This is a genomic window from uncultured Arthrobacter sp. (genome assembly GCF_964021775.1).
Taxonomy (GTDB): domain Bacteria; phylum Actinomycetota; class Actinomycetes; order Actinomycetales; family Micrococcaceae; genus Arthrobacter.
Genome location: NZ_CAXHZI010000012.1, coordinates 1 through 90698, shown reverse-complemented (window position 1 = coordinate 90698; position 90698 = coordinate 1). Strand labels below are relative to the sequence as shown.

Genomic DNA, 90698 nt, shown 5'->3' with positions numbered 1-90698 from the left:
CGCGCTCCACCGGCCCGTACTCCATGATCACGCAGCAGCCGCTGGGTGGTAAGGCACAGTTCGGTGGCCAGCGCTTCGGTGAAATGGAAGTGTGGGCGCTCGAAGCCTATGGCGCCGCCTACACGCTCCAGGAGCTCCTCACGATCAAGTCGGATGATATCCACGGTCGTGTGAAGGTCTACGAAGCCATCGTCAAGGGCGAGAACATCCCGGAGCCGGGCGTTCCTGAGTCCTTCAAGGTCTTGATCAAGGAAATGCAGTCGCTGTGCCTGAACGTGGAAGTGCTTTCCACGGACGGAACCACAATTGAAATGCGTGACTCTGATGACGCAGTCTTCACGGCTGCGGAAGAACTGGGCATCGATCTGTCTCGTGCAGAGCCCAGTTCCGTAGAAGAGGTCTAGCAGGTAGGGGTTCGACGGCGGGCCACCGCCCGCCGTCGAACGCCTCCTCCCTCTTCCCGTAACCCAAGACTTCAGAATTTAGAGAACAAGAGAGAACAGGGACCATATGTCCAGCGAATCCTCCTTCGGCCTCATGCAGATCGGCCTCGCCACCGCGGAAGACATCCGTGGCTGGTCTTACGGCGAGGTTAAGAAGCCGGAAACCATCAACTACCGCACGCTCAAGCCCGAGAAGGACGGCCTCTTCTGCGAGAAGATCTTCGGCCCGTCCCGCGACTGGGAATGCTACTGCGGCAAGTACAAGCGCGTGCGCTTCAAGGGCATCATCTGCGAGCGGTGTGGCGTTGAGGTCACCCGTGCCAAGGTGCGCCGTGAGCGCATGGGCCACATCGAGCTGGCCGCCCCGGTCACGCACATCTGGTACTTCAAGGGTGTTCCGTCCCGCCTGGGCTACCTCCTTGACCTGGCGCCGAAGGACCTTGAGAAGGTCATCTACTTCGCCGCCTACATGATCACCAGCGTCGACGCCGATGCGCGCCACGAGGAACTGCCCAACCTCCAGGTTGAGCACGACATCGAGAAGAAGCAGCTGATCGACAACCGCGACTCGGACATCGCCACGATCGCCCGCGACCTCGAGAACGAGATCGCCCGTCTCGAAGGCGAAGGCGCCAAGGCTGCCGACAAGAAGAAGGCCCGCGACTCCGCCGACCGCCAGATGGCCAACGTCCGCAAGCGCGCGGATGCTGAGATCGAGCGCCTCGAGCAGGTCTGGGACCGGTTCAAGAACCTCAAGGTCGCCGACCTCGAAGGTGACGAGGGCCTGTACCGTGAGCTGCGCGACCGCTACGGCATGTACTTCGAAGGCGCCATGGGTGCCGAGGCGATCAAGAAGCGTCTTGAGAGCTTCGACATGCAGGCCGAGTCCGACCTGCTGCGCGACATCATCGCCAACGGCAAGGGCCAGCGCAAGACCCGCGCCCTGAAGCGGCTCAAGGTGGTCAACGCGTTCCTGACCACCAACAACAGCCCGCTCGGCATGGTGCTGGACGCCGTCCCGGTGATCCCGCCGGAACTGCGCCCCATGGTCCAGCTGGACGGCGGCCGCTTCGCGACCTCCGACCTCAACGACCTGTACCGCCGCGTGATCAACCGCAACAACCGCCTCAAGCGCCTGCTTGACCTCGGTGCCCCGGAGATCATCGTCAACAACGAGAAGCGCATGCTTCAGGAAGCTGTTGACAGCCTCTTCGACAACGGCCGCCGCGGCCGCCCGGTCACCGGACCGGGCAACCGCCCGCTGAAGTCCCTGAGCGACATGCTCAAGGGCAAGCAGGGTCGTTTCCGCCAGAACCTCCTGGGCAAGCGCGTTGACTACTCCGGCCGTTCCGTGATCGTCGTCGGCCCGCAGCTGAAGCTGCACCAGTGCGGTCTGCCGAAGCAGATGGCCTTGGAGCTCTTCAAGCCGTTCGTGATGAAGCGCCTGGTTGACCTCAACCACGCGCAGAACATCAAGTCCGCCAAGCGGATGGTCGAGCGCTACCGCCCGCAGGTCTGGGACGTGCTCGAAGAGATCATCACCGAGCACCCCGTGCTGCTGAACCGTGCACCTACCCTGCACCGCCTCGGCATCCAGGCGTTCGAACCGCAGCTCGTTGAAGGCAAGGCAATCCAGCTCCACCCGCTGGTTTGTGGCGCCTTCAACGCCGACTTCGACGGCGACCAGATGGCAGTGCACCTGCCGCTGAGCCCCGAAGCCCAGGCCGAAGCCCGGATCCTGATGCTGTCCTCGAACAACATCCTGAAGCCGTCCGACGGCCGCCCGGTGACGCTGCCGTCGCAGGATATGATCATCGGTCTCTACCACCTGACCACCAAGCGTGTCGGTTCAGCTGGCGAAGGCCGGATCTTCTCCTCCGTCTCGGAAGCCATCATGGCGTTCGACCTGCACGAGCTGCACCTGAACTCCAAGGTCAAGATCCGGCTCGAGGACTTCGTTCCTTACGCCGGCTGGGAAGCTCCCGAAGGCTGGGAGCCGGGTCAGACCGCACTGGTCGAAACCTCCCTCGGCCAGGTCATCTTCAACCAGACGCTGCCCGCGGACTACCCGTGGGTTGAGGCTGTTGCCGACAAGGGCGAGCTGTCCCGGATCGTCAACGACCTCGCCGAGCGCTACCCGAAGGTCGTCACGGCGGCAACGCTGGACAACCTGAAGGATGCCGGTTTCTACTGGGCAACCCGCTCGGGCGTCACGGTCGCCATCTCCGACATCGAGGTCCCGGCCTCCAAGCCGGAGCTCCTCGCCGGTTACGAGACCATGGCCGCGAAGATCCAGGGCCAGTACGACAAGGGCCTGATCGACGACGACGAGCGTCGCCAGGAACTGATCGAGATCTGGAACAAGGCCACCAACGAAATCGCCCAGGCGATGCGTGACAGCCTGTCCCCGATGAACACCATCAACCGCATGGTGTCCTCCGGTGCCCGTGGTAACTGGATGCAGGTCCGCCAGATCGCGGGTATCCGTGGCCTGGTGGCCAACCCGAAGGGCGAGATCATCCCGCGTCCGATCAAGTCCTCCTACCGCGAGGGCCTGTCGGTGCTGGAATACTTCATCGCCACGCACGGTGCCCGTAAGGGTCTGGCCGATACCGCCCTGCGTACCGCCAACTCGGGTTACCTGACCCGTCGTCTGGTGGACGTTTCGCAGGACGTCATCGTCCGGGAAGAGGACTGCGGCACCGAACGCGGCCTCGTCACCCCGATCGCGGTCGCTGACGCCAACGGCGAGCTCGTCCTGGACGAGAACGTCGAGAACAGCGCCTACGCCCGCACCCTGGCCGTGGACGTCGTTGACGCCAAGGGCAAGGTCCTGGCAGCAGCCGGCACCGACTGCGGCGACGTCGTCATTGCCGAACTGTTCGCAGCCGGCATCACCGAGGTCAAGGTCCGCTCCGTACTCACCTGTGAGTCCAGCGTCGGCACCTGCGCCCTCTGCTACGGCCGGTCGCTGGCCACCGGCAAGACCGTGGACATCGGCGAGGCCGTCGGCATCATCGCCGCACAGTCCATCGGTGAGCCGGGTACCCAGCTGACCATGCGTACGTTCCACACCGGTGGTGCTGTTTCCGCCGGCGGCGGCGACGACATCACCCAGGGTCTGCCCCGTATCCAGGAGCTCTTCGAAGCCCGTACTCCGAAGGGTGTCGCACCGATTGCTGAAGCAGCCGGCCGCATCACCATTGAAGAGTCCGAGCGCCAGATGCGCCTGGTCATCACCCCGGATGACGGATCCGAAGAGATCGCCTACCCGGTGCTGCGCCGTTCGCGTCTCCTCATCGAAGACGGCGATCACGTCAGCGTTGGCCAGAAGCTCATCAACGGTCCGGTCGACCCCAAGCAGGTGCTGCGCATCATGGGCCCCCGTGCCGCGCAGAAGTTCCTGGTGGACGAGGTCCAGGGCGTGTACCGCAGCCAGGGCATCGGTATCCACGACAAGCACGTCGAGGTTATCGTCCGCCAGATGCTGCGCCGCGTCACGGTCATCGAGTCCGGCGAATCGGATCTGCTGCCCGGCGAGCTCGCCGAGCGCAGCCGTTTCGAGGATGCCAACCGCCGCGTTGTCTCCGAGGGCAAGACGCCGGCCTCCGGCCGTCCCGAGCTCATGGGTATCACCAAGGCGTCCCTGGCGACCGAGTCCTGGCTGTCCGCAGCTTCCTTCCAGGAGACCACCCGCGTCCTGACGCAGGCGGCCATGGAAGGCAAGAGCGATCCGCTGCTTGGCCTGAAGGAAAACGTCATTATCGGTAAGCTGATCCCGGCCGGCACGGGTCTCCCGCGCTACACCGAGGTCACGGTGGAGCCGACTGAGGAAGCGAAGGCCAACCTGTTCACCGGCCCGAGCGCGTTCAGCGACTTCTCCTACGATTCCCTGGGCGGCGACGGAGCTCCTGAGTTCCACGCCATCCCGCTGGATGACTACGACCTGGGCAACGACTTCCGCTAACGGGTAACAGCAACGCGGGGTCACTTACCGCCCAATCCGCACCTTGGATTGGGCTCAAAGTGACCCCGCCTTGCTGTTTAAGGCCGACGTCGGAGGGGCCAGATCCGCGCCGATTAAGGGCTGGGGGCCGTCCGTGTTAGACTTGAGACTAATTGTTATTGTGGCAGTGGATGAGTGCGCCGGTTGTAGCCGAAAGGTTTAGCCAGGACGACGTTTCCGGTTTGCAGGGTTCTTGTGCAACGTATGCCACATTTTCGCATGCCTAGGGGCAGTTCAGGATGGAAGTCCGGAGCCCCGGTGTGCGGTCCGACTATTAAGGCTTCGCCTCAGCTGCTCTGGAGAGAACTTCAAAGCTCGAGCGGCGGGGCGCAGCGACAAGAGAGCGGCCGCCAACGGCCGCTCCGGATAAAACGGAGAACACGAGAGTGCCTACGATTAACCAGCTGGTCCGCAAGGGCCGCACGCCTAAGGTCTCGAAGACCAAGGCCCCCGCGCTTAAGGGCAGCCCGATGCGCCGTGGTGTTTGCACCCGCGTTTACACGACAACCCCGAAGAAGCCGAACTCGGCTCTGCGTAAGGTTGCACGTGTGCGCCTCAACGGTGGTATTGAAGTCACCGCTTACATCCCCGGTGTAGGCCACAACCTGCAGGAGCACTCCATTGTGCTCGTCCGTGGCGGCCGTGTTAAGGACCTTCCGGGTGTCCGTTACAAGATCGTCCGTGGCGCCCTCGATACCCAGGGTGTGAAGAACCGTAAGCAGGCACGCAGCCGCTACGGCGCAAAGATGGAGAAGAAGTAATATGCCTCGCAAGGGTCCGGCCCCCAAGCGGCCGCTAGTACTAGATCCCGTTTACGGCTCCCCGCTGGTCACGCAGCTGATCAACAAGGTGCTGGTTGACGGCAAGAAGTCCACCGCAGAGCGCATCGTTTACGGTGCACTCGAAGGCGCACGCGCCAAGTCCGGCGGCGACCCGGTTGCAGCCCTCAAGAAGGCCATGGACAACGTCAAGCCTTCCCTCGAGGTCCGCTCCCGCCGCGTCGGTGGCGCCACCTACCAGGTTCCCGTCGAGGTCAAGCCGGGCCGTTCCACGGCCCTCGCCCTCCGCTGGCTGGTTGGCTACTCCAAGGCCCGCCGCGAAAAGACGATGACCGAGCGCCTCCAGAACGAAATCCTGGATGCCTCGAACGGTCTCGGAGCCGCTGTGAAGCGTCGCGAAGACACCCACAAGATGGCCGAGTCCAACAAGGCCTTCGCACACTACCGCTGGTAATACTTCCCGGACGCCGCCGGCTCGACCGAGTCGGCGGCGAACGTGCAGTCCATCCGAAAGGGAGACACCGTGGCACAGGACGTGCTTACCGACCTTAGCAAGGTCCGCAATATCGGCATCATGGCCCACATTGATGCCGGCAAGACCACTACTACCGAGCGCATCCTGTTCTACACGGGTGTGAACCACAAGATCGGCGAAACGCACGACGGCGCGTCGACCACCGACTGGATGGAACAGGAAAAGGAACGCGGCATCACCATCACGTCTGCCGCCGTGACCTGCTTCTGGGAAAACAACCAGATCAACATCATTGACACCCCCGGCCACGTGGACTTCACGGTTGAGGTTGAGCGCTCCCTGCGCGTCCTCGACGGTGCAGTCGCCGTGTTCGACGGCAAGGAAGGCGTGGAGCCGCAGTCCGAGACTGTTTGGCGCCAGGCCGACAAGTACAACGTCCCGCGCATCTGCTTCGTCAACAAGATGGACAAGCTCGGCGCTGACTTCTACTTCACCGTCGACACCATCGTCAGCCGCCTCGGTGCCAAGCCGCTCGTCATGCAGCTGCCGATCGGCGCCGAGAACGACTTCATCGGCGTCGTCGACCTCCTCTACATGCGCGCACTGGTCTGGCCCGGCGACTCCAAGGGTGACGTCACCATGGGTGCCAAGTACGAGATCCAGGAGATCCCGGCTGACCTCAAGGAAAAGGCCGAAGAGTACCGCGCAACGCTCGTTGAGACCGTTGCAGAGTCCTCCGAAGAGCTCATGGAGAAGTACCTCGAGGGCGAAGAGATCTCGATCGACGAGCTCAAGGCCGGCATCCGCAAGATGACGATCAACTCCGAGCTCTACCCGGTCTTCTGTGGCTCCGCGTTCAAGAACCGCGGCGTCCAGCCGATGCTCGACGCCGTCGTGGACTACCTGCCGAACCCGCTCGACGTCCCCCCGATGATCGGCCACGATCCTCGCGACGAAGAGAAGGAACTGACCCGTAAGCCTTCCGCTGACGAGCCGTTCTCCGCGCTGGCGTTCAAGATCGCCGCACACCCCTTCTTCGGCCAGCTCACCTTCATCCGCGTGTACTCCGGTCACGTGGAAGCAGGCGCGCAGGTGGTCAACTCCACCAAGGGCAAGAAGGAGCGCATCGGCAAGCTGTTCCAGATGCACGCCAACAAGGAAATGCCGGTCGACGGCGCTACCGCAGGCCACATCTACGCAGCGATCGGTCTCAAGGACACCACCACCGGCGACACCCTGTGCGATTCGTCCAACCAGATCGTCCTCGAGTCCATGAGCTTCCCGGAGCCCGTGATCTCGGTTGCGATCGAGCCGAACACCAAGGGTGACCAGGAGAAGCTCTCCACGGCCATCCAGAAGCTCTCCGCTGAGGACCCGACCTTCCAGGTCTCCCTCAACGAAGACACCGGCCAGACCATCATCGCCGGCATGGGCGAGCTCCACCTGGACATTCTGGTGGACCGCATGCGCCGCGAATTCAAGGTCGAGGCAAACGTGGGCAAGCCCCAGGTCGCCTACCGCGAAACCATCAAGCGTGCTGTGGAGCGTCACGACTACACGCACAAGAAGCAGACCGGTGGTTCGGGCCAGTTCGCAAAGATCCAGATCGCGATCGAGCCGCTGGACACGTCCGAAGGCGAGATGTACGAGTTCGAGAACAAGGTCACCGGTGGCCGCGTTCCGCGCGAATACATCCCGTCCGTTGACGCGGGCATCCAGGATGCGCTGAACGACGGCGTCCTGGCCGGTTACCCGGTTGTCGGCATCAAGGCGACGCTGATTGACGGCGCTTACCACGATGTTGACTCCTCGGAAATGGCGTTCAAGATCGCCGGCCGTATGGCTTTCAAGGAAGCCGCACGCAAGGCGAACCCTGTCCTGCTTGAACCGCTGATGGATGTCGAGGTCCGCACCCCTGAGGAATACATGGGTGAAGTTATCGGTGACCTCAACTCCCGCCGTGGCCAGATGCAGTCCATGGAAGATGCCCAGGGCGTCAAGGTCATCCGTGCGCACGTCCCGCTGTCCGGCATGTTCGGCTACATCGGTGACCTGCGTTCGAAGACCCAGGGCCGCGCTGTGTACTCCATGACGTTCAACAGCTACGCCGAGGTCCCGAAGGCAGTTGCCGACGAGATCATCCAGAAGAGCCGCGGCGAGTAGTCCTTAGGGACTTCCCGCAGCAGCGACAACACTCGGGTGCGTTTCCTCAATAGGGGATTCACCTGGTGCTGGCGGCCGGCCCCGGCCGGATGCAGCACGGTCCGGACCGGATCCGGCCGCCAGCACGAACAGGCTCGTGGGACTAGTATTAGTTCCTGAATCTGCAATTTCACCAATCCAAAGCCCCCCAAGTAGACTTACTGGAGTTTCAGCCGCGACAAGCGCGGTCGAAGGGTAAGTCATTTGAAAACGTTCTAGGAGGAACCTGTGGCAAAGGCAAAGTTCGAGCGGACTAAGCCGCACGTTAACATCGGTACCATTGGTCACGTTGACCACGGTAAGACGACGCTGACGGCCGCCATTTCCAAGGTGCTGTACGACAAGTACCCGACTCTCAACGAGAAGCGTGACTTCGCGTCGATTGACTCTGCACCCGAAGAGCGTCAGCGCGGCATTACCATCAACATCTCCCACGTTGAGTACCAGACCGAGAAGCGCCACTACGCACACGTAGACGCTCCGGGTCACGCTGACTACATCAAGAACATGATCACCGGCGCTGCCCAGATGGACGGTGCAATCCTCGTGGTTGCCGCCACTGACGGCCCGATGGCCCAGACCCGCGAGCACGTCCTGCTCGCCCGCCAGGTTGGTGTTCCCTACCTGCTGGTGGCACTGAACAAGGCTGACATGGTCGATGACGAGGAACTCCTCGACCTCGTCGAAATGGAAGTTCGTGAGCTCCTGAGCTCGCAGGGCTTCGATGGCGACGAAGCACCGGTTGTCCGCGTTTCGGGCCTGAAGGCTCTGGAAGGCGACCCGGAGTGGGTCAAGTCCGTCGAGGACCTGATGGCTGCCGTCGACGAGTCCGTTCCGGACCCGGTTCGTGACCGCGACAAGCCGTTCCTGATGCCGATCGAAGACGTCTTCACGATCACCGGCCGTGGCACCGTTGTTACGGGCCGCGCCGAACGTGGAACCCTCGCGATCAACTCTGAGGTCGAGATCGTCGGCATCCGCCCGGTCCAGAAGACCACGGTTACCGGTATCGAGATGTTCCACAAGCAGCTCGACGAAGCATGGGCCGGCGAGAACTGTGGCCTCCTGCTCCGCGGTCTGAAGCGCGACGATGTCGAGCGTGGCCAGGTTGTCGTCAAGCCGGGTTCCATCACCCCGCACACCGACTTCGAGGCCAACGTCTACATCCTCTCCAAGGACGAAGGCGGACGTCACAACCCGTTCTACTCCAACTACCGCCCGCAGTTCTACTTCCGCACCACGGACGTAACCGGCGTTATCACCCTGCCGGAAGGCACGGAAATGGTTATGCCCGGCGACAACACTGAGATGACCGTTGCGCTCATCCAGCCGATCGCAATGGAAGAGGGCCTCGGCTTCGCAATCCGCGAAGGCGGCCGCACCGTTGGTTCGGGACGCGTCACCAAGATCATCAAGTAACTACTTGCTGATCTGAGCTTGAACTCCTGATCGGTCCGGTCGTTTGACGGCCGCCGTGACGAACAGAACAGCCCCGCTGCACTGCAGCGGGGCTGTTCTGTTTAACCTCCTGCTACCGTGGGCGGTGAAGAAAGGAGTCCGGCATGGAATGGATCATTTTCCTGGCGGTGCTGGCCGCCGTCGTCGCGGGCGGCCTGTGGGCCAAGAGGTACTTCCGGCATGAGATCGAGCGCGCAAAGCTCATCGACCGCGCCAACAAGAACCGCTAGCAGCGCGGTTGGTAGCCCGGCCGGTCAGCGGGGGCGTGTTTCCGGCCGGGCACGGCTGAGCGCCTGGTACCAGTAGTAGGACTCCTTCGGGGTCCGCGCCTGGGTGTCGAAGTCCACGTGCACCAGGCCGAAGCGTTGGGAGTAGCCGGCCGCCCATTCGAAGTTGTCCATCAGGGTCCAGACGTAATAGCCCAGAAGTTCGACGTCGTCAGCGACCCCGCCGGGGGCGGTCGCCGCCAGGGCGTGGCCCAGATGGTCGGCGAGGTAGTTGATCCGCCCGACGTCGGGGAGCGGCCCGTCCACATGGTCCGGTTCCGGGAAGCTCGCCCCGCTCTCCGTGATGTACAGCGGCGGGAGCGCGTCGCGGTACCGGTCCTTCATTTCCCGCAGCAGTGCGCCGAGGTGGTCGGGGGCAACCGGCCAGCCGAAGCCGGTGGTCTCGTACTCCGGGAAGGCGGCGAAGTGGAACGGCAACCGCAGCATCGCCTCGGCCGTGCCGACCGGGCTGTCCGCGGGGCCACGGCCGGTGGCCACCTTCACCGGGTAGTAGTAGTTCAGGCCGTAGAAATCCAATGGCTGGTGGATGGTGCGCAGGTCTGCGTCGGAGATCTTGCCGAGCGAACGGAACCAGGGCCGAGCCACCAGCGGAGGCTTGGGGTAGGTGCCGAGCAGGATCGGGTCGGCGTAGATGCGGTTCAACCCCAGGTCGAAGACCTTCGCCAGCAGCCGGTCCGTGACGGAGCCCGACGCCGGCCGGACGGGGGAGTGCAGGTTGGTGACGCCCACCGCGCCGGTCACGCCCGCGGCCCGCAACGCCTGCACGGCGAGTCCGTGGGCCAGGAGCTGGTGGTGGACCGAGGGCAGGGCGTCGAACAGCAGGTCGTGGCCGGGCGCGTGCACGCCCAAGGCATAGCCATTGAGGGTGACGGAGGCCGGCTCGTTCAGGGTCACCCACTGGGCTACCCGGTCGCCGAGCCTGGCGCCGGCGGCTGCGCTGTACTCGGCGAAACGCTCCGCCGTCGTCCGGTTCATCCAGCCGCCCCGCTGCTCCAGCGGGAGCGGCGTGTCCCAGTGGTACAGCGTGGCCATCGGGGAAATGCCGGCCTCGAGGAGCCGGTCGATCAGCCGGTCGTAGAAGTCGAGGCCCTCGGTATTGAACGGCCCGGTGCCGTCCGGCTGGATCCGCGGCCAGGAGATGGAGAAGCGGTACGAGTCGATGCCGAGGTCGCGCATCAGCCGGATATCTTCGTCGGAACGGTTGTAGTGGTCGCAGGCGACGGCGGGGGAGTGGCCGTCCTGGATGCTGCCGGGCTTTTCGGCAAAGGCGTCCCAGCCGGAAGGGCCGCGGCCCCCGGCCGCGAGGGCGCCTTCGATCTGGAAGGCCGCGGAGGCCACTCCCAGCAGGAAGCCGGGCCGCAGCTTGGCAGCGAGGGCCTGGACGGCGGGTGAATCCTGCACGGTCATGCCCCTATCTTCGTATTGACTGTTGCTGAAGGCAATGACAGGGCGCCCGGAAGGGCGCCGGTTAGGGCAGGTGCGGGCCGCCGTCGGGGGGGGCTGATTGGCTTCTGCGGATTAATTCCGGCATACTAGATGAGTTGTTCAAGCGCTCTTTCGCGTCCCGATCCGGATAATGCCGGGTGTCAGGGTCCAGGTCAGAGCCCAAACATAACCCACTTCCCAAGGATTTGCGGACGAGTATGCGTGCAAAGCGCGACACGCCCGACCGCGGGGGTCGGTTGGCCGGCAGGTTGAGGAACCCGGAATCATCCGGATTCAGCTTGTGCGGCTGATGGTAGTTACGACTTCAAATGCTTCGGCAGCCATACAACGAGTAAGTGAACAGGGCAGCCCTAATCAGGGGAAGCACAGACTGAAAGAGAGTCAGGCGACATGGCGGGACAAAAAATCCGCATCCGGCTGAAGTCATACGACCACGAGGTCATTGACGTTTCAGCACGGAAGATCGTTGAGACGGTCACGCGCGCAGGCGCAACTGTAGTTGGCCCCGTGCCGCTGCCGACGGAGAAGAACGTTTACTGCGTAATCCGCTCTCCGCACAAGTACAAGGACAGCCGCGAGCACTTTGAAATGCGCACGCACAAGCGTCTTATCGACATCATCGATCCCACGCCCAAGGCTGTCGATTCGCTCATGCGTCTCGACCTGCCGGCCGACGTGAACATCGAAATCAAGCTGTAGGGAGGTGCTGAGAGACTATGACCGCAACCCGTAACGTAAAGGGCCTGCTGGGCACGAAGCTCGGCATGACCCAGGTCTGGGACGAGAACAACAAGCTCATCCCCGTCACTGTGGTCCAGGCTGACTCGAACGTCATCACGCAGCTGCGCAACGCAGAGACTGATGGCTACGTCGCCGTTCAGATCGGCTACGGCCAGATCGACCCCCGCAAGGTCACCAAGCCGCTGGCTGGTCACTTTGAAAAGGCAGGCGTCACGCCTCGCCGCCACGTCGTAGAACTGCGCACTGCAGATGCTGACTCTTACGAGCTGGGCCAGGAGCTCTCCGTTGAGCTCTTCGAAGCCGGCCAGAAGATCGACGTCGTTGGCACCACCAAGGGTAAGGGCTTCGCCGGTGTTATGAAGCGTCACGGCTTCCACGGCGTTGGAGCTTCCCACGGTGCCCACAAGAACCACCGTAAGCCCGGTTCTATCGGTGGCGCATCCACCCCGAGCCGCGTCTTCAAGGGCATGAAAATGGCCGGCCGCATGGGCGCCGTTCGTCACACCACGCTGAACCTCACGGTCCACGCGGTTGACGTCGAGAAGTCGCTGCTCCTGATCAAGGGTGCCGTCCCCGGCGCCCGCGGCCAGGTCGTACTCGTACGCACCGCCGTGAAGGGAGCCTAGTTCAATGACTAGCACTGTCAAGGTTGACCTGCCTGCAGAGATCTTCGACGTACAGACCAACGTGCCGCTGCTGCACCAGGTCGTCGTTGCACAGCTCGCTGCTGCTCGCCAGGGTACCCACAAGACCAAGACCCGCGCCGAGGTTTCCGGTGCAGGTCGCAAGCCGTTCAAGCAGAAGGGCACCGGCCGCGCCCGTCAGGGTTCCATCCGTGCTCCTCACATGACCGGTGGTGGCATCGTCCACGGCCCGACGCCGCGTGACTACAGCCAGCGCACCCCCAAGAAGATGATTGCTGCTGCCCTGCGCGGCGCTCTCTCTGACCGCGCCCGTAACGGCCGCATCCACGTCGTTGCTGAACTGGTAGCCGGCACCAAGCCGTCCTCCCGTGAAGCACTGGCAACGCTGCGTGGCGTCTCCGAGCGCAAGAACCTGCTCGTTGTCATCGACCGCGCCAACGATGTTGCTGCACTCTCCGTGCGCAACCTCCAGGATGTTCACGTTCTGTACGCAGACCAGCTGAACACCTACGACGTGCTCGTTTCTGACGACGTAGTCTTCACCAAGGCTGCCTACGAAGCATTCGTTGCTGACAAGGCTGCAAAGAACGAGGAGGATGCCAAATGAGCGCAGCCACCATCAAAGACCCGCGCGACGTCGTGCTTGCACCCGTCGTTTCGGAAAAGAGCTACGGCCTGATCGACGAGGGCAAGTACACCTTCCTGGTGGACCCCCGCTCGAACAAGACCGAGATCAAGCTGGCCGTGGAGAAGATTTTCTCCGTCAAGGTCGAATCGATCAACACCATCAACCGTGCCGGTAAGCGCAAGCGCACCAAATTCGGATGGGGTACCCGCAAGAACACCAAGCGTGCCATTGTGAGCCTCAAAGAAGGCACTATCGACATCTTCGGCGGTCCGCTCTCGTAGCGGAGACCACTTTAACGAGGAAATAAATTATGGGAATCCGTAAATACAAGCCGACTACCCCGGGCCGTCGTGGCTCGAGCGTAGCGGACTTCACCGAAATCACGCGGTCGACGCCGGAAAAGTCGTTGGTACGTCCCCTCCCGAAAAAGGGTGGCCGTAACAACACCGGTAAGATCACGACCCGTCACAAGGGTGGTGGACACAAGCGTCAGTACCGTCTGATCGACTTCCGTCGCCACGACAAGGACGGCGTCAACGCCCGCGTTGCCGAAATCGAGTACGATCCGAACCGCACGGCTCGCATCGCCCTCCTGCACTACGTTGATGGCACCAAGCGTTACATCATCGCCCCGAACAAGCTGTCCCAGGGTGACACCGTGGAAGCAGGTGCCGACGCTGACATCAAGCCCGGCAACAACCTGCCGCTGCGCAACATCCCGGTCGGTACCGTAATCCACGCAGTCGAACTGCGTCCGGGTGGCGGCGCCAAGATGGGCCGCTCCGCCGGCGCGTCGATCCAGCTTGTTGCCAAGGAAGGCCGTTTCGCCCAGCTGCGTCTGCCTTCCGGCGAAATCCGCAACGTTGACGTGCGCTGCCGCGCAACCGTCGGCGAGGTCGGCAACGCCGAGCAGTCGAACATCAACTGGGGCAAGGCCGGCCGTATGCGCTGGAAGGGCGTCCGCCCGACCGTCCGTGGTGTCGCCATGAACCCGGTCGACCACCCGCACGGTGGTGGCGAGGGTAAGACGTCCGGTGGACGTCACCCCGTCAACCCGAACGGTAAGCGCGAAGGCCGCACCCGCCGTCCCAACAAAGAGAGCGACAAGCTTATTGTTCGTCGCCGTCGTACTGGCAAGAACAAGCGATAGGAGCCTGGACACATGCCACGCAGCCTGAAAAAAGGTCCTTTCGTTGACCAGCACCTCTTTGTGAAGGTAGCCAGGGAAAACGAAAAGGGCACCAAGAACGTCATCAAGACCTGGTCCCGCCGTTCGATGATCGTCCCCGACATGCTCGGCCACACGATCGCCGTGCACGACGGACGCAAGCACATCCCGGTGTTTGTCACTGAGTCGATGGTCGGGCACAAGCTCGGCGAATTCGCTCCCACGCGGACATTCCGCGGCCATGTCAAGGACGACCGTAAGGGCAAGCGCCGCTAGGCGCCTGCACTTACGTCAAAGACGAGAGAAGGAAAGCAATGGAAGCCAAGGCAATTGCGCGTCACATCCGCGTAACGCCTATGAAGGCCCGGCGCGTCGTCAACCTTGTTCGTGGTAAGCAAGCGAACGAGGCTCTGGCAATTCTGAAGTTTGCCCCGCAGGCAGCTTCTGAGCCGGTATTCAAGGTAGTTCAGTCGGCAATCTCCAACGCCCGGGTCCTCGCGGACCGCGACGGCGTGGCGTTTGACGAAGGTGACCTCATCATCAGCGAAGCGTTTGTTGATGAAGGCCCGACCATGAAGCGGTTCCAGCCGCGTGCCCAGGGTCGTGCATTTCAGATCAAGAAGCGCACGAGCCACATCACCGTGGTAGTCGCTACCCCGGAGAAAGAGGAGGCTCGCTAAGTGGGACAGAAAGTTAACCCGCACGGGTTCCGACTCGGTATCACCACCGATCACGTATCGCACTGGTTCGCCGACAGCACCAAGTCCGGCCAGCGGTACAAGGACTTCGTTCGCGAAGACATCCGCATCCGCCAGCTCATGTCCACGGGCATGGAGCGCGCCGGCATCGCCAAGGTCGAGATCGAGCGCACCCGCGACCGTGTCCGCGTGGATATCCACACGGCACGTCCGGGCATCGTCATCGGCCGCCGCGGCGCCGAAGCAGACCGCATCCGCGGCGAGCTCGAAAAGCTCACGGGCAAGCAGGTCCAGCTGAACATCCTCGAGGTCAAGAACCCCGAGATGGAAGCACAGCTTGTTGCCCAGGGCGTTGCAGAGCAGCTGACTTCCCGCGTGGCTTTCCGCCGTGCGATGAAGAAGGCAATGCAGTCCGCACAGCGTGCCGGTGCCAAGGGCATCCGTATCGCTTGCTCGGGTCGACTGGGTGGCGCAGAAATGTCCCGCTCGGAGTTCTACCGCGAAGGCCGTGTGCCCCTGCACACCCTCCGCGCGAACATCGACTACGGCTTCTACGAGGCCAAGACCACCTTCGGCCGCATCGGCGTGAAGGTCTGGATCTACAAGGGTGACGTCACCGCCAAGGAACTGGCTCAGCAGGCAGCTGCTGCTCCGTCCCGCGGCCGTGGTGCCAGCGATCGTCCGGGCCGCCCGGGTGGCGCTGACCGTGGTGACCGCCGTCGTCGTAACGACCGCCCGGCCGCCGACGCAGCTCCTGCTGCCGAAGCTCCGGCTGTCGAAGCAGCTGCACCGGCAGTAGAAGGAGGACAGGCTTAAATGCTTATCCCGCGTCGAGTAAAGCACCGTAAGCAGCACCACCCGGGTCGTTCCGGCGCTGCCACGGGCGGCACCGAGGTCTCGTTCGGTGAGTGGGGTATCCAGGCTCTGAGCCCGGCCTACGTCACCAACCGTCAGATCGAATCTGCCCGTATCGCGATGACCCGCCACATCAAGCGTGGCGGCAAGGTCTGGATCAACATCTACCCGGACCGTCCGCTGACGAAGAAGCCGGCCGAAACCCGCATGGGTTCCGGTAAGGGTTCTCCGGAATGGTGGGTCTCAAACGTCAAGCCGGGCCGGGTTCTCTTCGAACTCTCCGGTGTCAGTGAAGAGGTAGCTCGCGAGGCCCTGCGCCTGGCAATCCACAAGCTGCCGTTGAAGGCACGCATTGTGCGTCGCGAAGGTGGTGAGTAGAAATGGCAGTAGGATCCAAGGAACTTGCATCCGCACAGCTGGACGGTTTCGACAACGAGCGTCTCGTTGAAGAACTCCGCAAGGCCAAGGAAGAGCTGTTCAACCTGCGTTTCCAGTCCGCCACCGGACAGCTGGAGAACCACGGTCGTCTGCGCGCGGTAAAGAAGGACATCGCACGCATCTACACCGTTCTCCGTGAGCGCGAGCTGGGCATTCGTGCCGAGGTTGCCGCACCGGTTGTGGAAGCCAAGGAAGAAAAGAAGTCCAAGAAGGCTGCAACCAAGAAGGCTGACAAGGCTGAAACGGTTGAGACCGAGGAGGATGCCAAGTGAGTGAAAAGGACGAGAACGTGACGGAAACTGTTTCCGACGCAGCCAAGGCTGACGAGCGCGGTTACCGTAAGACGAAGCGCGGCTACGTCGTCTCGGACAAGATGGAAAAGACCATCGTTGTCCAGGTCGAAGACCGCGTGAAGCACGCCCTTTACGGCAAGGTTATGCGCCGCAACACGAAGATCAAGGCTCACGACGAAGAGAACTCCGCCGGCATCGGCGACCTCGTTCTCCTCGCCGAGACCCGCCCGCTGTCCGCTACCAAGCGGTGGCGCCTGGTGGAGATCCTCGAGAAGGCCAAGTAACACCTGCAGCTCCCCCGCGAGGGGTCTGCGCCGAAACCCCCGTTCCCTCCTGGGAGCGGGGGTTTCCTCGTTCCCAGGGCCCGCCGCGGCCCCGCGCAGCCCTCCCCAGACGCTCCCTCACCTCTGGCGCGTTTCTGGGGGACGCTCCCTCAGGTTTTGCGTGTCGTTGGGGGACGCTACCTCAGGTGTGGTCGCCAACTGGTCGGACGCCGGCCATATGTGAGGGAGCGTCGGGGCAGGGCGTGCCGGATGTGAGGGAGCGTCGGGGCAGGACGTGCCAAACGTGCGGGAGGGTCTATGGTATTGGCCGATTCAACGCAGGGGCCCGGGCCGTGCTAAGATTTTGAGTTTGTATGGCGCCTTTCGTGCGTCATCATCAACCTCGTAAACAATCGTGCCACGGCATAGTGCCCCCTCGCGCCCCGCGCGCCCGGGAAGCAACTGTTTTTGGCACGGGCGTTTAGGCCTGGTCTGGCAAAATCCAGGCAGGTCAAGAGACACCCCGATCAACCGTTCCGCAAGGCTCATTCCGTAGGAAGATTTTCGGTCTGAGAACCGGCGCGACGCAAGGAGTAGATAGTGATTCAGCAGGAGTCGCGACTCAAGGTCGCCGACAACACGGGTGCTAAGGAAATCCTTACCATTCGCGTTCTCGGTGGATCTGGCCGTCGCTACGCAGGCATTGGCGACGTGATCGTCGCTACCGTCAAGGACGCAATTCCGGGCGGCAACGTAAAGAAGGGCGACGTCGTCAAGGCTGTCATCGTCCGTACCAAGAAGGAACGCCGCCGTGCGGATGGTTCCTACATCAAGTTTGACGAGAACGCAGCTGTGATCCTGAAGAACGACGGTGACCCCCGCGGTACCCGTATCTTCGGACCGGTTGGTCGTGAACTTCGCGATAAGAAGTTCATGAAGATCGTTTCTCTGGCTCCGGAGGTGCTCTAGTCCATGGCTAAGATCAAAAAGGGTGACCTCGTTCAGGTCATCACTGGCGCCAAGGCTGAGCGCGGCGGCGACCGTGGCAAGCAGGGCAAGGTTCTGCGCGTATTCCCGGAAACCAACCGCGTGTTGGTCGAAGGCATTAACCGCGTAACCAAGCACACCAAGGTCGGTCAGTCGCAGCGCGGCACCAAGACCGGTGGCATCGAGGTCGTTGAGGCTTCAATCCACATCTCCAACGTGGCTCTGGTTGACCCCTCCACCAAGAAGCCCACCCGCGTCGGTTTCCGCACCGAGACCGTTGAGCGCGATGGCGTGAAGCGTGAAGTGCGTGTCCGCGTGGCCAAGAGCTCAGGGAAGGACATCTAATGACTGAGACTCTCGAGACTCCGGCAAGCAAGATCGTTCCTCGTCTGAAGACCAAGTACGCGGATTCCATCAAGAGCTCGCTCGTTGAGGAATTCAAGTACGAGAACGTCAACCAGGTTCCCCGTCTGGTGAAGGTCGTTGTGAACATGGGTGTTGGAGATGCCGCCAAGGACTCCAAGCTGATCGACGGCGCCGTCCGCGATCTGACCCTGATCACCGGCCAGAAGCCGCAGGTAACCAAGGCCCGCAAGTCGATCGCACAGTTCAAGCTGCGCGAAGGCATGCCGATCGGTGCGCACGCAACTCTGCGTGGCGACCGCATGTGGGAATTCCTGGACCGTCTGGTCACGCTGGCACTGCCGCGTATCCGCGACTTCCGGGGCCTCAGCGGCAAGCAATTCGACGGCAACGGCAACTACACCTTCGGTCTGACCGAGCAGGTTATGTTCCACGAGATCGACCAGGATTCCATTGACCGCGTTCGCGGTATGGACATCACTGTCGTGACCACTGCCAAGACCGACGACGAAGGCCGCGCGCTGCTCAAGGCGCTTGGCTTCCCGTTCAAGACCGAAGATTAATCTAGCTACGTAAAAGGTCCGGCTGACTGGCTCTGTTGCCAGGACAGCGGAAACCGTTATGAGGAAGGGCAAGAGCCCACATGACTATGACAGATCCTGTCGCAGATATGCTTACGCGTCTGCGCAATGCAAACTCGGCATACCACGATTCCGTGTCTATGCCTTACAGCAAGCTCAAGGCACGCGTTGCTGACATCCTGAAGGCAGAAGGCTTCATCGCCTCCTGGAAGGAAGAAGACGCGGAGGTTGGCAAGAAGCTGACCCTCGAGCTCAAGTTCGGTCCGAACCGCGAGCGTTCCATCGCTGGTGTTCGTCGTATTTCCAAGCCGGGGCTGCGCGTTTACGCAAAGTCCACCAACCTGCCGCACGTGCTGGGTGGCCTGGGTATCGCAATCCTGTCCACCTCTTCCGGCCTCCTGACTGACAAGCAGGCCGGCAAGAAGGGCGTGGGCGGCGAAGTCCTCGCTTACGTCTGGTAACGGGAAAGGAAGAGAATAATGTCACGTATTGGACGTCTCCCCATCACCGTTCCTGCCGGCGTTGAGGTCAAGGTTGACGGCTCTGTCGTCAGCGTCAAGGGTTCCAAGGGCGAGCTGAGCCACACTGTGGCCAGCCCGATCGAGGTCACCCTGGAAGATGGCACCCTGACTGTCGCCCGCCCGAACGACGAGCGCGCCTCCCGTTCGCTGCACGGCCTGACCCGCACCCTGATCGCCAACATGATCCAGGGCGTTACCGCAGGCTACGAGAAGAAGCTTGAGATTGTCGGTACCGGTTACCGCGTCCAGGCCAAGGGTTCTGACCTGGAGTTCGCTCTGGGCTACAGCCACCCGGTTAGCGTCTCGGCGCCGAACGGCATCACCTTTGCAGTTGAGACCCCGACCAAGCTCTCTGTTTCAGGTATCTCCAAGCAGCAGGTCGGCGAGGTTGCTGCCAACATTCGCAAGCTGCGGAAGCCGGACCCCTATAAGGGCAAGGGCATCCGCTACGCCGGCGAAGTCATCCGCCGCAAGGTCGGAAAGGCTGGTAAGTAACCATGGCCATCGCAATTAACAAGAAGCGTACGAACAAGAGCAAGTCTGCCCAGCGCAGCCGCCGCCAGCTTCGTATCCGCAAGCGCATCTCCGGTACGGCTGTACGTCCGCGTCTGGTCGTCAACCGTTCCGCACGCCACGTATTCGTCCAGGTTGTCGATGACACCAAGGGCCTGACCGTAGCGAGCGCGTCCACTCTGGAAGCCGACCTTCGTGCATTCGACGGTGACAAGACCGCCAAGGCCAAGCGCGTTGGCGAGCTCGTTGCCGAGCGCGCCAAGGCTGCAGGGATCGAAGCTGTTGTCTTCGACCGCGGTGGTAACAAGTACCACGGCCGGATCGCCGCCGTCGCTGACGGCGCACGTGAAGGTGGGCTGGCACTGTGACCGAAAATAACGAAAAGGACATTCAGGTGACTGAAGCTGTAGCTGCTCCGGCAGCTGAGACCGCTGCGCCTGCTACCACTGACGACCGCCGTGGTGGCGCCCGTCGTGGCGAGCGTGGCGACCGCGGCCAGGGCCGTGGCGACCGTGGTGGCCGTGGTGGCCGCGACGGCGGCCGCGAAGCCGAGAAGAGCCAGTTCGTAGAGCGCGTCGTAACCATCAACCGTGTTTCCAAGGTCGTCAAGGGTGGTCGTCGCTTCAGCTTCACCGCCCTCGTCGTCGTCGGTGACGGCAACGGTATGGTCGGCGTCGGCTACGGCAAGGCCAAGGAAGTTCCCGCCGCCATTGCAAAGGGCGTTGAAGAGGCCAAGAAGTCCTTCTTCCGCGTTCCGCGCATCGGCAGCACCATCCCGCACCGCGTTCAGGGTGAGGCCGCCGCAGGCGTTGTTATGCTGCGTCCGGCTTCCGCCGGTACCGGTGTTATCGCCGGCGGTCCGGTCCGTGCAGTACTGGAGTGCGTGGGCATCCACGACATCCTCTCCAAGTCGCTCGGTTCCTCCAACGCCATCAACATCGTCCACGCGACCGTTGATGCACTGAAGCGCCTCGAAGAGCCGGCAGCAGTGGCAGCACGCCGCGGCCTCCCGCTCGACGAGATCGCTCCGCCGGCAATGGTGAAGGCGCTCCTGAACCAGAAGGCAGGTGTCTGAGTCATGGCTAAGAACCTGATTCCCTCCGACGCTCAGTTGGAGATCACTCAGATCAAGTCCGCCATTGGCGGCAAGCAGAACCAGCGCGACACCCTTCGGTCCCTCGGCCTGAAGCGGATCGGACACACCGTTGTCCGCACCGCCGACGCCGTGACCGTCGGAATGCTCAACACGGTTCCGCACCTGGTAAAGGTAGAGGAGGCGAAGTAAATGGCAGAGAAGAACACCGCCGAGAAGGCACAGGGCGCCGCTGCTGAGAAGCAGAACGCACTGAAGGTTCACCACCTGCGTCCCGCCCCGGGTGCCAAGACCGCCAAGACCCGCGTTGGTCGTGGTGAAGGTTCCAAGGGTAAGACCGCCGGTCGCGGTACCAAGGGTACGAAGGCCCGCTACCAGATCAAGGCTGGCTTTGCCGGCGGCCAGCTGCCGCTGCACATGCGCCTGCCGAAGCTGCGCGGCTTCAAGAACCCGTTCCGGGTTGAGTACCAGGTTGTAAACCTGGACAAGCTCAACGAGCTGTTCCCGGAAGGTGGCGCAGTCACCGTGGAGAACCTGGTCGAAAAGGGTGCCGTTCGCAAGAACCAGCCCGTCAAGGTGCTGGGCACCGGCGACATCACCGTCAAGGTTGACGTCACCGTCCACGCATTCTCGGCCAGCGCCGCAGAAAAGATTGCTGCAGCAGGCGGAAGCACCACCGCCCTCTAACGAGGCGGCGGGGCACTCGCCCGTTGTTGAAACTCCCGGCACCGTGGGGCTCAGGCCCCCGGTGCCGGGAGTTTTTTCATTTTCCGGGCCATGCCGATTGTTCGCCGGGCACATCCACCCGTTAGACTCGGTTGTTGGGTTTATTTGACCTATCTCACACGACTTTACTTATTACTCAGGAGGACGCTTGCTTAGCGCATTTGGCCGGGCCTTTCGCACGCCTGATCTGCGACGCAAGTTGTTGTTCACGCTGGGAATCATCACAATCTTCCGCTTGGGTGCCTTCATCCCCTCGCCTGGTGTGAACTACCAGAATGTCCAGCAATGCTTGCAGAACGGTCAGACCTCGGGCGGGATTTACCAGCTCGTCAACCTGTTCAGCGGCGGTGCATTGCTGCAGGTCTCAATCTTCGCGCTCGGGATCATGCCGTACATCACGGCGAGCATCATCGTCCAGCTGCTCCGTGTGGTCATTCCCCGGTTCCAGCAGCTCTACGACGAGGGCGCCTCGGGTCAGTCCAAGCTGACGCAGTACACCCGTTACCTGACGATCGCCCTGGGCCTGCTGAACGCCACGACGCTGGTGTCGCTGGCGCGCTCCGGCCAGCTGCTGCCGAACTGCCAGCTGCCGATCATCCCGGACTCCAGCATCGTCACCACGATCCTGATCATCATCACCCTGACGGCCGGAACCGGCCTGATCATGTGGATGGGCGAGCTCGTGACCGAGAAGGGCGTGGGCAACGGCATGTCGCTGCTCATCTTCACCTCGATCGCCGCCGGCTTCCCCACCTCCCTCGGCGCCATCTGGACCGCCCAGGGCCCGGGCACCTTCTTTATGGTCCTGGTCATCGGCCTGCTGACCGTGGCGCTGGTTGTCTTCGTTGAGCAGTCCCAGCGCCGCATCCCGGTGCAGTACGCCAAGCGCATGATCGGCCGCCGCACCGTGGGCGGCACCAGCACCTACATCCCCATCAAGGTGAACATGGCCGGCGTCGTGCCCGTCATCTTTGCCTCCTCGATGCTGTACCTGCCGGGCCTGATCTCACAGTTCAACCAGCCCAAGCCGGGCGAGCCCGTGGCTCCCTGGGTCGAGTGGATCAACAACAACCTGACCCGCGGCGACCACCCCATCTACATGGCCCTGTACTTCGCCATGATTGTGTTCTTCACTTACTTCTATGTTGCGATCACTTTCAACCCTGAGGAAGTTTCTGACAACATGAAGAAGTACGGCGGCTTCATTCCGGGTATCCGTGCCGGCAAGCCGACCGCGGATTACCTGCAGTACGTGCTTTCCAGGATCACTTTGCCCGGCGCGATCTACCTGGGCTTTGTGGCCCTGATCCCGCTGATTGCTTTGGTCCTGATCAACGCCAACCAGAACTTCCCGTTCGGCGGCACCTCGATCCTGATCATGGTGGGCGTAGGTTTGGAGACCGTCAAGCAGATTGATGCGCAGCTACAGCAGCGTCACTACGAAGGGCTTTTGCGATGACGAGAATGTTGATTATCGGACCTCCCGGTTCCGGCAAGGGGACACAGGCGGAACGTATTTCGGAGCGCCTCGGCGTTGTTGCGATCTCCACCGGCGACATCTTCCGTGCCAACGTCAAGGGTGAGACGCCGCTCGGCATCGAAGCCAAGAAATACATGGACGCGGGCGACTTCGTCCCGGACAGCGTGACCAACAAGATGGTCCGGGACCGCCTCACCGAGTCCGACGTCGAAGCCGGCTTCCTGCTGGACGGTTACCCGCGCACCACCGCGCAGGTGGACTACCTCGACGGGATCCTCGCCGACGGGGGCCAGGTGCTCGACGTCGTCCTGCAGCTCACGGCCGACGACGAGGAACTCGTCACCCGCCTGCTGGGGCGCGCGAAGGACACCGGCCGCAGCGATGACAATGAAGCCGTCATCCGGCACCGGCTGGACCTCTACCACGGCCAGACCGAAGCCGTGGTGGCCAAGTATGCCGAGCGCGGCATCCTCACCCAGGTCGACGGCATCGGCGGCATCGACGAGGTCACCGACCGCGTGATGCAGGCCATCAAAGCGGCACAGTCCGCCTGATCCGGGCCCGTGACTACCGAGGCTCCTCCCGCATTGCCGGGAGGAGCCTCAGCCATTTGTCCGTGCACCCGTCACCGGGCCGCGCGGCACCACCGAAAGGACGCTGAGGATGGCATTCGGCCAGCCCCGCATTGAATACAAGACCAACGCCCAGATGCGGACCATGCATGAAGCCGGGCTGGTGCTGAGCCGCGCGCTCGACGCCGCCGTGGCTGCAGCCGTCCCCGGAGTGACCACCCGCGACCTCGACGCCGTCTTCGCCGGGGTGCTGCAGGACGCCGGGGCGAAGTCCAACTTCCTTGGCTACCACGGCTTCCCGGCCACCATCTGCGCCTCGGTCAACGAGGAGGTGGTGCACGGCATCCCGGGCGACCGCGTCCTGCAGGACGGGGACATCATCTCGATCGACGGCGGCGCGATCGTGGACGGCTGGCACTCCGACTCGGCCCGGACCGTCATTGTCGGAACGGCCGACCCGGAGGACCAGCGGCTCTCCGACGTCACCGAGGCGGCCATGTGGCACGGCATCGCGGCGCTGGCCACCGGCAAGTTCGTCGGCGACATCGGCAACGCCGTGGACGACTACGTATCCTCGGTGCCGGGCAAACCGCTCGGCATCCTGGAGGACTACGTGGGCCACGGCATCGGTTCGGAGATGCACATGGCGCCGGACGTGCTGAACTACCGAACGGGTCACCGCGGGCCCAAGATCCGTCCCGGGCTGTGCCTGGCCATCGAACCCATGCTGGTCCGCGGCAGCATCGAAACCGCCACCCTTGAGGACGACTGGACCGTCGTCACCACGGACGGGAAGCGGTCCTGCCAGTGGGAGCACTCCGTCGCGGTACACGAAAAGGGCATCTGGGTGCTCTCCGCGCCGGACGGGGGAGCCGCGAAGCTGGCGCCGCTCGGCGTCGTGCCCGTCCCGATTCCCTAAGCGTCCCCTTCGCGGCGGCCACGGCGTCGGGCATTACCCCCGCGATACAACGAATCCCTGGCGACGCTGGTATTCCAGCATCGCCAGGGATTCGTCGTATCCTCAGGCAGGGAACGCAGCGTCAGCTCTTCAGCTTCGGCTTCACGTCCTTGTTGTAGATCCCCTCGAGGGTGCCCTTGAGCGCGGTCATGGTGGCCTTGACGTCGCCCTGCTGGGTGAGAATCGCCGCGGCCGCCTTGGCCATCTCCTGATCCGCGCCCGGCAGGAACACCCTGGCGTTGTCCTGCACCCGGGTGACCGCGAGCTGGTCGATGGCCGTCTTGATCTGCGGCGTCTTGGCGAGCACCGCGGTCATGTCGGCGGAGGTCCGGGTCGGCATGTAGCCGGTGGCGGCGGAGAACGCGGCGGTGTTCTCCGGCTCGGTCATGAACTTCAGGAAGGTTGCCGCGGCGAGCTGGACCTCCTTGCTGACACCGCTGGGGATGCCCAGCCCGGCGCCGCCGGTGGGGCAGACTCCGGTTTCATTCTTGGGACCGCCCGGCAGGAAGCCGACGCCGACGTTGAACTTGGCCGAGCTGAGCACACCCAGCAGCGAACCGGTGGAGGCGATCGTGGTGGAGGTGATGCCGGCGGCGAAGTCGTCCGCGGCCTCCTTGGAGGAAACACCGGCCCACTTGTCCTTGTAAATCGAATCCTGGGCCCACTGGAGAGCCTCCACCGACTCGGCGGAATCACAGTTGATGGTCCACTCGTTGGACCAGCTACCGCCCCAGCCCCAGAGGTTGTTCTGCAGGGTCCAGCCGGCGTAGCCGGCCAGCGCGGGGTAGATGTAGGCGTACTGCGCGCCGGAGCTCGCCTTAAGCTTCGGGGCCCATTCGCCGAACTCCTGCCAGGTCTTCGGTGCCCGGTCCGGCAGGCCCGCGGCCTTGAAGTGGTCCTTGTTGTAGTAGAACAGCGGGGTGGAGCGGCCGTAGGGGAGCGCCCACTGCTTGTCGGCGTACTGGTAGTCCGCGACGAGCGACTTCTGGAAGTCGTCCACCTTGATGTCCAGCTGCTTGATCAGGCTGTTGAGCGGGATGATGTTGCCGTTGGTGAAGTACCGGAACCACCACACATCGGAGAGCACCACGAGGCCCGGCAGGGCCGACTTCGCGGCCTGGGACGTCTGGAACTTCTGCGCGATTTCTTCGTAGTTGGCGCCGGCGGTGATCAGGTTGACCTTGATCTCCGGGAACTTCGCCTGGAACTTTTCGATGATCGCCTTTTCAACCTCCTGGGACTTGCCCGGGTGGTTGGTCCAGAAATCAATGGACGAGGCAGGCTTCACGCCGCTGAAGTCAATGTCCGCCGTGCCGGTGGCCGCGGCGCCGCCTCCCGTGGTGGGGCCGCCGCAGGCCGCCAGTGCCGCGGCTCCTGCGCCCGCGCCGGCCAGGCCAAGGAAGTGTCTGCGGTCAAGATTAATTGCCATGGTGGATCCTCTCAAAAGTGGTGACTCGTTGTGATGTTGGGATGCTTTGGGGACCGTCGGCCCGATGCCTCAGCGGCGTCATCCGGTGACGCTGCCTTGGGTGAGGCCGGCCACGATGTAGCGCTGCAGTGCGGCGAAGACCAGCAGGATCGGAACGATCACCAGTACCGCGCCGGCCATCAGGATGCCCCAGCCGGACCCGTTGCCTTCCGAATTCTGCAGGAGGGTCAGGCCCACCGGCAGCGTCATGGTCTCCGGCCGGTCCGTGATGATAAGCGGCCAGATGTAGTCATTCCATTCGCTCACCACGGTGACCAGGGCGACGGTCGCAATGGAGGGGCCGGAGACCGGGACGACGACCTGCCAGAGCCGCCGCCAGTGCCCCGCGCCGTCGATCTCGGCCGCCTCCAGGATGGAGCCGGGGAGCGTCATGAAGTGCTGGCGCAGCAGGAACGTGCCGAACGCGGTGCCCAGCCCCGGAAGGATGATCCCCCACAGGGTGTTCTTCCCGCCCATGCCCGCAATCAGGATGTAGTTCGGCAGGATGGACACCTGCGGCGGCACCATGAGAGCGACCAGGATGACAATAAAAATGACGTTCTTGAAGGGAAAGCGCACAAAGACCAGGGCGTAGGCCGTGAGGATGGCCAGGATGACCTTCACGGTGGCGCCCACGGTGGTGACGATCAGGCTGTTCATGAAGAACCGCGCGAACGGCACCGTGGTCATCGCGACGTGGTAGTTGTCCAGGTTTACGCTCTCCGGCAGGATCTTCAGGTCCATCGTGACGATCTCGCCGGGCTGCTTGAAGGAACTCAGCACCATCCAGAGCAGCGGAAGGACCACCACGAGCGTGGCAAGGATGAGCGGGACGTAGCCACCGGCGATGGTCTGGACCAGGTTGGCGCGGGAAAAAGGCCGCTGGCGCTGCAGCGGAGCCTCGGGACCGGCGGCCGGCCCGGCGTTGGCGGCCGGATCCGGGTTGACGGGGGAGAGAGTGCTCACGAGTAGTGCACCTTCCGTTCTACGAACCGCACCTGCAGCACGGTAATGATCAGGAGGATCGCGAAGAGGACAACGGAGATGGACGCCGAGTAGCCGGCGCGGTTGAAGGCGCCGAAGGCCTGCAGGTAGGCCTCGTAGATCAGGGTGGAGGTGCCGTTGCCCAGCGGGGTCATGATCCGGATCAGGTCGAACGCCTGCAGGGAACTGAGCATCGTGGTGATGAGGAGGAAGAAGGTGGTGGGGGACAGCAGCGGGACGGACATGCTGATAAAGCGGCGGAACCCGTTGGCGCCGTCCAGCGAGGCGGCTTCCATGACGTCCTGCGGCAGTGACTGCAGGCCGGCGAGGTAGACGACGGCGCAGTAGCCGAGGTTCTTCCAGACGTAGACGATGATCACCATGACCAGGGAGAGCTGGGGGTCATTGATCCATTGCGGGCTCTGCTGGCCGATCCCGCGGAGCAGCCAGGACAGCACGCCGTAGCCGGGGTCGAAGATGAACAGCCAGACCAGCCCGACGCCGACCCCGCTGAGGACGTAGGGGGCGAAGACAGCGGACCGGGCGAAGGTGGTCCCGCGGACCTTGGAGTTCAGCGCCAGGGCCACCAGCAGTCCCAGGACCATGGAGCCGCCCACCGTGATGAGGGTGAAGACGGCCGTGGTCCCCAGCACCTTGGGGGCATCCGCGCTGGTGAAGAAGTTGATGTAGTTGTCGAAGCCGACGACCGTGGCGGAGGCGGAGCCCAGCGTCCAGTCCAGCGTGGAGTAGTAGATGTTGTTGATGAGCGGGAGGTAGGTGAACACCGCTATCAACGCCAGGTTCGGCAGGGCCAGCGCAAGGAACACGATGAAGTCCCTGCGGGTCCGGGCGGACCAGCGTCCCCTGCGCTGGCCCGGTGTGACGGTCCCGGCGGTAGCCGCAGGACGGTCAGTCAATTGTCTAGTCATAGGAGTCTCTAACGGATCCAGGCCTGCCAATGGCAGGCAGTTGGGCGGGGGATCAACTACACTTCACCACACTGTTGGTGGGCGGAACCCCGCACAAGGCCTTGTCAGAGCTTTGTTATGTCAGGCTTCCTTGCCCGTTTACCTATTGTTGGTTGCAGTATTCCATAGAGTTCGCCTGCGGACGCGGAGATCGCCGCCGGGTATTGCCCGGAAGTGCGGCGCACAATGGAGCCATGACAGCGATTACAGACGTGCCCGGAATCCGCGTCGGCCATGCGTCCCGGACCGGGGCCGGCTGGCTGAGCGGCGTCACCGTGGTGCTTCCGCCGCCGGGGACCACCGGCTCGGTTGACGTCCGTGGCGGCGGCCCCGGAACGCACGAAACCGATGCGCTGGACCCCACCACGCTGAGCACCGCCGTCGACGCCGTTGTGCTCACCGGCGGCAGCGCGTTCGGGCTGGCGGCCGCGCACGGCGCCCAGCGCTGGTGCGAGGAGCAGGGGAGAGGCTTCGCGGTGCCCGGCGGTGTGGTGCCGATCGTCCCGGCAGCCGCGATCTTCGATCTGGGCCGCGGCGGCGACTTCGCCGCCCGCCCCGACGCCGACATGGGCTACGCCGCCACCGCGGATGCCGCCTCCCGCCCGGACGGGCACGACGTCGAAAGAGGCAACGTCGGCGCCGGCGCCGGAGCAGCAATCGGCCGGGGCCAGTTCAAGGGCGGAGTCGGCACAGCCTCGATCACCCTAACTAACATCTCGGCAGACGGGCCGGTGGTTGTCGGAGCAATAGCGGTAGTAAACGCCCTGGGACTCCCGTTTGTGGTGCCGGCGGGGAATCCCGAACCCTCCGCGCGCTCGGTCGTTCCTCCCTTAGACGCGCGCTTCCGGGTTCCCGATTCCCCGTCGGCGGATGCCGCGCCGCCCTTGAATACGACACTCGTCGTCGTCGCAACGAACGCGGTCCTGAACAAGGCCGAGTGCAAGCGGACAGCCTCGGCCTCGCACGCCGGCCTGGCCCGGGCCCTGAACCCCAGCCATACCCTGGCCGACGGCGACACGGTCTTCTGCCTGGCGACGGGGGCTGTCGCGCTGGACCGCGGCACCGAGTCCGCACGGCAGCTGAGCCCGATTACCCTGCAGAGTGCGGCAGCCGACGTCGTCCGGCTGGCCATCCTGGACGGGATCGCGGCAGCGGCGGAGGTTGAGACGCCGGCGGGGCGGTTTCGTGCATACGGGGACGGAGTGCGCTAGCATGGCTGGATTTAACATTCGGCCCGCAATGCCGTAGTGTTGACTGTTGGTTGTCTGCCCTGTTGTGCCCTTTTGTGGGCCGGAGGCTTCAGCCAAGCAATCAAAAAACGTCCGCAGTGATCGCCGGTGCAAGCCGGAGGGGCTGTGGCAACAACAGTTAGCGGAGGGTATGGCCAAGAAGGACGGGGTCATTGAGATCGAGGGCGTTGTGACCGAGGCGCTGCCTAACGCGATGTTTCGCGTTGAGCTCACCAACAAGCACATCGTTCTGGCACACATCTCTGGAAAGATGCGCCAGCACTACATCAGGATTCTCCCTGAGGACCGGGTAGTGGTGGAGCTGAGCCCGTACGACCTGACACGTGGTCGTATCGTCTACCGCTACAAGTAAACACTGGCCGGCCAAAGCACCAGCTACGGGCCGGTCCAGCTGACCAACTGCAACACGCAAAGGAACGCCATGAAGGTCAAGCCGAGCGTTAAGCAGATCTGCGAAAAGTGCAAAGTGATCCGCCGTAATGGCCGGGTCATGGTGATCTGCGAGAACCCGCGCCACAAGCAGCGCCAGGGCTAATTTCCTTCATAGGAAACCCTGGGTTGCTAACCCACGCAAGTAAATAAAGGCAGCACAAGCTGATCTGGGACACTGAGCAACAACGAGTCCGGACAGCTAACCCCCGGTCGGAGGCTGGGGCCGTACGGATTGTACGGGTGTACTGCCTACGACCTCCGGTTTATTCAAGGAGCACTGCCACTATGGCTCGTCTCGCTGGCGTAGACATTCCCCGCGAAAAGCGGCTGGAAATTGCGCTTACTTACATCTACGGCGTGGGCAAGACCCGTGCACACGAAACCCTGACTGCCACCGGCATCAGCGCTGACGTCCGGGTCAAGGACCTGACTGACGCCGAACTGGTTCAGCTGCGTGACTACATTGAAGGCAACTACAAGGTTGAGGGTGACCTTCGCCGCGAAGTGGCCGCTGACATCCGCCGCAAGGTTGAAATCGGCAGCTACGAAGGTATTCGCCACCGCAAGGGCCTGCCAGTGCGCGGACAGCGCACCAAGACCAACGCCCGTACCCGCAAGGGTCCGAAGCGCACCGTCGCAGGCAAGAAGAAGGCCCGCTAAATCCCTCGGGATTAGCTCGGCTTCCCCCCATAACTTTCTGTAGGAGAAATAATGCCCCCGAAGACTCGTGGCGCGGTTCGCAAGCCGCGTAAGAAGGACAAGAAGAATATCGCGCTGGGCCAGGCGCACATCAAGAGCACCTTTAACAACACCATCGTGTCCATCACGGACCCGAACGGTGCTGTCATCTCCTGGGCTTCGTCCGGTGAGGTTGGCTTCAAGGGCTCCCGTAAGTCCACCCCGTTCGCTGCCCAGATGGCCGCCGAAGCCGCCGCAAAGCGTGCACAGGAGCACGGCATGCGCAAGGTTGACGTGTTCGTCAAGGGACCGGGATCCGGACGCGAGACCGCCATCCGTTCACTGCAGGCCGCTGGCCTCGAGGTTGGGTCCATCCAGGACGTAACCCCCAGCGCGCACAACGGCTGCCGCCCGCCGAAGCGCCGCCGCGTCTAATTCTTAGCCGGAGCTTGCCCGGACCCTCACCGGTCCGGGCAAGCCCAGCCGCGTTAAGTCATTAGACCGATCTTTCCACCACCTGTGTTGCGTCATATAGCGGATGCTCGCCGAAAGGAAACCTAAGTGCTCATTGCACAGCGCCCCACCCTCTCCGAAGAGGTCGTCTCCGATAACCGCTCCCGTTTCATCATTGAACCGCTGGAGCCGGGCTTCGGTTACACCCTCGGAAACTCCCTCCGCCGTACCCTGCTCTCCTCCATCCCCGGTGCCTCTGTCACGAGCATCCGGATTGATGGCGTGCTGCACGAGTTCACCACGGTTCCGGGTGTCAAGGAAGATGTCACCGAGATCATCCTGAACATCAAGAACCTGTCGGTCTCCTCCGAGCACGACGAGCCGGTTGTTGCTTACCTGCGCAAGCAGGGCCCGGGAGTCGTCACCGCCGCGGACATCGCTCCGCCGGCCGGCGTCGAATTCCACAACCCGGATCTGCACATTGCCACGCTGAACTCGAAGGGCAAGTTCGAACTCGAACTGACCATCGAGCGCGGCCGCGGCTACGTTTCGGCAGCTCAGAACAAGTCCGGCGACTCCGAGATCGGCCGCATCCCGGTCGACTCGATCTACTCGCCGGTGCTGAAGGTTACTTTCCGCGTGGAAGCTACCCGTGTTGAGCAGCGCACTGACTTCGACAAGCTCATTGTCGACGTCGAGACCAAGCAGGCCATCGCCCCGCGCGACGCGGTCGCTTCGGCAGGTACCACCCTGGTGGAACTGTTCGGTCTGGCCCGCGAGCTGAACACCGCAGCTGAAGGTATCGAGATTGGCCCGTCGCCGACGGATGCTGCCCTGGCAGCAGACATGGCCCTGCCGATCGAGGATCTGGACCTCACCGTCCGTTCCTACAACTGCCTCAAGCGTGAGGGCATCCACACCGTGGGTGAACTCGTTGCCCGCTCCGAGGCTGACCTGATGGACATCCGTAACTTCGGTGCGAAGTCCATCGACGAGGTCAAGGCAAAGCTCGTTGAACTGGGTCTGTCCCTCAAGGACTCCCCTCCCGGTTTCGATCTTGCAGCCCGCGCCGCAGCCATCGAAGAGGACGACGCCGCTTTCAGCGACGACGAGCTCTAAAACAGATCTTGGCCAGCAGGCTGGACGCACCGCAGCGTGCACAGCCCGCCGGCTTCCATATGAGGAGAAATAGTTATGCCTACCCCCACTAAGGGTCCGCGCCTCGGAGGCGGCCCGGCTCACGAGCGCCTCATGCTCGCGAACCTGGCAGCCGCACTGTTCGAGCACAAGCGGATCACCACCACGGTGACCAAGGCCAAGCGGCTGAAGCCGTACGCCGAGCGACTGGTGACCTTCGCCAAGCGCGGCGACCTGGCTTCCCGCCGTCGTGTGCTCGGCCTGATCAGCAACAAGGGCGTCGTCCACGAGCTGTTCACCGACATTGCCCAGGCAGTGGAGAACCGCGACGGCGGCTACACCCGCATCACCAAGATCGGCAACCGCAAGGGCGACAACGCTCCCATGGCTGTCATCGAACTGGTTCTTGAGCCGGTTTCCGCCAAGCAGGCAGTGGTAGCCGAGGCTACCTCCGCCGCGAAGCGCGATGCTGACAAGCAGGACGCCGACAACGCTGAAGCAGCTCCGGTCGCCGAGACCGAAGCTGCAGAGACCGAAGCTGCAGAGACCGAAGAGGCTCCCGCAGCTGAGGCCGCCGAGACCGAAGCAGCAGAGACCGAAGAGGCTCCGGCCGCTGAGGAAGCTGCCGCCAAGTCCGAGAAGGACGCGAAGTAATTCGCTAAAACCTTCTTATAGACTTAAGTCTATGAACGAGCTCAAACCCGCTGCCCCCGTTATGGGGGGCGGCGGGTTTTTGCGCATCCGGCTGGATCTTTCGTACGACGGCGGCCCGTTCAGCGGCTGGGCCCTGCAGCCTGGCCGGCGGACCGTCCAGGGCGTCCTGGAGGAAGCCCTCGCGCTGCTGATCCGGCGCCCTGTCCGGGTCACGGTGGCCGGCCGCACCGACGCCGGCGTGCATGCCCGCGGGCAGGTGGTGCACCTGGACCTGAGCGAGGCGGAGTGGCAGGGGTTGAACCGGGGCGCCGAGCTGGACCCTGCGGCCGCACTGCTCCGGCGGCTCCGCGGCGCCCTGAGCAGGGGACTGGGCGAGCTCAGCGGCGCGATCGAGGTGCACCGGGTCGCCCTCGCCCCGGAAGGCTTCGACGCGCGGTTCTCCGCACTGTGGCGGCGTTACAGCTACCGGATCGCAGACGGGGCGGCCCTCTGGGACCCGCTGGGGCGGTACTCCACGCTGTGGCACAAGGAGCGGCTGGACACCGGCCTGCTGAACGAGGGTGCCTCCCGGTTGCTGGGACTGCAGGACTTCCGGTCCTACTGCAAGCCGCGCGAAGGCGCCACCACCATCCGGGAACTGCAGCGATTCGAATTCACCCGCGGCACCGACGGCGTCATCGTCGCCACCGTCCAGGCGGATGCCTTCTGCCACAACATGGTCCGCTCGCTCGTGGGATCAGCGCTCTACGTCGGGGCCGGTCTGGAGGAGCCGGGCTGGCTGTATGAACGGCTGATCGCCCGGCATCGGGATGCCCGGTCCGTCCTGGCCGCCCCGCACCCGCTCGTGCTTGAAGAGGTGGCGTACCCCTCCGCAAGCGGGCTGCTGGCGCGGGCCGATCTGACACGCGCCCGGCGCACGTAAAGACCGGCCGCGGACTTTCCCCACCTTCGCCGGCACGGAACCGGGGCGCGTCGGCGGGTCGGCGCAACACGCGGACCGTGTGCGCCAATGTTGGTGAACCTTCGATCCGGCCTAGAAAGCGGCTGGAGCCCCGTCGGCGGGCAGGTCCACGGTGAAGGTACTCCCGCAGCCGGGCAGGGTGCTGCACGAGATGGAGCCGCCGTGGCCCTCGACGATCGCCTTGGTGATGGACAGGCCCAGTCCGGCCCCCGGGATGGCGCCGTCCCGCACTGCCGGGCTCCGGAAGAACCGGTTGAAGACCTTGTCGGCGTCGGCGGCGGTCATACCGATGCCGCTGTCCTCCACCCGCAGAAGCACCCGGCCGCCGTCCGCGCGGGCCGAGACCGTTACGGCGCCGCCGTCGGGGGAGTACTTGATCGCGTTGGAGACCAGGTTGTCTAGGGCCTGGCCGATCCGCAGCGGGTCCACGTGCGCCCACAGCGGCGCCGGCACGTCCATTGCCAGGGACACCCGGGAAGACTGTGCGTGGGCCTGCGCGGAGCCAAGCGTCGCCTCCACCAGGCCGGCCAGGTCGGTCCTGCGCGGGTGGACCTGGACCGCGGAGCTGGCGGACATCAGCAGGTCGGAGACGAGGGCCAGCAGGCGCTCGGCGTTGCGCTGTGCCACCTCGATCCGGCGCAGCACCGGCAGGGACAGCTCCTCGCCAAGGACCAGGTCCAGGTTGCCGATGATCGAGGTTAGCGGGGTGCGGAACTCGTGTGACACCGTCGCGACGACGTCTTCCTTGGCGGCGAGGGCGTTGACCAGGCCGGTGACTTCGTTGTACACGACGACGGCGCCGCGGAAGCCGCCGTCGTCGTCCTGCAGCGGCCGTGCGCCGGTGGACACCACCCGGCTGCCGGGCGCCTCCCCGAAGCAGACCAGGTGGTCCGCGAAGGACTCGCCCTTCAGGGCGCGGCGGAGCGGACGACGGCTGGGCGGGAGCGGGGTGGACTGGTCCCGTCCGGTCAGCAGCAGGTCCTCTTCCCAGTCCGGATCGCCCGGTGTTGCACCCTCGGGCGCCGCGGACGCCTCCAGCCGGGCCTGCCAGCTGTTGGTGAGCAGCCGCCGGCCGTCGGCCCCGATCGCGACGATGCCGACGTCGATGGTGTCCAGGATGGCGTTGAGCAGCCGTTCGCGCTCCCGGCTTTCTGCGAGCAGGGCCTGCAACTCGGTCTCCGTGGCGTCGACCTTGCGCTGCTGGCGCCGCAACTGCGCCCGGGCGAGCTGCATGGCCAGCGAGACGGCCAGCGTCACCAGCGCCAGGAGTGCGACAGTGGCGATGCGGCCGGCACCGTCGCCGGCGCCGGCGACGAAGTACCAGGGCAGGCCCGCCAGCAGCGGACCCAGGAAACTGGCGGCGACGATGACGACGGGGGAGAGTCGCGAAGCCGAAATCCAGGCCACGGGAAGCACGGACAGTACCCCCAGGCCCGGCAGTTCCTCCGCGGCTGCCACCCGGCTGAGTCCGATGGCGGCCAGGTCCAGGACCGGGATGGCCAGCGGGGCCAGCGGCCCCAGCCGGTGCCACGGCACGAGGAGGCATGCCAGCAGAACGGCGGCGTGCAATACCAGGGCGGACTGGCCCCAGCCGCTGGCCCAATGCAGGCTCCAGGCCTCGGGCGCTGCAGCCAGGGCGGAGGCGAGCAGCAGGGTCACGGGCAGCTGGGCCGCCAGCACCCGGGCGCGCGGCGTCAGGGCGCCAAAGCGGAGGTCCATGCCCGCGCCGGGAATCAGCGGCCGTTCACCCAATGACTAGCGCCCCTTCCTCGCACCTGGAGTTTACATTGCTGTCACGTTAAGTTGACTACAAACATATTACGGTTGTCCGCGTAACTGAGCCGGAGCCCGAAATCGGGTCCCGGGATGGGTATTGTGGCAGGACATGCGTATGCCGCGTCCTTGGGAGGCGCGGCTGGGCGCCCGGGGCACCAGCCCCGGTTTTGTAGCGGCGGACGCGGTGAGCAACCGCCGGCCAGCGGAACAGCATCGGATGTGAGGGTGGCATGACTGACCTTGGGGTGGCCGTCGTTGTTGAGGACGATGCGGATGTTCGCAACCTTGTGGAGGCGGTGCTCCGGCAAGCCGGTTTCGAGGTGCATTCGGCGGCCGAGGGCCGGGAGGGGGTCGACGTCGTCCGGCGCCGCGACGCCAGTGTGGTCACGCTCGACGTTGGCCTTCCCGATATTGACGGTTACGAGGTGCTGCGCCGGATCCGGCAGTTCAGCGACGCTTATATCGTCATGCTGACCGCCCGGACCGATGAACTCGACACGCTGACCGCGCTCCACACCGGGGCCGACGACTTCCTGACCAAGCCCTTCCGGCCCCGTGAACTGCGGGCCCGGGTGGCTGCGATGATGCGCCGGCCACGGCAGGACGGCCAGGGCGGGGCCGGCCCGGCGGCCGCGCGCCAGGACGGCGCCGTCGCCGTCGTGGACAATGTAGTGCGCCACAACGGGCTGGCCCTCAATCCTGACACGCGTTCGGTGACGGTCGACGGCGATCCGCTCGCCCTCACCCGCAGCGAGTTCGACCTGCTGCACGCGCTCCTTCGCGGCGCGGGAGCGGTGAAGTCCAAGACCGAGCTGGTGCGGGTGGTGCGTGGCGAATACTACCGTGCCGACGCCTACATCAGCGAGTCTGATGAGCGGGCCGTTGAGGTGCACATCGGGAATCTGCGGCGGAAACTCCGGGAGGACCCGGTGCAGCCGCGCTGGCTCCAGACGGTGCGCGGAGTGGGATACCGGCTGGCGCCTGAGCGCTCCCAGCACGCCGAGCGCTCCTAGCGCTCCTAGCGCTCCCAGAGGATGTAGCTGAACTGCAGTTCGTTCATGGTTTCACTGCCGCGGGCGGCGAGTTCGTCCAAGAGCGATGCGGCATGCCCCAGATCCCCGCCCCGGATCGCTGCTTCGAGTTCGGCGGCGAGTTTGGCCAGGCGCAGGCCGCCGACCATCGACGAGGAGGTCTTGAGGCTCAGGGCGGCGTCGAGCGCGGCCGCAGGGTCGCGGCGGTCCAGGGCGCCGGCAAGGGACTGGTACCGCTGGTCCCACATCTGCGCGTAGTCCCGGGCGAAGCCCTTGGCGACGGCGGGGCTGTTCAGCTGCTCGCCCAGGTCCTGCAGGGCGGCGGGGTCCACCAGCGGAGCGGCGTCGGGGTACGGCGCCAACAGTTCGGCGCCTCCTGCCGTGGCATCGGCGGCGGGCAGGGGGCCCGCGTTTCCCTCGTCGGGGCAGGCTGCTAAAAGAGACATGGCACTACGGTACTAGCTGTCCGGACCGGCGCCCGAGTCGGCAGGGTATCCTGCGGAAACCTTGTGGCTATCCTTGTTCCGCCTTTATGCCTGACGTTTTGCGGGTCTTTTTACCGCCTTCCGCAGCGGACGCTGCGGCCTGTTTGGCTGCTGCTTACTGGCCGCTGAACGTCGCGATGGCGTTGATCACGGCGGGACCCAGGATAGCGATGAAGAGCACCGGAAAGATGAAGAACAGCAGCGGGAAGAGGATAGTGACGGGCAGCTTCATGGCCTTCTCCTCGGCCCGCTGGCGCCGTTTGACGCGCATCACCTTGGCTTGGATCCTGAGCACCCGGCTGATCGCAATGCCGTAGGTGTCGGCCTGCACCACGGCCTGGACGAAGCTGCGCAGCTCCGGGATGTTGGTCCGTGCCGCCAGCGCCTGGTAGGCCTCCCGCCGGCTGCGCCCCACCTGCATGTCCTGCAGGGTGCGGACCAGTTCCTCAGCCAGGGGCCCCTTGCCGTTTTCACCGGCGCGGGCCATTGCCCCTTCAAACCCCAGGCCCGCCTCGACCGAGATCAGCATCTGGTCCAGGGTGTTGGCCAGTTCCAGCTGCATGATCTTCTGGCGCTCCTGGCCTTTGCTGTACAGCAGCAGGTCCGGGATGAAGTAGCCCAGGAGCATCACGAACAAGCCCACCAATTTCAGCAGGGGCGCCGGCGTGCTGGCAAGCCACAGGCCGAGGACCGCCCCCACGAGTCCCAGCAGTGGTTTGGCAGCGAGCACCCGTCCGAGCGGGAGCGAAGCGGGGCGGCCGGCCAGGGACAGCAGCCGGTCGAGTTTTCTCACATAGGCCGCGGGGGTTAGCCGGTGGCCGATGCGCTCCAGCAGGGCTGTTTCCTTCGGGGCGGCGGCCTCGGCTGGTCCGGTGCCCAGAGAGAGGATTTCCCGGATGGCCCGTTGGGATTGCCGGTCAACGGAAAGGAAGGACCAGGCCAGATAGGAGACAGGGAGGCAGATCAGCAGGACGGCGCTCAGGACCAGGGGACTCATCGGCAGCTCAGAACTTCAGATCGATGATCTTGCGCATCCACAGACCACCGATCGTCATCAGGATCACGGAGGCCGCGATCATGCCCCAGCCCAGCGGGTTGGTAAACATCACGTTCATATAGCCGGGATTGACCAGCATCAGCATCACCACGATGCCCACCGGCATGGCCATCAGGATGTAGGCGGAGAACTTGCCTTCGGCCGCGAGGGACTTGATGTGGCCCTTGATCTCACTGCGCTCGCGGATAGTCTCGTTCACCTGGTCCAGCACCTCGGCGAGGTTGCCGCCCACCTCGCGATTGATCTGGATGGCCTGGGCAATCCAGACAAAATCCTCATTCCGCATCCGCTCGGCGGTGTCGCTGAGCGAGGCCAGCAGGTCGCGGCCCAGGGACGTTTCGGTGATGACGCGGCGCATTTCCTCCGCCGTCGGGCTTTGCGATTCGCTGCCGGCGGCGTCGATGGCGCGCAGGATACTGTGCCCGGCGCGCAGGCCGCCGGACAGCAGCTGCAGGGTGTCACCGAGCTGGTCGTCGAACTTGGCGCGGCGTTTGCCGGTCAGGACCGTGAGGACCAGGTGTCCGGCTACCGGGGTGAGCAGGACCAGCAGGAGGGCGGGCAGGAGGCCGCCGACGACGAAGCCGGCCAGGGCGCCGACGAACGCACCAACCGCGAGCAGGACGTAGAAGTCGCCCTGGCCCATGCGCAGTCCCGCTTGTTCCAGCGCGTCGCGGTTGAAGAGCCGGACTTTACGCTGCGCGAAGAAGCCATCTGCGAGGTTGACCGCGGATCCGGCGAACCGGCTGAGCGAGGAATCCGGGGCGTCCTGGACCGGCCGCCGTCGGTCCAGCGGGACGCGTGCCGCCCCCGGTGAGAGGACCGCCACGGCCAGCAGGAGGAGGGCAGCGACCAGGAAGGTGACGCCGACAGTCAGTGTCATGGCCGGCTCACGCCTTGCCGGCCGCGGCCAGGGGCGCTGCGAAGACGTTGGGGGAGACGTAGATGCCCATGTCCTCGAAGCGGTCGATGAAGCGCGGCCGGATCCCGGTGGCCACCGGCTTGCCGAGGAAACGGCCGTGCGCGTCCACGCCGGCGGAGTAGTCGAAGACGAAGGCGTCCTGGAGCGTGACAATGTCCCCCTCCATGCCCTGCACCTCGGTGACGTGGGTGATGCGCCGGGTGCCGTCCCGTAACCGGGAGATCTGCACGATCAGGTTCACGGCGGAGGCGATCTGCTCGCGGATGGCGCGCAGCGGCAGGTCCATCCCGGCCATCAGCACCAGCGTCTCAAGGCGGGCGACGGCGTCGCGCGGCGAGTTCGAGTGCACCGTGGAAAGCGAGCCGTCGTGGCCGGTGTTCATGGCTTGGAGCATGTCCAGGGACTCGCCGCCGCGGACCTCACCCACCACAATCCGGTCCGGCCGCATTCGCAGGGAGTTGCGCAGCAGGTCGCGGATGGTGACCTCGCCCTTGCCTTCGGTGTTCGGCGGCCGGCTTTCGAGGCGGACCACGTGTTCCTGTTGGATCTGCAGTTCCACCGCGTCCTCAATGGTGACGATGCGCTCGTCGTGCGGCAGGAAGGAAGAGAGGACGTTGAGCAGCGTGGTCTTGCCGGTGCCGGTGCCGCCGGAAACGATGATGTTCAGCTTGGCCCGCACGCAGGCGTTCAGCAGTTCCGCCATCTCGGGGGTCAGGGTGCCGAAGTCGATCAGGTTCCGCACCGTCAACGGCACCTTGCTGAACTTTCGAATGGTCAGCGAGGACCCGCCGACCGCCAGCGGGGGGATGACGGCGTTGACGCGGGAACCGTCCTCGAGCCGTGCGTCCACGAGCGGGGATGACTCGTCGATCCGGCGGCCCACCTTGGAGACGATGCGTTCGATCACCTTGCGCAGGTGGTCCTCGGAGCTGAAGCGCGAGTCGGTCAGGGTGAGCTGGCCCTTGCGTTCCACGTAGATCTGGTCCATCCGGTTGACCATGATCTCGGTGACCGCGGGGTCATCCAGCAGCCGCTGCAACGGACCGTAGCCGAGCACGTCATCCGCGACGTCGCGGACCAGCCGGGTGCGCTCCTCGGTGGACAGCGGCACCTGTTCGGCGTCGATGATGCGGGTCAGTTCGTCGCGGGCGGTGGCGCGAAGTTCCTCTTCCTTGACCGCCGAATCGCTGAAGCGCGTGCCCATCCGTTCGAACAGGGCGGTGGCTGCCCGCTCCTTGAGCGTGGCGAAGGCGTCCACCGGCTGCTGGCCCTTGGCCCGGGCCGTGTCGGGATGTTCCGCGAACGACGGCGCGGCTGCCGCGGCGAGGCGCGACGGCTCGGGGCGTGCCGGTTCAACGCCGGGGGACAGGCGGGGCGTGCCGGCCGGGGCCGCCGTCGGCGCCACCGCTGCCGGCTGCTTCGGTGCTGCCGGCTGTGCGTGCGGGCCAGCTTCCGCCGCGGAGAGTCGCTCGGAGAGTTTCATTTAGACCACCACCCTGCGGTGCAGTTTTTTCTGGGCCGTGGCGCGCCAGGCCGGGTCGAAGCGTGTCACCAGTTGCCGCAGCCCCTTCACGGCCGGGTCCTTGCGCCCGTCTTGCAGGACCGGGATCCCGCGGTTCGTGGAGTAGGCCACCGCCTTGGAGCGCGGAATGCTCACGTCCACCGGAGCGCCGATGGTGGCTTCGACGTCCTGGACGCTGAGCCCGGACTTGGAGTCCGCCATGTTCAGGACCACGTGCCGGGTTTCCGGAAGCAGGTCCAGCCGGCGCAGGATTTCCAGCCCCGAGCGGAGGCCGCGGATGCTGGGGACGTCCATGGCACTGACCCAGACGACGTCGGTGCACTGCTCCATCGCGGCCAGGCCCACCTCCGGCAGGCCCGGGGCGGTGTCCACGACGACGTACTGGAACTGCTCGGCGAGTTGTTCGATCAACCGGCTGACCTGCTGGGGCGTGATGTCATCGGCCTCCACCGGCGTGCGGGGCGCGCAGAGGGCATAGATACTGCTGGGATGGACCGTGAGGAAAGCCTTGAGGACCAGCGAGTCCTGGCTGGCCGAGGCGGAGACCGCGTCGGTGACGGTGTGCTCCGGGTTCAGGTACAGGCCGGAAGCCACGTCGCCGAACTGCAGGTCCAGGTCCACGATGACAACGCCCATCGGGGCCACCTGGCCCAGTCCGATGGCGATATTCGTGGCGATGGTGGTCTTGCCGACGCCGCCTTTGGGGGAGAAGACGCCGATCACCAGGCCCTTGGGCTTGCTGTCCGGCTGCTGTACGGCCGTGGCCCGGGTCCGGCTGGCATAGGACTGGCAGGCACGCTCCAGCAGCACCCGGATCTGGGCCGGGTCCGAGGCGGGACTGAGGATGTCCCGGATCCCGGCGCGCATCGCGAGCAGCACAAACTCCGGCTCGGGCTCGCCCACCAGGATCACGCTCAGCTCGGGCAGCTGCACGTCAAATACCGTGGCGAGCCGCAGGGCGTCCTCGATCGGAACGTCGGGCCCGAGGATCAGCACCTCGGGGCGCTCCTGGTTGAGATTGGCGAACAGTTCACCGGGGTTGGCTGGATTGACGAACGCGAAAGTCTGGACGCCGCCCGGCAGCCCGCCCGCCACGGCCTGGCGTACCCGCGCGTCGAAGTCGGTGTTGGGGGTGATCAGAACGAAGCGGCTCACTTGTAGACCTCGGCTCCCTGCATTGCGCCTTGTCCGCTTTCCTTTGCGTCGAGCGGTTCCTTGCTCAACCAGAGGGTCGCAAATTCGGCGGCGTAGACGATCTTTGACGCGTTGACATCGTTGACTGCAACCGTGAGCAGCAAAGCGCCGGTGGGCAGCGAAGTGTCCTCCACCGGGGCATCGGGAGCGCCACTGGCGTTGGGCTGCGGGCTGGGAGTGGCCACGGGGGCGCGCTGCACTGCCGTGATCAGGACTTTGTGGATGGCTAGCTGGGTAGTCTCCTTGTCGGGCTTGGCCTCGAGTCCGCCTTTTTTCTGCGAAATGAAGATGCCGATGTGATCGCCCGGTGCCAGGCGCCCGCCAACCACCCGTTGCGGCTCCAGCTGGAAGGACACCTCCTGGAGTCCCTTCGGCACTTTCACCGATCCACTGGCCTGGAGCGCTTCCGGTTCGACCAGCCGCTCGGCCACGAGCTGCTCACCCGGCAAGAGCTCCACGGCTGTCACCTTCCCGGCCAAGCCGTCCAGGTTCTTCAGGGCTGTTTTGGAGACAGCCTTGCCCGGTAGTTCCTGGCTGGTGACGAAGGCCCGCAACGTCTCCACGGGGGTGCCGGCGGGGATTGCCTTTTGCACCACCATCACGGAGACCGGCTCCAGGTTCTGCACAGCACGGGTGTCGGCTCCCTGGGCGTAGCTGACAACGAGGATGGCACCGACGATGGCCAGCACGACGGCGGCCAGTCCTGCCAATAAGCGTGACTTCAAAAACTGCTCCTGAACCGGTGAGGGACTGCGGGTGTACTGGGTTACTTCGTGAGGCGGACTACGGTGGCTCCACTGGAATCGACCGGGCCGAGCGTGAAGCCGTCCGCCAGCGAGACATATTTGATGAAACTGCCGATGATGCCGCGGCAGTTTCCGTCGCACGCCACCGCCGAGGGGACGGTCGGGGCCGTGTTCTGGAAGGTGTCGGGGAGCGTGCTGTTGCCGCTGAACTTCCAGCCTTTGACCTTGAACGCGGCGAAGGATTTGAGGCTGTAGACGGCACCGTTGCCGGTACCGGTGACGCGGTCAAAAACCGGGAGCAGGACCACGACCTCCTTGCCGGCGGTAATGTCCGAGGCCCACCGATTCAAGGTGGCCGCGCAAACAGCCGGGGAGCTGTTTCCCGGGTCGCTGCCGCTCTCTGCCAACGCAAGGTCGATCAGCCCGCCGCATACTCCCGGGTCGCTGACCAGCCAGCCGAAGCCGCCCTCGACGGCCGCTCCCGAAGGTCCATAGTTGCAGTCCGGATTCGCATTGCTGCCGTGGTTCTGCAGCAGCTGCAGGGTGCCGTCGACGTGGCCCTGGACCTGGCAGATTGAGAAGGTGACGGGGAATGCCGTCGGACCTTTCACCGGGCTGCCCCAGGTAACGGCGGATGTCGCCGAGACCTCGGCGGAGGTGTAGCCCAGGGCGCGCGCGAAAAACAAGGACACCCGGTTCGGCTCCTTGCCGGGCTCCTGGGCTGCGGCGGCGACGGTGACGGTGCGGTTGACCTTGTCGAGGAGGAGCGACTGGATGTTGCTGGCGCCGTCGCCGGCGTTGCCGTTGGCGAGACCCTGCGCCAGCGTGGACGTGGCCGAGCATTGGGCGTCGTTGATATCCTTGGCGCACTTTTGCGCTACCGCCAGGGCAGCGGCGTCGGAGCCGTTGCGCAGTTGCGTCCGCTCCGCGTACAGCATGCCGACGTCGACGGCGAGGGCCGCGAAACCGAGCAGCGACACCATCAGGATCGCAACCATAATGGCGATCCCGCCGCGCTCGCGGTCCGCCGCGGCTGGGGGACTGATTAACCGCCGCACAGCATGACTCCTTTGCCTTCCATCGGGAACGGCCCGGCGATGCCGGTCATCGTGGAGAGGGTGTACGTGATCTTGACCGTCACCTGCGCACCGGAGGTGCAGGGGGTGGGGCTGATCGTGATGTTGGAGTCGGCGAGGGCGGGCCTCAGTCCGGTTGTGGCGTTCTTCACCGCAGTCCGCGCCGCGGATGCACTGTTGTTGATGGCCATCACCCTTACGCCCTCCCGGGCGGCGCTCGAGAGTGAAATCTGCACGTTATAAGCGCGGCCGAATTCCATGATCCCCAGCAGCATCATCACCAGGACCGGGGCCAGGAGGGCGAACTCGACCGCGACGGCGCCCCGTTCGTTTGTCTTGGACATGGGGGACCGCCTTCCTGTTAAGGACACTCCGGGGATGGCAATGTGGCGGCGGCTAATGCCGCCGCCACAAAATCCTTCGGCGCCTCACGCCGAGGCTTGGGTTCGCTACGGGGTGCAGGTGCCTGCGCCTGCGGCGGCCCCGGCTGCGTAGGTTCCCCCGCTGACGGAGCACTGGACCTGGGTGAACGTGTCGGTCAAGGTACCGCCGAGCAGCGTTACGGCGACGATGATCACGACGGCGATAAGGGAGACCATGATGCCGTATTCGACGGCCGTGGCGCCCTTCTCATCGCCGCGGAGGCGGACGGAGAGGTTGGTGTAAAGAGCAAGCATGGGATGACTCCTGAGCGAGTTGGGCGGCTGGCCCTGCACCAGCACTGAGAGGAACTTAGCAACCGCCGACACGCCGTCAATCGGATTTTGGAACATCCTGTGCCAAGGCTTCCCAAACTGCACATTTCCTGTACTTTCCCTGCGCGGATCCTGCGCTGAGCTGTTGCCTGGGCACGCAAGAGGACCCCCTTGGCTCTGGGTACCAAGGGGGTCCGGTCTTGGGGCGGCCCCCGCTGAGGGGCCGCGCGGTTACTGGTTGGCGAAGACGTCCATGATGCTCATCACTGTCGGGCCCAACACCACGATGAACAGGGTGGGCAGGATCGTGAAGATGAGCGGAAACAGCATCTTGACCGGCATCTTCATAGCGTGTTCCTCGGCCCGCTGGCGGCGCTTCATCCGCATGTCCTTCGCCTGGGCGTTCAGCACGTTGGCGATCGCAATCCCGTAGGCGTCGGCCTGGACCACGGCCCGGACAAAGGACCGAAGATCCGGCACGTCCACCCGCTGGGCCATGGCCAGGTACGCGTCCTTGCGGGAACGGCCCACCTGAATGTCCTGTAGGGTGCGGATCAGTTCGTCCGCCAGCGGCCCTTTGCCATTCTGGCCAGCACGGGCCATCGCCGTTTCAAAACCGAGGCCGGCCTGGACCGAGATCAACATCTGGTCCAGCGTGTCCGGCAGTTCCAGCTTGATTGCCTCCCGCCGCTTCTGCGCGTAGTTCCGGATCAGAATGTCCGGGACAAAGTAAGCAAGCGCGGAGGCGCCGAGAGCGAGGAGTATGTTCGCAGCTGTTGGACTGCCCGCTATGAGCAGCGCCCCGGTGATGACCCCGGCGAATGCCAGCAGGGGTTTGACCATGATGACGCGGCCAAGCGGCCAATCTTTGGGCCTGCCCGCACCGGCGAGCTGCTTGTCCAGCCATGCGGTGTAGCCCTTCGGGGTGACCTTCCGGCTCAGGGCCGCAATCTGGCCGGTGGCGGAGAGTGCAGAGCTGGCGGACTGAGGGCCGCGCCCGAGATTCGACTGGATGTTCCGCAGGCCGGCCCGGTCCCCCGTGAACGCGAGCCAGGTCATGAGTGAGAGCGGGGCGACGACCGCCAGGATGGCGGCATAGGCGATAGTTTGCACAGTTTCTCCCTTTTCTCAGAACTTCGGTTTGATGAGTCGACTGAGCCAAAAACCGCCCACGGACAGCAGGACCACTGCGGCGAGGATCATCAGGAATCCAGGAAGCGTGGTGAGAAAGACCTTCGAATACAGGGGATTGAAGAGAGTCAGCCCAATGAACATTACGATCGGAAGCGCCATCAGGACCATGGCGGACATTCGTCCTTCGGCGCTGAGGGCTCGGACCTGGCCGCGCAGCTGGGTGCGGTCGCGGATTGTCTCGCCGACGTTGTCCAGCACCTGCGCGAGGTCGCCGCCCACTTCCCGATGGATTTCGATGGCCCGTGTGATTGAGGCGAAATCCTCGTTGTCCGTTCGGAGAGCGACGTCGGCCAGCGCTTGGCCGAGGTCCCGGCCGATCCGGGTTTCGTTGACCACCCGGTTGAGTTCGTCTTTCATCGGTGCCTCGTTTTCCTCCGCGGCGGCGTCTACCGACCGGAGCAAACTGTGGCCGGCGCGGAGCCCGCCGGCCAGCATCTGCAACGAGTCCGGTACTTGCTCGTCGAACTTCTTGCGCCGGCGGGCGACCAAGACATTCAGGAACACGACGAGACCGAGGGGCGTCAGCAGGAGTAGCAGTACGGCCAGGATCGGGCTGCCGAGGAGAAAGCCAACCACCACCGCGGCGAACGTGACGGCCCCTGCGATCAGCAGGTAGTCGCCGGGTTGTTTCTTTAGTCCGGCGCTGTCGAGTTTCTCGCGGCTGAGCAGCCCTGGGCCGCGCGTCCGGAGACCCTGATTGATCGCGTGCACGGTGCGATCCGTCAGTTTTGTCAGGCCGGAGGATTGGACTGCCGCGCCGTCCGGCCGGCGCCGCGACAGCGGAACCGAGCGTGACTTGAAGACGACGGAGACCAGGACCGCCAGGGCAGCGTAGGCCAAGAGGAGGCCGGCGACAAAGACCATCGGAGACTGTTCCTGCACGGTTACCGCCCCCTGACCGTAGCGGCGCCGAAAACGGCCGGCGAAATGTGGATACCGAGTTCGACGAAGCGGTCGGTGAACCGGGGTCGGACCCCGGTGGGGATTGGCCTGCCCAGGAACCTCCCGGTTGCATCGACACCGGCGGAGTAGTCAAACACGAATGCGTCCTGCAGCGTGACGATGTCGCCCTCCATGCCTTGGACTTCAGTGATGTGGGTGACCCGCCGGGAACCGTCACGGAGCCGGGTGATGTGCACGATCAGGTTCACCGCCGACGCCACCTGCTCGCGGATGGCCCGCAGCGGCAGATCCATGCCGGCCATCAATACCAGCGTTTCGAGCCTGGCGATGGCATCCCTAGGGGAGTTGGCGTGCACGGTGGAGATGGAGCCGTCGTGGCCGGTGTTCATGGCCTGCAGCATGTCCAGGCACTCGCCGCCGCGGACTTCGCCAACCACAATCCGGTCCGGCCGCATACGCAGCGAGTTGCGGACCAAGTCGCGGATGGAGATTTCACCCTTGCCCTCGATGTTCCGGGGCCTGCTCTCCAGCCGGACCACGTGGTCCTGCTGGAGTTGCAGCTCCACGGCGTCCTCGATAGTGACGATCCTGTCCGCGCTCGGAATGAAGGAGGAAAGGACATTCAGCAAAGTCGTTTTACCGGTGCCGGTGCCGCCCGAAACGATGATGTTCATCCGGGCCAGTACACAAGCCTGCAACAGTTCCGCCATTTCCGGCGAGAGGCTGCCCATCGAAATCAGGTCATGGACGGTCAGGGGATCCCGGCCGAACTTCCGGATAGTGAGCGCCGGCCCGTTGACGGCCAGCGGCGGGATGATGGCGTTCACTCGGGACCCGTCCGACAGCCGGGCATCAACCAACGGGGACGATTCGTCGATCCGGCGTCCCACGTTGGAGACGATCCTTTCGATGACCCGCCGCAGGGCATCATCCGAGGTGAACTTGGAGTCCGTCAACTGGAGCTGCCCTTGGCGTTCGACGTAGATCTGGTCGAAGCGGTTGACCATGACCTCGGTGACTGTGGGATCGTCCAGATACCTTTGGATGGGGCCGTGGCCGAGTACGTCGTCGATGATTTCGCGGATCAGGCGCTGCCGTTCGACAGAGGTGAGCGGGATCTGCTCCTCGTCCACGACGGCCTTCAACTCGTCCTTGACGGACTGGTGGAGTTCCGTTTCGTCAATAGAAGAGTCAGTGATGCGGGACCCGAGCCGTTCGAAGAGCGCCTGGCTGGCGCGTTCCTTAAGCGCGTTTAGTGCCTCGCTGGCGACGGACGCGGTCTGCTGAAGCTCAGGGAAGCCCGGCTGCGCCTCAGCAGCTGTCTTGGCCTCGAGAATCCGGCCCAGTGTGGCGGGCTGAGCGGGGGGCGCGAACACGTCGCCGGTGACTGGCTTGTCCCCGGGAGTTACGGAAGGCGTCCCGCCTCGCATTTGCTGGAAACGGTCGGTGAGGCTCACTGGACTACCGCCCTTCGGTGGAGTTGCTTGTGCGGTCTGGCTTCCCACTCCGGCTTGAAGCGGTCAACCAGCTGGCGGAGGCCTTTGAGGGTGGAGTCTCGGCCGCCGTCCTGCAGCACGGGGACACCCTTGTTAGTGGAGAACGGAAGAGCCCGTGAACGTGGCAGCACCACATCAACGGGCGCACCGATAGTGGCTTCTACGTCCTTGAGCGACAGCCCTGCCCGGCGGTCGGCCATGTTCAACACGATGTGGCGGTGCGCCGGAACCAGGTTCAGTTCGTCGAGGATTTGGAACCCGGTCCGCAGGCCCCGAATGCTGGGGACGTCCATGCCGCAGATCCAGACGGCGTCTGTGGCTTGTTCCAGCGTGGCGAGGACGTGCTCGCCGAGTCCCGGCGCCGTGTCCACGACGATGTAGCGGAACTCTTTTCGCAGCTGCTCCAGGAGGTGTGATACGTGGGCCGCGCTGATGCGGTCCATCTCCACGGGGGTCCGTGGTGCGCACAGGGCGTAGATTCCCGCCGGGTGAACACTGAGGTACGTCTTCAGCACCATGGAGTCTTGGCTGGCTGCACCCATTACGGCATCTGTGATGGTGAACTCCGGTTCCAGCAGCAGCCCGCTGGCGACATCACCGAACTGGAGGTCAAGGTCCACGATGACCACGCTCATGGGAGCGGTTTTTCCCAGGCCCACCGCGAGGTTGGTCGCCACCGTCGTCTTCCCGACGCCGCCCTTGGGCGACATTACGGCGATGACACGGCCGGAGCCGTGGTCGGCATGTTCGGTGGCTTGCGGGCCGAGTCCCCGACGCCGGCCGGCGGCGGCGAGGCTGGCCCGCTCCAGCATGACCCGGATGGTTTCCGGGGCGGCTCCGGGATCCAACAGGTCCCGGACGCCGGCGCGCATCGCCTGGACGACGGTATCCGGGTCGGCAGCGACGGCCAGGATCACGCTGATTTCCGGATACTGGAGGTCGACCACGGCCGCTAATTTCAATGAGTCAGCCACGGGTACACCTGGACCAAGGATGAGGACCTCCGGCGGGTCACCGACCATTTGACGCATGATGTCCGCGGGGCCTTCAGGAAGGTAGTCGGCTTTGAACACATGGAGGTCGCCGTGCATTCCGCCGATAGCCAAGCGGACCAGGCGTTCGAAGTCGGAGTTGGGCGTGATCAGGACGAAGCGGCTCATCGGAACAGCCCTGCCGCATCGACTGTGCCCTTGACTGATTCGACCGCACTGCCAGGTTCCTTCGACAAATAGATCTTGCCGAACTCGACGGCGAACACAATCCGTTCCGCATCGACGGAGTTCATGGCCAGCGTGATGAGGTAACTGCCGTCACCCTGCGCCTTGGTGGATGAAGTGGAGGAGACCTGGCTGGCGCCGGTTGCGGTGCCAGAGGTCCCGGTCTGAGTGGCTGTTCCGTTGCTGTATTGGGCGGCGGTCACCAAGACCTTGTGGAAACTCTGTTGCGTCTTACTCGTTTTTCCTCCGGCTGTCCCGCCGCTGTCTTCCAGCGAAAGGAAGATGCCGACGGTGTCTCCGGCCTTCAGAATGCCGCCGGCCACCCGCTCAATGGGAAGTTTGAGCGTGATCTCCTGCAGCCCGGCCGGAACCTGGACCCGGGTCGGGCCCAGGAACGCGTTTTCCTCCACCATCCGGCTGGCAAGCAGCTGTTCCCCCGGCACCAGGGTGACGGCGGTGACCTTGGATCCCAGAGATCCAAGGTCGGTGACGCTGGTGTCTGCCACCGAGAATCTCGGGACTTCCTTCTTTGTCACCAGCGCCGCGATCTTATCCGCGGCGGTGCCGGCCGGAATGGCCTTTTGTACAACATAGATTGATTCTGTTTCTGTGCCGGCCAATGCTCGTTTGTCGGCGTTCTGAACATATGAGACCAACAATACGGTTCCGATAATTGCCACAAGTAATGCGGCGATGCCTCCCAGTAGGCGTGTTTTCATCGTAACTCCTTTGAGTAATTTACTTGATGAGCTTAATTTCTACGGTCCCGAAATCCTCTCCGCCGCCGGAACCCCAGCTGGTGGAATCAATGGTTTCGAATTTCACAAATTGCCCTATGATGCAGCGGTCCTGGCCATGGGGGCATGCTAGGTCCGGCGTCATTCCGGGATCGTCCTCGGTGTTCCGGAACTCGTAGCTGTGGTTGTTGCCAAACTTCCAACCCCAGATCTTGAATGTTGCGTAGCCGATGATGTGGAAGGTGCCGTTTTGTCCCTGGTTGGTGGCGTCATCAAAGACCGGAAATACAACTTTCGCCTCGCCGCCGGCTTCGATCGTGGCTTTCCAGCCGTCCAGGATTGCAGCGCAGCCCGAGGGCGGGTTGTTGCCGGGATCGGAACCCATATCGTTGGTGCCGGTTTGCGTTTCCGCCACGCACGGTGACGCCTGGTCCAGCCAGCCCCAGCCCCCCGGGATCTCTGCCCCCGAGGGATCCGTGCACGTGCCGCCCGGTTTGTAGGAAATTTTCTGGACCTCGGCAGTTTCAACGGCCGTCGACAGGTTGTAGCAGTTGTCCGAGATCGCCAGGGGGAATCCCGAACCGCTCGTCGGCGGTGCCACGGCCGCGGTGGCGGCGGCATGGACCGTGACGGGAGGGGCATTGAGCGCGCTGGCGAACATCTTGGTGAGGAATCCTGCGCCGCTGGTTCCATTAAGGGTTGACGTCACTACGGTGACCTGGTTGGGAACGGACAGGTCCACCGAGTCGACGGTTGTAGCGCCGTCATTCGAGTTCCCGGGGGTCATCTCCTGGGCCCAGGGAAGAGCCTGTGTTGGGCAGTCGGGCGGCGTGCTGTGGCACCGCTGTGCAGCGGCCAGCGCACCTGCGTCCGCGGCGTTCTGAAGCTGCGCGCGCTCGGCGTAGATCTGCCCGACGTCCACGGCCATGGCACCGGCTCCGATGAGCACCAGCATCATCACGGCGACCAGGACGCCGGCGGCGCCTCGCTCGCTGTCGCGGGTGCGCCGGGAAAGCGACTTTATCCGTGGCATCGCATGGCCCCCGTACCGGTCACGGTGACCGAACCGCCAAAGATCCCGGTGAGGGAATTGGCCGTGTACTCGACGGCGACCTGGGCGTTTCCGCTGCCCCCGGCGGGACAGTCCCCAGTGAAGGTGTAGCTGAACCCGCCGGCGTTGAGCCCGGGAGCGCCTGCCACGGCTGCCGCCTGCGCCAAGCCTTGGTCGTTCTCGATGGCCATCGTCCTGGCCGCCTCACGGGCGGCCTGGGTGACCGAGATCTGCAGGTTGTAAGTGTATGAGAACTCGATAATTCCGCCCAACAGGGCGAGGAGAACCGGGGCCACGAGTGCGAACTCGACGGCTGCCGCTCCACGTTCCCGGCCTTGCGCCCGGGACCGGGGCGCTCGCGAACTGCTGCGCTTCATTGCTTCCCCCCCAGGGATCGATGCAGCTGAAGTTGGAAACGAAGGTGCCGCGTCCGCGCTTGGCGGACGCGGCACAATCGGTGATGCTGAGACCTGCAAATTGCTTCGGCGAAGGTTACGGCTGTCCGTTGTTCCAGCCGTTGACGGTGGTGCTGAGCCCCTGGAACCACGCATTCAGCTGGGTGCCGAAGGCCGTGACGCCGATAATGATGCCGAAGGCGATGAAGGCAACGAGCAGCGAGTATTCCGTCGCCGTCGCTCCCTTCTCGGATTCCAGCCGGTCCTTGACGCCGGCGATAAAAGAAAGCATTGAGACCATGAGACCAGTCATTTTAAAAGTCCTTTTCCAGAGTTTCCGAATTGTTTTACGAAGCTCCAGCAAATCCCCTTTTGCTATCTGGTGGGGCTTCGTTGGGACAACATTTGCACGGCGATTAACGGCCCTGCAATGGCTTCGACTACTCGACTTCTGGGGACGAAATGAAGGGTTTACTTATGGCACCCGGAGGGATGTACTCAGTTTTTTAGGGCGGCGCGGCGGCAACTACTTGTTTTGATAAGTCCACTTACTGGTTCCCCCGCAAATGGTGCGGGGGGAGGGGGCTACGCCGAGAGCAGGGCGGTGATCAGGGCCGCGGCCAACATGGAGGGTCCGTAGGCGACTTCTTTAGGCTTATTTCCGCGGTTTTTGAGGATGAGGGCCAGGGAGACCAGGCCGCCGGCCACGAAGCCCAGGGCGCCGCCGTAGAACAGGGGGCTCCAGCCTAGGTAGCCTAAGTACAGGCCGAGCGGAGCCGCGAGCTTAACATCGCCCATTCCGAGGCTGCTGGGGCTGATGAGAGCCAAGATGAAGTAGAAAAAGAAGAGGATGACGGCGCCGGCGAGGGCGCGGACCAGCTCTTCCCAGCCTCCAAGTGCCGCCGAAGCGGCTGCGAGCAGCACGATTCCGGCTCCCAGCAGGGGTATAACCAGTCGGTTTGGCAGCAGATGATGGACAATATCGATTCGCGCCAGCTGAATGCCGATAACCGCCAAAACAATAAATGCCGGCAGTTCCGGACCTGCACCGAAGCGCCAGGCCAACAGCGCGCACAGCGCTGCGGCGGCAACCGCCGTCGTGATCTTCTGCGCACGAGTGGGGCGGCCTGCCAAGTGCGGCAGGATGCGTCCCACCACGACGTCGCCCAGCACCCCGAGGAACAGCCCGGCGGCGGCTGCTCCTGCGATGAACAGCAACGGCACGGAACCGGCAAAGGCGGGATCAGGCACGGGACCTCCAGGAACGCGGCGGGCCGGAACTGAACGGCAGGCTGGTCAGCATGCCACCGGACACCCCATTTTGACCCACGCCCCCGGCTTCCGCTATTCTTGGTAGTCGTTGTGCGTGTCCTATCTCGATGATGCGTGCCCGCTTGAGAATCCGGTTGCAGGATAGCTACTCAACGTGCACATTCGAGACCACAGGATGACTGGTTACATGGAGCCCTCACCTCTGTTCCGGTAGCGCATAGATAGTAGGTGCACCTCCGCGTGACGCCTAAAACAAGAACGCCAGAACAAGAACGAGGCAAACACCGTGCGTACGTACACCCCGAAGCCCGGCGATATCAACCGCCAGTGGCACGTCATTGACGCCACAGACGTTGTCCTTGGTCGTCTCGCCAGCCAGACCGCAATCCTGCTGCGCGGCAAGCACAAGGCCACCTTTGCGTCCCACATGGACATGGGCGACTTCGTCATCATCATCAACGCTGAAAAGGTTGCCCTCACCGGTGCCAAGCTGGAGCAGAAGCGCGCATACCGCCACTCCGGCTACCCGGGCGGCCTGACCAGCGTCAACTACGCGGAGCTGCTGGAATCCAACCCGGTCCGCGCCGTGGAGAAGGCCATCAAGGGCATGCTCCCGAAGAACTCCCTCGCTGCACAGCAGCTGGGCAAGCTGAAGGTTTACCGCGGCGCCGAGCACCCGCACGCCGCCCAGCAGCCCAAGACTTTCGAAATCACCCAGGTCGCCCAGTAGTCCTGGCCACCAAACAACTTATTAATACAAGGAGAACCGTGGCTCAGAACGAAGAGACCACCGAAGCCGTTGAGGCTGAGGAAAACCTGACCAGCTACACCTCGGAGAGCGGTGCTGCCGACGCAGCCGCTCCGAAGAAGGAACGTCCGGCACTGACCGTCGCCGGCGCAGCTGTTGGCCGCCGCAAGGAAGCCGTCGCACGCGTTCGCGTTGTGCCGGGCTCCGGCAAGTGGACCATCAACGGCCGCGAGCTGTCGAACTACTTCCCGAACAAGCTGCACCAGCAGGACGTCAACGAGCCCTTCAAGATCCTCGATCTCGAAGGCGCCTACGACGTCATTGCCCGCATCCACGGCGGTGGCCCCTCCGGCCAGGCCGGCGCGCTGCGCCTCGGCATCGCCCGTTCGCTGAACGAGATCGACGTCGACAACAACCGCGCCACGCTGAAGAAGGCCGGCTATCTTACCCGTGACGCCCGCGTCATCGAGCGTAAGAAGGCTGGTCTCAAGAAGGCACGCAAGGCTCAGCAGTACTCCAAGCGCTAAACAGCGCTCAACCGGAAGCCCGTCCCGCATTGCGGGGCGGGTTTCCGCCGCTTAACAGGCGTCCGAGGGTCCGAAACAGGGACCCGGCGCCTCATCGACTAAACTGGGGCACGATGTCTAGATTATTTGGAACAGATGGTGTCCGGGGCCTGGCTAACGGCCTGCTGACCGCAGAGCTGGCGCTGCAACTGGCGCAGGCCGCCGCAGTGGTGCTTGGCCACGACCGCAACACCAACGGCAACCGGCCGCGCGCCGTCGTCGCCCGCGATCCGCGGGCCAGCGGCGAATTCCTCGCCGCCGCCGTGGAGGCCGGTCTCTCCAGCTCGGGTATCGACGTTTACGACGCCGGCGTGTTGCCGACGCCGGCGGCGGCGTACCTTGTGGCGGACCTCGACGCCGACTTCGGCGTGATGATCTCCGCCTCCCACAACCCCGCCCCGGACAACGGCATCAAGTTCTTCGCCCGCGGCGGCCAGAAGCTTCCCGACGAGGTCGAGGATGCGATCGAGGCTCAGCTGTCCAAGGAGCCCCAGCGGCCGGTCGGCGGCGATGTGGGACGCATCCAGAGGTTCTCCGACGCGGAGGACCGCTACATCGTGCATCTGCTCGGCACGCTGCCGCACCGCCTGGATGGCCTCAAGGTGGTGCTGGACTGCGCCCACGGCGCGGCCAGCGGCTGCTCGCCCCAGGTTTTTAAGACGGCCGGCGCCGAGCTGGTAGTCATCGGGGCGGACCCGGACGGCATCAATATCAACGACGGGGTGGGATCAACCCACCTCGGCCCGCTGAAGCAGGCCGTCCTGGACCACGGGGCCGACCTGGGCATCGCCCACGACGGCGACGCCGACCGCTGCCTGGCCGTGGACCACGAGGGCAACGAGGTGGACGGCGACGAAATCATGGCCATCCTTGCCGTGGCACTCAAAGCCTCCGGCAAGCTCAAGGACGACGTCCTCGTGGCCACCGTGATGTCCAACCTCGGCCTGAAGATCGCCCTGCGCGAGGCCGGCATCACCCTCCGCGAGACCGGCGTGGGAGACCGCTACGTGCTGGAAGGTATGCGCGAGGGCGGCTTCAACCTTGGCGGCGAGCAGTCCGGCCACGTGATCTTCGCCGACTACGCCACCACCGGCGACGGCGTGCTCACCGGCCTCCAGCTGGCCGCGCAGGTGGCGCTCACCGGCCGCCCGCTGAAAGAGCTGGCCGCGGTGATGACCAAACTCCCGCAGGTGCTGATCAACGTCAAGGGCGTCGACCGGACCCGGGTCAAGGGTGACGCGGCCGTGGCCGCCGCCGTCGCCCGCGCCGAGGCGCAGCTGGGCGACACCGGCAGGGTACTGCTGCGCCCGTCCGGGACCGAACCCGTGGTCCGCGTGATGGTGGAAGCCGCCGACCAGCAGACGGCGCAGGACATCGCCGAAAGCCTGGCCGAGGTGGTCCGGACCGAGCTCGCCTTGGCCCTCGTCGCCGACTGACGGCAAAGACCTGAAGATTCAAAAAGTGTGGCCCGCCTCCGTCAGGAAGCGGGCCACACTGCGTCGGTACGCAGGAGCTAGCGGGTGGTGCGGGTCAGGGCGTCGCGGATCTCGGTGAGCAGCGCGAGCTGGGGGTCTTCGGCAGCCTCGTCCTTAACCTCGGCGTTGATGCCCAGTTTGCGGTTGCGGCGTTCGATCATGTGGTTCATGGGCATGACGACCACAAAGTAGATCGCGGCGGCAATCAGCAGGAAGTTGACGATCGCGGTCAGGAGGACGCCGAACTCGATGGCGTTGCCGTTCAGGTCCACCTTCGCGAAGCTGTCGAAGTTCGGCGAGCCCACGAGGCCGGCAATGAACGGCATGAGCACCTTGTTCACGAGGGCGGTGACGACGGAACCAAAGGCGGTTCCGATCACGACGGCGACGGCAAGGTCAATGACGTTGCCCTTCATGATGAAGTTCTTAAATCCAGTCAGCATGGACTCCACGCTAGCGCGGAACGTTAGTACTCAGCGGTAGGCCGGCGCGGCTTCCAGGCCGAAATACTGCTCAAGGGTGGGGATGCCCCGCCGGTGCATGTCGCCGGCGGCCTCGACGCCGATGTAACGGAGATGCCACGGTTCGTAGAAGTAGCCGGTGACCGGGTGCTCCATCCAGGGGTAGCGGACGATGAAACCATAGCGGTGCGCATTCGCCTTGACCCACGCTGCGGCCGGCTGCTGGGCGAAGCACGGCTGGAAGCTGCACGCACCGCCGCCGTCGCCGATGTCGAACGACCATCCCGTCTGATGCTCCGAGTAACCCGGCCGGGCGGAGGCGGTATCCGCCTCGGCGCGCCCACGTGACGACACGTAGCCGTTGTACGTGGCCGTCTGGGTGGCGTAGGAGCGGTAGCCACTCGCCAGGGTCAGGACGACGCCGGCCGACGCCGCGCCCGCGAACATCCGCTCGGCCGCCGCCGCCGTCGTCCGGTTCAGCAGCGCCGCCTCCCCGGACACCGCCAGCCTGACGGCAGGCTGGACCAGGTCCGCCGGGACGAACGTCGCGGGGGAGAGCGGCCGGTGTTTGTTCACCACCACCCACGGGCTTGCCGGATCCGTGAGTGAATACTTCCGGCCCGGCGCGGCCGACGCCGGCGCAGTCCTCGACGGCGAAGCCGTGGGCGGCGGAGTGGTCGTGGCCGTCTCGGCGGGCGCCGACGTCGGAGCGGCGGAAGCAGGAGTGGACGGCGCGGAAGCGGACGTGGCTGTCCCGGAGGGGCCCTCACTTGGCACACTCGTGCCGGAGGTGGACTGAGGGGCGTTGTTGCCCGGGTTGCAGCCTGCCACGGCGGCCAGGGCGGCAAGGGCCGTGCCGGCGGCAAGGAAGCGCCCGACCGTCCGCCGGCTCGGTGACTCCGGCCCCGGCGCCCCGCCGGGGCAGTTCTGGCACACCTGTGCTACACCTTGCGCAGCAGCATGCGGCGGATGGAGTGGTCCGCGTCCTTGGTCAGCACCAGCTGGGCCCGGCCGCGGGTGGGGAGGACGTTTTCCTCCAGGTTCGGCTCGTTGATGCGCTTCCAGATTTCGCGGGCGGTCTGCTCGGCCTCTGAATCGGAAAGCGTCGCGTAGCGGTGGAAGTAGGATTCCGGCTGCGCGAAGGCGGTGGTGCGCAGCTTGCGGAACCGGTCCACGTACCACTCCTCGATATAGGAGGTCTTGGCGTCCACGTAGATGGAGAAGTCGAAGAAGTCACTCAGCGCCAGGCCCTGCCGGCCGTCGTGCCGCGGGCGGGCCGGGGCCAGCACATTGAGCCCCTCGACAATCAGCACGTCCGGGCGCCGGACCACCACTTCCTTGCCGGGAACAATGTCGTAGGTGACGTGCGAGTACCAGGGTGCCCGCACTTCCTCGGCGCCGCCCTTGACTTCGCTGACGAACCGCAGCAGGGCGCGCCGGTCATAGGACTCCGGGAAGCCCTTGCGCTCCAGTAACTGCCGGCGCTTGAGCTCGGCGAGGGGGTACAGGAAACCGTCGGTGGTGATCAGTTCCACGTTCGGGGTGCCGGGCCAGCGCCGCAGCATCTCGCGGAGCACGCGGGCGATGGTCGATTTGCCGACCGCGACGGAGCCGGCCACACCGATCACGAAGGGGGTGCGCTGGGTTGTTTCGCCCAGGAACGTGGTGGTGGCCGCATGGAGCTGGTTGGCGGCCTCGACATAAAGGTGCAGCAGCCGGGACAGCGGGAGGTAGACCTCGCGGACTTCCTTCATGTCGAGGGGGTCGCCCAGTCCCCGGAGGCGGAGCACGTCCTCTTCGTTGAGGGGCTGCTCCATCTGGGCAGCGAGCCGGGACCAGGTCTGCCGGTCCAGCTCAACGAACGGGGAGACGCCCTCGCCGTTCGCGTCGTTGCGTTGCAAAGTCACCTTAGAGATTCTGCCCTTGAGAAGGCCCAGAGCGAAATGGACACCCCCGCAGCCCGCTGCGGCGGGGCCGGACCGGCTCATCCTACGTCGGATGACCGGGAAACCAGCTAGGCTTGGGTCCATGTGTGGAATCGTTGGATATGTAGGCCGCGCGGCTGGCCGGGAAAATACTGATCACTTGGCCCTGGACGTTGTCCTGGAAGGATTGCGGCGCCTCGAGTACCGCGGCTACGACTCCGCCGGGATCGCCGTCGTGGCGGACGGCGCCATTTCCTCCCGCAAGAAGTCGGGCAAACTGAGCAACCTGATCGCCGAGCTGGAGGCGCACCCGCTGCCCGACGCGCTCACCGGAATCGGACACACCCGCTGGGCGACCCACGGCGGCCCCACGGACGTGAACGCGCACCCGCACCTGTCCGACGGCGGCAAGCTGGCCCTGATCCACAACGGCATCATCGAAAACTTCGCGGAGCTCAAGCAGGAACTCCTCGGCAAGTGCGTGACGTTCCTCTCCGAGACCGACACCGAGGTGGCCGCCGCCCTGATCGGCGACATCTACCGCAACCAGCTCGGCGGCGACAACGCCAACGGCGGCCTGACCAAGGCCATGGAACTGGCCTGCCAGCGGCTCGAGGGCGCGTTCACGCTGCTCGCCGTGCACGCCGACCAGCCCGACGTCGTCGTGGCCGCCCGCCGCAACTCCCCGCTCGTGGTGGGCCTGGGCGAGGGCGAGAACTTCCTCGGCTCCGACGTCTCCGGCTTCATCGACTACACCCGCCGGGCCGTGGAACTGGGCCAGGACCAGATCGTCACGATCACTGCCGACACCGTCGCGATCACCGACTTCTTCGGCGCCCCGGCCGAAGGCAAGGAATACTACGTCAACTGGGATCCGGCGTCCGCGGAAAAGGGCGGCTTCCCGTCCTTCATGGAAAAGGAAATCCACGACCAGCCGGACGCCGTACTGCAGACCCTGCTGGGCCGCTCCGACGTCGACGGCAAGCTGACCCTCGATGAACTCCGCATCGACACGGAGCTGCTCAAGAGCGTGGACAAGATCATCGTCCTGGCCTGCGGCACCTCCGCCTACGCCGGCCAGGTCGCGAAGTACGCGATCGAACGCTGGTGCCGGATCCCCACCGAGGTCGAACTCTCGCACGAGTTCCGCTACCGCGACCCGATCGTGGACGCCAAGACCCTGATCGTCTCCATCTCGCAGTCCGGCGAGACCATGGACACGCTGATGGCTGTCCGCTACGCCAAGGAGCAGGGCGCCAAGACGGTGTCCATCTGCAACACCAACGGCTCCACCATCCCGCGCGAGTCCGACGCGGTGCTGTACACGCACGCCGGCCCGGAAATCGCGGTGGCCTCCACGAAGGCGTTCCTCGCCCAGATCGCCGCCGCCTACCTGCTGGGCCTGTATTTGGCACAGCTGCGCGGCAACAAGTTCCAGGGCGAGATCAAGGACATCCTCGCCGACCTGGCCAAGATCCCGGCCAAAATCCAGCAGATCCTGGACAACGCCGACGCGATCAAGAAACTCGGCCACGACATGGTGGACGCCAAGTCCGTGCTGTTCCTGGGCCGCCACGTCGGCTTCCCGGTCGCCATGGAAGGCGCGCTCAAGCTCAAAGAGCTCGCCTACATCCACGCCGAGGGCTTCGCCGCCGGCGAGCTCAAGCACGGCCCGATCGCCCTGATCGAGGAAGGCCAGCCGGTCTTCGTGGTGGTCCCGTCCCCGCGCGGCCGCGACTCGCTGCACGCCAAGGTTGTCTCCAACATCCAGGAAGTCCGCGCCCGCGGCGCCAAGACGATCGTGATCGCGGAGGAGGGTGACGAGGCGGTGAAGGCCTACGCCGAGCACGTCATCTACATCCCGGAGACCCCGACCCTCCTGGCACCGCTGCTGTCCACCGTGCCCCTGCAGATTTTCGCGCTCGCACTCGCCAGCGCCAAGGGCTACGACGTGGACCAGCCGCGGAACCTGGCCAAGAGCGTGACCGTAGAATAGCCGCATGATTGTTGGCATCGGCGTAGACGTCGTAGACATTGAGCGGTTCGGCCGGCAGCTGGAGCGCACCCCCGGACTGCGCGACCGGCTGTTTGTGCCGGCCGAGCGGGAGCTGAACACCCGGTCCCTGGCTGCCCGGTTCGCCGCCAAGGAAGCCGTGGCCAAGGTGCTCGGCGCGCCGGCGGGCATGAACTGGCAGGACTGCTGGATCGGACTGGACCAGCACGGCCCGACCGTCCAGGTCAAGGACACCGTACTGGCCGTGGCGCAGTCGAAGGGCGTCAAACGCTGGCACCTGTCGATCAGCCACGACGGCGGCATCGCCACCGCCACGGTGATCGCCGAAGGCTAAGCACCATGATCAGCGCCCATACCGGAACCCACATTCGAGAAGTCGAACAGCAGCTGCTTGAGACGAGTGCGGACCCCGGGATGGGCGCTGTTCTGATGCAGCGTGCAGCCTACGGGCTGGCCAACGCGGTGGTCCGCGAACTCCGCGGCCGCGGGCTGGGAACCTACGGCTCGTCCGTCGCGGTGCTCGCCGGCAAGGGCAACAACGGCGGCGACGGGCTCTACGCCGCCGCGCTGTTGGCCCGCCGGGGCCTGCGGGCGACGGCGGTCCTCACCGCCGGTGAGGCCCATCCGGCCGCGCTGGCGGCGTTCCGTGCCGCGGGCGGCCGCGACGCCGCCTTGGGTGACGGCAACGCCGCGGAGCTGGCAGCAGACGCCGCCCGCGCCGACGTCGTCATTGACGCGGTCCTGGGAACCGGCGCCCAAGGCGGTTTGCGCGGCACGGCAGCCCTGTTGTTCGAAGAGCTGCAGCGCAACCGGCACGGGCTGGTGGTCGCCTGCGACCTCCCCAGCGGCATCGACGCCGACACCGGGGAGGCGCACGCCCCGGTTCTGGCCGCCGACGTGACGGTCAGCTTCGGGGCGGCCAAGGCCGGCCTGCTGGCCGACCCCGGCGCGGACTTCACCGGCCGGCTTGTCACCATCCCGATCGGCATCGAGGCGGCCCTGGGCGCCCCCGGGCTGCGGCGCCTGGAAACCGGGGATCTGTCCGCGCTGCTGCCACACCCCGGGCGCCGCTCGCACAAATACTCCCGCGGTGTGCTCGGCGTCGTCGCCGGGTCCGCCCGCTACCCCGGTGCGGCCGTGCTGGCCTGCCGGGGCGCCCTGGCCGCGGGCGCCGGCATGGTCCGCTACGTGGGCCCGGCGGAAGTCGCGGACCTGGTCCGCCGGTCCTGCCCCGAGGTGGTGTGCGGCAGCTCCGTCGCCGACGCCCACGTCCAGGCGTGGCTCCTGGGGCCCGGACTCGACGACGGTGCGCACGAGCAGCTGGACCGCGTCCGCGAGGCAGCTGCCGCTGGACTCCCCACCGTGGCCGACGCCGGTGCGCTTCCGGCGCTGCCGCGCCACCTGTCCGCCCGGACCGTGCTGACCCCGCATGCGGGCGAGCTTGCCTCCCTGCTGGAACGGTACGACGCCGGACCGGGCCGTGCCGTCGTTGAAGACGCAACGCTCGCAGCCGTCCGGGAGGCCACGCGGCTGACCGGCGCGACCGTCCTGCTCAAGGGCGCCACCACCCTGGTGGCCGCACCGTCCGGCACGGTGTTCAGCCAGGCCGAGGCCAGTCCGTGGATGGCCTCCGCGGGCAGCGGCGACGTGCTGGCCGGGGTGCTGGGTGCCCTGCTGGCACAGCTCGCCGGGGACCCGGGCGCCTTCAGCGCCCTAGGCCTCGAGGAACCGGACCGGTGGGCTGCGATTGCGGCGATGGCGGCCAGCCTGCACGGCCGCGCCGGAACCCTGGCGTCGGGCGGCGGTCCGTTGGCGGCGTCGGACATCGCGGAAGCCCTGCCGGAGGTCATCGCGAAGCTGTAACAAAAGCGCACGCTGTGCCACCCGGTAAATTAGTAACCCTACTTACAAGTAGTCTGTCTAGAGATAGTTCGCCACGCACGAGGAGTACACATGGAAGTCTGGCCCGGAACGGCTTACCCGCTGGGAGCCACCTTTGACGGCACCGGCACCAATTTTGCCCTGTTCAGCGAGCAGGCGGAGCGGGTGGAACTCTGCCTCCTGGCCGATGACCTGAGCGAGACGCGGATTGAACTGACCGAGGTGGACGGCTACGTCTGGCACTGCTACCTGCCGCAGATCCAGCCGGGCCAGAAGTACGGCTACCGGGTGCACGGACCGTACGATCCGGCGAGCGGGAACCGCTTCAACCCCAACAAGCTGCTGATGGACCCGTACGCCAAGGCCATCCAGGGCCAGATTGACTGGGACCCGGCGCTTTTCTCCTACGAATTCGGTGACCCCGATTCGCGCAACGACGCGGATTCGGCGCCGCACACCATGCACGGCGTGGTCATCAACCCCTACTTCGAATGGGACGGGGACCGCCAGCTGCGCGTCCCGTACCACGAGTCGGTCATCTACGAGGCACACGTCAAAGGCCTGACCGAGCTGCACCCGGAAATCCCCGAGGAGCAGCGCGGCACCTACGCCGGCGTGGCCCACCCGGCCGTGATCGAGCACCTCAAGAAGCTCGGCGTCACGGCGATCGAGCTGATGCCGGTCCACCAGTTCGTCAACGACGGCACCCTGGTGGAAAAGGGCCTCAACAACTACTGGGGCTACAACACCATCGGCTTCTTCGCCCCGCAGAACACCTACAGCTCCTCCGGCGACGTCGGGCACCAGGTCCAGGAATTCAAGGCCATGGTCCGTGAGCTGCACCGGGCCGGCATCGAGGTCATCCTCGACGTGGTCTACAACCACACGGCGGAAGGCAACCACCTCGGCCCCACGCTGTCCTTCAAGGGCATCGACAACCAGGCCTATTACCGCCTGGTCGACGGCGACCTGAAGCACTACATGGACTACACCGGCACCGGCAACTCGCTGAACGTCCGGCACCCGCACTCCCTGCAGCTGCTGATGGACTCGCTGCGCTACTGGGTGACGGAAATGCACGTCGACGGCTTCCGCTTCGACCTCGCCTCCACGCTGGCCCGCGAGTTCTACGACGTCGACAAACTCTCCACCTTCTTCGAACTGATCCAGCAGGATCCGATCGTCTCCCAGGTCAAGCTGATCGCCGAGCCGTGGGACGTCGGCCCGGGCGGCTACCAGGTGGGCAACTTCCCGCCGCAGTGGACGGAGTGGAACGGCAAGTACCGCGACACTGTCCGCGACTTCTGGCGCGGCGAGCCGTCCACGCTGGGTGAATTCGCGTCCCGCCTGACCGGCTCCGCGGACCTCTACGAGAGCTCCGCCCGCCGCCCGGTGGCCTCGATCAACTTCGTCACCGCGCACGACGGCTTCACCATGCGCGACCTGGTCTCTTACAACGAGAAGCACAACGAGGCCAACGGCGAAGGCAACAACGACGGCGAATCGCACAACCGCTCCTGGAACTGCGGCGAGGAAGGCGACACAGACGACGACACCGTGCTGACCCTCCGCGCCCGGCAGCAACGGAACTTCATTGCCACGCTGCTGCTCTCCCAGGGTGTGCCGATGCTGCTGCACGGCGACGAACTGGGCCGCACGCAGCAGGGCAACAACAACACCTACTGCCAGGACTCCGAGCTGAGCTGGGTGCACTGGGAAGCCATGGACCAGCCGCTGGTGGAGTTCACCGCGTTCGTCAACAAGATCCGCCACGACCACCCGACCTTCCGCCGCAGCCGCTTCTTCGACGGCCGGCCGGTGGTCCGCGGTGAGGGCGAGAAACTGCCGGACATCGTCTGGCTGAAGACCGACGGCACCGGAATGCTGCCGGAAGACTGGGACAGCGGCTTCGGCCGGACCATCGGTGTGTTCCTCAACGGCCACGGCATCCAGGAGCAGGATTCCCGCGGCCGCCGGATCACCGACGACAGCTTCCTGATGGCCTTCAACGCCCATGACGACAGCGTGGACTTCTGCCTGCCGGCCGACGAGTACTCGCAGTACTGGGAGGTCCTCATCGACACCGCGGCCCAGGCCGACGCCTACGAACCGCTCAAGGCCGGGACCACCCTGACCTTGGCGGCCAAGTCCATGGTGGTGCTGCGCGCCTACTCGGGACCCGAGGTTGAGGTTGATTACTCGGCCGCGGCTTCATTGGCCTCCATGGCCGAGCACGAGGAAGCCCACGAGGAGATGGTGGAGGCCCAGGAGCAGGCAGCCGCCGCCAGCGAGGCGAAGGCTTCCGCTTCATGAGGACCCCCGCCTCGACCTACCGGCTGCAGATCCGGCCCGGCTTCACCCTGCAGGACGCCGCCGACACGGTGCCCTACCTGAAATCTCTTGGCGTGGACTGGATCTACCTGTCGCCGATCCTGACGGCGGAGCAGGGCTCGGACCACGGCTACGACGTCACCGACCCCGCCGCGATCGACCCGGACCGCGGCGGCCCGGAGGGTCTCGCGGCGGTGTCCCGCGCGGCGCGGGAGGCCGGCATGGGCGTCCTGGTGGACATTGTGCCCAACCACGTCGGCGTCGCCACCCCGGTCCAGAACCCGTGGTGGTGGTCGCTGCTCAAGGAAGGCAAGCAGTCCCGCTACGCCCCGGCGTTCGACGTCGACTGGGACTTCGGCGGCGGCCGGATCCGGATCCCCGTGCTGGGCGATGACGCGGACGTGGACGCGCTGGAAGTCCGCGACGGCGAGCTGCGGTACTACGACCACCGCTTCCCGCTGGCCGAGGGCAGCTACACCGAGGGGGACGACCCCCGCGAGGTGCACAACCGGCAGCACTATGAACTGGTGGGCTGGCGGCGAGCCGACAACGAGCTCAACTACCGCAGGTTCTTCGCCGTCAACACCCTCGCCGGGATCAAAGTCGAGGACCCGGACGTCTTCGACGAGGCGCACGAGGAAGTTGTCCGCTGGTTCCGCGAGGACCTCGTCGACGGCCTGCGGATCGACCACCCGGACGGCCTCGCGGACCCGGCCGGCTACCTCCGCCGGCTGCGCGAAGTGACCGGCGGCGCCTACCTGCTGATCGAGAAAATCCTCGAGCCCGGGGAAGAACTCCCGGCCGGCTTCGAATGCGAGGGGACCACCGGCTACGACGCGCTCGCGGACGTGGACCGGCTCTTCGTCGACCCCGCCGGCCAGTCCGGCATGGACGCCCTGGACACCTCGCTGCGCGGCGGCGAACCGGCCGACTACGAGGACATGATCCGCGGCACCAAGCGCCGGATCACGGACGGAATCCTGCATTCGGAAATGCTGCGGCTGACCCGGCTGGTACCGGCGTCCGCCGGGCTCGACGCCGAGACCGCCGTCGATGCGCTGTCCGAGATCACCGCCGCGTTCCCGGTCTACCGCAGCTACCTGCCCGAGGGCGAGGACGTGCTGCGCGAGGCCTGCGAACTGGCCGTCCGCCGCCGCCCCGAGCTGGAGACCGCCGTGCGGACGCTGCTGCCCCTGCTGCTGCACGCCGGCCCCGGGCCCGACGCCGAGCTGGGCCGCCGCTTCCAGCAGACCTCCGGCATGGTGATGGCCAAGGGCGTCGAGGACACCGCCTTCTTCCGCTACACCCGGCTGGGCACCCTCACCGAAGTCGGCGCGGACCCCACTGAGTTCGCGCTGTCCACCGATGAGTTCCATGCCCGGATGGCACGACGCCAGGCACGGCTGCCGCTGTCCATGACCACGCTCAGCACGCACGACACCAAGCGCAGCGAAGACACCCGGGCGCGGATCTCCGTGCTCGCGGAACTGGCTCCGGAGTGGACGGCATCGTTGCGCCGGCTCCAGGAACTGGCGCCGCTGCCGGACGGTCCGCTGGCCAACCTGCTGTGGCAGGCCGTGGCCGGGGTCTGGCCCGCGGACCGGGACCGGCTCCAGTCCTACGCCCAGAAGGCGGCGCGCGAGGCCGGCAATTCGACCGACTGGCTGGACCCGGACCCGGACTTCGAAGCGAAACTGGCCGCCGCCGTCGACGCGGCGTTCGACAACAGCCAGGTGCGCGCCGAACTCGATGCGCTGGTGGCCCTGCTGGACCCGTACGGCGCCGCCAACGCGCTGGGCGCCAAACTGGTCCAGCTCACCATGCCCGGCGTCCCGGACGTGTACCAGGGCACCGAGTTCTGGGACCGGTCGCTGACCGACCCGGACAACCGGCGGCCGTTCGACTTCGGCGCGCGGCGCGCGGCCCTCACGGCGCTCGACGCCGGTGACCGGCCGGCGTCGTACCGGGAGGACGCGGCGAAGCTGCTGGTGACCTCGCGGGCGCTGCGGCTGCGCCGGGACGCACCGGAGCTGTTCACCGGCTACACCCCGGTGCAGGCCACCGGAGCTGCCGCCGAACACTTGGTCGCCTTTGACCGCGGCGCCGGCTCGCCCGGGGCTCTCACCTTGGCGACCCGGCTGCCCCGCGGCCTCGAACAGCGCGGCGGCTGGCAGGACACCGCCATCAGCCTCGCCTCCGCAATGACCGACCAGCTCACCGGCAGGACCTACGGCCCGGGCCCGGCGGACGTGGCGGAGATCCTCCGCGACTACCCCGTGGCCCTGCTGGTACCGGCCGCCTGACAGCACGTACTGACGAACCGACATAGGGGAACGGCAATGACTCTGCCCGCACACGGAACCGCACGCTTCGACCTCTGGGCGCCGGACGCGCAGGACGTCACGCTGCTCGCCGACGGACGGCACTACCCGATGCGCCGGGACACCGGCGCCGGCCGGGGCGGCTGGTGGACCGCCCCGGAGGCCCCGGCCTCCGGCGACGTCGACTACGGCTACCTGCTGGACGGGGACACCACGCCGCTGCCGGACCCGCGGTCCCGCCGCCAGCCCGGGGGAGTGCACTCGCTCTCCCGGACCTTCGACGCCGGAGCCCACCAGTGGGCGGACGGGCAGTGGAAGGGCCGCGGGCTGCAGGGCGGTGTGATCTACGAACTGCATGTGGGCACCTTCACCCCCGAGGGAACGCTGGACGCCGCGGCCGGCAAGCTCGGCTACCTGGCCGAGCTCGGCGTCGACTTCGTGGAACTGCTGCCGGTCAACGGGTTCAACGGCACGCACAATTGGGGCTACGACGGGGTGCTCTGGTACGCCGTGCACGAGGGCTACGGCGGCCCGGCCGCGTACCAGCGCTTCGTCGACGCCGCCCACGCCGCCGGGCTGGGCGTCATCCAGGACGTCGTCTACAACCACCTAGGCCCCAGCGGCAACTACCTTCCCCGGTTCGGCCCCTACCTCAAGTCCGGCGAGGGCAACACCTGGGGCGACTCGGTCAACCTGGACGGGCCCGGTTCCGACGTGGTCCGAGGCTACATCCTGGACAACGCCGCGATGTGGCTGCGCGACTACCACGTGGACGGCCTGCGGCTGGACGCCGTGCACGCCTTCAAGGACGAACGCGCCGTCCACCTGCTGGAGGACTTCGGCGCCCTTGCCGACGCGGTCGCAGCCGAAACCGGGCGCCCCGCGACGATGATCGCCGAGTCGGACCTGAACAACCCGCGCCTGCTGTACCCGCGGGACGCGAACGGCTACGGCCTGGCCGGGCAGTGGAGCGATGACTTCCACCACGCCGTGCACGTCAACGTCAGCGGCGAGACCACCGGCTACTACAGCGACTTCGACTCGATCGCGGCCCTGGCCAAGGTCCTCGAAAAGGGTTTCTTCCACGACGGCAGCTACTCCAGCTTCCGCGAACGGCACCACGGCCGGCCCATCAACACCTCCCTCGTGCACCCGGCCGCCCTCGTGGTCTGCAACCAGAACCACGACCAGATCGGCAACCGCGCCACCGGCGACCGGCTGTCCCAGACTCTCGGCTACGGGCAGCTGGCGCTCGCCGCCGTCGCGACCCTGACCTCCCCGTTCACCCCGATGCTGTTCATGGGCGAGGAATACGGCGCCACCACGCCGTGGCAGTTCTTCACCTCGCACCCGGAACCGGAACTGGGGAAGGCCACCGCGGAGGGCAGGATCAAGGAATTCGAACGAATGGGCTGGGACCCCGCCGTCGTGCCCGACCCGCAGGACCCGGCCACGTTCACCCGCTCCAAGCTGGACTGGTCCGAGGCCAAGTCCGGCGAGCACGCACGGCTGCTGGAGCTGTACCGGAACCTGATCGCGCTGCGCCGCGCGACGCCGGAACTCGCCGGGTCAGGCTTCGCGGAGACCGCCGTCGACTTCAACGAGGACGAGCGCTGGCTGGTGCTGCGGCGCGGCAGCGTGGAGGTGGCGATGAACTTCTCCGCCGAACCGCGGCAGCTTTCGGTGGCCGGCAGTTCACTGCTGCTGGCCACGGAGGACGGCACCGCGCTGACGACCGCCGGGCTCGGCCTCCCGGGCCACAGCGCCGCCGTCGTCTCCCACTAGGAAAGGAAATTACTGATGACTTACCTCGCAGCAGAGAACCGCTACGACACCATGCCCTACCGCCGGGTGGGCCGCAGCGGCCTGAAACTGCCGGCCATCTCGCTGGGCCTCTGGCACAACTTCGGCGATGACAAGCCGTTCGAGGTGCAGCGCGCCATCCTGCGCCGCGCCTTCGACCTGGGCGTCACCCACTTCGACCTCGCCAACAACTACGGCCCGCCCTATGGCAGCGCCGAGACCAACTTCGGCCGGCACTTCAAGGACGACTTCAAGCCGTACCGGGACGAACTGATCATCTCCAGCAAGGCCGGCTACGACATGTGGCCCGGCCCATACGGCAACTGGGGCTCCCGCAAGTACCTGCTGGCCAGCCTGGACCAGTCGCTGACGCGGATGGGCCTGGACTACGTGGACATCTTCTACAGCCACCGCCCGGACCCCGAGACCCCGCTGGAAGAGACCATGGGCGCCCTAGACCAGGCCGTGCGCTCCGGCAAGGCGCTCTATGCCGGCATTTCGTCCTACACCCCGGAGCAGACCCTCGAGGCGGCCCGGATCCTGAAGGAACTCGGCACCCCGCTGCTGATCCACCAGCCGAGCTACTCGATGCTCAATCGTTGGACCGAGAACGGCAGCCCCAGCCTGTACGAGGCGCTGGACCAGGTGGGCGCCGGGGCCATCGCCTTCTCGCCGCTGGCGCAGGGCATGCTCACCGACCGCTACCTCGACGGCGTCCCGGAGGACTCCCGCGCGGCGCAGGACAAGTCCCTGGACCAGGCCATGATCACCGGCGAAACGCTGGACCGGGTGCGCGGGCTCAACCGAATCGCCGAGAGCCGGGGCCAGACCCTCGCGCAGCTGGCCATCGCCTGGATCCTCCGCGAGCAGGGCAAGGGCACCTCCGTGACCTCTGCACTGGTCGGCGCGTCCAGCGTCCGGCAGCTTGAGGACACCCTGGCCGCCATCAACAACCTGGACTTCACCGCCGATGAGCTGGACGCGATCGATGAGTTCGCCGTCGAGTCCGACATCAACCTCTGGGCGCAGAAGTGAGCCGCGGCGGCGCTGTTCCGCGGCGCCGCCTCCGGCCGTAACAGATTCGGTGCCGCGGCCGGGAACATCTTGAGTCCCGGCACCGTTGACTAGAATGCAAGGGCGCCGCATGGCGTTGTGCCCGTTTGCCGCCGTCGTACATCAGAGTACGTCCGCGCCGGGCACGTGAAGTTTGTACTCAAAGGGAGTTTCGTGTCTTCAAATCCGATTCGTGTTGCAATCGTCGGCGTGGGTAACTGTGCCACTTCGCTGGTCCAGGGTGTCCAGTACTACAAGGATGCCGACCCCCAGGCCACGATTCCGGGTCTGATGCACGTGCAGTTCGGCAAGTACCACGTCAACGACGTGCAGTTCGTCGCAGCCTTCGACGTCGACGGCAAGAAGGTGGGCCAGGACCTGTCCGCCGCCATCCTCGCCAGCGAGAACAACACCATCAAGATCGCCGACGTCCCGCCGACCGGCGTCACCGTCCAGCGCGGCCCGACCCTGGACGGCCTCGGCAAGTACTACCTCGAGACCATCGAGCAGTCCCCGGACGAGCCGGTTGACGTCGTCCAGGCCCTCAAGGACGCCAAGGTCGACGTGATGGTCTGCTACCTGCCCGTGGGTTCCCAGGAAGCGGCCGAGTTCTACGCCCAGTGCGCCATCGACGCCGGCGTGGCCTTCGTCAACGCCCTCCCGGTGTTCATCGCCGGCACCAAGGAATGGGCGGACAAGTTCACCGCCGCCGGTGTGCCGATCGTAGGCGATGACATCAAGAGCCAGATCGGTGCCACCATCACGCACCGCGTCATGGCCAAGCTCTTCGAAGACCGCGGTGTCACCCTGGACCGCACCTACCAGCTGAACGTCGGCGGCAACATGGACTTCAAGAACATGCTGGAGCGCGACCGCCTCGAGTCCAAGAAGATCTCCAAGACCCAGGCCGTCACCTCCAACGTGGAAGCCGACCTCGCCGCCAAGGACGTGCACATCGGCCCGTCGGACTACGTCCAGTGGCTCGATGACCGCAAGTGGGCGTTTGTTCGCCTCGAAGGCCGCAACTTCGGTGACGCCCCGGTCTCGCTCGAATACAAGCTGGAAGTCTGGGATTCGCCCAACTCCGCCGGCGTGATCATCGACGCCGTCCGCGCCGCCAAGATCGGCCTGGACCGCGGCATCGGCGGCCCGCTGCTCTCGGCGTCGAGCTACTTCATGAAGTCCCCGCCGGAGCAGTTCAACGACGACCTGGCCCGTGAAAAGGTCGAGGCCTTCATCCGCGGCGACCTGGAGCGCTAACCCCCGCCCAAACCGACGCTCCCTCACGTCCGGTGCGTTCCAACACGACGCTCCCTCACGTCCGGTGCGTTTCACCACAACGCTCCCGCACTTATGGTGCGGGAGCGTTGTGTTTTTCCGGCTTAGGGAAGTCCCTACACGACGCTGCCTCACGTCTGGCGGGTTTGGGCGGGACGTTCCTTCAGCTCGGGCGGGCTTGGGGCGGACGCTCCCTCAAGTCTGGCGGGTTTGGGCGGGACGCTCCCTCAGCTCTGGCGGGTTTGGGGCGGACGCTCCCTCAGCTCTGGCGGGTTTGGGGCGGACGCTCCCTCAGGTTCGGCGGGTTTGGGGCGGACGCTCCCTCAGGTTCGGCGGGTTTGGGGCGGACGCTCCCTCAGCTCGGCTCTAGAAGCCGGCGGCGGTTGATGGGCTGATGTATGCGCTGCGGAGGACTCGCTTGATCCTGGCGATGGCACCAGTGAAGCCATCTGCAAGGTCATCTTTTGTCAGAAGGAGAACGGTCCACCCCGCTGCTTCGAAGGCCTTGTCCCGCCGGCGATCGCTGAAGATCTGGGCAGGGAGCAGGTGGTGCCCGCCGTCGTACTGAACTGCAAGGCGCCTGAGCCGATACCCAAGGTCCGCTGTCGGCGTCCCCTCACTGCCCGGGCGCAGTTCTATTTGTAGCTCCGGTTCAGGAAGCCCGGCGTCGCAGATCGCCAGGCGGAGGAGAGTCTCAGGCCCTGAATCGGCTCCCACCCGCATCAGCTCAAGGGCCTCCCGTGCGCGGACGATCCCCTGGAGATTTGGATGACGGCGCAGCATGACTCGCAACCCGTCGATGGTCGCGAAAGGCTCGCTCCGCCCCTCCAGATTGAACCGGGGGATCCGAACGAGCTCATCTCCCATGCAGACAAGCTCAGGCAGGCTCAATTGCCGGGCCAGGTCGAGCCACGTCCGGGGACGGGTGCTGATCCGGATGCCGTCCGCCGTCTCGATCTCGTCGTCGAACGCAACAACTGTGTGTCCCACGATCCCCTTACGGCGAACTTCGGGGAGCGCGCGCGGCTTACTCAGGTGCAACTCCTCGGAATCCGAGAGCCACGGCGGCAAGAGCTGGCTGCGAAGTCGAGCTGCCGTCACATGCGAGATCCATGCCCCCTGGGAAGCTGCGCTCAGCGCCCGGGCCGCGGCCTCCAACTCGAAGCTCCAACCCGCAGGCCGGTAAAGACCCCGACTGACGTGCTTGAAGTCGGGCTGTCGGAGTCTGGCTCTGGGCACTCCCAACGACGTCGCAGCGGCGAGGGTGAAGGGGCCGGTCACCAGCACACTAGGAAGCTCTGTTCGCTTTCTCATGCTCGCATTGTGGGCGACTTTGAAAAGCCGTGCAGAAGTTATCCACAGCCGCGTCTGCCGCCGCGCACGAACTGAGGGAGGGTTCGGTTTGGAGGCGCCGGATGTGAGGGAGGGTTGGGTTGGAGGGCGCCGGATGTGAGGGAGCGTCAGGTTTGGATGCGCCTGATCTGAGGGAGCGTCGGGTTTGGAGGCGCCGGATGTGAGGGAGCGTCGGGTGTTGAGGCGCCGGATGTGAGGGAGCGTCGGGTGTTGGGGCGCCGGAGGTGAGGGAGGGTTGGGTTAGAAGAGGCCGACGGGGTTGCCGTTGGCGTCGACGCCCATCCGCATTGCGGCCGGAACCTTGGGGAGCCCTGGCATGGTCATCACCGCGCCCGTGAGCGCAACGATGAACCCCGCCCCGGTCTTGGGAATCAGGTCGCGCACGTGCACCGTGAAGCCCTTCGGCGCCCCCAGCTTGGTGGCGTCGTCGCTGAATGAGTACTGCGTCTTCGCCATGCAGACCGGCATCCCGGACCAGCCGTTCTTCTCGATCTCCGCGAGCCGCTTGAGCGCCGGGACGGAGAATTCCACCCCGTCGGCCCCGTAGATCTCCTGCACGATGGTGCGGATCTTGTCCTCCACGGACATTTCCAGCGGATAGAGGTGCCGGAAACCGTGCGTGGCGTCGATGGCGGCAGCGACCTTCGCGGCGAGTTCGTCCCCGCCGTCGCCGCCCCCGCCGCGGCCCCAGACATCGGCCACAGCCGCCTGGACGCCCTCGGCCGCGCACCAGTCCAGCAGCCAGTCGAGCTCCGCCTGGCTGTCGGTGCCGAACTTGTTGATCGCCACCACGGGGGTGATGCCGAACTTCTCGACGTTGCGTACGTGCCGCTGGAGGTTGGCGACGCCGGCGGCGAGGGCTTCGACGTCGGGCTCCTTGAGCTGGTCCTTGGCGACGCCGCCGTGCATCTTGAGCGCGCGGATGGTGGCCACCACCACGACGGCGGAGGGCGCGACGTCGGCCATCCTCGCCTTGATGTCCATGTACTTTTCGGCGCCCAGGTCGGCGCCGAACCCGGCTTCGGTGATGACGACGTCGGCGAGGCTGCGGGCCGTCTGGGTGGCGATCAGCGAGTTGCAGCCGTGCGCGATATTGGCGAAGGGACCTCCGTGCACCAGGGCCGGCGTGCCGGCGATGGTCTGCACGAGGTTCGGTTTGATCGCGTCCTTGAGCAGCATGGTCAGGGCGCCCTGGACACCGAGGTCGGCGACGGTGACCGGCTCCCGGTCGTAGGTGTAGCCGAAGGTGATCCGGCCAAGCCGCGCTCGCAGGTCGTCCAGGTCGGTGGCCAGGCAGAACACCGCCATGATCTCCGAGGCGACGGTGATGTCGAAGCCGTCCTGCCGCGGCACGCCCTGCGTCGGGCCGCCCAGGCCGATCACAACCTCGCGCAGGGACCGGTCGTTCATGTCCAGCACCCGCTTGAACGTCATCCGGCGCGGATCGATGTTCAGCGCGTTGCCCTGGTAGATGTGGTTGTCCACCAGCGCCATCAAGGCGTTGTTCGCCGAGGTGATGGCATGGAAGTCGCCGGTAAAGTGCAGGTTGATCTCGTCCATCGGCAGGACCTGGGAGTAGCCGCCGCCGGTCGCGCCGCCCTTCATGCCCAGAATGGGTCCCAGCGAGGGTTCGCGCAGCGCGATCATGACCCGGTGCCCGGCGCGGGCCAGGGAGTCGGCCAGGCCCACCGTGGTGGTGGACTTCCCCTCACCGGCCGGGGTGGGGGACATCGCCGAGACCAGCACCACCTTGCCCGGGGTGTGCGCGGCGTCCCGGTTGAGCTTGGCTGGATCGATCTTGGCCTTGTAGCGGCCATAGAATTCCAGCGCCTCCGGGTCGATCCCGGCGGCGGCCGCCACGTCCTGGATCGGCCGCATGGTGGCCCGCTGCGCGATCTCCAGGTCGCTCAGCACCGGCGGCACGGCCGGCGTCTCGGCCGGCGGCACGGCCGGCGTCTCGGCTGGCGAGCTCAGCACCGGCGTCTGGGCCGGCTGCCGGGCAGCCTGCCCGGCCGAAGGTCCGGCGTTGGCTCCGGCGGGTTCCGTGGTGTTCTCCGACATCGTCGTCCTTCGGCTCGTGGCTTCGTGGTGCCCCGGCAGGCGGTTCCGGCCGGGGTCCCGGTCTGGCTCCCGGTCAGGGCGTGTGGCCCGCCGGGATGCTTCGTGTTCCAAAATACTGGACCAGGGCGGCCTGGTAGCTCTCCAGCGTGATCGCGGCGGTGCGCTGCCAGCCGAAGTCCTGGGCGTGTACCGAGGCCGCGCGGCCCATGTCCTCCCGGGTGGCCGGGTCGTCATGGAGGGCTTCCAGGGCATCGGCCCAGTCCGCTGCCTTGTGGCCCTCCACCAGCAGGCCGGTCCGGCCGTCGAAGATCGCCCGCGACAGCCCGCCCACCTTCGTGGCGACTACGGGCGTGCCGCAGGCCTGGGCCTCGAGGGCGACCAGGCCGAAGGATTCGCTGTAGGAGGGCATCACTACGACGTCGGCCGAGCGGTACCAGCCGGCCAGCTTGGGCGCGCTGACCGGCGGGTGGTGCGTGACGACGTCGTCCATCCCGGCGGCGGTGATCAGGGCCTTGAGGTCAAAGTCCTTCGCCCCGCTCACCGCCCCCAGGATGGTCAGCTGCAGATCGATGTCCGGACGGCGGGCACGCAGCAGGGCGGCCGCCTTGATCAGGATCTGCGGTCCCTTGAGCCGCTGGATCCGGCCGGCGAAAAGCAGGTGGAACCGGCCCGGCACGATGCCGTGCTGGCTGCGGGCGCGGCTCCGGAACGCGGGCGTAAAGATGGACAGGTCCACGCCCGGGGGCGCCACATCGATGCGGTCGGGGTCGGCGTCGTAGTGCGAGACCAGTTCCGCGGCCTCCGCCCCGGTGTTGGCGATGAGCCGGGTGGCGCCGTCGACGATGCGGTGTTCGCCCTCCTCGCGCCGGCGCGGTTCGGGTTGCTCGCCGGACTCCAGCAGCAGGTTCTTGACCTTGGCCATGGTGTGCATGGTGTGCACCAGCGGCACGCCCCACAGCTCCGAGAGCTCCAGCCCCGCGACCCCGGACACCCAGTAGTGCGAATGGATGACGTCGTAACGGCCATGCGGCTGCAGCTGCTTGATCCGGTCAATCTCGGCCACCATGCTGTGCAGCAGCGCCGGCAGTTCCTCCTTGGGAAGTTTCCGCGGCGGACCGGCGAGCACGTTGTGGACGCAGACGCCGGGGAAGGGATGCTCGACGGCGGCCTGGCCGGCCGCGTTGGACCGGGTGAAGATCTCCACCTCCACGCCGGTCTCGGCCAGGGCCGCGGCGAGGGCGCGGACGTACACGTTCATGCCGCCGGCGTCCCCGGAGCCGGGCTGCTCCATTGGCGAGGTGTGCAGGGAGAGGAAGGCGACACGGCGGACCAGCGGCATCCTCTTTCCTCCCTTCCTGCGACGTGGATTCGGTAAAACACTACTCCTGAACGGCAGGTCGATTCACCGGCGGCCGGCGGCTGCTAACGTGGCGGCTGTGAGCGCAAACACAGAAACCCGGCCGGTCCCGCCGTCGTGGGTGATCCGCGAGGCCACCGGCCAGGACTGGCCCGCCATCTGGGAGATCCTGGAGCCGGTCATCCGGGCCGGGGAGACCTTCACCTGGGACCGCGACACCACCGAGGAGCAGGCCCGCGCGAAATGGGTCAAGACGGCGCCGGGCCGGACCTTCGTCGCCGTCGGGACCGGGCGGCTCGACGGCGTCGTGCTGGGCACCGGCGAGCTGCACGCCAACCAGGGCGGCGGCGGCAGCCACGTCGCGAACGCCGGGTACATGGTCCGTGCCGGGTACGGCGGCCGCGGCGTCGCCCGGGCCCTGTGCGCCTATTCGCTGGAGGCCGCCCGGGCCGCCGGCTTCCGCGCCATGCAGTTCAACGCCGTGGTGGAAAGCAACGTCCGGGCCGTCGCCGCCTGGCAGTCCATGGGCTTCAATATCCTCGCCACCATCCCTGAGGCCTTCCAGCACCCGAGCCTGGGCTTTGTGGGCCTGCACGTGATGCACCGCAGCCTGTAGCGGCCCCGGACGGATTCACCCCAAGACATTTGCGGCCGCCGCGAATAGGCTGGGCCGTGAAGGCCGAGCGAGGGAGACCTGAATGCCCGGGAGTGGTGATCCGCAGGTGCAGCACGAGCCGCGCAGCCCTGACCGGGATGCGCGCCGGCGCCGTTGGCCTGGCTGGGTTCCGGCCGTCCTGCTGCTGGTGGTGCCGTTGCTGGTTATCGCCGGGTGCACGCTGTCCCGGAACAACGGCAGCAGTCCCGCGGCGGAGACCGGACCGGACTTCGTCACCGCCTCGGGCCGCGGGCTTGTCCTCAACGGCGAGCCCACCCGGCTGAAGGCGGTGAATTTCTCCAACCTTTACCATCGAAACCTGAACGGGGCCGAGCTCCTCACCTCGCAGCACCATTCGGAGGAAGACTTCGCCAGGGCAAAAGACATCGGCTTCAACAGCATCCGCTTTGCCTTCGACGGCGACTGGTACGCCGACTCCCCGCAGGTCTTCTGGCAGTGGCTGGACCAAAACGTGGCCTGGGCGCGGCAGCACGGCATGCGCCTGATTCTGGACCTGCACACCCCGATCGGCGGATTCTGGCTGGATCCCACCAGCGACGCTGTCAGCTTTGACCTCTGGTCCGATCCCCGGCTGCAGCAGCAGAACGCGGACCTGTGGCGGGCCATCGCCGCCCGGTACAAGGACGAACCGGCCATCGCGGCCTACGACCTGCTCAACGAGCCGGTGACGACCGATGCGACCGGGGAACAATGGAAAAGGCTGGCGCGGCAGCTGGTTGCCGCAGTCCGGGCGGAGGATCCGAACCACCTGTTGGTTGTAGGCGGGATCTACGGGGTCAACGGCCGCTACGGCGCGTCCGGAGTCGACCAGCACTTCCTGGTGGATGACAGCAACGTGGTGTACGACTTCCACTTCTACGAGCCCATCAAGTACACCCATCAGTACGCGTCCTGGGTCGAGGGCCCGGTCCAGGACGGCGGCCGCTATCCGGATCCGGACACGATTCTCCCGACCGGTCAGCGGGTCCTGCTGCCGGGAAGCCGTATCGCCACCAAGCCACTGCCCGCGGGCACATCGGACTGGGCGGCGTACGACAGCGGCATCGTAACCATTGACGACAGCAGCGCGCTCGCGGCGGCGCCCCTGGCCACCGCGCAGGGCGGGATGCGGGGAACGGCCAGCTTCGATGCGATCAGGGTGACCGAGTACGGACCGGACGGGACCGAAATCCGGCGAGTCATCAACGACCCCCTGGACCGCGACGCGGCGTTGGACTGGCATCAATGGCAATACGGCGGGGCGGCAGGGGCGCCGCCGAAGTTCGCGCGGGAAAAGGCCGGCTACCGGGATGACGGCAGCCTGTCCATCAGCGATGCCATGGACGCCAAGGCAATCGCAGGGTGGAGCAACGACGCGCACCTGTTCAAGGTTGTGCCCGGTAACAAGTACCGTATCCAGGGCCATATGCGGGGGCAGAACATTGAGGCCTCCGCGGGGTCGGCCCCTCGGATCGGGCTCCAGCTCGACGTCTACGCACAGTCGCCGGGCACGGCCGGAAACGGCTTCCTCGCACGCGACAAGGGCTATTTGGCACACGAAGTGGGGAAGCGCGTCCAGTTCGGCATCGACAACAATGTGCCGATGTCGGTCATGGAGTTCGGGCTGGTCCGGCAGGCCTTTGAAATGGAGGGCAAGGGCGGCGGCCAGTGGGTCACCGACATGCTTGACCTCCTGGCGGAGAACGACCTCAGCTTTGCCTACTGGGAATACCACGGGACGCAGATGGGGCTCTACCTCAGCGGTTCAGGGCAACCCAGCGAACCCAATCAGGCCCTCCTGGACACTCTGGCCCGCGGACTGCGCTGAGCGTCAGGATGCGGCGAGGAGCCGCCGCCATCAGCTGCGGACGTCGTGGCGCCAGAGCTCCAGCAGGCCCGGGAAGGCGGCCTCATAAGCGGCGAGCAGCTGGGCGGCGAGGTCGTCCGAGTCGACCAGGGGGTGCCGGGCGAACGCGGCCAGGGCGGCGCCGCGCCGGCCCCCGGCAGCCGGGCGCGACTCTGCGCTGTCCGGGACGGCGCCGGGGACGGTGCCGGGGACGGTTCCCGGGGGCGCGGTGGCGCGGACCACGAGCCGTTCGACCTCCTTGATCCGCAGCATCAGCGCCAGCTGCGCTGCCGCCGGCCGGTCCTGCGGGATCGGCACCACGCCGTCGGCGCCCACCTGGCAGGGGAGCTCGACGACGGCGTCGACCGGCAGCCCCGGGATCGCGGCGGTCCGTGCACCGTCGGGTCCGGGCACCGTGTTGGGCGTGTTCAGGATCAGCTCGGCGCCGCCACCGCCGGAAAGGGCGCGCATCACCGCCAGCGCGACACGTTCGTAGCCGCCCCCGGCCAGGTCGTCCTCGTCCCGCTGCTCCCCGGCGGCGCGGGCCTCGGCCAGGTAGCCCTCCTCGCGGGACCGGCGTGCGGCGTCCCAGAGTCCGTAGGCCCCGGCGCCGGCGGACGCGAGCCGGGGGTAGAGCTCGGCCTGCTGCCGGTGGATGGACTCGCCGCGGGTCTGGGCGGCGGCCCGCATGGCCGCCAGGGCACGGGCGGTCTCGTAGTAGTAGTACAGGTATTCGTTCGGCACGCAGCCCAGGCCGGCCAGGAAAGGCTGCGGGAACAGACGGCCTTCCTCGAAACCGGCCAGCGTCCCGGCGTCGGCCAGCAGGCCGGGGAGGACGTCCCAGCCGCGGGACTCCAGCCGGTACAGCCAGCCCAGGTGGTTCAGCCCGTAGTAGCCCACGCCGTCGAGCCTGCCCTCCGGGAGTACGACGCCGGCGGCGCGCGCCGCCCGGTGCACCAGCCCGCCGGCCGAATCGCAGATCCCCACCACCCGGCGGCCCAGCACCGGGACCAGGGCCTCGGTCACCATGCCCGCCGGATTCGTGAAGTTGACCAGCCACGCGCCCGGACAGATGCGCTTCATCGCGTGCGCCAGGGACAGCATCGGCGGAATGGTGCGCAGGGCGTAGGAGATGCCGCCGGCGCCGGTGGTCTCCTGGCCCAGCACCCCCAGCTCCTGCGCCACCCGCTCGTCGGCGGTCCGTCCGGCCGTGCCGCCGGGACGGATGGCAGCGAAGACCAGGTCCGTGCCGGCCAGGGCCTCGGGCAGGGACGTGGTGGCACGGACGACCGGACCGCCGCCCGGAAGCAGTCCGGGCACGGAGGCCAGCACCGCCTCGATCGCGGCGAGCCGGCCGGCGTCGACGTCGTAGAGCACCAGCTCCCGGACCAGCCCGGCGAAGGGTCCGGCGCAGAGCGCCCGGTAGACCAGCGGCACCCGGAATCCGCCGCCGCCGGCAATCATGAGCCGCATGCCAGCAGTCTATTCTTACCTCGCGCCGGAGCGTCCGGAAGGCCGTCTTTCGCCGGCTACCCGGACGGCGTAGTGTGCCGTGTATGGACGCGATTCCAGCGCAGCGCTTCGACCCGCTCGCCGCCGTCCGCACCCCGACGGCGGGGGGCTTCGACCTGCTCCTGACGGGCACGGTATTTCAGGACATCATCTTCACCGGGCTGCCGCACGCACCCCGGCCCGGGACGGAAATCTGGAGCGACGGGATGGGCAGCTGCCCCGGCGGGGTGGCGAACCAGGCCATAGCCGCGGCCCGGCTGGGCTTGCGCACCGGGTTGGCCGCCGCGTTCGGCGACGACGGCTACGGCGATTACAACTGGAAGATCCTGGACCGGCAGGAACACGTGGACCTGTCGCTGTCCCGGCGCGTTCCGGGCTGGCACTCGCCGGTTACGGTGTCGCTGAGTGTCGAGAAGGACCGGTCCATGGTGACCCACGGCCATCCGGCGCCTGTGACCTCGAGCGAGCTGATTGGCTGCCCGCCGCCCGCGCTTGCCGCCGTCGCCGAGCTGGGCGAGGAGCTGGAACCGTGGGCCGTCGACGCGCACCGGGCCGGCGTGCGGCTCTTCGGCGACGTCGGCTGGGATCCCACCGGGACGTGGGCGCAGGCGCGGCTGGATAACCTGAAGTACTTCCACGCCTTTATGCCCAACCAGGAGGAGGCCATGGCGTTCACCGGCAAGGACAACCCCTGGGCCGCGCTTTACGCGCTCGCGGACCAGGTCCCGGTGGCCGTGGTGACGCTGGGTCCGCAAGGGTCCATGGCGGTGGACTCCGAGACCGGTGAAGAGGAGTGGGTGCCCTCGCTGCCGGTGCCGGCGTTCGACCCCACCGGCGCCGGGGACTGCTTCGGGGCGGCGTTCATCGTCGGCTGCCTGGCCGGCTGGCCGCTGGGGGACCGGCTCCGGTTCGCCAACCTGTGCGCAGCCCTGGCCGTGCAGCAGGTCGGCGGTTCACTCGCCGCGCCCGGCTGGGGCGACATTGCCGACTGGTGGCAACGCGCGAACGCCCGCAAGGAACGGCAGGGGAGCCAGTGGCTGCGCCGCTACGGCTTCCTGGCGGAGATTGTGCGGGACGTGCCGCCGGAGGCGCAACGGCGTGCGACGGCGACCATCGCCCACCTGTCGGACGCGTAGGCCCGGCCGCTCCGGGGGACATGCTCAGTGCCCGTGCCGGCCAGTGGACATAAGGCCGTTATGCGCTCTCGTGGCCGCGGGGAATGAGCATGTCCCGGGGATGATTCTGCAGGCGGAGCGGACATGCTCCCGGACCGGCCTTGGAAGTGGACATGCTCTCCGGGGAGCGCGGGGAGTGGACATAAGGCCGTTATGCGCTCTCGTGGCCGCGGGGAATGAGCATGTTCCGCGGAGGATTCTGCAGGCGGAGCGGACATGCTCCCGGACCGGCCTTGGTAGTGGACATGCTCTCCGGGTGGGCCGGTGAGTGGACATAAGGCCGTTATGCGCTCTCGTGGCCGCGGGGAATGAGCATGTCCCGGGGTGAAGGATGGGCATGTCCCTAAGGGCCGGGTGGGTGCGGAATTCAGCACGGTCTGCGGCCACCCGTAGAATCGTAAAGTGATGTACCCAGCAGCAACAGGTGATTTCCAGCCATTGGCGGAAGCAAGTCCGGACCATGTCGAAGAGCGCTCGGCCGTTATCGACCTCGAAGCGATCCGGCACAACGTCCGGCGGCTGGCCAAGGTGGCTTCGCCGGCAAAGGTGATGGCCGTCGTCAAGGCGGACGCGTACGGGCACGGGGCCATTCCGGTGGCCCGGGCCGCGCTCAGCGCCGGTGCCAGCTGGCTCGGCGTCGCGCACATCTCGGAAGCGCTCGCCCTGCGCGCCGCCGGCATCGACGCCCCGCTGCTGGCCTGGCTGCACACCCCCGAAAGCAATTTTGCCGCCGCCGTCGCTGCCGGCATCGACATCGGCTGCTCCGGCTGGGAGCTGGGCCGGATCGTGGCCGCCGCCCGTGAGCAGGAACGGCCCGCCCGGATCCACTTGAAGGTCGACACCGGGCTCGGCCGCAACGGCGCCACCCTGGAGACCTGGGACACGCTGCTGGGTGAGGCCATGGAATACCAGGACCAGGGCCTGCTGCGCGTCGTCGGAATTTTCTCCCACCTGGCCGTCGCGGATGAACCCGAACGGCCGGAAACAGACGAGCAGCTCGCCGCGTTCCGCGAAGTCCTGGCGATGGCCCAGGACGCCGGCGTCGATCCCGAGGTCCGCCACCTTGCGAACACCCCGGCGACGCTGTCCCGCCCGGACACGCACTTCGACCTGGTCCGGGTGGGCCTGGGCATCTACGGGCTCTCACCGTTCGAGGGACAGAACTCGGCAGAGGTCGGGCTCCGTCCGGCGATGACTGTGCGCACCGTCGTCTCGCACTGCAAGGACGTACCCGCCGGCCAAGGCGTCTCCTACGGGCTGAACTACCGCACCGCCGGCAGCAGCACCCTGGGCCTTGTCCCGCTGGGCTATGCCGACGGCGTGCCGCGCGTCGCCACTGGCGGACCGGTCCGTGTGGGCGGCGTGAACTACCCCGTGGTGGGCCGCATCGCGATGGACCAGATGGTGATCGACCTCGGCCCGTTGCATGTCTCCGCCGGGGGAACCAGCCTGCTGGGAGCCGAGGCGCTGATGTTCGGCGACGGCGCCGACGGCGGTCCCACCGCGGAGGACTGGGCCAGGGCGGCGGGCACCAACAACTACGAAATCGTCACCCGCATCAGCCCGCGGGTGCCGCGCCGCTACATCAACGAGGAACCCGCCCCCGGCGGCGGGGCCGCGCAGTGAGCGGACCGGCCTGGGAGCGGATCCTCACCGTCGGGACCGCCGAGCAGACGCACGCCCTGGCCGCAGCCCTCGGCACCGGTCTGGAGGCCGGTGACCTGCTGGTCCTGACCGGCGAGCTCGGCGCCGGGAAGACCACCTTCACGCAGGGGCTCGGCGAAGGCCTCGGCGTCCGTGCCGGGATCATCTCGCCCACGTTCGTCCTGGTCCGGATCCACCCCAACCTGCCGGACGGGCCGCGCCCCGGCGGCCCGGACCTGGTCCACGTTGACGCGTACCGGCTGGCGTCAGCCTCCGAAATCGACGACATTGACCTGGAAAACACCATGGACAGCGCGGTGACCGTGGTGGAGTGGGGCCGCGGCCGGGTTGAGCATCTGAGCGAGAGCCGGCTCGAGGTTGAGCTGCACCGCCAGCTCGGCGGCGCCCAGCCGAATGACGCCCCGCCCTCCGGCGGCGCCCAGCCCGCCGGCGGCGCCCAGTCGAACGCCGCCCAGCCCAATGGCACCCAGCCCACCGGCAGCGATGAACCCACCCGCGGCGTGCTGGATTTTGACACCGACGACGCCGACGAGCCCAGGACCGTGGTGTTCCGCGGCTTCGGTCCCCGCTGGGCCGAGCCGCCGGCCGCCCTGGCCGGCATCCCCGAACATCCCGCGACCACGGAAACGGACTGAAGATGCTGATCCTTGCCATCGATACCTCGGCCGTCGCCAGCGCGGCGCTCGTCTCCGACGACTCCCTGGAGTCCGTCGTCGGGAGTTTCGCCACCGAGGACACCCGCAGCCACGCCGAGGTGCTGGCCCCGGGCATCGAGCAGCTGCTCACTGGTGCGGGACTGACCGGCGCCGACGTCGATGCCATTGTCACCGGGGTGGGACCGGGCCCGTTCACGGGACTCCGCTCCGGCATCGTCACGGCCCGCAGCCTGGCCTTTGTCTGGCAGAAGCCCCTCTACGGGCTCATGAGCCTGGATGCCATCGCCCTCGAAGTGGCCGAATCCACGGAGGCAGCCGCCGAGTTCATCGTGGCCACCGACGCGCGGCGCAAGGAAGTCTACTGGGCCCGCTACGCTCTGGCCGGAAGCCAGTTGCCGCAGCTGTTGGATGGCCCGCATGTGGGGTTCGCCGCTGATCTGCCGGACCTCCCGGTCTATGGCGCCGGCGCCGGGCTCTACCCGGATGTGCTCAACGCGGTTCCCGAATTCGCCGGGCGCCAGCCCGAGGCGCTCGCGCTGGGCCAGTTCGCGCTGGCGCGGCTCGCCGCGGGGGAGCAGCTCCCGGACACCACCCCGCTGTACCTGCGGGAATCCGACGCCCAGGTCCCTGGCCCGCGGAAGCGCGCGCTGTGAGCGCCCCGGAAACACCGGCGGGATCCTCCCCGGCCGGCGTGACCTTCAGGCCCATGGCCGCCGCGGACCTTCCGGCCGTGCATGACCTGGAGCGCCAGCTCTTCCCGGTGGACGCCTGGCCCCTGCAGATGTTCGTCGACGAACTCGCCCAGGCTGAGACCCGGAGCTACCTCGTCGCGGAAGCCGGCGGCGCCATCGTCGGCTACGCCGGACTGATGTGCATCGAACCCATCGCGGACGTTCAGACCATCGCCGTCGTACCCGAGCTGGAGGGCCGCGGCATCGGATCGGCGCTGCTGGCCGAGCTCATCCGGGAAAGTCGGCGGCGGCACGCCGCCGACGTGCTGCTAGAGGTGCGCGCCGACAACCCCCGGGCCCAGCAGCTCTACCGGCGCTTCGGCTTCGAGCAGATCCACACCCGCCCGCGCTACTACCGCGACGGCGTCGACGCGCTGATCATGCGCCTCCAGCTGCACACAACGGACAGCGCGGGGCCCGGCACCACCACGGACGACACCCAGCCAACGGAGACAGGCCGAGAATGAACCATCACGCACACAGCTCCCAGCCGCTGGTGCTGGGGATCGAGTCCTCCTGCGACGAGACCGGCGTCGGGATTGTCCGCGGCACCCGGCTGCTGGCCAACACTGTGTCTTCGTCCATGGAGGAGCACGTCCGCTTCGGCGGGGTCATCCCCGAGATCGCCTCGCGCGCCCACCTCGACGCCTTCGTGCCCACCCTGCGGGAGGCGCTCGCCGAGGCGGACGTGACACTGGACGACGTCGACGCCATCGCCGTCACGTCCGGACCGGGACTGGCCGGCGCGCTGATGGTGGGGGTCTGCGCGGCCAAGGCGCTCGCGGTTGCCACCGGCAAGCCGCTGTACGCGATCAACCACCTGGTGGCGCACGTCGGCGTCGGCCTGCTCGAACCGGCCACCGGTGCGGAGCCGGCCGGCCCACAGCCGGCCGGGACCCCGGCCGCCCTGCCGGAGAACCTCGGCGCGCTCCTGGTTTCCGGCGGGCATACCGAGATCCTACGGATCCGCAGCATCACCGACGACGTCGAGCTGCTCGGTTCCACGATTGACGACGCCGCCGGCGAGGCCTATGACAAGGTGGCCCGGCTGCTGGGGCTCGGCTACCCCGGCGGGCCGGCCATCGACAAGCTGGCGCGCACCGGCAACGCCAAGGCGATCCGGTTCCCGCGCGGTCTCACCCAGCCCAAATACATGGGGACCGCCGAGGAACCCGGCCCGCACCGTTACGACTGGTCCTTCAGCGGGCTCAAGACCGCCGTCGCCCGCTGCGTCGAGCAGTTCGAGGCGAGCGGCGACGAGGTGCCGGTCGCGGACATCGCGGCGGCCTTCCAGGAGGCCGTGGTGGATGTGATCACCGCCAAAGCGGTGCTCGCCTGCCGGGAGAACGGCATCACCGAGCTGCTGCTGGGCGGGGGAGTGGCCGCGAACTCGCGGCTGCGCCAGCTCACGGAGCAGCGCTGCAGCGCGGCCGGAATCCGGCTGACCGTTCCGCCCCTTTCGCTGTGCACGGACAACGGCGCCATGGTGGCCGCGCTCGGTGCGCAGCTGGTGATGTCCGGGACCGCCCCGAGCGGGATCGGCTTCGCGCCGGACTCCTCGATGCCGGTCACGTCCGTGTCCGTCCAGGCCGCGGCTGTCCTGTCCCGCTAGGAACCCGGACAGGGGGTTACGCTTCGGGCCCCTTGCGCATCTGCTCGACCAGGTCCAGGACGACGGCGCGCAGGTCGCCGCCGTGTTCCGCAGCGACGCGGCGCTGCCGCTGGTAACCGGCGCCGCGTTCAATGATCCGTTCGACGTCGGCCAGCTCCGCGCTGCAGCCGAGCTTGGCGGCCACCGGCTCAAGCCGGGCCAGCGTCTCGCGCAGGTGCTCGGTGACGAGCTGCTCATTGCCGTCGGCGTCCAGGATGATGATCGCGTCCAGCCCGTAGCGCGCGGCGCGCCACTTGTTTTCCTGGACGTGCCAGGGCGGCATGGTCGGGATGGTTCCGCCGTTGTCCAGGGTGGTGGAGAACTCGTCCACGAGGCACTGGGTCAGGGCGGCAATGGCCCCCACCTCCTCGAGCGTGGCCAGGCCGTCGCAGATGCGCATCTCGATGGTGCCGAGGTTGGGCACCGGCCGGATGTCCCAGCGGATCTCGGAGAGGGTGTCGATCACCCCGGTGGTGAACATGTCCTGGACGTAGGACTCGTATTCTTCCCAGCTGGAGAACTGGAACGGCAGTCCCGCCGTCGGCAGCTGCTGGAACATCAGCGCGCGCTGCGAGGCGTAGCCGGTATCCTCGCCGCCCCAGAACGGGCTGGAGGCGGACAGGGCCTGGAAATGCGGGAAGTAATTGACCAGGCCGTCCAGGACCGGGAGCACCTTGTCGCGGCGGTCGAGGCCCACATGGACGTGGACGCCGTAGATCACCATCTGCCGGCCCCACCACTGGGTGCGGTCGATCAGCTTGGCATAGCGGGCTTTGTCGGTGACCGGCTGCAGCTGCGGGGGGCTGAAGGGGTGGCTGCCGGCGCAGAAGACCTCAACGCCCATCGGGTCGGTGACCTCGCGCACCGCGGCGAGGGAACTGCTCAGGTCCGCCTTCGCTTCCGCCACCGTGGTGCAGATGCCCGTAACGAGCTCCACTGTGTTGAGCAGCAGTTCCTGTTTGATGTGCGGATGTTCGTCATCCTCATTCAGCTCGGGGTGCCGGGCGGCCACACCCCGGAGCACCTCGCTGGCCACCGAGGCCAGCTCGCCGGTTTCGGCGTTGACGAGCGCAAGCTCCCATTCCACACCAAGAGTTGATTGCCTGGATGAAGCGAAATCAATCTTCATGTGGTCCCTTCACTGTTTTATTTGCCCGCCGGTGTTGCTGCCTGTGCGCCTGCCCGTGCCGTCCCCGAGGCCCGGCGCCGCGGCCTGCGGTGGCAAGGCAACGGTGTCTCAAGTCTAGTGCAGGGGTAGCATCGAGCTGGTGGCCAAGTTACAGCTGATGCGTGAGAGTTTTCACAGAAGAGGTCTGTTACCGGCAGCCGCGGCGGTAATGACGGCGCTCGCGCTGGGATCCACCGCCTGCACCGGCCCCGGGGCCACAGTCCCCGGCGCCCCGAACCCCGCCGCCACGGCCCCCGCCGCCCCGGTCCCCGGCCCGGCGGCAGGCCAGGGTGTCCAGTCCCCGCCGGCGTTGGGCGCCCGGCCCGGCGCGCCGCGCCCGCTCGGCTGGGGCCCGGACCAGCGCGACGCCGACGCCGCGGCCAAGGCCGTGGCCCGGATGAGCTTGGAGCAAAAGGCCGGCCAGGTGCTGCTGCCCTTCTTCCCCGGGCTCGACTACGAGGCGCACGCGCGGACCGTGGAGCGGCTGCATCTGGCCGGATCGATCCTCATGGGAGACAACGTCCCCGCGGCCCCGAACGGTCAGGTGGACACCGCCGGCATGCGCCGCACGGCGGAGCGGCTGCAGCGCGCCGCCCGTGCCGATGGACGCAGCTGGCCCGGAATGATCGCGGTGGACCAGGAAGGCGGAGTGGTTGCCCGGCTGCGCGCCCCGCTGACCGAGTGGCCCGCACCGATGAGCTACGGGGCGGCCGGCAGTGAACCCCTGGCGTCCGACGCCGGCCGCGCCCTTTCGGCGGAACTGGCCGGCCTCGGCTTCAACGTCGACTTCGCCCCCACCGCCGATGTCACGATGGGCCCGGCCGATCCGACCATCGGCGCACGGTCGTTCTCCGGCAGCGCGGACGCCGCCGCGGACTTCGGTATCGCCTTCTCCAGGGGCATGCTCGGCTCGGGGGTCCTGCCGGCCACCAAGCACTTTCCCGGCCATGGCTCTGTGACCGTCGATTCCCACCGGGGCCTTCCGGTCCAGGACGCCAGCCTGAAGCAATTGCGGGGGAGGGACCTGCGGCCGTTCCAGGCGGCCATCGACGCCGGACTGCCGATGGTCATGACCGGGCACATCGCCGTCCGCGCCCTGGATCCGGGGGTCCCTGCCTCGGTGTCGAAGGCGTCTTACGCTCAGCTGCGCCGGATGGGCTTCAAGGGCGTCGCCGTGACGGACGCGTTCAACATGGGAGCCATCCAGCAGCGGTATCCCCGCGACGCCGCCGCCCCGCTGGCGCTGGCCGCCGGCGCTGACCTGGTGCTTATGCCGGCATCGGTGGAAACCGCCCATGCCGCCATCGTGAACGCCGTGCGAAGCGGCACCCTGCCGGCCGCACGGCTGGACGAGGCGGCGCAGCGCGTGGCCACAATGCAGCTCTGGCGGGGCCGCAGCCATCCGCTGCGGGGCTCGGCGCCCGGCAGCGGCTCGGCGCTGTCACAAAAGGTTTCGCGGGAAGCCATCACCGTGCTCGCCGGCCCTTGCCGGGGGCGGATCGTCCCGGCCAGCGTCCGGGTGGGCGGTGGTTCCGCACAGGACCGCGCGCGGTTCGCGGCGGCGGCCAAACAAGCCGGCATCAGTGTGGGCGCCGGGCCGCTCGTGACGCTGATCGGGTACCGCGGTTCGCCGGTGACCGCGGACGTGGCGGTTTCGCTGGACGCGCCGTGGCCGCTGGAGAAGTCCGCCGCGCGCGCCAAGATCGCGCTCTACGGCCGGAGCCAGGAGGCCTTCGGCGCCCTGCTGGCGGTGCTGGCCGGAAAAACCGCCGCCCCCGGGAAGCTGCCGGTCGCCGTCGGGCGGCAAGGTGCCGGGTCCGGCTGCCGCTGATCCGGCCGGGTGGCGTTTAATGGTGCAGTGCCCATCCTGAATAAAGACATGACCCTGTGTATCTCGCTCTCGGCCCGGCCGAGCAACAACGGGACGCGCTTCCACAACCACCTGTATGAGCAGCTGGGCCTGAACTGGATCTATAAGGCCTTCGCCCCCACCGACCTGGCCCAGGCCATCGCCGGGGTGCGGGGACTGGGCATCCGCGGCTGCGCCGTGTCCATGCCGTACAAGGAAGACGTCATCGCCCTGGTGGACGTCATGGACCCGTCTGCGAAAGCCATCGATTCCGTCAACACGATCGTCAACGACGGCGGCCGGCTCACGGCCTACAACACCGACTACACCGCGATCGAACAGCTGCTGCAGCGCAACGCCGTGCCCACGGATTACTCCGTGTGGTTGCTGGGCGCCGGCGGCATGGCGAAGGCCACCGCGGCCGCGCTCCGCGACGTCGGCTTCCGGCGGGTCACCATCATCGCCCGCAATGAGGAGGCCGGCAGGGCGCTCGCCGGCCTTTACGGATTCCAGTGGCAGGCCGGTCTCCCGGCCGCCGGCTCCGGGGACGGCCCGGCCGACCTGCTGATCAATGTGACGCCCATTGGTATGGCCGGCGGGCCGGAGGCGGACGAACTCTCTTTCCCGCAGGAGGCCGTGGAGGCCGCCAAGGTGGTGTTCGACGTCGTCGCGCTGCCCGCCGAAACGCCCCTGATCAAAGCCGCCCGGGCCGCCGGCAAGGCGGTCATCACGGGGGCGGAAGTCGCCACCATCCAGGCCCTGGAACAGTTCGTCCTGTACACGGGCATCCGGCCCAGCGACGAACAGGTCCGGGCCGCTGAAGAGTTCATGCGGGCCCAGTAAACGGACCAACCGCGGCCGGGACTGGCTGCCGCTGGGAGGCGCCCTGGGCCGGCGGTTCTGACCGGCTACCCTGTACCGGCGGCCCTAGACGGGCTGCACGGAGATGGCAACCCGTTCCTCGCCGATTCTGGTGAGGACCAGGGTGGCCGTCTTTTTGGCCGCGTTCTTGGCGTTCTTGCCGCCGCCGGGGAGCAGTTGCTTGCGCAGTTCTTCCGGCGTGACCGAAGTGCCGCGCTTTTTGATGTCGAGGACGCCCACGCCGTTGTCCTTGACCCAGGCCTTGAGCGCCTTGACGTTGAACGGCATCACCTCGAGGACCTGGTAGGCCCGGGCGAAGGGGGTGTCGCGCAGCTCCGGCGCGCAGATGTAGGCGATGTGTTCGTCCAGCAGATGTCCGCCCAGCTGGAGCGCGACGTCGGCGACGAGCCCCGCGCGGATCACGGCGCCGTCGGGCTCGTAGAGATAGCCCTCCACCGGACCCACGGGGGCCACCGGGCCGGCGTCGAAGTCCTCCGTGCTGGTGAGTTCCGCCGCACCCTGCGGCCCCAGAACCAAGGCAGCGCGCCGGACTCCGGGCCGGCGGACCGCGTTGAACCACAGCGCCACCTCGGTGACGTCGCCGCCCACCGACACCCACTGCGCCTCGCAGTTCGCCGGCACCGAGTCATGCGGCATCCCGGGTCCCATTTTGACGCCGACGGCGCGGCCCGACGCGGCCAGCGATTCCACGAAGGACAGCGGCGGGGAGAAGTCTTCGGGGTCCCAGAGGCGCTTGGTTCCGGAACTGGAGGTGGTGCGGCGTGCCGGGTCCAGCCAGACCCCGTCGATCCCGTCGAGCGGAACGGCGGTGGCATCGGCATGGACCACACTGGCGTTGCGGAACGGGATCAGGTTCATCGTGGCGCAGGCGGCGGTCGTTTCGTCCAGTTCCACCGCGGTGACCTGGATGTCCAGGGAAGCCAGCGCCATCGCGTCGGCGCCCAGCCCGCAGCCCAGGTCCGCCACATGGGCGATCCCGGCTTCGGCGAACCGCTGCGCGTGCCGTGCCGCCACCGTGAGCCGTGTGGCCTGCTCCAGTCCCGCCCGGGTGAAAATCATCTGCCGGGCGAATTCACCGAATTTGGCTTCCGCCCTGGTCCGCAGCCGGGACTGGGTGAGCGCCGCGGAGACCAGTTCGGCGGAATGGCCGGCCTTACGGAGTGAGGCGTTGAGCCGGAAGGCCTCCTCTTCACGGTACGGTCCCAGCGAGGCCAGCAGCTCCCAGCCCTCCGGATTGAGGAGAGGGGCGATCTGGTCCTGCGTAGTCTCAGCCATGCCATCAAGCCTAGTTCAGGCGTGGAAGCCGCGGCGCGGCGGATAGGCTGGACGGCATGGACGGCAAGGAATCAGACGACTTCGGCACAGCGGGCACCCGGGAGCAGGCGGGCGGGGAAGTCCGGGACAGCCGGGGACTGGCCCGTTTCGCCCGTCCGGCGCTGATCGCCGGCAGCGTGATCGCCGTCGTGTGCGTGGCGCTGCTGGTCATCATCTTCTTCCTGGACGCCTTCAACGCAACCGTCTACTCCGTGGGCGGCAAGGATGTGAAGGACGCGACCGACGAGGCCCGCGCCATCCGCGACACCTACGCCGCTGCCCGGGTGGGCGGCATCATCTTCCTGGTCCTCGGGGCGGTGGCCGCCCTGGCCGGTGGCTTTGTGCTGTACCGCGGACGGAATGCCTCCGCGCGGGTCGACGAGGACGACGACGGCCAGGACTGGGACTACGAAGACCTCGCGGGGCGGTAGGCGCCCGCAGTCACGGTCCGCCCGCTGGACATGCTCAGTCCCCGAGCCGGACCCACCTCCGGACATGCCCAGTCCTCGAGCCGGACCCCCACCGGACATGCTCAGTCCTCGACTCCGGCGCTGCACATAATGCCGCTATGTCCGACGCCGGCACCCGGGAATGAGCA

93 protein-coding genes and 1 pseudogene are annotated in these 90698 nt (G+C 66.3%); 62 read left to right on the top strand and 32 right to left on the bottom strand.

The window, feature by feature from the left end:
• The 7 genes and pseudogenes from ABIN76_RS11825 to ABIN76_RS11795 all read left to right on the top strand — a co-directional run.
• Positions 1 to 404, top strand: a pseudogene (locus ABIN76_RS11825) (DNA-directed RNA polymerase subunit beta); the annotation flags it as partial.
• Positions 405 to 510: 106 nt separating this feature from the next.
• Positions 511 to 4410: a DNA-directed RNA polymerase subunit beta' gene (locus tag ABIN76_RS11820; protein ID WP_346959881.1), complete on the top strand. Its 3900-nt coding sequence runs from the start codon at positions 511 to 513 to the stop codon at positions 4408 to 4410.
• 425 nt (positions 4411 to 4835) lie between these two features.
• Entirely contained in the window at positions 4836 to 5210 is a 375-nt protein-coding gene (gene rpsL / locus ABIN76_RS11815) for a 30S ribosomal protein S12 (protein WP_003803830.1), read from the top strand.
• A gap of 1 nt (position 5211) precedes the next feature.
• A complete protein-coding gene (rpsG, locus tag ABIN76_RS11810; protein ID WP_026531948.1) occupies positions 5212 to 5682 on the top strand; it encodes a 30S ribosomal protein S7 in 471 nt (156 codons plus the stop codon).
• 69 nt (positions 5683 to 5751) lie between these two features.
• Positions 5752 to 7866, top strand: a complete 2115-nt coding sequence (gene fusA, locus ABIN76_RS11805) for an elongation factor G (protein ID WP_346959880.1) — start codon at positions 5752 to 5754, stop codon at positions 7864 to 7866.
• A gap of 267 nt (positions 7867 to 8133) precedes the next feature.
• A complete protein-coding gene (tuf, locus tag ABIN76_RS11800) occupies positions 8134 to 9324 on the top strand; it encodes an elongation factor Tu (protein WP_003803827.1) in 1191 nt (396 codons plus the stop codon).
• Positions 9325 to 9467: 143 nt separating this feature from the next.
• Positions 9468 to 9593 (top strand): hypothetical protein, encoded by a 126-nt coding sequence (locus ABIN76_RS11795; RefSeq protein WP_346959879.1) that lies wholly within the window; start codon positions 9468 to 9470, stop codon positions 9591 to 9593.
• Positions 9594 to 9617: 24 nt separating this feature from the next.
• Here the strand turns inward: ABIN76_RS11795 and ABIN76_RS11790 are convergent, their stop codons facing one another.
• Positions 9618 to 11057 (bottom strand): GH1 family beta-glucosidase, encoded by a 1440-nt coding sequence (locus ABIN76_RS11790; protein WP_346959878.1) that lies wholly within the window; start codon positions 11055 to 11057, stop codon positions 9618 to 9620.
• Positions 11058 to 11486: 429 nt separating this feature from the next.
• On the opposite strand from ABIN76_RS11790, the gene rpsJ reads away from it, so the two are divergent.
• The 23 genes from rpsJ (at position 11487) to map (ending at position 24579) form a co-directional block, all read left to right on the top strand.
• Positions 11487 to 11795, top strand: coding sequence for a 30S ribosomal protein S10 (gene rpsJ / locus ABIN76_RS11785; protein ID WP_003803825.1), 309 nt, complete (start codon positions 11487 to 11489; stop codon positions 11793 to 11795).
• A 17-nt stretch (positions 11796 to 11812) separates the two neighbouring features.
• Complete coding sequence (gene rplC / locus ABIN76_RS11780) at positions 11813 to 12463, top strand: 50S ribosomal protein L3 (RefSeq protein WP_003803812.1); 651 nt, start codon at positions 11813 to 11815, stop codon at positions 12461 to 12463.
• A gap of 4 nt (positions 12464 to 12467) precedes the next feature.
• Complete coding sequence (gene rplD / locus ABIN76_RS11775) at positions 12468 to 13088, top strand: 50S ribosomal protein L4 (protein ID WP_138768569.1); 621 nt, start codon at positions 12468 to 12470, stop codon at positions 13086 to 13088.
• Complete coding sequence (rplW, locus tag ABIN76_RS11770; RefSeq protein ID WP_018773664.1) at positions 13085 to 13390, top strand: 50S ribosomal protein L23; 306 nt, start codon at positions 13085 to 13087, stop codon at positions 13388 to 13390. Before rplD ends, rplW begins: the two co-directional genes overlap by 4 nt.
• Before the next feature lie 29 nt (positions 13391 to 13419).
• Positions 13420 to 14259, top strand: coding sequence for a 50S ribosomal protein L2 (gene rplB, locus ABIN76_RS11765; RefSeq protein ID WP_226774755.1), 840 nt, complete (start codon positions 13420 to 13422; stop codon positions 14257 to 14259).
• A gap of 12 nt (positions 14260 to 14271) precedes the next feature.
• Entirely contained in the window at positions 14272 to 14553 is a 282-nt protein-coding gene (gene rpsS, locus ABIN76_RS11760) for a 30S ribosomal protein S19 (RefSeq protein ID WP_018773666.1), read from the top strand.
• 38 nt (positions 14554 to 14591) lie between these two features.
• A complete protein-coding gene (gene rplV / locus ABIN76_RS11755; protein WP_003803798.1) occupies positions 14592 to 14957 on the top strand; it encodes a 50S ribosomal protein L22 in 366 nt (121 codons plus the stop codon).
• Positions 14958 to 15791, top strand: a complete 834-nt coding sequence (rpsC, locus tag ABIN76_RS11750; RefSeq protein ID WP_307034729.1) for a 30S ribosomal protein S3 — start codon at positions 14958 to 14960, stop codon at positions 15789 to 15791.
• On the top strand, positions 15792 to 16208 hold the full coding sequence (rplP, locus tag ABIN76_RS11745) for a 50S ribosomal protein L16 (protein ID WP_138768571.1): 417 nt from the start codon (positions 15792 to 15794) through the stop codon (positions 16206 to 16208). It begins immediately after the preceding gene.
• A gap of 2 nt (positions 16209 to 16210) precedes the next feature.
• Entirely contained in the window at positions 16211 to 16540 is a 330-nt protein-coding gene (gene rpmC / locus ABIN76_RS11740; RefSeq protein ID WP_011692802.1) for a 50S ribosomal protein L29, read from the top strand.
• The gene (gene rpsQ, locus ABIN76_RS11735) at positions 16537 to 16845 is read left to right on the top strand and encodes a 30S ribosomal protein S17 (protein ID WP_056737811.1); all 309 of its coding nucleotides are present in this window, start codon (positions 16537 to 16539) and stop codon (positions 16843 to 16845) included. The genes rpmC and rpsQ overlap by 4 nt, the downstream gene beginning before the upstream one ends.
• 579 nt (positions 16846 to 17424) lie before the next feature.
• Positions 17425 to 17793 carry a 50S ribosomal protein L14 gene (gene rplN / locus ABIN76_RS11730; protein ID WP_003803789.1) on the top strand — a complete coding sequence of 123 codons (369 nt, stop codon included), beginning with the start codon at positions 17425 to 17427 and terminating at the stop codon, positions 17791 to 17793.
• 3 nt (positions 17794 to 17796) lie between these two features.
• On the top strand, positions 17797 to 18156 hold the full coding sequence (gene rplX / locus ABIN76_RS11725) for a 50S ribosomal protein L24 (protein WP_066436866.1): 360 nt from the start codon (positions 17797 to 17799) through the stop codon (positions 18154 to 18156).
• A complete protein-coding gene (gene rplE / locus ABIN76_RS11720) occupies positions 18156 to 18737 on the top strand; it encodes a 50S ribosomal protein L5 (protein ID WP_056425240.1) in 582 nt (193 codons plus the stop codon). Before rplX ends, rplE begins: the two co-directional genes overlap by 1 nt.
• An 80-nt stretch (positions 18738 to 18817) precedes the next feature.
• Positions 18818 to 19216, top strand: a complete 399-nt coding sequence (gene rpsH, locus ABIN76_RS11715) for a 30S ribosomal protein S8 (RefSeq protein WP_056737814.1) — start codon at positions 18818 to 18820, stop codon at positions 19214 to 19216.
• An 18-nt stretch (positions 19217 to 19234) separates the two neighbouring features.
• Positions 19235 to 19771, top strand: a complete 537-nt coding sequence (rplF, locus tag ABIN76_RS11710; RefSeq protein WP_175321177.1) for a 50S ribosomal protein L6 — start codon at positions 19235 to 19237, stop codon at positions 19769 to 19771.
• A 2-nt stretch (positions 19772 to 19773) separates the two neighbouring features.
• Positions 19774 to 20157 carry a 50S ribosomal protein L18 gene (gene rplR / locus ABIN76_RS11705; RefSeq protein ID WP_018773674.1) on the top strand — a complete coding sequence of 128 codons (384 nt, stop codon included), beginning with the start codon at positions 19774 to 19776 and terminating at the stop codon, positions 20155 to 20157.
• A 26-nt stretch (positions 20158 to 20183) separates the two neighbouring features.
• Complete coding sequence (gene rpsE / locus ABIN76_RS11700) at positions 20184 to 20864, top strand: 30S ribosomal protein S5 (RefSeq protein ID WP_346959877.1); 681 nt, start codon at positions 20184 to 20186, stop codon at positions 20862 to 20864.
• A 3-nt stretch (positions 20865 to 20867) separates the two neighbouring features.
• Positions 20868 to 21074 carry a 50S ribosomal protein L30 gene (gene rpmD / locus ABIN76_RS11695; RefSeq protein ID WP_056626615.1) on the top strand — a complete coding sequence of 69 codons (207 nt, stop codon included), beginning with the start codon at positions 20868 to 20870 and terminating at the stop codon, positions 21072 to 21074.
• Positions 21075 to 21569 carry a 50S ribosomal protein L15 gene (gene rplO / locus ABIN76_RS11690; RefSeq protein WP_011692793.1) on the top strand — a complete coding sequence of 165 codons (495 nt, stop codon included), beginning with the start codon at positions 21075 to 21077 and terminating at the stop codon, positions 21567 to 21569.
• 187 nt (positions 21570 to 21756) lie between these two features.
• Positions 21757 to 23067 carry a preprotein translocase subunit SecY gene (secY, locus tag ABIN76_RS11685; protein ID WP_346959876.1) on the top strand — a complete coding sequence of 437 codons (1311 nt, stop codon included), beginning with the start codon at positions 21757 to 21759 and terminating at the stop codon, positions 23065 to 23067.
• A gap of 5 nt (positions 23068 to 23072) precedes the next feature.
• Positions 23073 to 23642 carry an adenylate kinase gene (locus tag ABIN76_RS11680; protein WP_346959885.1) on the top strand — a complete coding sequence of 190 codons (570 nt, stop codon included), beginning with the start codon at positions 23073 to 23075 and terminating at the stop codon, positions 23640 to 23642.
• 109 nt (positions 23643 to 23751) lie between these two features.
• Positions 23752 to 24579, top strand: a complete 828-nt coding sequence (gene map, locus ABIN76_RS11675) for a type I methionyl aminopeptidase (protein ID WP_346959875.1) — start codon at positions 23752 to 23754, stop codon at positions 24577 to 24579.
• 121 nt (positions 24580 to 24700) lie between these two features.
• Here map and ABIN76_RS11670 read toward each other — a convergent pair whose 3' ends face one another.
• The 3 genes from ABIN76_RS11670 to ABIN76_RS11660 form a co-directional block, all read right to left on the bottom strand.
• Entirely contained in the window at positions 24701 to 26047 is a 1347-nt protein-coding gene (locus tag ABIN76_RS11670) for an ABC transporter substrate-binding protein (RefSeq protein WP_346959874.1), read from the bottom strand.
• Between the two features lie 78 nt (positions 26048 to 26125).
• On the bottom strand, positions 26126 to 26980 hold the full coding sequence (locus tag ABIN76_RS11665) for a carbohydrate ABC transporter permease (protein ID WP_346959884.1): 855 nt from the start codon (positions 26978 to 26980) through the stop codon (positions 26126 to 26128).
• Between the two features lie 68 nt (positions 26981 to 27048).
• Complete coding sequence (locus ABIN76_RS11660; protein ID WP_346959873.1) at positions 27049 to 27999, bottom strand: sugar ABC transporter permease; 951 nt, start codon at positions 27997 to 27999, stop codon at positions 27049 to 27051.
• A gap of 233 nt (positions 28000 to 28232) precedes the next feature.
• On the opposite strand from ABIN76_RS11660, the gene ABIN76_RS11655 reads away from it, so the two are divergent.
• The 8 genes from ABIN76_RS11655 to ABIN76_RS11620 all read left to right on the top strand — a co-directional run bounded on the left by ABIN76_RS11655 (position 28233) and on the right by ABIN76_RS11620 (position 33564).
• Positions 28233 to 29249 (top strand): P1 family peptidase, encoded by a 1017-nt coding sequence (locus tag ABIN76_RS11655; RefSeq protein WP_346959872.1) that lies wholly within the window; start codon positions 28233 to 28235, stop codon positions 29247 to 29249.
• Positions 29250 to 29418: 169 nt separating this feature from the next.
• The gene (gene infA / locus ABIN76_RS11650) at positions 29419 to 29640 is read left to right on the top strand and encodes a translation initiation factor IF-1 (RefSeq protein ID WP_009358723.1); all 222 of its coding nucleotides are present in this window, start codon (positions 29419 to 29421) and stop codon (positions 29638 to 29640) included.
• 69 nt (positions 29641 to 29709) lie between these two features.
• Positions 29710 to 29823: a 50S ribosomal protein L36 gene (gene rpmJ / locus ABIN76_RS11645; RefSeq protein WP_009358722.1), complete on the top strand. Its 114-nt coding sequence runs from the start codon at positions 29710 to 29712 to the stop codon at positions 29821 to 29823.
• Between the two features lie 182 nt (positions 29824 to 30005).
• Positions 30006 to 30380, top strand: coding sequence for a 30S ribosomal protein S13 (rpsM, locus tag ABIN76_RS11640; protein WP_346959871.1), 375 nt, complete (start codon positions 30006 to 30008; stop codon positions 30378 to 30380).
• A 51-nt stretch (positions 30381 to 30431) separates the two neighbouring features.
• Positions 30432 to 30833 (top strand): 30S ribosomal protein S11, encoded by a 402-nt coding sequence (gene rpsK / locus ABIN76_RS11635; protein WP_018773682.1) that lies wholly within the window; start codon positions 30432 to 30434, stop codon positions 30831 to 30833.
• 126 nt (positions 30834 to 30959) lie between these two features.
• Entirely contained in the window at positions 30960 to 31970 is a 1011-nt protein-coding gene (locus ABIN76_RS11630; protein ID WP_024366109.1) for a DNA-directed RNA polymerase subunit alpha, read from the top strand.
• 75 nt (positions 31971 to 32045) lie between these two features.
• Positions 32046 to 32642 carry a 50S ribosomal protein L17 gene (gene rplQ / locus ABIN76_RS11625; RefSeq protein WP_346959870.1) on the top strand — a complete coding sequence of 199 codons (597 nt, stop codon included), beginning with the start codon at positions 32046 to 32048 and terminating at the stop codon, positions 32640 to 32642.
• A 31-nt stretch (positions 32643 to 32673) separates the two neighbouring features.
• On the top strand, positions 32674 to 33564 hold the full coding sequence (locus tag ABIN76_RS11620; RefSeq protein WP_346959869.1) for a tRNA pseudouridine synthase A: 891 nt from the start codon (positions 32674 to 32676) through the stop codon (positions 33562 to 33564).
• A gap of 111 nt (positions 33565 to 33675) precedes the next feature.
• Here the strand turns inward: ABIN76_RS11620 and ABIN76_RS11615 are convergent, their stop codons facing one another.
• Positions 33676 to 35355 (bottom strand): ATP-binding protein, encoded by a 1680-nt coding sequence (locus tag ABIN76_RS11615; RefSeq protein ID WP_346959868.1) that lies wholly within the window; start codon positions 35353 to 35355, stop codon positions 33676 to 33678.
• Between the two features lie 254 nt (positions 35356 to 35609).
• On the opposite strand from ABIN76_RS11615, the gene ABIN76_RS11610 reads away from it, so the two are divergent.
• A complete protein-coding gene (locus ABIN76_RS11610; RefSeq protein WP_346959867.1) occupies positions 35610 to 36392 on the top strand; it encodes a response regulator transcription factor in 783 nt (260 codons plus the stop codon).
• A 5-nt stretch (positions 36393 to 36397) separates the two neighbouring features.
• Here the strand turns inward: ABIN76_RS11610 and ABIN76_RS11605 are convergent, their stop codons facing one another.
• From ABIN76_RS11605 to ABIN76_RS11520, 18 genes are all read right to left on the bottom strand, one after another.
• A complete protein-coding gene (locus ABIN76_RS11605) occupies positions 36398 to 36856 on the bottom strand; it encodes an Hpt domain-containing protein (protein WP_346959866.1) in 459 nt (152 codons plus the stop codon).
• Positions 36857 to 37010: 154 nt separating this feature from the next.
• Complete coding sequence (locus tag ABIN76_RS11600; protein ID WP_346959865.1) at positions 37011 to 37892, bottom strand: type II secretion system F family protein; 882 nt, start codon at positions 37890 to 37892, stop codon at positions 37011 to 37013.
• 7 nt (positions 37893 to 37899) lie between these two features.
• Positions 37900 to 38832, bottom strand: coding sequence for a type II secretion system F family protein (locus ABIN76_RS11595; RefSeq protein ID WP_346959864.1), 933 nt, complete (start codon positions 38830 to 38832; stop codon positions 37900 to 37902).
• A gap of 7 nt (positions 38833 to 38839) precedes the next feature.
• On the bottom strand, positions 38840 to 40354 hold the full coding sequence (locus ABIN76_RS11590; RefSeq protein ID WP_346959863.1) for a CpaF family protein: 1515 nt from the start codon (positions 40352 to 40354) through the stop codon (positions 38840 to 38842).
• Positions 40355 to 41548, bottom strand: coding sequence for an AAA family ATPase (locus tag ABIN76_RS11585; protein ID WP_346959862.1), 1194 nt, complete (start codon positions 41546 to 41548; stop codon positions 40355 to 40357).
• The gene (locus ABIN76_RS11580; protein ID WP_346959861.1) at positions 41545 to 42312 is read right to left on the bottom strand and encodes an RcpC/CpaB family pilus assembly protein; all 768 of its coding nucleotides are present in this window, start codon (positions 42310 to 42312) and stop codon (positions 41545 to 41547) included. The genes ABIN76_RS11585 and ABIN76_RS11580 overlap by 4 nt, the downstream gene beginning before the upstream one ends.
• A gap of 41 nt (positions 42313 to 42353) precedes the next feature.
• Positions 42354 to 43391 (bottom strand): pilus assembly protein TadG-related protein, encoded by a 1038-nt coding sequence (locus ABIN76_RS11575; protein WP_346959860.1) that lies wholly within the window; start codon positions 43389 to 43391, stop codon positions 42354 to 42356.
• Positions 43379 to 43753, bottom strand: coding sequence for a TadE/TadG family type IV pilus assembly protein (locus ABIN76_RS11570; RefSeq protein ID WP_346959859.1), 375 nt, complete (start codon positions 43751 to 43753; stop codon positions 43379 to 43381). Before ABIN76_RS11570 ends, ABIN76_RS11575 begins: the two co-directional genes overlap by 13 nt.
• A gap of 105 nt (positions 43754 to 43858) precedes the next feature.
• On the bottom strand, positions 43859 to 44086 hold the full coding sequence (locus tag ABIN76_RS11565; protein WP_346959858.1) for a Flp family type IVb pilin: 228 nt from the start codon (positions 44084 to 44086) through the stop codon (positions 43859 to 43861).
• A gap of 249 nt (positions 44087 to 44335) precedes the next feature.
• Complete coding sequence (locus tag ABIN76_RS11560; protein ID WP_346959857.1) at positions 44336 to 45217, bottom strand: type II secretion system F family protein; 882 nt, start codon at positions 45215 to 45217, stop codon at positions 44336 to 44338.
• Between the two features lie 15 nt (positions 45218 to 45232).
• Positions 45233 to 46180, bottom strand: a complete 948-nt coding sequence (locus ABIN76_RS11555) for a type II secretion system F family protein (RefSeq protein ID WP_346959856.1) — start codon at positions 46178 to 46180, stop codon at positions 45233 to 45235.
• A gap of 2 nt (positions 46181 to 46182) precedes the next feature.
• Positions 46183 to 47658 (bottom strand): CpaF family protein, encoded by a 1476-nt coding sequence (locus ABIN76_RS11550; RefSeq protein ID WP_346959855.1) that lies wholly within the window; start codon positions 47656 to 47658, stop codon positions 46183 to 46185.
• The gene (locus ABIN76_RS11545; RefSeq protein WP_346959854.1) at positions 47655 to 48857 is read right to left on the bottom strand and encodes an AAA family ATPase; all 1203 of its coding nucleotides are present in this window, start codon (positions 48855 to 48857) and stop codon (positions 47655 to 47657) included. The genes ABIN76_RS11550 and ABIN76_RS11545 overlap by 4 nt, the downstream gene beginning before the upstream one ends.
• Positions 48854 to 49633: an RcpC/CpaB family pilus assembly protein gene (locus ABIN76_RS11540; RefSeq protein WP_346959853.1), complete on the bottom strand. Its 780-nt coding sequence runs from the start codon at positions 49631 to 49633 to the stop codon at positions 48854 to 48856. Before ABIN76_RS11540 ends, ABIN76_RS11545 begins: the two co-directional genes overlap by 4 nt.
• A gap of 19 nt (positions 49634 to 49652) precedes the next feature.
• Positions 49653 to 50684, bottom strand: coding sequence for a pilus assembly protein TadG-related protein (locus ABIN76_RS11535; RefSeq protein ID WP_346959852.1), 1032 nt, complete (start codon positions 50682 to 50684; stop codon positions 49653 to 49655).
• Positions 50672 to 51079 (bottom strand): TadE/TadG family type IV pilus assembly protein, encoded by a 408-nt coding sequence (locus ABIN76_RS11530; RefSeq protein ID WP_346959851.1) that lies wholly within the window; start codon positions 51077 to 51079, stop codon positions 50672 to 50674. The genes ABIN76_RS11535 and ABIN76_RS11530 overlap by 13 nt, the downstream gene beginning before the upstream one ends.
• A gap of 115 nt (positions 51080 to 51194) precedes the next feature.
• Complete coding sequence (locus tag ABIN76_RS11525) at positions 51195 to 51398, bottom strand: Flp family type IVb pilin (protein WP_346959850.1); 204 nt, start codon at positions 51396 to 51398, stop codon at positions 51195 to 51197.
• A gap of 284 nt (positions 51399 to 51682) precedes the next feature.
• Positions 51683 to 52348 (bottom strand): A24 family peptidase, encoded by a 666-nt coding sequence (locus tag ABIN76_RS11520; protein ID WP_346959849.1) that lies wholly within the window; start codon positions 52346 to 52348, stop codon positions 51683 to 51685.
• A gap of 307 nt (positions 52349 to 52655) precedes the next feature.
• On the opposite strand from ABIN76_RS11520, the gene rplM reads away from it, so the two are divergent.
• The 3 genes from rplM to glmM all read left to right on the top strand — a co-directional run bounded on the left by rplM (position 52656) and on the right by glmM (position 55119).
• Positions 52656 to 53099 (top strand): 50S ribosomal protein L13, encoded by a 444-nt coding sequence (gene rplM / locus ABIN76_RS11515; RefSeq protein WP_015937805.1) that lies wholly within the window; start codon positions 52656 to 52658, stop codon positions 53097 to 53099.
• Positions 53100 to 53137: 38 nt separating this feature from the next.
• Positions 53138 to 53644, top strand: coding sequence for a 30S ribosomal protein S9 (gene rpsI, locus ABIN76_RS11510; protein ID WP_346959848.1), 507 nt, complete (start codon positions 53138 to 53140; stop codon positions 53642 to 53644).
• A gap of 113 nt (positions 53645 to 53757) precedes the next feature.
• Positions 53758 to 55119, top strand: coding sequence for a phosphoglucosamine mutase (gene glmM / locus ABIN76_RS11505; protein ID WP_346959847.1), 1362 nt, complete (start codon positions 53758 to 53760; stop codon positions 55117 to 55119).
• A 77-nt stretch (positions 55120 to 55196) separates the two neighbouring features.
• On the opposite strand, the gene mscL is transcribed toward glmM, so the two are convergent.
• Both mscL and ABIN76_RS11495 read right to left on the bottom strand, forming a co-directional pair.
• On the bottom strand, positions 55197 to 55601 hold the full coding sequence (gene mscL, locus ABIN76_RS11500; protein WP_346959846.1) for a large conductance mechanosensitive channel protein MscL: 405 nt from the start codon (positions 55599 to 55601) through the stop codon (positions 55197 to 55199).
• Positions 55602 to 55631: 30 nt separating this feature from the next.
• A complete protein-coding gene (locus ABIN76_RS11495; RefSeq protein ID WP_346959845.1) occupies positions 55632 to 56198 on the bottom strand; it encodes a M15 family metallopeptidase in 567 nt (188 codons plus the stop codon).
• A gap of 22 nt (positions 56199 to 56220) precedes the next feature.
• Here ABIN76_RS11495 and ABIN76_RS11490 point away from each other — a divergent pair, with 22 nt between their 5' ends.
• Entirely contained in the window at positions 56221 to 56418 is a 198-nt protein-coding gene (locus ABIN76_RS11490) for a hypothetical protein (RefSeq protein ID WP_346959844.1), read from the top strand.
• 142 nt (positions 56419 to 56560) lie between these two features.
• Here the strand turns inward: ABIN76_RS11490 and coaA are convergent, their stop codons facing one another.
• Positions 56561 to 57526 carry a type I pantothenate kinase gene (gene coaA, locus ABIN76_RS11485; RefSeq protein WP_346959843.1) on the bottom strand — a complete coding sequence of 322 codons (966 nt, stop codon included), beginning with the start codon at positions 57524 to 57526 and terminating at the stop codon, positions 56561 to 56563.
• A 121-nt stretch (positions 57527 to 57647) separates the two neighbouring features.
• On the opposite strand from coaA, the gene glmS reads away from it, so the two are divergent.
• The 8 genes from glmS to ABIN76_RS11445 all read left to right on the top strand — a co-directional run bounded on the left by glmS (position 57648) and on the right by ABIN76_RS11445 (position 70207).
• A complete protein-coding gene (glmS, locus tag ABIN76_RS11480; RefSeq protein ID WP_346959842.1) occupies positions 57648 to 59540 on the top strand; it encodes a glutamine--fructose-6-phosphate transaminase (isomerizing) in 1893 nt (630 codons plus the stop codon).
• Between the two features lie 4 nt (positions 59541 to 59544).
• Positions 59545 to 59892, top strand: a complete 348-nt coding sequence (locus tag ABIN76_RS11475) for a holo-ACP synthase (protein WP_346959841.1) — start codon at positions 59545 to 59547, stop codon at positions 59890 to 59892.
• Between the two features lie 5 nt (positions 59893 to 59897).
• Positions 59898 to 61421, top strand: coding sequence for an NAD(P)H-hydrate epimerase (locus ABIN76_RS11470; protein WP_346959840.1), 1524 nt, complete (start codon positions 59898 to 59900; stop codon positions 61419 to 61421).
• Positions 61422 to 61511: 90 nt separating this feature from the next.
• Positions 61512 to 63752, top strand: coding sequence for a glycogen debranching protein GlgX (gene glgX, locus ABIN76_RS11465; protein WP_346959839.1), 2241 nt, complete (start codon positions 61512 to 61514; stop codon positions 63750 to 63752).
• Positions 63749 to 66073 (top strand): malto-oligosyltrehalose synthase, encoded by a 2325-nt coding sequence (treY, locus tag ABIN76_RS11460; RefSeq protein ID WP_346959838.1) that lies wholly within the window; start codon positions 63749 to 63751, stop codon positions 66071 to 66073. Before glgX ends, treY begins: the two co-directional genes overlap by 4 nt.
• A gap of 36 nt (positions 66074 to 66109) precedes the next feature.
• Complete coding sequence (gene treZ, locus ABIN76_RS11455) at positions 66110 to 67876, top strand: malto-oligosyltrehalose trehalohydrolase (RefSeq protein WP_346959837.1); 1767 nt, start codon at positions 66110 to 66112, stop codon at positions 67874 to 67876.
• Between the two features lie 15 nt (positions 67877 to 67891).
• Positions 67892 to 68929 (top strand): L-glyceraldehyde 3-phosphate reductase, encoded by a 1038-nt coding sequence (gene mgrA, locus ABIN76_RS11450; RefSeq protein WP_346959836.1) that lies wholly within the window; start codon positions 67892 to 67894, stop codon positions 68927 to 68929.
• Between the two features lie 192 nt (positions 68930 to 69121).
• Positions 69122 to 70207 (top strand): inositol-3-phosphate synthase, encoded by a 1086-nt coding sequence (locus ABIN76_RS11445; protein WP_346959835.1) that lies wholly within the window; start codon positions 69122 to 69124, stop codon positions 70205 to 70207.
• Positions 70208 to 70591: 384 nt separating this feature from the next.
• Here the strand turns inward: ABIN76_RS11445 and ABIN76_RS11440 are convergent, their stop codons facing one another.
• The 3 genes from ABIN76_RS11440 to mshA form a co-directional block, all read right to left on the bottom strand.
• Positions 70592 to 71539 carry a hypothetical protein gene (locus ABIN76_RS11440; RefSeq protein ID WP_346959834.1) on the bottom strand — a complete coding sequence of 316 codons (948 nt, stop codon included), beginning with the start codon at positions 71537 to 71539 and terminating at the stop codon, positions 70592 to 70594.
• Positions 71540 to 71818: 279 nt separating this feature from the next.
• Entirely contained in the window at positions 71819 to 73501 is a 1683-nt protein-coding gene (locus ABIN76_RS11435; protein WP_346959883.1) for a formate--tetrahydrofolate ligase, read from the bottom strand.
• Between the two features lie 211 nt (positions 73502 to 73712).
• Entirely contained in the window at positions 73713 to 74978 is a 1266-nt protein-coding gene (mshA, locus tag ABIN76_RS11430) for a D-inositol-3-phosphate glycosyltransferase (protein ID WP_346959833.1), read from the bottom strand.
• A 97-nt stretch (positions 74979 to 75075) separates the two neighbouring features.
• Here mshA and ABIN76_RS11425 point away from each other — a divergent pair, with 97 nt between their 5' ends.
• Positions 75076 to 75612: a GNAT family N-acetyltransferase gene (locus ABIN76_RS11425; protein ID WP_346959832.1), complete on the top strand. Its 537-nt coding sequence runs from the start codon at positions 75076 to 75078 to the stop codon at positions 75610 to 75612.
• Between the two features lie 82 nt (positions 75613 to 75694).
• Positions 75695 to 77479, top strand: coding sequence for a cellulase family glycosylhydrolase (locus ABIN76_RS11420; protein WP_346959831.1), 1785 nt, complete (start codon positions 75695 to 75697; stop codon positions 77477 to 77479).
• 30 nt (positions 77480 to 77509) lie between these two features.
• On the opposite strand, the gene ABIN76_RS11415 is transcribed toward ABIN76_RS11420, so the two are convergent.
• On the bottom strand, positions 77510 to 78970 hold the full coding sequence (locus ABIN76_RS11415) for a 6-phospho-beta-glucosidase (protein ID WP_346959830.1): 1461 nt from the start codon (positions 78968 to 78970) through the stop codon (positions 77510 to 77512).
• Between the two features lie 83 nt (positions 78971 to 79053).
• Between ABIN76_RS11415 and ABIN76_RS11410 the strand changes: the two genes are divergently transcribed.
• From ABIN76_RS11410 to tsaD, 6 genes are all read left to right on the top strand, one after another.
• Complete coding sequence (locus ABIN76_RS11410) at positions 79054 to 80145, top strand: carbohydrate kinase family protein (RefSeq protein ID WP_346959829.1); 1092 nt, start codon at positions 79054 to 79056, stop codon at positions 80143 to 80145.
• 441 nt (positions 80146 to 80586) lie between these two features.
• The gene (alr, locus tag ABIN76_RS11405) at positions 80587 to 81810 is read left to right on the top strand and encodes an alanine racemase (RefSeq protein ID WP_346959828.1); all 1224 of its coding nucleotides are present in this window, start codon (positions 80587 to 80589) and stop codon (positions 81808 to 81810) included.
• Positions 81807 to 82484, top strand: a complete 678-nt coding sequence (gene tsaE / locus ABIN76_RS11400; protein ID WP_346959827.1) for a tRNA (adenosine(37)-N6)-threonylcarbamoyltransferase complex ATPase subunit type 1 TsaE — start codon at positions 81807 to 81809, stop codon at positions 82482 to 82484. Before alr ends, tsaE begins: the two co-directional genes overlap by 4 nt.
• Positions 82485 to 82486: 2 nt before the next feature.
• Complete coding sequence (gene tsaB, locus ABIN76_RS11395; protein WP_346959826.1) at positions 82487 to 83158, top strand: tRNA (adenosine(37)-N6)-threonylcarbamoyltransferase complex dimerization subunit type 1 TsaB; 672 nt, start codon at positions 82487 to 82489, stop codon at positions 83156 to 83158.
• A 53-nt stretch (positions 83159 to 83211) separates the two neighbouring features.
• Entirely contained in the window at positions 83212 to 83703 is a 492-nt protein-coding gene (gene rimI / locus ABIN76_RS11390) for a ribosomal protein S18-alanine N-acetyltransferase (RefSeq protein ID WP_346959882.1), read from the top strand.
• Positions 83700 to 84848 (top strand): tRNA (adenosine(37)-N6)-threonylcarbamoyltransferase complex transferase subunit TsaD, encoded by a 1149-nt coding sequence (tsaD, locus tag ABIN76_RS11385; RefSeq protein WP_346959825.1) that lies wholly within the window; start codon positions 83700 to 83702, stop codon positions 84846 to 84848. Before rimI ends, tsaD begins: the two co-directional genes overlap by 4 nt.
• Positions 84849 to 84864: 16 nt before the next feature.
• Here the strand turns inward: tsaD and ABIN76_RS11380 are convergent, their stop codons facing one another.
• Entirely contained in the window at positions 84865 to 86016 is a 1152-nt protein-coding gene (locus ABIN76_RS11380; RefSeq protein ID WP_346959824.1) for a glutamate--cysteine ligase, read from the bottom strand.
• A gap of 208 nt (positions 86017 to 86224) precedes the next feature.
• Between ABIN76_RS11380 and ABIN76_RS11375 the strand changes: the two genes are divergently transcribed.
• Both ABIN76_RS11375 and ABIN76_RS11370 read left to right on the top strand, forming a co-directional pair.
• Positions 86225 to 87886, top strand: coding sequence for a glycoside hydrolase family 3 N-terminal domain-containing protein (locus ABIN76_RS11375; RefSeq protein ID WP_346959823.1), 1662 nt, complete (start codon positions 86225 to 86227; stop codon positions 87884 to 87886).
• A 27-nt stretch (positions 87887 to 87913) separates the two neighbouring features.
• Entirely contained in the window at positions 87914 to 88747 is an 834-nt protein-coding gene (locus ABIN76_RS11370; RefSeq protein ID WP_346959822.1) for a shikimate 5-dehydrogenase, read from the top strand.
• Positions 88748 to 88831: 84 nt separating this feature from the next.
• On the opposite strand, the gene ABIN76_RS11365 is transcribed toward ABIN76_RS11370, so the two are convergent.
• The gene (locus ABIN76_RS11365) at positions 88832 to 90061 is read right to left on the bottom strand and encodes a class I SAM-dependent methyltransferase (protein ID WP_346959821.1); all 1230 of its coding nucleotides are present in this window, start codon (positions 90059 to 90061) and stop codon (positions 88832 to 88834) included.
• Between the two features lie 56 nt (positions 90062 to 90117).
• Here ABIN76_RS11365 and ABIN76_RS11360 point away from each other — a divergent pair, with 56 nt between their 5' ends.
• Positions 90118 to 90531 (top strand): hypothetical protein, encoded by a 414-nt coding sequence (locus tag ABIN76_RS11360; RefSeq protein ID WP_346959820.1) that lies wholly within the window; start codon positions 90118 to 90120, stop codon positions 90529 to 90531.
• Positions 90532 to 90698 lie beyond the last annotated feature (167 nt).

Bases quoted from the DNA above. Each gene is read 5' to 3' on its own strand.
- ABIN76_RS11820 (WP_346959881.1), top strand. From the start codon at position 511: ATGTCCAGCGAATCCTCCTTCGGCCTCATGCAGATCGGCCTCGCCACC.
- rpsG (WP_026531948.1), top strand. From the start codon at position 5,212: ATGCCTCGCAAGGGTCCGGCCCCCAAGCGGCCGCTAGTACTAGATCCC.
- ABIN76_RS11795 (WP_346959879.1), top strand. From the start codon at position 9,468: ATGGAATGGATCATTTTCCTGGCGGTGCTGGCCGCCGTCGTCGCGGGC.
- ABIN76_RS11790 (WP_346959878.1), bottom strand. From the start codon at position 11,057: ATGACCGTGCAGGATTCACCCGCCGTCCAGGCCCTCGCTGCCAAGCTG.
- rpsJ (WP_003803825.1), top strand. From the start codon at position 11,487: ATGGCGGGACAAAAAATCCGCATCCGGCTGAAGTCATACGACCACGAG.
- rplC (WP_003803812.1), top strand. From the start codon at position 11,813: ATGACCGCAACCCGTAACGTAAAGGGCCTGCTGGGCACGAAGCTCGGC.
- rplD (WP_138768569.1), top strand. From the start codon at position 12,468: ATGACTAGCACTGTCAAGGTTGACCTGCCTGCAGAGATCTTCGACGTA.
- rplW (WP_018773664.1), top strand. From the start codon at position 13,085: ATGAGCGCAGCCACCATCAAAGACCCGCGCGACGTCGTGCTTGCACCC.
- rplB (WP_226774755.1), top strand. From the start codon at position 13,420: ATGGGAATCCGTAAATACAAGCCGACTACCCCGGGCCGTCGTGGCTCG.
- rpsS (WP_018773666.1), top strand. From the start codon at position 14,272: ATGCCACGCAGCCTGAAAAAAGGTCCTTTCGTTGACCAGCACCTCTTT.
- rplV (WP_003803798.1), top strand. From the start codon at position 14,592: ATGGAAGCCAAGGCAATTGCGCGTCACATCCGCGTAACGCCTATGAAG.
- rplP (WP_138768571.1), top strand. From the start codon at position 15,792: ATGCTTATCCCGCGTCGAGTAAAGCACCGTAAGCAGCACCACCCGGGT.
- rpmC (WP_011692802.1), top strand. From the start codon at position 16,211: ATGGCAGTAGGATCCAAGGAACTTGCATCCGCACAGCTGGACGGTTTC.
- rplX (WP_066436866.1), top strand. From the start codon at position 17,797: ATGGCTAAGATCAAAAAGGGTGACCTCGTTCAGGTCATCACTGGCGCC.
- rplE (WP_056425240.1), top strand. From the start codon at position 18,156: ATGACTGAGACTCTCGAGACTCCGGCAAGCAAGATCGTTCCTCGTCTG.
- rpsH (WP_056737814.1), top strand. From the start codon at position 18,818: ATGACTATGACAGATCCTGTCGCAGATATGCTTACGCGTCTGCGCAAT.
- rplF (WP_175321177.1), top strand. From the start codon at position 19,235: ATGTCACGTATTGGACGTCTCCCCATCACCGTTCCTGCCGGCGTTGAG.
- rplR (WP_018773674.1), top strand. From the start codon at position 19,774: ATGGCCATCGCAATTAACAAGAAGCGTACGAACAAGAGCAAGTCTGCC.
- rpmD (WP_056626615.1), top strand. From the start codon at position 20,868: ATGGCTAAGAACCTGATTCCCTCCGACGCTCAGTTGGAGATCACTCAG.
- rplO (WP_011692793.1), top strand. From the start codon at position 21,075: ATGGCAGAGAAGAACACCGCCGAGAAGGCACAGGGCGCCGCTGCTGAG.
- ABIN76_RS11680 (WP_346959885.1), top strand. From the start codon at position 23,073: ATGTTGATTATCGGACCTCCCGGTTCCGGCAAGGGGACACAGGCGGAA.
- map (WP_346959875.1), top strand. From the start codon at position 23,752: ATGGCATTCGGCCAGCCCCGCATTGAATACAAGACCAACGCCCAGATG.
- ABIN76_RS11670 (WP_346959874.1), bottom strand. From the start codon at position 26,047: ATGGCAATTAATCTTGACCGCAGACACTTCCTTGGCCTGGCCGGCGCG.
- ABIN76_RS11660 (WP_346959873.1), bottom strand. From the start codon at position 27,999: ATGACTAGACAATTGACTGACCGTCCTGCGGCTACCGCCGGGACCGTC.
- ABIN76_RS11655 (WP_346959872.1), top strand. From the start codon at position 28,233: ATGACAGCGATTACAGACGTGCCCGGAATCCGCGTCGGCCATGCGTCC.
- infA (WP_009358723.1), top strand. From the start codon at position 29,419: ATGGCCAAGAAGGACGGGGTCATTGAGATCGAGGGCGTTGTGACCGAG.
- rpmJ (WP_009358722.1), top strand. From the start codon at position 29,710: ATGAAGGTCAAGCCGAGCGTTAAGCAGATCTGCGAAAAGTGCAAAGTG.
- rpsM (WP_346959871.1), top strand. From the start codon at position 30,006: ATGGCTCGTCTCGCTGGCGTAGACATTCCCCGCGAAAAGCGGCTGGAA.
- rpsK (WP_018773682.1), top strand. From the start codon at position 30,432: ATGCCCCCGAAGACTCGTGGCGCGGTTCGCAAGCCGCGTAAGAAGGAC.
- rplQ (WP_346959870.1), top strand. From the start codon at position 32,046: ATGCCTACCCCCACTAAGGGTCCGCGCCTCGGAGGCGGCCCGGCTCAC.
- ABIN76_RS11620 (WP_346959869.1), top strand. From the start codon at position 32,674: ATGAACGAGCTCAAACCCGCTGCCCCCGTTATGGGGGGCGGCGGGTTT.
- ABIN76_RS11610 (WP_346959867.1), top strand. From the start codon at position 35,610: ATGACTGACCTTGGGGTGGCCGTCGTTGTTGAGGACGATGCGGATGTT.
- ABIN76_RS11605 (WP_346959866.1), bottom strand. From the start codon at position 36,856: ATGTCTCTTTTAGCAGCCTGCCCCGACGAGGGAAACGCGGGCCCCCTG.
- ABIN76_RS11600 (WP_346959865.1), bottom strand. From the start codon at position 37,892: ATGAGTCCCCTGGTCCTGAGCGCCGTCCTGCTGATCTGCCTCCCTGTC.
- ABIN76_RS11595 (WP_346959864.1), bottom strand. From the start codon at position 38,832: ATGACACTGACTGTCGGCGTCACCTTCCTGGTCGCTGCCCTCCTCCTG.
- ABIN76_RS11590 (WP_346959863.1), bottom strand. From the start codon at position 40,354: ATGAAACTCTCCGAGCGACTCTCCGCGGCGGAAGCTGGCCCGCACGCA.
- ABIN76_RS11570 (WP_346959859.1), bottom strand. From the start codon at position 43,753: ATGTCCAAGACAAACGAACGGGGCGCCGTCGCGGTCGAGTTCGCCCTC.
- ABIN76_RS11565 (WP_346959858.1), bottom strand. From the start codon at position 44,086: ATGCTTGCTCTTTACACCAACCTCTCCGTCCGCCTCCGCGGCGATGAG.
- ABIN76_RS11545 (WP_346959854.1), bottom strand. From the start codon at position 48,857: ATGAGCCGCTTCGTCCTGATCACGCCCAACTCCGACTTCGAACGCCTG.
- ABIN76_RS11540 (WP_346959853.1), bottom strand. From the start codon at position 49,633: ATGAAAACACGCCTACTGGGAGGCATCGCCGCATTACTTGTGGCAATT.
- ABIN76_RS11535 (WP_346959852.1), bottom strand. From the start codon at position 50,684: ATGCCACGGATAAAGTCGCTTTCCCGGCGCACCCGCGACAGCGAGCGA.
- ABIN76_RS11530 (WP_346959851.1), bottom strand. From the start codon at position 51,079: ATGAAGCGCAGCAGTTCGCGAGCGCCCCGGTCCCGGGCGCAAGGCCGG.
- ABIN76_RS11525 (WP_346959850.1), bottom strand. From the start codon at position 51,398: ATGGTCTCAATGCTTTCTTTTATCGCCGGCGTCAAGGACCGGCTGGAA.
- glmM (WP_346959847.1), top strand. From the start codon at position 53,758: ATGTCTAGATTATTTGGAACAGATGGTGTCCGGGGCCTGGCTAACGGC.
- mscL (WP_346959846.1), bottom strand. From the start codon at position 55,601: ATGCTGACTGGATTTAAGAACTTCATCATGAAGGGCAACGTCATTGAC.
- glmS (WP_346959842.1), top strand. From the start codon at position 57,648: ATGTGTGGAATCGTTGGATATGTAGGCCGCGCGGCTGGCCGGGAAAAT.
- ABIN76_RS11475 (WP_346959841.1), top strand. From the start codon at position 59,545: ATGATTGTTGGCATCGGCGTAGACGTCGTAGACATTGAGCGGTTCGGC.
- ABIN76_RS11470 (WP_346959840.1), top strand. From the start codon at position 59,898: ATGATCAGCGCCCATACCGGAACCCACATTCGAGAAGTCGAACAGCAG.
- glgX (WP_346959839.1), top strand. From the start codon at position 61,512: ATGGAAGTCTGGCCCGGAACGGCTTACCCGCTGGGAGCCACCTTTGAC.
- treY (WP_346959838.1), top strand. From the start codon at position 63,749: ATGAGGACCCCCGCCTCGACCTACCGGCTGCAGATCCGGCCCGGCTTC.
- treZ (WP_346959837.1), top strand. From the start codon at position 66,110: ATGACTCTGCCCGCACACGGAACCGCACGCTTCGACCTCTGGGCGCCG.
- mgrA (WP_346959836.1), top strand. From the start codon at position 67,892: ATGACTTACCTCGCAGCAGAGAACCGCTACGACACCATGCCCTACCGC.
- ABIN76_RS11440 (WP_346959834.1), bottom strand. From the start codon at position 71,539: ATGAGAAAGCGAACAGAGCTTCCTAGTGTGCTGGTGACCGGCCCCTTC.
- mshA (WP_346959833.1), bottom strand. From the start codon at position 74,978: ATGCCGCTGGTCCGCCGTGTCGCCTTCCTCTCCCTGCACACCTCGCCA.
- ABIN76_RS11420 (WP_346959831.1), top strand. From the start codon at position 75,695: ATGCCCGGGAGTGGTGATCCGCAGGTGCAGCACGAGCCGCGCAGCCCT.
- ABIN76_RS11415 (WP_346959830.1), bottom strand. From the start codon at position 78,970: ATGCGGCTCATGATTGCCGGCGGCGGCGGATTCCGGGTGCCGCTGGTC.
- ABIN76_RS11410 (WP_346959829.1), top strand. From the start codon at position 79,054: ATGGACGCGATTCCAGCGCAGCGCTTCGACCCGCTCGCCGCCGTCCGC.
- tsaB (WP_346959826.1), top strand. From the start codon at position 82,487: ATGCTGATCCTTGCCATCGATACCTCGGCCGTCGCCAGCGCGGCGCTC.
- rimI (WP_346959882.1), top strand. From the start codon at position 83,212: ATGGCCGCCGCGGACCTTCCGGCCGTGCATGACCTGGAGCGCCAGCTC.
- tsaD (WP_346959825.1), top strand. From the start codon at position 83,700: ATGAACCATCACGCACACAGCTCCCAGCCGCTGGTGCTGGGGATCGAG.
- ABIN76_RS11380 (WP_346959824.1), bottom strand. From the start codon at position 86,016: ATGAAGATTGATTTCGCTTCATCCAGGCAATCAACTCTTGGTGTGGAA.
- ABIN76_RS11375 (WP_346959823.1), top strand. From the start codon at position 86,225: ATGACGGCGCTCGCGCTGGGATCCACCGCCTGCACCGGCCCCGGGGCC.
- ABIN76_RS11365 (WP_346959821.1), bottom strand. From the start codon at position 90,061: ATGGCTGAGACTACGCAGGACCAGATCGCCCCTCTCCTCAATCCGGAG.
- ABIN76_RS11360 (WP_346959820.1), top strand. From the start codon at position 90,118: ATGGACGGCAAGGAATCAGACGACTTCGGCACAGCGGGCACCCGGGAG.